Genomic DNA, 115,343 nt, shown 5'->3' with positions numbered 1-115,343 from the left:
AATATGGAGCTTAAAGGCGTTATTAGACCTTTGCCAGGGAAATTATTTGAGGCGATTTAATGTGTAATATCAATAAAGAAATTTCATATTTAAATTCCAGATATCTTAAATATTAATTCAATGTAAATTATATTTAATTATTTAACATTTATGCCAAAATAAATTAGGCAAAGTGTAATAAAAGTATATTTTTGTTCTACCAAAAACCTTAAAAATGAATATAATAGAACTAATTGAAAACGCTGGGATTTATAAAGAAAACCGAAGCGGATTCAGCACAGAAGACTCCGAAAAAGTCAGGAAGCAATTTGAAATTGAGCGATCTCAAACCCCAAATTTAGACCCAAATCTTGCAGAAAATTTGATCACTGCATTTAACGAATTTCCAAAAGAGATTTTGTTTATTTCGAATAATCGAATCCTTTATAATTTCTTTGCCAGAAAAAATTATTCCCGAAACAGATTCATTACAGATTATTCTGTTTCTGTGAATGAAGAAAATATTAAATCGTTTATAGACAGATTTTTATCTAAAGATTTAGATGCTTTTTTCAATCAAAATATAGCGCAGAATAAATTTGATGTTATTGATGATCTTTTGAATGTTAAAGAATATCTGCCCCAAAATTCATTAGACAGCTTGAGTCAAAAGGTGAGTACAAAACTTGATTTTGTTGTAAATAAATTTGATGAAAATCCTTCTTTATCATCGGGTGCTGAAACAATTGAATTTATAAAATATAGAAGCTTTTACACTTTGCTTTCTCATTTTAGATCTGAAGAAAACGACAAGAAAATCAGGGCAATTTATAGTAAAATGTCTGGTTCAATTGTTAACGCAGGTGTAAGGAATGAGTTTATAGAACCAATGGTGTCTTCAATGGTTAATTATAAACCAATAGATTATGAATTAAGCAATTCAATACGATCTCACAAAGACAGAATCGACGCTGCGAATGAAAAAGAATATAGCAGCGGCAGTTCTTCCGGTGGAATGTCTACTTGGTCTATAGTTGTTATTATCATCGTTGTATTACGATTGATTTTATTATTGGCCAGATTAGGAAGAGCTTAAAGAAATTTATATAAAAAAGCCGATAGTTTTAAATCGGCTTTTGAATTTTTTTAAATCTAATTATTGAACGTAAATAGAAGTAATGTTATGGTAATAGTCTTGACTAGTCGTAAAATACTCTACCCCATTTTTCCAAATTTTACCAACATTTACTGCGTTACTAAAACTTGGATTTTGCTCAATTCCACCTATATAAACATCATTTCCGTAAGCAAAAACAGAATATGCAAATCCATTATTGTTTCCAACAGATAATTGCGTAACGACAGTATTTTTCCAAGCCAGAGCTGAACTATTTGTGCCATTATATTTGTATCCTGCGGCATATACATTTACACCAGCAACAAAAACAGAGTTTACACTAGAATCGTAAGCACCATCTGTTAAAAATGTTGCTACACCGTTTTTCCAAACCGTTGCTTTAGAACTATAACTGCTTGTAGTTGTAGATTGTTTTCCACCAACATAAACATCGGTTCCTACTACAAATACTGCTTTTCCATAGCTGTTATAACTTGTATTTGAAATAATAGAAGGAGTTACAGTTGTTCCTGTTTTTTTCCATACTTTCACGATATTTTTTCCTGTTGATGAATCTTCATTACCAGCAACATATATACTGCCTCCACTTACATAAACTGAATTAGCTTCAGCATTGTAGGTTCCATCAGTTAAGTTTAAAGGAACTCCATTAGTCCAAAGTTTTGCTATCGATTTAGGGCCTCCAAATTCAGTACCGGCTACATATACAATACCTCCCGAAACAAATAGTGAGCTTGGATGTGTAGATCCACTCGTTGGTAAAGTGTACAATAAGACATTATTTCTCCACACTTTAGATATAGTTGGACCTCCTGTTGGGCTATATTCTTTTGTTAGAACATATACATAAGTACCTTCTTTAAAAACAGACCATGCAGATCCTACGTTAACGCCGTCTGTAAGGTCAAATGCTGTGCCATCTGTCCATATTGTAGAAGTGGTTTGTGTTGCCCAAGACGATCGACCATAACCTGCTGCATAAACAGTGGGATTAACCAAGGCAGATTTTGCAGCAGATTTACTTTTTGCAGTTGATGCGGTTTGTTCGTTTTCTACATCACTTGTACATGCAGTAAAAGCAGTTAAAACAATTGAGGCTACTAAAATTTGGATTTTTTTCATAGGTTAAAAATTTATAGATTTGAACGATAAATATAGTATTTAGTTTACAACAATGTTGAAATACATTATTTATTTAAGAAAAAATTTATAAATTTTTTGCATTTATTACGAAATTATCTAAATTTTATATTTAAATAATATGTAATATTTTACTGATATTCAGGACTTAAAAATGTAATTTGTTTTTTAATTTAAAGAAACATAAAAATTAAGATTATTCTTATTTTTATTAAATTTAATGATAAAAAAAAGCCTATTAGATAACAGACTTTTTTTAAAGAAGATAATTTAACCGTTTAGACTAATAGTGTTATTTCTCAAATCCAAGAACTTCCCGAACTTTTGCTAAAACTCCATCAGCAATGACAGAAGCTTTTGCAGCACCTTTTTTCAAAAGAGCATCTACTTCGTCAAGGTTGTTCATGTAGTAATTATATTTTTCTCTTTCAGTTTTAAATTTCTCTGTAATCAATTCAAAAAGAGCTTGTTTTGCATGACCGTAACCGTAATTTCCACCAAGGTAATTGGCTCTCATTTCGGCTATCTGAGTTTCATTTGCCAGTAAAGCATATATGGCGAAAGCGTTGCAGGTATCAGGGTTTTTTGGTTCTTCAAGTGGTGTGCTGTCTGTTTCAATGCTCATAATCTGTTTGCGTAACACTTTATCATCAAGGAAAATATTGATAATATTGTTGGCAGATTTACTCATTTTTCCGCCATTTGTTCCCGGAATCAATTTGCCTTCTTCCTGAATTTTGGCTTCTGGAAGTACAAATGTTTCTCCCATTTGATGATTGAAGCGCGAAGCGACATCACGTGTAATTTCTATATGCTGCTCTTGATCTTTTCCAACAGGAACAAACTCTGCATCATACAATAAAATATCAGCAGCCATTAACATCGGATAGGTGAAAAGTCCAGCATTTACATCTGCTAAACGATCCGATTTATCTTTGAAAGAATGTGCCAAAGTCAATCTTTGGTAAGGAAAAAAACAGCTTAAATACCAGGTCAATTCAGCAGTTTGAGTCACATCAGATTGTCTGTAGAAGGTAACTTTATCTGGATTTAAACCACAAGCAAGCCATGCTGCAGCAGTGCTATACGTGTTTTCTCTTAATGTTTTACCATCTTTAATTTGTGTAATCGAGTGTAAATCAGCAATAAACAAAAATGATTCATTTGCTGGATTATTCGATAATTCAATTGCAGGGATAATAGCTCCCAATAGATTGCCTAAGTGTGGCGTTCCAGTACTCTGAACACCAGTAAGTATTTTTGCCATTCTCGTTTTTTCTTATTCTTTAACTACAAAGGTCGTGATGTTTTTTTTAACCGCAAAGCACACGAAGATTTTGCTTAAAGTTTGGAAGTTCTTTGGCGCTTTTAACGCAAAGTGCGCGAAGGTTTTTCGCAACGGAAAGAAGTTGTTTTTTTTGAGATTTGCTTTGCAATGAGTTCGCAAAGCTTTGTCTAGAAGGATTAATATTTTTAAATCTTTTAGAGTTAAGATTATTGCGTTAATTATAAGAATATATTTATAAATTTGATGTTTTTTAATATGACAGAAAACGAAATATCAAATATTATAATTGGAATTGCTATTGAAATTCATAAAAAACTTGGTCCAGGTTTATTAGAGAATGTTTATAAAGAATGCTTGTTTTACAAAATTACACAGCGAGGATTTCTAGTAGAAAAAGAGAAAGCTTTACCATTGGTTTTTGAAGAAGTGAAGCTTGATTGTGGATACCGAATTGATTTGCTTGTAGAGAACAAGTTTTTAATCGAAATAAAAACTGTAGAATCACTCACCGTTAACCATTTGGCACAAACTTTAACCTATTTAAAACTAGGAAATTATAAACTAGGCTTACTTGTAAATTTCAATGAAAGCCTCTTGAAAAACGGAATAAGAAGAGTCATAAACAACTTATAGATAAAGCTTTGTGAACTTATTGCAAAGCAAATCTTAAAAAAATAACTTCTTTCCTTTGCGAAAAACCTTTGCGTACTTTGGGTTAAAAACCTAAAGACTTTGCGGTAAAACAAATTCTTTATAAAAATTCATTTCGGTTTTCTTACATTTGAAACCATGAAAGGATTAAAGATTGTTTTTTGGATTATTTGGCGCATTTGGTTTTACGTTTTAATGGCGGTTCCAATATTGATTATGCTGCCGTTTTTACTGATTTCTATTATCTCAGAGAGAGGATACCCTTATTTTTTTAAAATGGCCCGCATTTGGGCTAAATTTATCCTTTTCGGGATGGGTTTTTATTACAAAGTAAAACGCGAACAAAAGCTTATCAGAAATAAGAGTTATATGATTGTCGCAAATCATACTTCAATGACGGATATTATGCTGATGCTTGCTATTATAAAAAACCCGTTTGTTTTTGTTGGAAAGAAAGAGCTTGTGAAGATTCCGCTATTTGGATTTTTCTATAAAAGAACCTGTATTTTGGTAGACAGAAGCTCTTCAAAAAGTAAAAATGAAGTTTTTAAACGTGCACAAGATCGTTTAAATCAAGGTTTAAGTATTTGTATTTTTCCTGAAGGCGGAGTTCCAGACGACGAATCTATTTTGCTGGACGAGTTTAAAGACGGCGCTTTTCGATTAGCAATTGAGCACCAAATTCCTATAGTGCCCATTGTTTTTGCCGATAATAAAGAACGTTTTTCGTATACTTTTTTAAGCGGAAGTCCAGGGAAAATGCGAGGTAAAATCCTCCCTTTTTTAGAAACAAGCGGTATAACACTTGATCACAGAAAAGAACTGAGAGAAACTGTAAGACAAGTGATTTATAAAGGTTTACTGGAGTTCAAAAAGAAAGATTTAAAAGAGTAGTTAAAATAAATAACAAACCCGGCAGGATTTTACACTTGCCGGGTTTTCTTTCGAAATAAAAACCCCCGTTTATATTCAAAAAGCTTATCGATGAATTATTTTCTCTGAGATAAAACGCAATATTTTTTTAATTTTTAATTTGGTTTTCTTTCGTTTTCTACTCCTCAGCATTTCTCTTTTTTCTTTCATGGTTAAATATTTATGGCTTGATAATAAGGAGTTTGGGTAAACTCAGGTTAGCGTCATAATATCTTAGACCGAAAAAAAGTAAAAAGGTTATATCAGCTGCTGAATTTTTTTTCAAAAAACAGTAAAAACCCGTTAGAACCATGAGAGAAACTAACGGACTTTTAATGAATCAACCAACCAAATTTATTATAAAAAAAATGTTGAACTGTGTATTTATGGCCAATACCAATTAAACATTATGTCTATTTCAATAGATGAAGGAGTTACAAAAAGGTTGCGTCTTTTTTAAATTTTTTTTCAAATAAAAAACCCGGAAGATTTTAAATCTCCCGGGTTTAGAATATAAAGTATTGATTTTTAAGTACTTTTTAAATTTTTAAGCATCAGCTAATTCTTTGATGTGAGCTTTAATTTTAACTTCTAATTCATCAGCTAATTCTGGATTGTCTTTAATTAAAGCTTTTACAGCATCACGACCCTGACCTAATTTAGTGTCTCCATAGCTAAACCAAGATCCTGCTTTTTTAACGATTTCAAATTCAACTGCTAAGTCAAGAATTTCACCTGTTTTAGAAACTCCTTCTCCGTACATAATGTCAAATTCGGCAGTTTTAAAAGGCGGCGCCACTTTGTTTTTAACGATTTTAACTTTAGTTCTGTTACCAATTACGTTTTCACCATCTTTAATTTGAGAAGAACGACGAATATCTAAACGTACAGAAGCATAGAATTTTAATGCGTTACCACCGGTTGTTGTTTCAGGATTTCCGAACATAACACCAATTTTTTCACGCAGCTGGTTGATAAAGAAAACAGTACAATTTGTTTTGCTGATTGTTCCGGTTAATTTTCTTAAAGCCTGAGACATTAAACGTGCATGCAGACCCATTTTAGAATCTCCCATCTCGCCTTCAATCTCACTTTTTGGCGTTAAAGCCGCAACAGAGTCAATTACGACAATGTCTATAGCTCCAGAACGAATTAAGTTTTCGGCAATTTCTAAAGCCTGCTCACCGTTGTCTGGCTGAGAGATAATTAAGTTTTCGATATCAACGCCCAATTTTTCAGCATAGTTTCTATCAAAAGCATGTTCCGCATCAATAAACGCTGCGATTCCGCCCGCTTTTTGAGCTTCTGCAATTGCATGTAATGTTAATGTAGTCTTACCAGATGATTCTGGCCCGTATATTTCAATAATCCTTCCTTTTGGATATCCATTTACTCCAAGAGCTAAATCAACACCAAGAGAACCCGAAGAAATCGTTTCTACCTCTACAATGGCTCTGTCGCCCATTTTCATTACGGTTCCTTTTCCGTAGGTTTTGTCAAGTTTATCAAGCGTTAACTGCAGCGCTTTTAATTTGGCTTCTTTGTCTGAACTCATCTTTTCTTAAATATCTAAAATTGTTATTTTCTGCCTTTCAAAAACCAAATAGCGGAATAACTTCCTAATTTTTATTTGGCGAATTAGAATGTGTAAAAATACTTCTTTTTTTGAAGTTTGATTGCTTCAAATTGTTTCAAATTGTAACAATTTGTATTACAAAAATAAAGCCTTTAATTCTGTAGCATCAGAAGGCTTTAATTTTCCTGCCAATACTAAACTTAACTGTTTACGGCGCAAAGCAGCTTCAAAACGTTGTATTTCTAACTCGGTTTCAGGAACAATTGCCGGTACTTCAACAGGTCTTCCGGTATCGTCAACAGCGACAAAAGTATAAATAGCTTCGTTTGCTTTGGTTCTGTTTCCAGATTCGCGGTCTTCAACCCAAACGTCTATAAAAACTTCCATAGAACTTTTGAATGATCTTGAAACTTTTGCCTCTACGGTAACAACGCTTCCAAGGGAAATTGCCCTGTTAAAAGCAACGTGATTTACAGATGCCGTAACTACAATTCGGCGAGAATGTCTGCGCGCTGCAATACTTGCTGCACGATCCATTCGGGCTAATAATTCGCCGCCAAAAAGATTGTTTAAAGGATTTGTTTCACTTGGTAAAACTAAATCAGTTAATATTGTCAGCGATTCTGAAGGGTGTTTTGGATTCATTTTTTTAATAATAAAATTTTATTTTATGTCCGCTTTGTGGACGTTTCTTGCCACAGATTTCAAAGATTCTCACAAATTTTTTAATCATTTTAATCTGTGAAATCTGTGGCTGACTTTTTGAATAATTGCGGTTGATTAATTCATCCAGTTAACTAACATAATGGCAGGAATTAAATAAATAACTATGGTTCTTGCGCCATCGTAATCTTTGGCTAATCGTTGTCCGAAAAGCATCATTAACAAACAGATACATGAAAATATTCCGGCATAAAAACCATAGTCACGACCGCTGTTTGTTAGTAATTGAATTGCGCCGACAACACTTAAAATTCCAGAAATTAATTCTAAAATAAGCAAGTGTAAAAGGGCAAGCGGTACTTGGTTTTTTAATGGTGTTTTGGCAAAATGTTCTTTAAGCCAGGCGACATTATCTTTCCAGTAAAAAATTTTTTCATAGCCCGATTGTAAAAAAGTTAAGGCTAAAAATGCTAATATTAAAATAGAGGCAACATTGTTCATTTGAGGACTATTTTTTATGAATTAAACGAGTCAGTTTTATAGATAAATCGGTTAAGATTATTTTCGCATTTCCGTTTCTTTCAATGTGATACATCGCGTCTGAAAGCTCTTTGAAAATTTCGTGAATATTATTTCCGTTTACAAAAGGGGCAAAATTTTCGAGTTTAAATTTGTCGACTTTTGGCTCAATGTAAACTAAACTTGGCGTTTGATAATTCAGTAATAATGCTTGTCTGAACATTTCGATACAAAACTGAATAAACTTTTTCTGGCTCTCGCGGCCAAGTCCGGCAATTTCTTCACTCCAGGAAATTAAATCCTGAATCGCTGCGGCGTTTCCTTTTGCTCTGAAAGCAGCACGAACCCAGTTTACAAACCATTGCTCAAAAGGATATTCAGCATCATCTTCTTTCAATAAATGCAATGCTTTATTAAAATTTCCCTGTGCCTGGTGGGCAATTTTTTTGGCTAAATTTGAATCTATATTTTCTTTAGAAACTAATGCTTCGGCAATTATTTTTTCGGGAAGTCCATTAAAGTGAATTACCTGACAGCGAGAACGTATGGTTTGAATAATGTCTTCTTCATTTTCAGAAATCAGAATAAAAATTGTTTTATCTGAAGGTTCTTCCAGCAGTTTCAAAAGTTTATTCGAAGCTGCAATATTCATCTTATCTGCCATCCAGATAATCATGATTTTATAACCGCCTTCGTATGATTTCAGCGCAAGCGATTTTAAAACTTCCTGAGCATCTTCAACCCTGATTTCGCCCTGTTTATTTTGAACGCCTAAAGTTTTATACCAGTCAAATAATCCGCCGTAAGGCATTTCCTGAATAAAGTTTCGCCAGTCCTGAATAAAGTCTAAACTTTTAGGCTTGGTTTTGACATCTTCGGTAGTAACGGTTGGGTAAATAAAATGCAGATCGGGATGTGAAATGTTTTGAAATTTAAAATTGCACGAATCATTTCCATTTTCGTTTTCATTTCCCGTATTACCGCACAAAATGTACTGTGCATAAGCAATTGCTGTAGATAATGTACCGCTTCCTTCAGGCCCAATGAATAATTGTGCATGAGGAATTCGCCCGGAAGATGCACTTTTTATCAAGTGACTTTTGATGTAATCCTGACCTAAAATTTGAGAAAATTGCATGAAGCAAAGATAACAGAAAATGATGTAGTCAAAAATTTTAGATTAAAGATTATTGAGCTGGATTTCATTTATGAGAATATGATTGTTTTTTGCTGAAATTTTTGTTCTGTTGTCGCTAACTTTTGTTAATAAATTACTTCACGCGAGTAGATATCAAGACTTTTTTGTTAATATTTTTTTGTTCAAAACGACAAACGTATACTTTTTTTGGCTATTTATAGTAAAATTCCATCTCGTTTTTATAGATAATCTCTTACGTTTCCTGTTTTAACATATTTAACAAAAAGCCCGTTAAAACGCACATTTTCTCGACATATAGCAGGGTTTTGAGGTTTTTTTAAGCTTTTTTTTTGAAAAAAGAATTCAATAAAGTTGCAATTTAAGTTAATTTCTATATTTTTGTTTGCATCAACAACCAATATAAATAAGAATTTATGAAAGGGAAAATTATTTTATTTAGTGCATTTTTTATCATGACTACTGCAGCTGTTTCTGCACAGGCAAAAAACGCTCCAAGAAGTATTATTAGTACAACAGCTCTTATTCGTAAATACCATGATCAAAAAGAATTGAGTGGTATGCAAAAAGGGGAACTTTTGGAATTGTATATTGAGCGAATTAAAGTATTAGTAAAAACTCTCCCTTACATTGCTTTGGTTACAAAACCTGGTGTTACGATGGCAGATTTAGGTATTCCGGACGATGGCGACCACAAAAAAATATTAGATAATCAGGCGATTGGTACAACAACTTTCTTAGATACTACAGTAGAGTTTCAAAGAAAAATGATGCCTTACTCTGACAAAGGAAACCTTATCGCGGCAATTTTATTTTATGAAAACACATTAAAATCTTTACACGAGTTCAATGACTTGAATGAAATGTAAGATTTAAAAAAAATATTTAAAGACTTTTTTTGAAGTGGTTATACAGATGATTATGTGTCATTTTGAAAAAGTAAAACAAAACAACTCGTTCTCGATTTATTCTGAATAATATTAGAAAAACCGAGAACAGTTTTTTTCATTTACGCATACCCAAATTATTTAAAGCATACCCAAATTTATTATTAACCTAATACACACCTTTATCATGAAAAAAATTACTCAAATGATCTGCGTTCTTTTGACAGTTACGAGTATGAGTGCTCAACAAGAGAAAGGAATTATGGGCTACACGAACTGGTTAAATAACTGGACTGAATTTAAGCCTAACAAAGTAGAGTATGGAGAAGCAAATCAAATTTTAGCAGGAAACATTTCTGTTAATACTAAATTGCTTAAAAGGAATATCTATGTTTTGCAAGGTAACGTTTACGTTACAAACAATGCGGTTTTAACAATTGAACCTGGAACTTTAATTATTGGTGATTTCGAAACAAAAGGAACATTGGTAGTTACAAAAGGTGCACAACTAGTTGCTGATGGTTTAGAAACTGATCCAATCGTATTTACATCTAACCGCAGCCAGAAAAAAGCTGGAGACTGGGGTGGTGTTGTAATTCTTGGAGATGCTCCTATTAACAAATTCGGTAACGTAGGATCTTACAACATGGACCTTGATCCAACTTTAACTACTTATGGTGGTGACAATGTTGCTTCAAACTCTGGAATTTTAAGATATGTTAGAATCGAATTTGCAGGTAAAAAAGTGAAAGGAGTTGATACTTTCAACGGTTTAACTATTGCAGGTGTTGGTAACAAAACAATTCTTGAAAACGTTATGGTTAGCTACTCTGGAGGAGATTCATTTGCTTTCTTCGGTGGAGACGTTAACATTACAAAATTTGTTTCTTATAAATCAATCAACGACGATTATAAATTTACTCAAGGTGTTCAATGTCGTTTATTCAACTCATTAGCAGTTAGATCTTCTTATTTATCAAGTAACAAAGATGGATCTCGCTGCATGGAAGTAAAATCGTTTGAAAAGAAAAACGAAACAGATTTTACTAAAAAAACTACTTTAGTTGTTGCCACAAACATTACAATGTTAAACGATAGTGAAAACATTAAAGCCGATATTCAGGCAGGTTTAGTTAAAGAAGCAATTTATGTTGCTGAAACGGCTTCTCTTGAATTGAAACGTAGTGTAATCTCTGGATTTAATCCTGCAGTATTGTTAGACAGTAAAACTGAGATTAACGATGCTAACCTTAAAAAAATCAAGTTTGAAGAAATGTATTTTAATCTTTGTAATGGAAACATCTTTACAGAATACAATTCAAATAATGAAGATTTAGAGAGCTGGTATGGTAATAGCGTATTCTTTAACGTGTATTCACAAAGTGATAACAAAGAAACTTTTATAGATATTTCTAATCCTAAGAAACCAGACTTTAGATTACAATTAGGAAAAATTACAGCTTCAAGCGGCAATAGATAAATAGATTTCGATTTTTATTTCAAAGCGTAAATTTTATTAATAAAGTCCCCAGACACAATTTATGTATCCGTCTTAAAAGGACCAAATAAAGATCAAAACATAATGGCTCTATCTACAAAAAAATATTTATATATATTCTTTTTGGTTTCTCCTATTTCGTTAAGTCTGTATGCACAAAGTTCAGCAATAGAAAAACCTGCTGTTTCTGACTGCACATTAGCTGCAATTGAGATAAATCAAAATAACGAATCAGCTGATAAATGTATCAGCAAATTAGATAATTCTAATCAGTTAATAGTAGGGCTGTCCACCCCCAAGGACAGCCTTACTATGTCGGCTGATTTGAAAGATCAATCTTCAGATTGTGAAGAAAACTCATTGATTGGTTCTACTTCAATTCTTGCAAAAGATATTATTGAGAACTACAAATATGATTTTTCTGAAACATTCATAGATATCTTGTTTTTTGAGCGTATAGACTTAGCAAGAACACGTACTATATGATTCAAAAAACTACTTTATCTTTTTTTAAAGTTTTCATTTTATTTAGTATAATTCTCTTTACTAAATCGCATACCTATGCTCAAACCCCAGCAATAGTTGGACAACAGCTTCCTTTTGATAGAATTTGTGCCGGTTTAATGGTAAATGGAGCGCCTTTTAATGAATACTTCGCAACATTCAGCTATTTAAACTTTCCGGCAGGAACTACTTTTGAAGTTGAACTTTCAGATGATTTAGGAAGTTTTACAACCCCTACTGCTACAACAAAAATTTCGTTTGTAGATGATCCTGCAGCGCAGCAGCAGACTATTAAATTTGCTATTCCTACGGATTTAAAGGGATCAAATACATATAGCCTTCGTATTAAAAGTAATACGGCAACGCCGACTTACAGCCAGAGGGTTAAGAATTTCCAGGACCAGACTTCGTTTCCTGCTTATTACAGAATCTTTGCGGATAAATTTTTCATCAATAATAATGAAGCCAATGCAACGATTTGTTCAGGCGGAAATTTAAGCCTTTCTGTTTACAATCCAACCCCTGCAGACGTACCTTCATCTCCTGCCAATTATCCGAATTTAACGTATAAATGGTATAAAGATGATGTATTAATTGCAGGACAAAGCGGTACAACGTTAGTGGCAAATGCGCCGGGTGTTTATTATGCACAAATCAATTATGGCGGTTGTGATGATGATAACTTTAGGTCAAATCGTGTTACAGTAGTTTCTTCAAGCGGGGGATCTGCAGTAACGGTAGATTCAAGCTTAGGAAATCCTTTTTGTTCAAACGGTGCAGGAACAGTTTTAACAGCAACATCAGGTAATAGTTATGTTTGGAAAAAAGATGGCGTTGTAATCGCGCAGACATCTCGCAGCATTACTACAAACGAATCTGGAATTTATTCCGTTGAGGTTGATTTTGGAGGTTGTAAAGCTACAGGAAGCATTGATTTAAAAAGCAATAGTTTCACAGCGAGTATAGATGTTCCGGAAACATATCAGCTTAAAGAAGGAGAAACATTAAACGTATCTGTAACTACAGATGCAGGGACTCCAAAATTCGAATGGTTTTTAAATAATATTGCAATAAACGGAGCTAACAGTTCAAGTTATCTGGTAGCCGTAAGAGGTTTATATAGAGTTAAAATATCACAGGAATCAGGTTGTATAGCTTCAAGAGAATTTACATTTAGAGTTACTTCAGAAACAGACGCTGTTACTAGTGTAATTCCAAATATTGTTAAACTGAGCGGCGCTTATCCTTACTGGAATATTCCAGATGTTTATAAAACACCGTCGACCAAGCTAATAATTTTAAGTTCAAACGGAGAGATAATGTATGATGATGTTGGAAGCAATTACAATCCGGAACTTAACTTTTTAATAAAAGATTTTAAAAATGTAAATCCAGTTTATTACTATGTCATTCAATCAGACACAGGTGAAAAAAAAGGATCAATAACTGTGATTAAATAATGAAGAAAATTTTACTATTCATAACTTTATTTTACGGTTTTTCTAATGTGCTCTATTCTCAAGACCAAAATGAGAATGGAGTTGTTTCGTTTTCATTACCTATCAGAAATTCATTAAAGTTTAATAGATATTTAATAAACCCCGCATTTAGCTTTGTTCGCGAATCAAACGCTTATGCAAGCTTTTATAACAAAAGACAATGGGTGCAGTTTGACAATGCACCGCAAACTTATTTAGCTAATTATTCTGGCCGATTCAGAGAAAATGAAGCCTTTGCTATTGGTTTGTTTCAACAAAATTATGGTTTAATGACCGTATTTGGCGGAGTTGTCAATTTCGCTCACAATATCGTTTTGCAGGAAGACAGTAACCTTACTTTTGGTTTAAACGTAGGTGCTTATCAAAGCGGTTTAGACAAAGGAAAAATTATATCTGATGATCCGGATATTTTAAACGGAGACTATCCTTCAAACACAATGCTTACTGTAAATCCAGGGATTAATTACGGAACCGCTTTTCTTGATTTCGGATTATCGGTAAACAATTTAATTCTTTACAATTTTGGTTCAGGAGTTGTAAAAGAAGATCCGGAAAGAGCAATTGAATTACATGCAATGTACACTGGCTACATTGACAGTTATGGTTTTTTTGAGCAAAGTAAATTCTCAGGAATTGTAAAAACAGAAATTAAAAAAGATAAAACAGTTCTTTCAGGACTTGCGATGCTTTCGCTGAAACAAGGAGTTTGGGCGCAGGCAGGTTACAATACTTTATATGGAGTTTCTGCAGGTTTAGGGGTTAATATTTCACCAAGCATTGCAATCGAATATAACTATGAAAGAGGAATGGGCAATTTTACAAACATGGGAGGATCTCATGAATTTGCAATTGCTTATAAATTCAAAAATAGAAATTACTATTACGGAGATGATGAAGAAGGATCATTAATAGACCCTTCGAGAACGACATCTAAACCAGTAATTGCTAAACCAAAAACAAATACAGCCCCGGTAACAAGAGTAGATGGTGCTGAAAAAGCAAGATTAGCTGCTGAAGCAAAAGCCACTGCAGATGCAGAAGCAAAACAAGCCAGACTTGCTGCTGCAGAAAAAGTGAAGGCTGATGCCGATGCTGCAGCAAAAGCAAAATTAGACGCAGACAACAAAGCTAAAGCAGATGCCGAAGCTCTTAAGATAAAATTAGCCGCCGATGCTAAAGCTAAAGCAGATGCCGCAGCCGCAGCAAGAGCGCAGACAGCAACAGCAAACAGAGCCGTTGCTACACAACAAAAAACACAAGCACAATTAGCTGCTGATAAAGCAAGAGCTGATGCTGAGGCGAGAAGAATAAAATTAGCTGCAGATAATAAAGCGAGAGTTGATGCTGCCGCTTCAGCGAGAGTACAAGCACAAGCAAACAAACCATCAGCAACAGCTGCACAAAAAACAGCTGCACAATTAGCTGCAGATAAATCGAGAGCTGATGCCGAAGCATTAAAAATTAAACTAGCAGCCGATGCAAAAGCTAAGGCAGATGCAGAAGCTAAAGCGAAACAAACCGCTGCTGCACCAACGCCAGCTCCGGCTCCGCAAAAAACGCAGGCGCAATTAACTGCTGAAAAAGCTAAGGCAGATGCAGAAGCACTTAAAATAAAACTAGCTGCAGATGCGAAAGCTAAAGCAGATGCTGCAGAAGCAAAACGTAAAGCCGATGCAAAAGCAAAAGCTGAAGAAGCAGATTTACAATCAATTCTAGCTGCAGATGCAAAAGCAAAGGCTGACTCAGATGCGCTTCAGGCTAGATTAGCTGCAGAAGCAAAAGCAAAAGCCGCTTCTGAAGCAAAAACAAAAGCTTCGATTGATGCAGCAAACAGAGCAAAAGCAGCCGCTGACGCAAAAGCAAAAGCCGCAGAAGGAGCAGCTCTAAAAGAAAAATTAGCAGCCGATGCAAAAGCAAAAGCCGATGCAGAAGCCAGACAAGCAATTATAGCTGCAGAAGCAAAAGCAAAAGCTGATGCAGAAGCATTAAAAATAAAATTAGCAGCAGATGCAAAAGCAAAAGCCGATGCAGAAGCTCAGGCTAAATTAGCTGCGGAAGCAAAAGCGAAAGCAGATGCAGAAGCACTTCAGGCAAAATTAGCAGCCGATGCAAAAGCAAAAGCAGATGCTGAAGCTCAGGCAAAACTTGATGCAGAGGCAAAAGCGAAAGCAGATGCAGAAGCATTACAAGCGAAATTAGTAGCCGATGCTAAAGCAAAAGCGGATGCTGAGGCATTAAAAGCGAAACTTGCTGCAGACGCAAAAGCTAAAGCTGATGCAGAAGCATTACAAGCAAAACAAGCTGCAGATGCAAAAGCGAAAGCAGATGAAGAAGCACGTCAGGCTAAATTAGCAGCCGATGCTAAAGCAAAAGCAGATGCAGAAGCATTACAAGCGAAACTAGCTGCAGATGCAAAAGCTAAGGCAGATGCAGAAGCAGAACAAACGAGATTAGCTGCAGAAGCGAAAGCAAAAGCAGACATGGAAGCTTTACAAGCTAAATTAATTGCTGATGCAAGAGTTAAGGCTGATGCAGAAGCAACCGCAAAAGCTAAAGCGGAAGCAGAAGAAAAACAATTAAAAGAAGCTGAAGAAGCACGTCAGGCTAAGTTAGCAGCAGACGCAAAATCAAAAGCAGATGCAGAAGCACTACAAGCTAAGTTAGCAGCCGATGCAAAAGCAAAAGCTGATGCAGAAGCACTACAAGCTAAGTTAGCAGCCGATGCAAAAGCAAAAGCAGACGCAGAAGCATTACAAGCAAAATTAGCAGCCGACGCAAAAGCTAAGGCAGATGCAGAAGCATTACAAGCTAAGTTAGCAGCCGACGCAAAAGCAAAAGCAGACGCAGAAGCATTACAAGCAAAATTAGCTGCAGACGCAAAAGCTAAGGCAGATGCAGAAGTATTACAAGCAAAATTAGCAGCAGACGCAAAAGCTAAGGCAGATGCAGAAGCATTACAAGCTAAACTGGCTGCAGACGCAAAAGCAAAAGCCGATGCAGAAGCATTACAAGCTAAACTAGCTGCAGACGCAAAAGCAAAAGCCGATGCAGAAGCATTACAAGCTAAACTGGCTGCAGACGCAAAAGCAAAAGCCGATGCAGAAGCATTACAAGCGAAATTAGCAGCAGACGCAAAAGCTAAGGCTGACGCAGAAGCATTACAAGCGAAATTAGCAGCAGACGCAAAAGCTAAGGCAGATGCAGAAGCACTTCAGGCAAAATTAGCAGCTGATGCAAAAGCAAAAGCCGATGCAGAAGCATTACAAGCTAAACTAGCTGCAGACGCAAAAGCAAAAGCCGATGCAGAAGCATTACAAGCGAAATTAGCAGCAGACGCAAAAGCTAAGGCTGACGCAGAAGCATTACAAGCGAAATTAGCAGCAGACGCAAAAGCTAAGGCAGATGCAGAAGCACTTCAGGCAAAATTAGCAGCTGATGCAAAAGCTAAGGCAGATGCAGAAGCATTACAAGCTAAACTAGCAGCAGATGCAAAAGCAAAAGCTGACGCAGAAGCATTGCAAGCGAAATTAGCTGCAGACGCAAAAGCAAAAGCTGATGCTGAAGCTCTTAAAGTAAAATTAGCAGCTGATGCAAAAGCTAAGGCAGATGCAGAAGCATTACAAGCAAAATTAGCAGCAGATGCAAAAGCAAAAACGGATGCTGAAGCTTTAGAAAAACAAAAAGCTGACGAAGAAACAAGAAAATTAAAAGAAGAAGAAGAGCGTCAGGCAAGATTAGCTGCGGAGAAAGCAAAAGCTGATGCAGAAGCAGCAGCGGCCAGAGCAGCAGCTGCAGCAAAAGATGAAACAGCAAAAGCAATTGAAAGCTTAACTCAGTCAATTGAAAGTTCAGGTAAAACACAAAATGATTTATTAGATCAGTTTAAATCAACAGTTGCTAATAAACAAAAAGACCTGAATGATTTAAAAGAAGAGAATGACTTAAGTGAAAAAGGTATTTATAAAGAACCAAAACCTTTCAAAAGTGTTGCTGCAGAAAACAGTCAGATAGAAGCTTTAAAATCACAGCTGGCAGATGCTAGTAAAGCACAGAAAGATGAGATTGCTAAGCTGACAAATTTATATAACGAAAGACTTAAAAAAGTTCCTAATAAAAATGATGCTTTAAACAAAGCTTATCTGGAGAAGATAAACGAATTGAAAGCAGCACAATTAAAAATGGAACTGGAAGGTGCAGCATTACTTGCCGATTTAGAGCGTATTAAAGCTGAAACTGAAATTGAGAAAAAACGTAGAATTAAGCGTGCGGCATACGAAAATGATCAAGGAAGATATGCTCAGGATTTAGCTGCCCTTAAACGTATTAAGGAAACAACGAAAGTAAGCAGTACACCGCTCACAGCTGCAGATTTTGATTTTGGTGAAGACCAGTCAAATATGCAGATTATTAAGAATATTAAAAATTCTGAAAGTGGTTATTATATGATTCTTGCAGTACACAGCAGTGTTGAGAAAAGAGATGAATTCTTAACTAAAGCAGTTGCATCAGGACTTTCAAATATTAATTTCTTTTACAATATAACAACAAGTAAATATTATATCTATTACGAGAAATTCGATGGTCTGCAAGAAGCAACTAAAGCATTAGAAGCTAAAGGTAAATCACCATACAACGGAAAAATGGCTATCGTAAAAGTCGAGAATTAATAATAGGATATAGACGGCGGCTTCTTTGAAAAAAGAAGGAAAGTAAAAACATAAATTTAAATTAAGATTGAATGTTGTTCTTTGAATGCCCCTTCAAAGAACAATAGTTAAACTGAAACCATAGTAACATGAAGAAACCTACTACTTTAAAATTAGTTTTAACTGTATTATTTTTTATACAGAGTTTTATTATGTTCTCTCAAAAGGATTTCACTCCTCGTTTTGACGAGAGTTTAAAAGGTGATATGCTTTTGATAGGTAATAATATTTTGAATAGAGATAACAATAGTAACGGTGAACGGCCTAACAATGCCTTCAACGCAACGAACCAGAACAATAACGACCTTAATATGCAATATATTGATGTCGATAGTGATAATACCACGTTTAGTTCGAGTTCAGCTACTTTAGCTATTCCACAGAGTAGTAGAGAATGTTACAAAATTGTTTACGCTGGACTTTATTGGGCTGGTGTTTACAGTCAAGGTTCTGTAAATAATGGGACTGTAAATCGTGCTAATCTGGGTTCAATTAAGATTAAACTTCCAACTCAAACAGCGTATACTAATATTACAGGATCATTAATTTATGATTACTATCCAGCAACATCAAATGGCGACCAGATGCCGTATGCCTATTACTATGACCTAACGTCATTGGTTCAAGGTTTAACAAATCCTGAGGGAGTTTATACTGCAGCAAATATTATTTCAGGAAGAGGTGGTATAAATGGTGGTTTTGCAGCAGGCTGGAATTTATTTGTAGTATATGAAGATCCAAAATCATCTGCAAAATATATTACATCTTTTGATGGTCTTCGTTGGATACAAGCATCCAGCGGGCCAGTAACTTATGATATTTCTGGTTTCAAAACTATTCCAACAGGAGTTGTAAAAGCAAAATTAGCTTTTGCGGCTTTAGAGGGAGATGTTAACCTTACTGGAGATAAATATTCAATAAATAATACAGACATATTTACTGCAGAACGTCTGGTTAATAACTTCTTTAACAGTACATTTAATGACACTAACGGGCCTTATACAACCAGAACACCAAACAGTGGTAATACACTTGGTTTCGAAGCAGGGATTTTAAATGTGCCCAATCCGGCGACTACTGCTTTCCCTGGAGGTAGTGTTATAAAAAACAACGATACTTCGGCACAATTAAAACTGAGTACTGGAGGTGATGGTTATGGACTTTTCTTCAATGCTTTTAATGTTGAAATTATTGAGCCTAAAATTGTTTTAACTAAAATTGTAAAAAACAATTTGGGAGCAAATATTGGAGGTCAAAACGTTACTTTAGGCCAGCAGTTAAACTACGAAATTGGTTTTAGAAATACGGGTAATGATAATGCGACTGAGTTTACAATTCGAGATCAGCTGCCTATTAATATTATTTTCAATTATCCGGCAGATATTGTTTCGTTACCAGCAGGTGTAACGGTACAAAGTTATAACGCTGCGACAAGAAATATTGTTTTTTCTGTAAACAGTAACATCGTTAAAGTTGGTGATCCAGAAAAAATTATCAGCTTTAAGGTTCAGGTTGTTCCTGATTGTCAAAGTTTAAGTGAGGCTTGTTCGAATAGTATTGACAACTCTGCTTATGCTACATACAAAGGACAGCAAAACACTAGCTTTATAATTTCTGATGACCCGAGTGTTAACACAAATACGGGATGTATTTTAGTTCCAAAAGCTACAAACTTTTTAGTTGGAGTAGATGGTTGTAAATACACTACAAATGTTACACTTTGTGGTGATAACATTACTTTGACAGCTGCAAATGGTTATTCAGATTATACTTGGTATAGTGATGAAGCCAGAACAATTCAAATAGGTAAAGGACAAACATTAGTTGTAAAAGATCCAGGTACTTATTATGTTTATAATTTGGCAGCTGCACCTTGTAGATCAATCTATCAGTCATTTGTTGTAACAAGATTTGGAACCACAACTGAAAATCCGGTTATACCATTTGCAGATCAGGTAGTAACTTGTCCGAATGATGGAAAAAAATTACCAAATATTTTCTTGTGCGGTTCAAATGCTGTAAGACAAATTACTACAAGCATTTCTGATGCAACTAGTATAGTTTGGGAGAAATTAAACGAAGGAGGAACTTGTGTTCCTGTTACAAACCAAAATTGTGCTAATGAAAGTGAAGGCTGTAAAAATAGTTGGACAAGTGTAGGAAGCGGTCAGAATTATACAGCAAATCAGGCAGGACAATTTCGTGTAACATTAAATTATGCAGGTTTATGTTTCAACCGTTTCTATTTTAATGTTTATACGAATTTGTTAACTCCAACAGAAACGCATAAGGATATTATTTGTGGTGTTCCGGGTAGTATTACAATTGGTGGAGTTCCAGCTGGTTACGAATATGCTATTAGTACAGATCCTAACGGAACTATTGGAGCATATCAGACCAGTAATACATTTAATATTACGAATCCAAACTCATATACCGTTCACATTAGACAGATTGGTGTAACAACAAACCCATGTATTTTTACTGTTCCAAATATTCTAATTAGAAGCAGAGACTTACAGATTAGTACAGTTGTTACGCAGCCAACTTGTTACGGAGATAAAGGAAGTATAAAAGTTGGAGCCCTTAATATTGACCCGCAATATTATTATTACTTATATAATAATGCGACAAATGTTCTTGTAAACAGTGTTGGGCCTATTGCCGCTTCAGATTATACTTTTGCTAATTTAAATCCGGGAACTACTTACAGAGTAAGAGTTACAAATGCGCCAATTGGCGGTACACCAGCTCCAACTTGTAATGTGTCAAGTGTTATTGCTATAAACAATATTGCAGCTCCTTTAACTGTAACAGCGGCTTTAACAACTCCACTTACAGCGTGCAGCGATGGTAAAATTACTTTAACAGGTTCTGGTGGAACGGCTCCATATTATTATTTTGTAAATGGATCTACCACTTTCCTTACTTCAAATGAAATTATTTTTACAACAGCTGGAACATATAATATTCAGTTAGTTGATTCAAATAACTGTACTGCGACAACGTCTATTTCTGTTACAGGAAATCCTAAACCGGTTTATACAATAACAAATACAGAAATCAATTGTAACGGCGGTACAGCTCAAATTAATATCAATGTTACAAACGCAAACGGATACACTTTACAATATAGTATTGATAATGGTGCGACATTTAGCAGTACTCCTGTTTTCTCTAATTTAACAGGTGGAACTTATAATGTTGTAGTTAGATATACTTTATCAGGAACTACATGTACTGATCCAGCTACCACTATCACAATTACAGCTCCTGCAAATGCATTAAGTGCTTCTGCGGGTGTTTCTGAATTAGCAGGTTGTGACCCTTCTGGTAATGGTTTCGGTAAAGTACGTATTACAAACCCTCAAGGCGGAACCCCTCCTTATACTTATAGTTTTGATGGAGGTACAACTTACGGAACTTCAAATGAAGCTTACGTAGCACCAGGAACTTATACACTTTATGTTAGAGATTCAAAAGGCTGTACGTTTGCAATGCCTGGTGTTGTTTTAGATCCAAAACCAGCAGACCCTACAATTTCTGTTGCACCTCCGGTATTTAATTGTAACGGAACTGCAACAAGTACTGTAACAGTAACAAATGGCGGCGGAGCAAATTATAGCTATGAATATTATTTAGATAATGTTTTAAATACAAATACTCCTCCGAACGTTTTTGTAAACGTTCCATCAGGATCTCACACGGTAAGTGTAAAATATAACTTAATTTCTGTACCAACTTATAGTAATTTATTACAAGAAGATTTTGGTTCTGGAGGAACTACAACAACTCCTGGTATTGCATCAGCTTACTGTTTCAATGACCAAAGAGTTAACCCTCCATATACTTGCTCTTTAAACGGAACTCCAACTCGTTCAGTTGAAGACAACCAATATTCAGTAACAAGTTTTTTCTGGAGAGGTGATACAGCTTGGTACCACTTTAAAGACCATACAACAAATGGTACAGATGCAAACGGAAGATATTTATTAGTAAATATTGGTGGTGCAGCTGGACCTTACGGAGTTTTATACAGCAAACCAATTATTGATGTTATCCCAAATCAGCCTGTAATGGTTTCTTTATATGTGGGTAACTTATTAAATACAGGTGTAACCGGAGCAGCTCCAATTGTAAGATTTGAATTGGTAGATGGTTCAGGTAATGTTGTTGCTACTGAAGATACGGGTAAAATTGCTGAAGCAGCAAATGATGCTAACAGAACAAAATGGGTTCCGATAAACATCTCATTAAACCCTGGAAACAACACAAACCTTACTTTTAGAATTCGTTCAGGAAGTACTGAATATGGCGGTAATGACTTAGTTATTGATGATATCTGGGTACGTCAAATACCAAAATCATGTATTACTCAAAAAGATTTCCCTATTGTAATCGACAGTAATAAAGCATTTACTGCTTCTATAACTGGAGTTAAAAATGTTACTTGTAACGGAGGAAATAATGGAGAAATTACATTAGCAGCAGAAAACTTTAATCTGCCATACGGATTCGATTATTCTATGAATAATGGAACTACTTGGGTAAACTCTAAAGTATCTCCTGTAACTGTAACAGGTTTAACAAGCCAAACTTATTCAATTCGAGTTCGTTTCAATAATAGTGCATCGACTTGTACTTTCCCATTTTCGCAGCCTATTACTGCACCAGCAGCATTAGCAGTTACAGCTCAGGTTACGGCTCAGCCTACTTGTACAACTGGCGCATCTATTACTGCAACAGTAACAGGAGGAACACCGGCTTACCAATATGAGTTAAGACAATCTAATGGAACTACAGTTGTAGTACCATTCCAAACTTCGAATATATTTACAAACGTTGCTTCAGGAACATATAGAATAGTGGTTAGAGATGCAAACGCTTGTACTTCTCCAGCTTCAGCTACTGTAAATATTAATAATCCAACAGCTCCAACAGCTTCATTAGCTGCGAGTTCAGATTTATGTTATGATTCTACTAATCAAGCAACACTTGTAGTAACGGCTACAGGAACAGGAACTTTAACTTATAGTTTAGACGGCGGAGCTGCACAAACTTCGAATACGTTTACAAATGTAGGTCCTGGTACACATAATGTTGTTGTAACGGACAGTAATAACTGTACAGCTACTGTTAGTAATATTGTAATTGCACCTGCATTAGAAGGAAGTGCAACAATCTCTAAAACTTTAGATTGTACTACATCTCCAAATGCTACTATCACAGTTTCTATTACTGGTGGTACAAGTGCATTTACATACAGAGTTAGAATAGGTTCTGGAACTTTTGGTTCTAGTAATAATGTAACTGGTACTTCATTTGTATACACAGCAACAACTGCAAATACTTATACGTTCCAAATTACAGACTCAAAAGGCTGTATTACAACTACGACTGCAGTTGTTAACCCAATTTCAAATCCAACAGTTACTGCTACTAAAGTAGATGCTACATGTAATGGAGCTTCAACAGGTTCTATTCAATTAGTTGGAGCAGGCGGATCAGGAGGTTATACTTACAGCTTCAACGGAAGTGCAACATTTATTGCTCAATCAGATTATACAGGATTAGCTGCAGGAACTTACACATTCCAGGTAATGGATAGTAAAGGTTGTAAATCTGCGGTAGGAAATATTACTATTACACAGCCAACAACATTAACAGCTACTGCAAGTGCAACAGCATTTTCATGTAATGCTTCAAATGTAAAACAAGCAGCTACTGTAACAATTGCTGTTCCAACAACTGGTACAGCTCCTTATCAATATAGTTTTGACGGAGGAACAACTTTTACAAACACACGTACATTATCTGTTACAGATAATGGAACAAACCAAACTATTTCTTATGTAGTTAGTGATGCTCAAGGTTGTAAAACTCCAGTTCAAACAGTTACAATTAACAGATTAAATCCTCCAACAGATTTAGCATTTAGTAATGCTGCAGTTACTTGTACAGCAACTACAACAACAGTTACTGCGACTGCGACAAATGGAGTAGGTACTTTAACTTATGCAATTACGTCACCAGCAGCATCTGTGGCAACAAATACTACAGGAGTATTTGCTGGATTAGCAGCAGGAACTTATAACTTTAAAGTTACTGATGCTAACGGATGTTATTATGAAGAACCATATATTATCAATGCTGTAAGTCCAATTTCAGTAGCTGGTAACAAAACAAATGATGCTCTTTGTAAAGGTGGTGCAACAGGTTCAGGAACTTTTACAGTATCTGGTAATGCAACAGTTGGTGCTTATACTTATACAGTAACACCTGCTGCCGCTGCAGCCTCTATAACAAAATCAGGAAATACATTAACATTATCAAACGTTGCTGCAGGAACATATTCTGTACAGGTTAGAGATAATGCAACAGGTTGTACAAATACAGCAAGTATTATTATTACTGAGCCTGCAAATGCATTGACATTTACAGCAACAGCTACTAATGTAAATTGTAATAATGATAATTCACAAATTACAGTTACGGCTGCAGGTGGTACACCAAATTATACTTACGCTTTCGCGAAAAGCCCATCAACAGTACCATCATCGACTTATGGCAATAGTGCTGTTTTAACAGTAGATACTAATTCTGGAGCTGATTTAGTTTGGGATGTTTATGTGAAAGACGCAAATGGCTGTACAACAAAAAATACAGTTACTGTTGTTACGGATAATTTACCAAGCGTAACGGCAACAAACAACAACCAATGTACAGGTTCAGGAAATTCATTTACTATTACTGCAACTGGAACTGGTTTAGCTCCGTTGACATATAGTATTGACGGAACTTCTTTCCAAACTTCAAATATTTTTAGCGTACCTGCAGGAACTTATACCGTAACGGTAAAAGATAGAAACGGATGTACAGCTGCAACAGCTGCGGCATTAGTTATTTATCCACAGTTAACAGGTGTAGGTTCTGTTACAAAAGAATTAGATTGTACAGTTACTCCAAACGCAACTATTACAGTTACAATTGGCGGAGGAAGATCTCCATTTACATATACAGTTAGAAAAGGTTCAGGTACTCCAAGTGCACCAAGTGCTTCTATTGCCGGAACAACATTTACTTACTCGGTTACTCCTGGAAATGCTGATACTTATACATTTGTAATTACAGATGCTAATGGATGTCAGGCCACAGCAGTAACTACAGTAGACCCAATTTCGAACCCAACAGTTACAGCTGCTCAGACAAACTCAAGCTGTAATGGTGCTGCAGATGGTTCAGTTACTTTAACAGGTGCTGGAGGATCGGGCGGATTCACATACAGCAATAACGCAACAACAGGATTTACTACTAATCCGGTATTTAATGGATTAGCTGCAGGTTCTTACACTTTTTATGTAAAAGACAGTAAAGGTTGTACAGGATCAGTAGCGGTTACAATTACGCAGCCAAGTACTTTAGCAGCAACAGTTGCCGTTGTAGGATTTACATGTAACACTTCTAATGCGAAAGTAGCAGGAACTGTTACTATCAATGTAACTGCAGGAACAGGAACTGCTCCTTATGAATACAGCTTCAACGGAAGCGGATACAGCTCAAATAATGTATTAACTTTAAATGATAACGGAGCTGATCAGCCATATACTTACTCAGTAAGAGATGCAAAAGGATGTCCGGTAACAGGTTCAGGAACTTTATTGAGACTAAACCCTCCAACAGATTTAACTTTTGCTTCACCAGCAGTTACTTGTACAGCTACAAGTACTACTGTTACATTAACAGCAATAAATGGAGTTGGAGCTTTACAATATGAAACGATTGCTCCATCGACAGTAATTAGAGCAAAACAAACATCAAATGCATTCACAAATCTTGCACCTGGATCTTATACATTCAGGGTTACAGATGCAAACGGATGTTATTATACAGAGCCTTACATTGTAAATCCGGTTACTCCAATTGCAATTACAGGTAACAAAACAAGCGATGTTTTATGTAGAGGAGGTTCAACAGGATCTGGAACTTATACAGTTTCTGGTAATGCTACAGTAGGTGCTTATACATTTACTTTAACAGCAGGAACTTTAGGATCAGGAACATTAACACAATCAGGAAATACATTAACATTATCAAATGTTGCAGCAGGTACTTATACTGTTCAGGTAACAGATACTGCAACAGGATGTACTAATTCTGCAAGTATTGTTATTGGCCAGCCAGCGGCTGCTTTAGCTATTACTACTGCGGTTGCTACAAACGTAAATTGTAATAACGATAATTCACAAATTACAGTTACTGCTACAGGCGGTACTCCAAATTATACATACGCTTTCGCGAAAAGCCCATCAACAGTACCATCATCGGCTTATGGCGCTAGTAATATTTTAACAGTAGATACTAATTCTGGAGCTGATTTAGTTTGGGATGTTTACGTGAAAGATGCAAATGGCTGTATTGCTAAATCAACAGCTACAGTTATTTTGGATGGAATGCCAGCCATCACTAACGTAACGGTTAACAATCAATGTACAGCTTCTGGAAGTGGATTCACTATTACTGCAACTGCTACAGGTTTAGCACCGTTGACATACAGTATTGATGGAACATCTTTCCAAACATCAAATGCATTTACAGTTGCTGCGGGAACTTACACAGTAAGTGTAAAAGATAAAAACGGCTGTATTGCTGCGGCTCCGGCTGCAACAGTGGTTTACCCACAATTAACAGCTGCAGGTACAGTTACAAAAGAACTAGATTGTACAGTTACTCCAAACGCAACAATTACAGTTACAATTGGCGGTGGTAGATCTACTTATACTTATACCGTACAAAAAGGTGCTGGTACACCAAGTGCAGCAAGCGCACCTATTACAGGACCAACATTTACTTATACAGTAACACCTGCAAATGCAGATACTTATACATTTGTAATTACAGATTCTAACAGCTGTACAAGAACAGCAGTTGTTACAGTTGCTCCAATTGCAAACCCAACAGTTACGGCTGTTCAAACAAATGCAAGCTGTAACGGCGCTGCAGATGGTTCAGTTACTTTAACAGGTGCTGGAGGATCAGGTAGTTTCACATACAGTAATAATCCAACAACAGGATTTACAACTAATCCGGTATTTACAGGATTGGCTGCAGGTTCTTATACTTTCTACGTAAAAGATAGCAAAAACTGTTCTGGATCAGTAGCGGTTACAATTACTCAGCCTATAACATTAGCAGCAACAGTTGCAGTAGTTCCATTTACATGTAACACTTCAAATGCTAAAGTAGCAGGAACAGTTACAATTAATGTTACTGCAGGAACAGGAACAGCTCCTTACGAATACAGCTTTAACGGAAGCGGATACAGCTCAAATAATGTATTAACATTAAATGATAATGGGGCTAATCAGCCATACACTTACTCAGTTAGAGATGCAAAAGGATGTCCGGTAACAGGTTCAGGAACTTTATTGAGACTAAACCCTCCAACAGATTTAACTTTTGCTTCACCAGCGGTTACTTGTACTGCTACAACCACCACTGTTACTTTAACGGCAGTAAACGGAGTTGGAACTTTACAATATGAAACAATTGCTCCATCAACAGTAATCATTGCTAAACAAACATCTAATGCTTTTGCAAACCTTGCACCTGGATCTTATACTTTCAGAGTTACAGATGCAAACGGATGTTATTATACAGAACCTTACATTGTAAATCCGGTTACTCCAATTGCAATTACAGGTAACAAAACAAGCGATGTTTTATGTAGAGGTGGTTCAACAGGATCTGGAACTTACACAGTTTCTGGAAATGCTACACCAGGTGCTTATACATTTACTTTAACAGCAGGAACTTTAGGATCAGGAACATTAACAAAATCTGGAGATACATTAACATTATCAAATGTTGCTGCAGGAACTTATACTGTTCAGGTAACAGATACTGCAACAGGATGTACTAACTCTGCAAGTATTGTTATTGGTCAGCCAGCGGCTGCTTTAGCAATTACTACAGCAGTAGGAACTAATGTTAATTGTAATAATGATAATTCACAAATTACGGTTACTGCTACAGGCGGTACTCCAAATTATACTTACGCTTTCGCGAAAAGCCCGTCAACAGTTCCAACATCAACTTACGGAAATAGTGCTGTTTTAACAGTAGATACTAACTCTGGAGCTGATTTAGTTTGGGATGTTTATGTGAAAGACGCAAATGGTTGTACAGCTAAGTCTACAGTTACAGTTATTTTGGATGTAATGCCAGTCATCACTAACGTAACCGTTAATAATCAATGTACAGCTTCTGGAAGCGGATTCACTATTACTGCAACTGCTACAGGTTTAGCACCATTAACTTATGGAATTGCCGGTCCAACTGGAGCGTTCCAAACAAGTAATACTTTTTCAGTAGCTGCTGGAACTTATACAGTTTATGTAAAAGATAAAAACGGATGTATTGCTGCGGCTCCGGCTGCAACAGTAGTTTATCCGCAATTAACAGCTGCTGGTACAGTTACAAAAGAACTAGATTGTACAGCTACTCCAAATGCAACAATTACAGTTACAATTGGCGGCGGTAGATCTACATATACTTACACAGTACAAAAAGGTGCTGGTGCTCCAAGTGCAGCAAGCGCACCTATTACGGGACCAACATTTACATATACAGTAACACCTGCAAACGCAGATACTTATACATTTGTAATTACAGATTCTAACAGCTGTACAAGAACTGCAGTTGTTACAGTTGCTCCTATTACAAACCCAACAGTTACAGCTGTTCAGGTAAATGCAAGCTGTAATGGCACTGCAAACGGTTCAGTTACTTTAACAGGTGCTGGAGGATCAGGCGGATTTACATATAGCAACAATATTGCAGGACCATTTGCTGCAAATCCAGTATTTACAGGATTAGCTGCAGGTTCTTATACTTTCTATGTAAGAGACAGTAAAAACTGTACAGGATCAGTAGCAGTTACAATCACTCAGCCTTTAACATTAGTTGCTACAGTAGTTGAAGTTCCGTTCTCATGTAATACTTCAAATGCTAAAGTAGCAGGAACAGTTACAATTAATGTTACAGCAGGAACAGGAACTGCTCCTTACGAATATAGTTTCAACGGAAGCGGATACAGCTCAAATAATGTATTAACATTAAATGATAACGGAACGAACCAAGCTTATACTTACGCAGTAAGAGATGCAAAAGGTTGTCCGGTAACAGGTTCAGGAACTTTATTGAGATTAAACTCTCCAACAGATTTAACATTTGCTGCTCCGGCAGTTACTTGTACGGTTACAACAACTACTGTTACTTTAACAGCAGTAAACGGAGTTGGAGCTTTACAATACGAAACAATTGCTCCATCTCCGGTTATCATTCCTAAACAAACATCTAATGCTTTTGCAAATCTTGCACCAGGTACTTATATGTTTAAAGTTACCGATGCTAACGGATGTTATTATACAGAATCATATACAGTTAATCCGGTAACTCCAATTACTGTTTTAGCTAGTAAATTAAGTGATGTATTATGTAACGGAGGAAATACAGGATCTATAAGATTAACTGTTGCAGGTTTCGGTTCTACATATTCTTATACAGTTAATGGAGGTACAGCAGTAACAGGAGTTAATACTGGAACTGTAACTTTACCAAATTTAACTGCGAATACTTATGCAATTGTTATTACAGATGAGGTAACAGGTTGTACAGCTAATGCTTCGATTACTATTAATCAACCGGCTGCTGCTTTAGCTGCAACTTATGCTGCGGTAAATGCTAACTGTTTTGTTAGTACTTCAGCAGTAACTGTTACTGCAACTGGAGGAACGCCTATATACAGATATTCATTTGTTCAGGATGGTGCTGCGGTAGGAGTTTATTCAAACAATAACAAAGCAAACTTAGACCCAGCTGTAAACTTAAACTGGGACGTTCATGTTATAGACGCAAACGGATGTACATTTAAATTAGATATTACCATTGCTAAAGATGTTGTTCCAACGGTTACAGCTTCTGCAGCGGGTCAATGTTTTGGTGTAGGAAGCTATACTATTACAGCAACTCCAGGAGCTGGACTAGTAGCACCATTGAGCTACAGTATCAATGGAGGAGCTTCATATCAGGCAGGTAACACATTTGTTGTTACTACACCGGGAAGTTATACTATCAGAATTAAAGATGGTAACGGATGTACAGCAGATAGTAATGTTGTTTTAGTAAATAATGCATTAACATTAAATGCTGCATTAGATAAAGACATTACATGTTCAGTTCCAACTGATGCTCAAATTACTTTGACACCAGCAGGAGGAAGCGGACCATTCACTTACACAGCTTCTCCTAACATAGGAACATTTGCCGGAAATGTATTTACTACAAACACAGCAGGATCATATACTTTCACTGTAACTGATTCTAGAGGATGTACAGCTACATCTGCTGCAGTTATCGTTACTACACCGGTGTTACCTGAAATTACAGGAGTTACACAAACTCAAAGTATAAACTGTAATGGTGATGCTACTGCAGCAATCGCTATTACAATTGATAATACAAAAGGTCAGGCACCATTTGTATATACGGTATTAAATACAACGACAGGAGTTAATTACGGTTCACAAACATCTGGCCTAGCTGCTGGTAATTACTTAATTACTGTAACTGATGCAAAAGGTTGTACAGATACGGACAATATTAACATTGCACAGCCAACACCAATCGTAGTAAACAGAACAATTACTCCTATTACTTGTGGCGCATTAGGTGTTTCTTTAGGAGCTATTACAATTACTTCTGTTACGGGAGGAACTCCAAACTACATTTATCATGTAACCGGAGTAAATGGTTATAATAAACAAATTACAAATCAAACAGGTGCTTTAGTTGTTTTCGAAGTAGTTGACTTTGGTTTATACCAAATTGTAGTTACTGATGCAAATGGCTGTACTAATATTGAGCAAAATATATTTGTTGCTTCACCGCCAAATGATCTTGATATTACAGTAACACCTCCGCCAGCTGATTGTTCTTCATTAGGTTCAGCAGTTGTAGCTATTGGTGCTGCATCTACTAATATTACAGGTAATGGGCCATTCCACTTTGCTGTTTACACAGGTCCTGGAATGACTTATACTTCTCCAACTACTTTACCATGGTATGATGAAGACGTTTTAGGAGTTCCTGCAGGAGTAAACCCAGGAAGTAAAAAAACAAGCATACCAAACTTATTACCAGGAGTTAAATATACTTTCATCGTACATGATGCAGGAACAGGTTGTTACTACTATGAAACAGCTCAATTCCCTATTCCAACTAACTCTACTTTAACTGTAACTGGATTAACAGCTAACAATGTTACTTGTAAAGGAAGCAATAATGGAAATGTTTCATTGACAGTAAATAGTACATATCCAACACCAACGCCGATTAGTTATGAGATATTCAATTCTTTCACTATGGTTACTACAGGTGTTACCGGAACAGGTACAGTGCCTGCTAATGGTTCACTTCCAATTAACAACATTGGTGCATTAGGTTTTGGAAATTACGTTGTTGTAATTAAAGAAACTGCAGGTGGAACTAATGCAGGATGTAGTGTTGCTAGTAATACGTTTAACATTACTGAATCTGCTATTGATTTATCAGTTACGGCTTCAGTTACTAAAAATGCAAACTGTAATCCAAACTCTGGTATAATTACAGCTGTTGCAAAAGACGGAACGGGTCCATATACATATCAATTATTATTGTCTACAGATCCTGCACCAACAGCAGCTTCTGCAGGTTGGGCTTCTGTAAATACATTTAACAGAAATGCAGGAAACTACATTGCTTACGCAAAAGATGCTTATGGCTGTATCAAATTCGCAGCTATTACATTAAATAAAGATGCTGATCCTACAATTACAGCACCAGCTGGAATTTGTTATGACGGTAATCCATTCACATTTGCAATTTCTGGAACAGTTGATCCAGCAGTTGGAGGAGCTACTTATAGCGTAAACGGAAGTACTTTCCAAACAAGTCCAAGTTTCACGTTTAATGCTTCAGGTACTTATACTTTAGTAATTAAAGATGGTAATGGTTGTACAGCAACTACAACTTACGAAGTTAAACCACAGTTACAATTAAGTGCAGCATTAACAAAAGAATTAGATTGTACAGGAACTCCAGATGCTCAAATTACATTAACAGCTACAGGAGGTTATAACACGGCATACACTTATTATTATTCTACAGATGCTGGTTTCTCATATACATTAATGCCATCAAATGTTCTAACAACTAGTGTTTTAGGAAACTATATGTTCAAAGTAAATGATGCTAAATTGCCAACGGCATGTGAGGCTACGACTACTTTAACATTAGATCCTATTCAGCCTACAGTATTTACTACTGTTGAAACACATGTAAGTTGTAATGGTGGTGCAGATGGAACAATTACTGTAAATGTTACTTCAGGAGTTGGCCCTTATGAATATCAATTAGATGGCGGAGCTTTCCAAACATCAAATGTATTTACAGGATTAGCTGCAGGTACTGCATATACTATTACAGTAAGAGATTCTAAATCTTGTCTTTACCCAGGTACACCAATCACAATTACAGAACCAGCAGCATTAACAGCAACGTCTGCTTTAACGACAGCATTGACATGTGCTGCAGGAAATGTACCAACAAAAGCATTAGTTACTGTAACAGCTGCAGATGGTACCGCTCCATACTTATACAGTTTTGATAACGGTGTAACTTATACAAGTACAAATACATACGAAGCTTTTGCCGGAACAACATTCAATGTTTTAGTTAAAGATGCTAAAGGATGTATATTTACTTTAACAAATGGAGTTAATATTCCAGCGTTAAATCCACCAACAATTACAAACATTACTGGAACACCAATTTATTGTGCTCCGGCGGCTAGTACTACAAGTACAGTTACGATCACCACTACAAATGGTGTTGGTACTTTAGCTTACGCAATTTTATCACCAGCTAGTGCAACATCAAACGTTTCAGGAGCAGCTAGCGGAATATTTACATTATTAGCTCCGGATACTTACTTATTTGAAGTAACTGATGCTAACGGATGTAAAGATCAAAAATCATATACGGTTGATCCGGTAACTAATATTACAGTTGCAGGTCAATTAGTAAGTAATGTAATTTGTAACGGACAAGGAAATGGTGCCGTTAAATTCACAGTTGCAAACTTTGGAGGAACTTATACTGCAGTATTAACAGCAGGAACAGGTACAGTAGCACAGGCAGGTAATACAGTTGACGTTACAGGATTAGTTCCTGGAACATACACTCTTGAAGTTACGGACGATGTTACACAATGTACAGCAACTGCTTCAGTAGTTGTGACTCAGCCAACAGTTCTAAACATTAACTTAGTTAGTAATGTAAATGCAAATTGTAATTCTGGTGCAAAAGTTGAAGTTATTGCTTCAGGTGCAACACCAAACTATACTTATGCATTCGTTCAAGATGGTGTTGCTCCAGTAGCTGCAGATTATACAAATAGTGCAAGCGCTGTATTAGCTCCGGCTACAAACACACTATGGGATGTTTATGCAAAAGATGCAAACGGATGTACAGTTAAATTAGATGTTACAATTGCTACAGATGCATTACCAACAATTAACCCATCTGTTGGATTATACTGCTACACAGGAGGTCCAGTAGCAATTACAATTACAGGAACTTATGTTGGTACCCCAACTTATAGTATTGGTAACGGATATCAGGCTAGTCCTAACTTTGTATTGAATGCGCCAGGAAACTACACATTCTATATTAAAGATGGTAATGGCTGTATTGTTTCGGCACCATATACATTAAATCAACAATTATTATTACAAGCTACTTTAACACAAGATTTAACTTGTGCAGGATCAGCTAGTATTACATTATTGGCAACTCAGGGAACAACTACTTATACAGGATTTGAAGTTGACTTTAACGGAGGCGGATATGTTGCTGCAACATCACCTTATACTGCAACTGCTGCTGGAACTTATACTTTCAGAGTAACAGACAGTCAAGGATGTCAGGCAATATCTATTCCGGTAGTAGTTACGCCAACAACAACTCCAACAGCAACATTAGCACAAACAAATGTAAGCTGTATAGGAGGAAATAACGGAAGTATTACTGTTACTGCTGCAAATGGAATTACTCCATATCAGTACAGTATTAACGGAGGAGCTTTCCAGGCTTCAAATATATTCACAGGATTAATTGCTGGAACTTACAACATCGTTGTTCGTGACGCTAAGCAATGTTCTTCAGTAAGCGTACCAGCTACAATTACTCAACCGACAGCTTTAGCTGCAACAGCTGTGTTAACGCAAGGATTAACTTGTGGTACAGGAAACGCTACGCAGCCAGCAGTTGTTACAATCAATGTAACTGCAGGAACAGGAACAGCTCCTTACCAATACAGTTTCAACGGAGGAACAAATTATAGTACAACAAATACGTTGACTACTTATAATGCAGGATTAGTTACAGCTTACGTAAAAGATGCTAACAACTGTATCATTGCAGTGCCAGTTACTATCACTATCCCAGCGTTGAATGCGCCGACAAATATGGATATTACAGGAACACCAATTTATTGTACTCCAGCGGCAAATACAACAAGTACAGTTACAATTAGTAATGTAATTAATGGCGTAGGAACGCTTCAATATGAGATTCTTTCTCCAATTGTTGCAGCGAAACAAACTTCTGCGGTATTTGCAGGATTAACACCAAACACTTACTTATTCCAAGTGACAGATGCTAATGGTTGTACTTACCAAGAATCATATACTGTTTTACCGGTAACTAATATTACAGTTGCAGGTCAATTAATAAGTAACGTTACTTGTAACGGAAATACAAATGGTGCAGTTAGATTTACTGTTGCTAATTATGGAACTTCTTATACTGCAACATTAACAGCAGGAACAGGTACATTAACACAAACAGGAAATACTGTAAACGTGACAGGATTAGTTCCTGGAACATACACAGTTCAGGTTGTTGATGGAACAACAGGATGTACAGCAACTGCTTCAGTAGTTGTGGCTCAGCCAACAGTTCTAAACCTTAACTTAGTAAGCAACATAAATGCAAATTGTAATTTCGGTGCAAAAGTGACTGTTTTAGCAAACGGAGGAACACCAAATTATACATACGCATTTGTTCAGGATGGTGTTACACCAGTTGCTGGAGATTACACAAATAGTGCAAATGCAGTATTAGCACCAACAGTAAATACACTATGGGATGTTTATGCTAAGGATGCAAACGGATGTACAGTAAAACTTGATGTAACAATTGCTACAGATGCATTGCCAACAATCAATCCATCAGCTGGATTATACTGCTACACAGGAGGTCCGGTGCCAATTACAATCACAGGAACTTATGTTGGTACACCAACATACAGCATTGGTAACGGATACCAATCTAGCCCTAACTTTGTATTGAATGCGCCAGGAAACTATGTATTCTATATTAAAGATGGAAATGGTTGTATCGTTTCAAGCCCTTATACATTACGTCAGGAATTGTTGTTAAAAGCTACTTTAACACAAGATTTAACTTGCGCAGGATCAGCTAGTATCACATTATTGGCAACTCAGGGTACTCTTTCTTACACAGGATTTGAAGTTTCCTTTAACGCAGGTGCATATGCTGCTGCAACATCACCTTATACGGCTACAGCTGCTGGAACTTATACTTTCAGAGTAACAGACAGTCAAGGATGTCAGGCAGTTTCTATTCCGGTAGTAGTTACGCCAACAACAACTCCAACAGCAACATTTACACAAACAAATGTGAGCTGTATAGGAGGAAATAACGGAAGTATCATTGTTACTGCTGCAAATGGAGTTGTTCCATATCAGTACAGTATCAACGGAGGAGCTTTCCAGGCTTCAAATATATTCACAGGATTAACTGCGGGAACTTACAACATTGTTGTTCGTGATGCTAAACAATGTTCTTCAGTAAGCGTAACAGCTACAATTACTGAGCCTACAGCTCTTGCTGCAACAGCTACGTTGACACAAGGATTAACTTGTGGTACAGGTAACTCAACTCAACCAGCAGTTGTTACAATCAATGTAACTGCAGGAACAGGAACAGCGCCTTACCAATACAGCTTCAACGGAGGAGTAAATTATAGTACAACAAATACGTTAACTACTTATAATGCAGGAACAATTACAGCTTATGTAAAAGATGCTAACAACTGTATTATCGCAACGCCAGTTACTATCACTATTCCAGCGTTAAATGCGCCGACAAATATGGATATTACAGGAACACCAATTTATTGTGCTCCAGCGGCTAGTACAACAAGTACAGTTACAATTAGTAACGTAATCAACGGTGTAGGAACGCTTCAATATGAGATTCTTTCTCCAATCGTTGCAGCGAAACAAACTTCTGCGGTATTTGCAGGATTAACTCCAGACACTTACTTATTCCAAGTGACTGATGCTAACGGTTGTACTTACCAAGAATCATATACTATTAATCCGGTAACTAACATTACAGTTTCTGGTCAATTAGTAAGTGATGTTGTTTGTAACGGACAGTCAAATGGAGCAGTTAAATTTACAGTTGCAAATTACACAGGAACTTACACAGCAGTATTGACTGCAGGTACTGGTACATTAGCTATAACAGGAAATACTGTAAATGTTACAGGATTAGTTCCGGGAACTTACACAATTCTTATTACTGACGGAGTTACGGGATGTACAGCAACTGCTTCAGTAGTTGTGGCTCAGCCAACAGCTCTAGGTCTTAACGTAGTAAGCAACATAAATGCAAATTGTAATTTCGGTGCTAAAGTTGAAGTTCTTGCTTCTGGCGGTACTCCAGTTTACAAATATGTGTTCGTTCAGGACGGAGTTACTCCAAATGTTTTAGATTATGATACTGTTGCAAACGCTGTATTAGATCCAACTGTAAATACACAATGGGATGTTTATGCGATGGATGCTAACGGATGTACAACTAAAATTGATGTAACAATTGCTACAGATGCATTGCCAACAATCAATTCATCAGCTGGATTGTATTGTTACACAGGAGGTCCGGTGCCAATTACAATCACTGGAACTTATGTTGGCACACCAACATACAGCATTGGTAACGGATACCAATCTAGCCCTAACTTTGTATTGAATGCACCAGGAAACTATGTATTCTATATTAAAGATGGTAACGGATGTATTGTTTCAAGCCCTTATACATTAAATCAGGAATTATTATTACAAGCTACTTTAACACAAGATTTAACTTGTGCGGGATCAGCTGTTATCACATTATTGGCAACTCAGGGTACTCTTACTTATACAGGATTCGAAGTTGACTTTGACAATGGAGGATACTTCCCTGCAACATCACCTTACACGGCTACAGCTGCTGGAACTTACACTTTCAGAGTAACAGACAGTCAAGGATGTCAGGCAGTTTCTATTCCGGTAATAGTAACACCAACAACAACTCCATCAGCAACATTTACGCAAACAAACGTAAGCTGTGTAGGAGGAAATAACGGAAGTATCATTGTTACTGCTGCTAATGGTGTTGTGCCATATGAGTACAGTATCAATGGAGGAGCTTTCCAAGCTTCAAATATATTCACAGGATTAACTGCGGGAACTTACAATATTGTAGTGCGTGATGCTAAACAATGTTCTTCAGTAAGCGTAACAGCTACAATTACTGAACCAGCTGCTCTTGCTGCAACTGCGGTATTAACTCAAAGTTTAACTTGTGGAACAGGTAATGCTACGCAGCCAGCTGTTGTTACAATCAATGTAACTGCAGGAACAGGAACAGCACCTTACCAATACAGTTTCAACGGAATAAATTATAGTGCAACGAATACATTCACTACTTATAATGCAGGAACAGTTACAGCTTCAGTAAAAGATGCTAATAATTGTATCATTGCAGTACCGGTAAGTGTTACAATTCCGGCACTAGACGCTCCAGTAATCGATTCTGTAACAGGAACAGATATTTGGTGTACACCAGCTGCTAACACAACAAGTACAGTTACTGTAACTGTTTCACATGGTGTTGGTGCATTACACTACGAGATTCTTTCTCCAGCTAGTGCAGTTACAAATGTTTCTGGTGCAGCAAACGGAATCTTTACAGGCTTAACAGCAGATACTTACTTATTCCAGGTAACTGATGCAAACGGATGTAAAGATGATATCTATTACACTGTTGATCCGCTAGTAAACATTACAGCAGCAGGTCAGTTAGTAAATGACGTAAGCTGTAATGGAGGTTCAAACGGATCAGTGAAATTTGATGTTGACAATTTTGGCGGAGCTTATACAGCTGCTTTAATTGGAGGACCAACTACAGGAACTCTAACTCAAGTTGGAAAAGTAGTAACGCTGACAAACTTACCAATCGGTACGTACACAGTAGAAGTTACAGACACAACAACAGGATGTACAGCTTCGGCTTCAGTAACTGTTGGTCAGCCTTCAGTATTGACATTGACTGTAGCTTCAAATGTAAATGCTAATTGTAATTCAGGTGCTCAGGTTAGTGTAACAGCTGCAGGAGGAACACCAAATTATCAATATGCTTTCATTGCAGGCGCAGGAACTCCAGTAGCTGCAGATTATACAAACAGTAATAATGCTGTTTTAGACCCAGCTGTAAGCTTAAATTGGACAGCATACGTATTAGACTCTAAAGGTTGTGAAACATTTATCCCAATAACAATTGCGGTAGATCCATTACCAAGTGCAATAACAGCTAATGTTACAAGCCAATGTCCTACGGCAGCAGGTGAATATACATTTACAGTTACTGTTGGTTCTGGTGTAGCACCTTATGAATACAGCATTGGAGCAGGCTTCCAAACAAGCCCAACATTTACTGTAAATGCTGCAGGAACATATGATGTAACAGTAAGAGATGCAAACGGATGTACAGCAACAGCAACAGCTGCGGTAACTATCACTCCAGCTTTACAGTTAGAGACTATAGTTACAACATTACCAAGTTGTACATTTAATAATGGTGTAATTACTGCTACTGCAACAGGAGGTTCAGGAACAGCAAATTATAGATATACTTTAGACGGAGGTGTAATCGTAAATACTACACCGGCTGTATTTAACAACGTTGCTCCTGGTACACACGTTATCAGAGTAAGAGACGTATTGACAACTTGTGACTTTAACGTTACAATTGTAATTGCTCCGGCAACAGTTATTACAGGATTTACTTTAAACGGAACAAATGTTTCTTGTAGAGGTAATTCAGATGGTTCAATCACAGCTAATTTAGCTGCAAGTGCACCAGGCGTAAACGATAACCCGGTTTATACATATACATTAACAGGAACTACAGCTTTAGGAGTAGCGGTTAACAGACCAGCTCAAACTCAAAACATTTTTGATAACCTTCAAGCTGGAGATTATACGGTAACAGTAACTTCTGGAAGAGGTTGTGTGGATTCTGAAGATATTAGAATCAGCGAACCAAACGTAATTACAGTTAACGCACCAGTTATCACACAATACAATTGTACAACTGGAACAAACGTTTCAAACTATGCAGTTATTACAGTAAATAACGTTGTTGGCGGTTCTGGAGTTTATACAATCTATGAGTTCATTAAAGGTGGAGTTGTAGTTCAAAGAGGTCCATCAAATGCTTACAGCGAGTCAGACTTCACAGGTGGTGACTATACAGTAAATGTTTATGATGATAAAGGATGTATGGGATCTAGTACAGGAATAATCAGAGTAAATCCTTTCATTCGTTTAGATCAAATAAATGTTGCTGTAAATACCGCTGTAACTTGTATTTCTAATGAAGATATTACTGTAACGGTAACATCTATTGGAGGAACACCAGCGATATTGAATTACAATGTTGCCGGAACTGATGGAAATACATACAATCAGTCAAATACAACTGGAGTATTCACAGGATTAACGATCGGAAATTATTTAATTACCGTTACAAACCTTGCAACAGGATGTTCAATTGTACAAGCACATTATGTTAATGACCCTAATACTTTCGATATAAATGTAACACCAGTTAACGGACAAATCTGTTATGGTACTGCAACAGGAAGTGTTGATTTAACTTTTGTAGATAATCAGTTAAACCCAACAAATGAAGCAGGTGCATTTAACTATGTAATTACAGGACCAGTTCCAAGTAACGGAACAACAACAAATGCAGGTCCGGTTAGAATTTCTAACTTAACTGCTGGTCAATACACAGTTGTTGCAACACTAGTAAACAACCCATTCTGTACAGTTTCTACATTGTTCACAATAGAACAGCCAACAGCTGCACTTACAGTAACAACAGCGAAATCTGATATTACTTGTGTAACAGGAAATAATGACGGAGAAATCACTGCTTCAGCAGCAGGTGGATGGGATAATAAATACGAATACCAATTGGTATTGAACGGTACAACATTAGTTGACTATTCAGATCAATTCGTATGGTCAGGATTATCAGCAGGTAACTATACAATTAACGTTAGAGATAATGTTGGATGTATCGCTACAGCAACAGAAGTATTAGTTGTTCCGGCACCAATCGTGGTTACTGCAACAGCAAGTGCTACAACACTAACATGTTTTGGAGATAAAACAGCAATAATTACAGTAGATCCTCCAACAGGTGGACAAGGAAGTAACTATCTGTATACATTAAATATTATTTCAGCAACTCCAGTTATTAGTTCTGGACCACAGCTTAGCCCAATATTCACTGGTTTAGGTGCTGGAACTTATAGTATTACAGTTACTGACGGATTTAGTTGTTCTGCAACTTCAGCAAACATTGTGATCAATGAGCCAACAGAAGTTATTCCAACTTTAGTTGAAGCTAGTTCACAAACATGTTTAACTCAGGCAACACTTACATTAAGCGCAGTGGGCGGAACAGCACCTTACACTTATAGTACTGATGCTAATTTTGCTACAACTATTGGTTCATTCAATGCATCAGTTACATTCCCGGTTGCTGTTGGTAAATACAGCTACTATGTAAGAGATGCGGCAGGATGTATTGGTTTTGTTTCAAATGAGATCACAATTGATCCTCTAGAACCGCTTAACATTGATGTTGATGTTACGAATGCAGTTGTAAAATGTACAGGTGAAGCTACAGGAGTTATCGTAGCAGAAGCTAAAGGAGGTTTAGGAAACTATATCTATACATTAGAGAATACTGCTGGAACTATTATCCAAGGTCCTCAGGCTACTGGAATCTTCGAAGACTTAGTAATTGGAGATTACATTGTAAAAGTAGAAAGTGGAGATTGTGATGATGCATCTGCTGTAATTACAATCAATGAGCCGCCAGTTGCTTTACAAGCTCAGTTTACGCCAACGAATGTTACATGTTTCGGTGAAAACAATGGTAAAATTGTAGTAACTGCAACAGGAGGAACAGGAGTTATTAAATACGCAATCTCACCAGATTTAAATCAGTTTGATACAATCAGTGTGTTTGAGAAACTTGCTCCAGGATTGTATACTGTAATTGCGCAAGATGAAAACGGATGTTATGTAATGACAGATATAACAATCACGCAGCCAGCGGCACCGCTTATAGTTACAGCAGGCTCAATATTAGGAGAACAATGTAAAGGAGACTTAAATGGAGAATTTACAATTGATATCACTGGAGGAACAGCTCCTTACACAGTAAGTCTTGATGTATTAGCAGGTCCTTATAGCCCAGTAACAGGTACACAACATACATTTGATGGTCTTGCAGGAGGTAAACATACTGCTTTCGTTAAAGATGCAAATGGATGTAACTTTGAAATTGAAGTTCTTGTGCCATTGGCAGTTGACATCGATCCAATAGCAGACGTTGTTTATGGTTGTGAAACAAATACAGTGACAGTAACTATAGATCCATCTGTAGATCCTGCTGATGTTGATTATTCTTTAGATGTTCAAGCTGGGCCATATTTACCAAGCAATGAATTTAAAGATGTATTACCTGGAACTCACGTAATTTACGCGAGACATACAAACGGATGTATCCAGCCAACAGCAAGTTTCACAATTCAGGCATTTGATAAATTACATATTCAATTAGCTGGAGGACAACAAGAAATGAACATAGTTTCTGTAACTGCAATTGGAGGAAGACCTGCTTATGAATACAGTTTTGATGGAGGTCCATTTACATCTGATACTAAATTTAAATATTATGAGTCTAGAGATTATGTAATTAAAGTAAAAGATCAAAATGGATGTATTGATACAATTACAATACCATTGACTTACATTGATGTTTGTCTTGATAATTACTTTACACCAAACGGAACTCACAGTGGTTGGGGACCTGGATGTACAAATATTTACACTAATCTAGAGTTTGCGATCTTCGATAGATACGGACGTCAGATTGCTAAATATCATTATGGTCAAAAATGGGATGGTAGATACAATGGCGAGGAATTACCAACAGGTGATTACTGGTATGTTCTTAAACTTAATGACGTGAATGATGCAAGAGAGTTTGTTGGACATTTCACTTTATACAGATAACAAAATATAGCCCCTTATGATGTTATCTAAAAAAATTATTACAATGAAAAAGTTTATTTTATCCTTAGTACTCATGGCTGTAACAACAAGTTACAGCCAAGAGTTAAACCTACCAGTTTTTACTCAGTATCTGGCTGATAACCCGTTTGTACTTTCTCCTGCCTATGCAGGTATTGGTGACAACCTTAGAATTAGAGCCAATGGTTTAACACAATGGGTTGGAATTAAAGATGCACCACAAAACCAGTCGCTTTATGCCGATTTTAGAATCTTAGATCGTTCTGGTGTGGGTATATCGCTTTATAACGATAAGAACGGATATACAAGACAAACCGGTGCTAAAGTTTCCTTTGCGCACCACCTTATCTTAGACTATTATTCTAAGCAGTATTTATCTTTTGGTATTTCATACAACTTCAATACGTTTAGAATTGATACGGATGAATTCAATACCACGATTGAACATCCTGTTATTGATCCATCAGTTACAGACAATCGTTACAATGCAAACAATAACTTTGACATTAGTGCTTTGTATCGTAATAAAGATTTTTATATAAGTTTTAATGCCAATAACGTTTTAAAGAAAAATACCGATAAATATCGTGGAGTAGAACCAAACCTGCTTTCAAACTATCAGGTTTATACTGGTTATATTTTTCGTGATGCTGAAAACAGCCGTATAGAATACGAACCATCTGTTTTCTATCAGTACTTTGCAAGTGATAAACGTTCAACAACCGATTTTAACTTCAAATACAGAAGATACAATCGTTACGAAGATTACTATTGGATTGGAGTTTCATACCGTTTCTTAAACGACCAGTTTCCAAAACCATTATCAGTTGGACCAATGGCAGGTTTCATGAAATCTAAATTTTATTTTGGATATTCTTACCAGATCATGTTCAACGATTTAGGGAATTACAATACAGGAACACACGTAGTAACCATTGGATTTGATTTCTTACAAGCCATCAGTAACTGTCCTTGTACACAGAGTCCGGTACACGATTAATCGCCAAAAGACGATTATTTTAAAATAGGCAAAAAAGCCAATATTATAAAGCGAGTCGCAACATTATGTGTTTTTACCGCAATAATTTGAAATAAACATGCAATAACCTTAAATTTGAATATATCATTTTGGTTGTCAAAACGGTATAAATCAAATTTGATTCATGAAAGCAAAATTTTCACTTTATGCGAAACATATAGTACTGTGCCTCGCTTTTTTATTTTTACCATACGCATTCACATCCACAAATACAGTTTTTTCATTACCGCATTTGTACACCAATGCGCATGATCGTATTTATTTGTTTATCTATTTTACACTCCTTTGTTTCTTTTACTTTAACTATTATTATTTAATTCCGAGGTTGTACTTTTCAGAAAAAAAGCTTTTGTACTATCTCGTAATAGCCATTTTTCTTCTGTTTTTTCTTTGGCTTTCGACAGTTTTAGACCATCCAAGCCGAAATTTTTTAGATTTTAGGGATCATTCCGAAAACTTATTAAATCATCCCAAACCATTTGAAGGAAGATTTCCGCCACCGCCGCATAGAAATGAGCCAATGCCTTTTGAGTTCAACGGAGGTCCGCCAACACAATACGGACACACAACATTAGTTTATTTAATTGGCGTAATCTCTAGTTTGCTTTTCGCTATTTCAGGAAGATTGCAAAGTGTTGAAAAAGAAAAAGTAAAATCAGAACTGGCATTTTTAAAAGCCCAGATCAACCCGCACTTTTTATTCAATACTCTAAATAGCATTTACGCCCTGGCTTTAAAAAAAGACAACAAAACGGCAGACGCTGTAGTTCAGCTATCGGAGTTAATGCGATATATAATGACCAATTCAAATGATGAGGTAATTGATTTAAGCAAGGAAATCAATTACATTAGTAATTTCATTTCACTTCAAAAAACACGTTTAGGAAACACAGTAAACGTAGATTATAATGTAACCGGAAACACATTTGGAAAAGTAATAACACCGCTCATCTTGATTTCATTTATCGAAAATGCATTCAAATACGGAGTAAATCCAGATCAGACTTCCGAGATTTGTATCAAAATAGATATCGATGATGAAACACTAACTTTATACGTTTCCAATAAAAAGACATTTTCGATACAATCAGACTCAGGAATTGGACTTCACAATACAATTGAAAGATTGAAGTTAGTATATCCTAATAAGCACCATTTAAAAATCGAAGATTCAGCAGAAAAATACATTGTAAACTTGAGCGTTAAAATACGATGATAAAAGCAATAGCATTAGATGACGAGCCATTGGCATTAGAAATTCTTCAGAGTTTATGTGACACTATTGAGTACATAGAACTGAACAAGACTTTCACGAAATCTGATGAAGCATTTAAATACTTAAAAAAATATCCAGTCGATTTATTGTTTCTCGATATCAATATGCCGTCGATTTCGGGTTTAGATTTCTACAAAAAGCTTCCCCATAAAACAATGGTAATTTTCACAACAGCTTATTCTGAATTTGCTGTTGAAGGCTTTACGCTCAGCGCAACCGATTATCTGCTAAAACCAATTTCTCTTTCCCGATTTCAACAAGCGGCCGAGAAAGCTTTTTCGCAATGGAAACTGCAAAACCAAAACATCGAACAGCAGTATCTTTTTATTCGTGCCGATTATAGTTTGATTAAAATTCTGTTTTCAGATATTTTGTATATCGAAGGTCTAGACGATTATTTAAAAATCCACATCCAAAACCAAAAAACAGTTGTGGCGCGAATGACCTTAAAAGCAATCCTCCAAAAATTGCCTGAAACCGAATTCACAAGAGTTCATCGTTCCTTTATTATTCCTATTTCTAAAATATCCAAAATTAGAAATAAGATAATTTTCATCGGTCAAGCCGAAATTCCAATCAGTGTAAGTTACGAAGAAGCTTTTTCAAAACTTTTTGATCAAAAGTAACACTCTTTTTTGTTTAAAGATTTTTACTACAAAAAACAAATATTCACCCATTTACCTCATAAATAATAGCCTTTACCTCAAACTTTTTACAATGCTTTAATTTCGAATAATTTTACTTGAAAACAACTGTTAATCATTCAATTAAAATAACATTTAAACAAAAAAGCAATGAAAAGAAAAGAGTTTTTAAGAGGTTTGGGTTTAATAGGAATTGGTTCATTAGCAATTCCAATTATAAACTCATGCAGTCAGGATAATGATGATGGTTCATCAGATTCTTCATCCAATACAGATTCATCTTCTGGTTCTGGATCTTCTTCCGGTTCAGGTTCATCTTCAGGTGACTGCTCCGTAACACCATCAGAAACTGCGGGGCCATTTCCAACCATTACACCATCTTCATTAGTAAAATCAGACATTACAATGGACAGAACTGGCGTAGCTTTCACAATAAAAATTACAATTAAAAACACAAACGCAAGTTGTGCCGTATTAAAAGATGCCATTGTGGATATTTGGCACTGCGACAAAGACGGCTATTATTCAGAATACGGAGGAACTTCAATGCAGTCTGTAAACTATACTACAGTTCACTTTTTAAGAGGAAGACAAACTACAGATGCAAATGGTTTGGTCACATTTACCTCAATTTTCCCGGGCTGGTATTCAGGAAGGGCAACTCATATTCATGTTCATATTTATAACGCCAGCGGAACTTCATTGCTTGTAACACAAATTGCTTTTCCAGAGGGAACAAATAGTGCCGTTGCTTTAGTAAACGCTTCAAGTGCTAACGGTTATACAAAAGGAATGTCGGGTTACACGTATAATGCTTCAGATAATGTCTTTTCAGATTCTGTTGCAAATGAATTATCAACTATAACAGGAAGCGTTAGTGAAGGTTTTGTTTTAACCCACACCATAAATGTTGCCGGTTAATCTTAAATAACAACTTATTATGATAGCTCAAATTCCAGCACAAATTTACAAGTCAGATTCAAGAGGGTTTTTCAATTCAGAAAAACACAACTGCTTCTCGACTTTTAACTTTGAACATTACCAAGATTTATCCCGTAACGCATTTGGACTCTTAAAAGTTTTAAATGAAGTAATACTGGCTCCCCAGCAAAGTATTACTCGATTTATAAATTCAAATACAAATGTGATCATCCTGCCCTTATTTGGCGGAATAGAATATAAAGATAATATTGGTAATGGGGAATTTTTGCATGTGGAACAAATTAGAGTTCTGACAGCTAAAGAAGAATTAACCGTTGAAATTTTTAATCCATACGAAAAGGAAAATGTGAGTTATTTAGAATTTGAATTTCAAATGGGAAGACAGCATTTTAAAAACGATTTTCAGCAATATAAATTCGATTTAAGTTCACACAACAAATTGAATTCATTATTTGAAATTGAAAATGCATTTGGATTTATTGGTATTTACGACGGAAGAAAAGAAGGAGCCTTTACTTTAAAGAATACGAATAATGGTGTTTTTGTTTTTGTGATTAACGGAGCTTTTGAAATCGAAAATCGACTTCTGGAAGCCAAAGATGGTTTAGCAATTCAAAAAACAGAAACTATAGAATGGGAATCTTTATCGCAAAATGCGATGCTGCTCGTAATTGAAGTTCCTCTAAATTCAAATTAAATGAAAATAACGAAAATAAAACTCGCTTATCGTATAGTAATAGACAGCTCATCGGCTTTACTTTGGGATAAATATGTTTTTGAAGATACTTTCAAAGAATACCAAATGCAGTCTCAGCAGTTTAATTCAGAATCGAATCCAAAAAACACATTTAGAGAATTATTAAGTGAAAACGAAAAAGCAAACCAACTGCATTTTCTAACCGGAATTGCGGCCAGCGGCTATGTGGAACAGTTAAAAGGGAATTTCCATCGTGTAACAGATGTTTTAGGAAACAATTATTTTCCCTTCATCAATTATCAGTTAGATATTATCAATACAGACATAACAGATGCATCAAAACATAAAATCGGAATCACTTTTTATTCGCCTTTATTGAATTACTTTGGTATTGTTGAAGGAAATTATCTCATTTCAAAAAATACCGAAAACACAAATGAATATGAAACCATTATGTTTCCAGTTCAACATAATTTGTCTATTTGTTTCATTCAAACAGAAGACTAATTCAACCTCCAAAAACAAAAAATAATTTAATTGATTTTTTGCCTTTTCTGTTTTTCTGTTAACAGAAAAGGCTTTTTTCATTTCTTCAGGTATCAAATTACTATCTATAATTGTTTTTAATCCTTAATAAACCAATTTATTTGTGAATTTATAACGTTTTCGTTCTTTTTGTTGTCTCTTTTTTAGTTTATCCGAATTTATTAGTACTTTAAAAGTCCTATATTTGTTTTTCTTTCTAAAAAAACTAAAAAAATATCAAATGAAAACTTTAAACGATTTCGACTTTAAAAATAAAAAAGCAATTATCCGTGTAGACTTTAATGTGCCTTTGGATGAGAATTTTAATGTAACTGATACGACACGTATTGAAGCTGCAAAGCCAACTATAGATACTATTTTAGCTCAAGGCGGAAGTGTAATTTTAATGTCGCACTTAGGAAGACCAAAAGGTGCTGAAGAAAAATATTCTTTAAAACATATTTTAAAAACAGCTTCAGAAATTTTAGGAGTACAAGTTAAGTTTGCTGAAAACTGTGTTGGAGAACCAGCTCAAACAGCTGCTAAAAACCTACAGCCTGGAGAAGTTTTATTACTTGAAAATTTACGTTTTCACGCAGAAGAAGAAGCTGGAGATGTTGCTTTCGCTAAAGAATTAGCTTCACTTGGTGATATTTATGTAAACGACGCTTTTGGAACTGCACACAGAGCGCACGCTTCGACAACAATTATTGCACAGTTTTTTCCAAACGATAAAACATTTGGAACTTTATTGGCAAAAGAAATTGAGAGCTTAAATAAAGTACTTAAAAATAGCGAAAAACCAGTAACAGCAGTTTTAGGAGGTTCTAAAGTTTCTTCTAAAATCACCGTTATTGAAAACATCTTAGACAAAGTTGACCACATGATTATTGGTGGAGGTATGACTTTTACATTCGTTAAAGCGCAAGGTGGAAAAGTAGGAGATTCAATCTGCGAAGACGATAAATTAGATCTAGCACTTGAAATCTTAAGATTAGCAAAAGAAAAAAATGTTCAAATTCACATTCCTGTTGATGTAATTGCTGCAGATGATTTCTCAAACTCAGCAAAAACACAAGTTGTAGATGTAACCGCAATTCCTGATGGATGGCAAGGTCTTGACGCAGGTCCAAAATCATTAGAGAACTTTAAAAAAGTAATTTTAGAATCAAAAACTATTTTATGGAATGGTCCATTAGGAGTTTTTGAAATGGAAACATTCTCTAAAGGTACAATTGCTTTAGGAGATTATATTGCAGAAGCAACTGAAAAAGGAGCATTTTCTCTAGTTGGAGGCGGTGATTCTGTTGCAGCAGTAAAACAGTTTGGTTTTGAAGACAAAATGAGCTATGTTTCTACTGGCGGCGGGGCGATGCTTGAAATGTTAGAAGGAAGAGTTTTACCTGGAATTGCTGCAATTTTAGACTAAAATATCACAATTAACATTTTTTTGCGTACTTTTAAGCGTTAAACTTTATAAGTTTGCAAAAATAACAGTTCTATAATTGGTTGATTTATAGAATTTTAAATAAATGTTATATGATTGTAAAGAAAATATCATTAGCGGTAACCGCTTTATTTTCTCTGTCGATGTTCTCGCAGCAAACTGCAGAAGTCTCGAGGGAAATAAAGCCCGAAGTAAAGCTGTCTTATTTAGATTCGGTTAAAAGCACATTCAAAAAAGATGACCTGGCAGCAAAAGTTGACAGTCTTTGGATGAATGAGTTAGTAAGTTTAGACATCTACGATGATTTGACAAAAGACATTCAAACCATTAATAAGGACGTTACTGTAGATGAGGAACTGCCAACAGAACTGCTTAAGCAGCGTTTGGCGGCAATGAATGCCAAATCACCTTTTGAGATTGAATACAATCAAGGATTAGAAAACATAATAAAGTCATTTCTTAAGAATCGTAAAAAATCGTTTTCTCGATTAATGGCTTTATCAGAATACTACTTTCCAATATTCGAGGAAACATTCGCAAAAGAAAAAGTTCCGTTGGAAATAAAATATTTAGCCGTTGTAGAATCTGCTTTAAACCCTAAAGCAGTTTCTAAAATGGGCGCTACCGGACTTTGGCAGTTTATGTACGGAACCGGAAAACAATACTCTTTAAAAATCGATTCTTATATTGACGAAAGAAGCGACCCTCTTAAAGCTACAGCTGCATGTTCAGATTATCTGACAAGAATGTTCAATGTTTTTAATGACTGGGAACTTGTTTTAGCTTCTTATAACTCAGGACCAGGAAACGTAACAAAAGCAATTCGTCGTTCTGGCGGAAAAACAGGTTACTGGGATATTCGTAATTACCTTCCAAAAGAAACTCAAGGTTATGTTCCGGCATTTTATGCTACAATGTATCTTTTTGAATATCACAAAGAACACGGAATCAACCCTGAAAGAGCTGTCGTTAAAAACTTTGAGACAGATACAGTAGCGATCAAAAATCAAATGTCTTTCAAACAAATTGCAGATTTACTAGACATGCCGCAATCACAATTGCAGCTTTTAAATCCATCTTATAAATTAAATGTTGTACCAGCTTACCAAGGTGAGCAGAATTTCCTTCGGTTACCAAAAGATAAAATCGCAACCTTTGTTTCAAACGAAGATAAGATTTACGCTTACGTAAAACACGAATCAGAATTCAAAACAATCCCTTCTCGTTTAGCAATGAAAATTGCTCCAAAAGGAAAACCGGTTAGAGACACTCAATCTCTGGAAGTGTCTAAAGATAAAGAGATTCAGTTCTATAAAGTTCAAAAAGGAGACAACTTAGGTGCTATTGCAGACAAGTACAATGTGAATATTTCCGATTTAAAAAAATGGAATAATCTTAAATCAAATGCAATTGCGTTAGGAAAATCTTTAAAAATTAAATCAGATGTTGATACTTCTGCCAAAGTTGTTAAAGAGCCTAAAGTATTGCCTGCTGTAGAGAAAAATACAGAAGAAGCAGTTGCTTCTGCAGAAGATAATGATAAAGTTTCAATACAAACTGTTGAGTACGTTGTATTGGCCGGAGACAATTTAGGAAGCATTGCTAAAAAATTCGGTACGACTATTGCAGACTTAAAAGAGTTAAATGATCTTAGCTCTAATAATATTGGTTTAGGAAAAACATTAGTAGTTTCTAAAATAGTTACAGAGATACATGAGCCAGTTTCTACTGCTATTGCATCTAACTCTGTTGATTCTTTCAAAAAGAAAGCACCTTCAGCAAAAAGTGTAGGGGAAGATTATTACGTTAAAAAAGGTGATTCTTTGTACAGTATTTCTAAAAAATATCCTGGAGTAACAATTTCAGATATTAAAAAATGGAATGGTATTAAAGATGAAGATATAAAACCCGGAATGAAGCTTAAAATAAACGGATAATAAAAAATCTTATTTAAATTTGGGTTTTATTTCATAAATTAAGAAAATGAATAAAACCCATTTTTTGTTTATAATACTTCCGTTTCTATTGATTTCTTGTTTAAAAACAGATAAACAAGAAGAACCTGTTTCCGGAAAAACAAACACAATTTCCATAATCATAGACGATCAGTTATGGTATGGAGAAGTTGGCGACAGTATCCGAAATAAATTTGCATCGCCAGTTCTGGGTTTAACTCAGGAAGAACCTCTTTTTACAATCAATCAATATCCTGCTAAACTTCTCGAAGGATTTGTAACCGACAGCCGAAGCATTATCGTTGTTAAAAAATCAGCTGTAGATAAGTTTGAAATAACCCACAATAAATTACTGCCGCACAACACTTTTCGTATTTACGGAAAATCTGTTGATGACATTATCTGCAGTATCGAATTGAATTCCGCACAAATCATCAAAATGATTCGTGATGCCGAAATCGAGAAAATTCAGAAAGACAACAGCGCTTCACTTTTAAATCCGGCTGTTATAAAAAACAAATTCCATATTGATATCCAGATTCCAACCGGATATGAATATATGCTTCACAAAAAGAATTTTATCTGGCTCAAAAAAGATATTATAAGCGGAAACACTAGCTTGTTGATATACCAAATTCCGCTGCACAACTTCAAAACACGTGGAAATGTAGTGGGCAATATCATTAAAATGCGGGATTCAATTGGTTACTACATCAAAGGCAGAGAACCAAAAACCCGAATGATTACCGGAGAAGCTTATGCTCCCTATTTTTCGAATACTTCATTAGACGGAAAAGAAGCTTTTGAAACCAAAGGAACATGGGAATTAAAAAACGACTTCATGGCCGGGCCTTTTATTAACTACGCAATCGTAGATCCTGTTTATAACAGAATCTTGGTTATCGAAGGATTTTGCTATTCACCCTCAAACCAAGAACGCGACTTAATGTTCGATCTCGAAGCCATCATAAAATCTGTGAAAATAGACAAACGGTAAGGTTTTGTTTCAAGTTTTAAGTTTCAGGTTTTCTAACCGCACAGTTCGCTAAGGTTTACGCAAAGAAACACAAAGTTATTTTTAAGAGCTTGCTTAAATTATCTTATATAACTTATATGGTTTCAATAGCGTGCCTTGCGTAAACCTTAGCGAACTGTGCGGTAAAAACCCACACAGCATAAACCTGAAACCTGAAACTTTAAACCTGAAACAACTCTAGTTATTATTTTTCTTACTTTTGTTTTATAACAAACATAAAAACAAAGACTTATGAAAAAGGTAACCACAACATTAGTAATTATTGCATTATGTTTTATCTCTTGTAAAAAAGAAGTAAAAACCGAAGTTGTCACGGCAAAAGAAGCAGACAGCATTAAAACTGAAGAACCTGCAGCCGAAGCACCCGTTGATTCTGCGGCACAAATGAAAGCCTGGCAAGCATATGCAACTCCGGGAGCACCGCACAAATTAATGACAGACGAAGTTGGAACATGGAATTGCGAGATGACTTTTTGGTATGAACCAAATGGTAAACCAGAAAAATCAACTTCAGTTGCCAATATCAAAATGATTCTTGGCGGACGTTATCAGGAAGGTAATTATGTCGGAAAAATTATGGGAGCACCATTTGAAGGAAAAAGCACATTAGCCTATAACAACGCAAGTAAAGAATATACCACAACTTTTATCGACAATATGGGAACCGGAATGATGGTTGCTACGGGAAAATATGATGAAGCAACAAAAAGCATGGAATTTAAAGGTGAAGTAGTAAATCCGGTAACAGGGAAGAAAGCACCTTACAGAGAAATCTACACTATTGTAGATGCTACAACCCGTAAAATGGAAATGTTTGATGTCAAAGACGGCGCTGAATATAAAAGCATGGAAATTGTCATGAAGAAAAAATAATAAAGTAAAGCAGTTCTCACTCCTGCAAGGTTTCCAAAACTTTGTAGGTATAATTGACATTGACAAAGTAAAAAATAGATAATAAAGATAAGATACCTACAAGGTTTTGGAAACCTTGCAGGAAGAGTAAAGTAACTTTTAATGAATCCCGATTATAGTTTTATAATCGGGATTTCTATTTGATAATATTTGACGTAATTTTGTTTTAGGATTATTAAAATTAAAAGAAAAATACAAAATGGAATTAAAATGGAAAATAAAGCCATTTGAGGCATTAACTGTAAACGAGCTATATGATTTGCTTAAACTAAGAAGTGAAATCTTTGTAGTAGAGCAAAACTGCGTTTATTTGGACATTGACGGCAAAGACAAGAAAGCTTTACACCTAATTGGAGAATATGATGGTAAAGTTGTAGCCTATTCTCGTTTATTCGATGCCGGAATTAGTTTCGACAATGCCTCAATAGGAAGAGTAATTGTTGATGCCAATTATCGTGATAAAAAGTGGGGACACGATTTAATGCGTGAAGCAATTGTCGCTATAAAATCTAATTTTGGAAAAGATCAAATTACAATTGGAGCACAATTATATTTAAAGAAGTTTTACGAAAGTCATGGTTTTGTCCAGTCAAGTGAAATGTACCTTGAAGATGACATTGAACATATCGAAATGATTAGAGGATAAGCACAAAAAGAATAATGTTACAATGTTGCAATATCAAACACCTGTCTTTTATGGAGTTTGTAATTGCCTTTAAAAGAAATAATTAACAACTTAGTTTAGAGTAAAACTTTAAGTAAAAAACCTTTGCGCCTTAGTGCCTTCGTGGCAAAACAAATCAAATCTTAGTAATCAAAAACTCAACGCGGCGATCATAATTGTCACCTCTTTTTAATGGAAATTTGTTACCGCAGCCTTGATAACGCATTCTGTTTTTAGAAACTTTCTTAGAACTTAAATAGTAAAAAACTGTTCTAGCCCGGTTCCAGGAAAGTTTCCTTTCTTTAGTGTCTTTGTCAATTGCGTCGCTATAAATTTGTGGTGTACAGCAAACGTGACCTCTAATTTCAAACTGTATATTTTTTTGTTTTTGAAGTATAACAGAAATCTTATCCAATTCCTTTTTAGAATTATTAGTCAGTCTGGCACTTCCCATATCAAACAATATGTTTTCCAGATATATTTTGTCACCAACCTTTAATTTGTCTTTAAAAGAAGAATAAACTTCTTTTCCAAAACTGTTTCGTTTTACCACAATCAAATCAACCCTCCGATTGCGTAATCGTGTTTCGTATAAATTTTCGACAGTATCAGGCCTAACTACAACACGGCCTTTACCTTCAAGAATAACAATTTTGCTTTCCTTAAAACCATAGGAAAGCAGTAAGTTTTGAATCGTATTAACTCTGTCGTGAGACAGTTTAAAATTATAGTCGTCTGTGCCGCGGTCGTCGCAGTAACCGTAGATTTGTATCGATTCAACTTTAGCCGTGTCTATTGATTTTATAAAATTATTTACAACTTTGGTTTGCGGTTCAGTAAGATCATACTTGTCGAAATCAAAATAAACTGTTTCGATTGGTTTTTGCTGCGCCGATAGATTGTAAATAATAAACAAAAACAGGACCCGGGAAAGTTTCATTTTTCTACATTTTTAAAATCGTTTTATATTCAGTTTGATTATTCAATACGTTTACTGCTCTTTTAATCTCTGAATTGTTCTTAATATAAAACTGATACAAACCTTCTTGGTATTGGTATCTCTTGATAAGCTCTTCCTGAATTAAACCTCTAATTTCTTTTTGGTTTTTATCCAGCAAAGTATTTTCACTTCTCTCTAATGCGGCTAATAATTGTTGATATTCCGGAGCAATCGTTTCGTCAATTTTTTCAGTTTTGGCTGCAGCCAAAGTATTTTTCAGGGCAACTTCTGTTTCCGTATCAAAACTAATTTTGTTTGTTTTCAAATATTGTTTGAAAGCAGTATAATCAGTATCTGAAACCACAGGGATTTTATCGCCTAAATTTGGATTTTTATAATAGTAAGTAGTGGCGTAATCAAATATTCCGTCATTTTTCAAAAGAGCGCTTGTAATAGGGCTCATTTTGGCTTCATCTAATTCAATATCCGGTAAAACTCCGCCGCCATCATAAACCGTTCTTCCTTTTCTGGTTTTAAAAGCATTGAAATTTTTAGAATCTGTTTTTTGGGCAACACCGTTTTTATCTTTATGTGCATAATCAAGCGCTTGTATACAACGTCCCGATGGCGTGTAGTAACGAGAAATCGTAACTTTCAGCTGCGTTCCATAAGTCAGGTCAACAGAACGCTGAACCAAACCTTTTCCAAAACTTCTGCTTCCTAAAATAACAGCACGATCTAAATCCTGCAAAGCTCCAGACACAATTTCAGATGCCGATGCACTTCTTCCATTAACCAAAATAGCAAGCGGAATTTCTGTATCGATTGGTTCTTTAGTCGTTTTATAGGTGTTGTTATGTTTTTCGATTCTTGATTTAGTCGTTACAATAACTTCATTCTTTGGAACAAATAAATTACAGATATCAATCGCTTCATTCAAAAGTCCGCCTGGATTTCCTCTTAAATCTAAAACAATCTGTTTTGCGCCGTCAGCTTTCAATTTTTCCAAAGCCTCTTTAACTTCGGCGGAAGCCTTTCTGCTAAAATGTGCCAAAACGATATAACCCGTTTTCTCATCAATCTTTCCGTAAAACGGAACCGATTTAATATCCACTTCATCCAAAACCAATTCAGTCGTAAAGGTTTTTCCCTGACGAAGGTATTTTATAGCAATTTTAGTGTTTTTAGTTCCTTTCAATAATTGCGAAGCATCATCTTTAAAATCAGCAATCAAAACATCACCAATCTGGATGATTTCGTCACCCGCTTTTAGTCCCGCTTTATCTGCAGGATAATTTTTATACGGTTCACGAACAATTAAACGATCTTTTTTGCGTGCAATCATAGCGCCAATTCCGGTATATTCTCCCGTATTGTTGATTTTAAAATTAACTACATCCTGTTCGTTAAAGTAAACGGTATAAGGATCTAAACTTCCTAACATGCTTTTAATGGCTTTATCCATTAAATCACCCGGATTTGTTTCGTCTACATAATTCGTGTTTACGGCTTTAAACAACGTTGTGAAGATTTCGATTTGTTTCGCAATTTCAAAAAAGTCCTCTTTGAAACTGGTTCCAATAAATAATAATCCTGCCGCAACAGTTGGTATGATAAATCTCTTCTTGAAATAAGGATACATGACTATGGTTTTTTTCTTTTAATTCTCTTTCTAATAAAATAGGCTAATACAACAATTATAATAATAAACGGCCAAATGCTGATAATTGATATAAAGAAACTTGACAAACTAAAAAATCCTGATTTTATAGCAGTCCAGACTTTTGATCCGTATGATAATTGCACAGCTTCTTGTTCTGGCAGGTTTTTAAAAAACTCAATTGTAACCGTACTTTCAGAAACTCTGCTTTCTAAATATTTTAACTGGCCTTCTTTGGCTTCTATTTCTTCGCGGATAATAGAAATCTGTTTTTCGATTTCTAAGATTTCACTAATTTTAGTGGCTTTTTGTAATATTTGAAGATAACGTTCTTCGAGTTTTCTTTTATTTTTTAATCTTGTCGTTAAGTCGATATATTGTTCGGTAACATCTTCCGCAGTAATTTCTTTTCTCTCAAAATAGGAAACGCCTTTTGAAATTGTATTGATAAAATTGTCAAAATTCTGACTTGGAACTCTAATCGTTATATTTCGATAAAGCGTGCCATAGTCTTTTCCTTCAGAATCACTTTGAACTTTTCCCTGGCTTTGTTTAACCGCTGTTTGAATCTGTTTGTATGTTTCTTCTAAATCATTGGTTTCAAATCGAAGCGATGCTTGTTTTATGATTTTTTGTTCAATTGTTGGTGAAGGAGCATCTAGATTTTTATCTGCACCGCCTGATTCATATTTTTTTGGAGGCAATTTAATCGCACTAATCGAAGCTACTTGTTCTTCATTAGGAGCTTCATTTTTACTACATCCCGAAAGAACACAAAAAATTACAGATAAAAAGAAAATGTATCGCATAAAATTTCAATTTAGTGCTAAAACTACAATTTTTTTATAATTTTTTATCTGATTTAGAGTACAAAGTTGTCTTTGAAGCTTTATAAATCCTTTTTGATTTCAGAATCGGTAGTTTTGTTTAACTGCTGTACAAATTTCTCAAACAATTGAATCGTTTTGGTATTGATTTCTTCGTAAGATAATCTGTCTTTTGTCTGGTAAAAAAGCATGAAAGAATACGGCTGATTTAAATGATCCAGAAGCAAATGTTTGTTTAGTCTATAGGTTTCTCTTAGCACTCTTTTGAAATAATTTCTGTCGACTGCTTTTTTAAAGTATTTCTTAGAAACCGAAACCCCCACTTTTGTATTACCCTGATAGGCAGCTTCCGCTTGACGGTAAACCAAACGCAGCGGATATTTTGAAACTGATTTTCCTTCAGAAAAAAGTAATCCAATCGTGGTTTTGCTCTTTAAGCGTTCATTTTTAGGGTATGTAAAGTTCATTTAATTCAGAAAAAATTTGCAATTTTAAGGGCAAAGGTACAATTAAACCATAAAAACGGTTATTGTTTTCAATTTTTCTACCGCTAAAAATATATTTACTACTTTTGACCTCAAATTTTTTCAAGCATGCAAAAGATAATCTCATATCCAATCTCCGTAATTTTTTATTTATGTTTTGGATTGTGTTTGGCTGTTTTTCACCCAATACAATGGATTTGCCTTAATCTTTTTGGTTATCAGGCTCACAAAAAAAGTGTTGATTATTTAAATTTCTGTCTTTTAAGCTGTACGCGTTTGGCGGGTACAACTTATAAGATTACAGGCGTAGATACAATTCCGAAAGGAGTTCCAATTATTTTTGTGGCCAATCATCAAAGTATGTACGATATCGTGACAATGATTTGGTACTTTAGACGTTTTCATTGTAAATTTGTAAGTAAGAAGGAGTTAGGAAGCGGAATCCCAAGTGTGTCTTTTAATTTACGCCACGGAGGATCTGTTTTAATTGACCGTAAAGACCCTAAACAAGCGATTCCAGTAATCAAAGGCTTGTCTGAATATATAGAAAAAAACACTAGATCTGCTGTAATCTTCCCGGAAGGAACCCGCAGTAAAACGGGAAAACCTAAAGAATTTGCCCAAAGCGGTTTAAAAATTCTTTGCAAGCATGCGCCATCTGCATACATTGTGCCGGTAAGTATTAATAATTCATGGAAAATGGTTCGTTATGGTATGTTTCCGGTTGGTTTAGGAAACCACTTAACTTTTACAGCACACAAAGCGATGGCAGTAAAAGATTATGATTTTGCCGAATTAATGGCATTAACAGAAAAAGCGGTTGTTGAAGGAGTAAACGAGTATAAACAGGATTAAGTTTTAGTCCGAGCTAAAATATAAATCCCAAATTTAAAATAAGTAATGTCTATAAAAAACATTAGATTAGAAGTGATGCAGTTTTTAGAAAAAAACGTTGACAGCTTCGTTGAACAGTATTTAATTCCGGTGGAAAAAATTTGGCAGCCGTCAGATTTCCTGCCTAATTCTGAAGGAGAAAATTTCTTTGAGGAGGTAAAGGAACTGCGTGAAATTGCTAAAGAATTGCCATACGATTTTTGGGTAACGCTTGTTGGTGATACTATTACCGAAGAGGCGCTTCCAACATATGAGTCCTGGTTAATGGATGTAGAAGGAGTAGATCAGGTTGAGAACGGCGGTAATGGCTGGTCGAAATGGATCAGACAATGGACTGGAGAAGAAAACCGTCACGGAGATCTTTTAAATAAATACTTGTATTTGTCTGGTCGTGTTAATATGCGTGAAATCGAAATGACAACGCAGCATTTAATCAACGACGGTTTTGATATTGGAACTGGAACTGATCCGTACAAAAACTTTGTATATACTAGTTTTCAGGAATTAGCAACTTACGTTTCGCACAATAGAGTAGCGCAGATCGCGAAAAAATTTGGAGATAACAAACTGTCTAAAATGTGTAAAATGATTGCAGGTGACGAAATGCGTCATCACCATGCATACAGCGAATTTGTAACCAGAATTTTTCAGGTTGATCCAAGCGAAATGATGTTGGCGTTTCAATACATGATGAAACAAAAAATCGTTATGCCGGCTCATTTCCTTAGAGAATCAGGTCAAAAGATAAGCACTGCTTTCGAACAGTTTTCTGATTCTGCACAACGTATTGGAGTTTACACGGCAAATGATTACGTTGATATTATGCAGAAATTAATCAACAAATGGGAAATTGATAAAATCACGAACTTAACTGACGAAGCAGAAAAAGCACGTGATTACTTAATGAAATTACCAGCTCGTATGGCTAAAATTTCAGAAAGAATTGTAATTCCACAAGAATCACACATCTTTAAATGGGTTGAACCAGCGAGATTGTAAAAAATTTTAGATTTTAGAATGTAGATTTTAGATTGATATTGTAATTGCAATTGATTTTTGATATTGACCATTTAAAACATATTGTTGATTGTTAGAGTTTTAAACCTTTAACAATCAACATTTTTTATTTAAACTATAAAAAATACCAGTGTAAATCCGTTGAATCAGTAACATCAGCGCGCCATTTAACCACAAACCAAAATACAATATGAGTAATTCTGAACTTATAAATAAAACCATCACATTTGTAAAAGAGAAACTTAACGATGCCGAAGGCGGCCACGACTGGTTTCACATCGAACGAGTTTATAAAAACGCTCTTTTAATTGCAAAAGATACCGATTGCGATAAAACAGTTGTAGAATTAGGGGCATTGCTTCATGACATTGCCGATAGTAAATTTCATGATGGAGACGAAACAATAGGGCCAAAAACAGCCCGTTTGTTTTTAGAATCACATAATGTTTCAGAAGATATTATTCAGCATGTGGTAAACATCATCGAAAATATCTCTTATAAAGGCGGAAACTTCGAAAAAAAGTTTTCTTCTGTAGAATTAGATATTGTGCAGGATGCAGATCGTTTAGATGCAATTGGAGCAATTGGAGTGGCCAGAGCGTTCAATTACGGAGGATTTAAAAACAGAGCCTTATATGATCCTCAAATTGCCCCGGTAACCAATATGACAAAAGAGGAATATAAAAAGAATAATGCACCAACAATAAATCACTTTTACGAAAAGCTTTTGCTTTTAAAAGACAAAATGAATACCGAAAAAGGAAAACAAATTGCCGCCGAACGCCACCACTTTATGGAATCGTTCCTCGCACAGTTCTACGCTGAGTGGGAAGGGGTTAAGTGAGTTTTCAGTCTCAGTTTGCGGTCATCATATTAAACTGAAAACTGAGACTGAGACTGAAAACTTTTTTATGCTGTGTTTTAGATTTTAGATTTTAAAAGGCACATTATTCCGAAAGCACACAGGAATCCAAAAGAAAACCATAATAATCTGGTAACTCTATTGTCTCTTACAATTTCATTTTTTTCGAACTTTGTCATTTTATTTGAATTTTATTTTGCAAAATTAATTTGTGCTGTATTGAGAACTAAGCCATAAAAGTTTTTTAAACATTAAAAAAAGGTATTTAACTCAGGTATAGATTTTTAGATCATAAAAAAAGCTTCACAAAGAATTAAATCTCTGTGAAGCTTTGTGTTTTATTTCTGTAAATTTCTGAGAAATAAGAAAACCTTAGTATCTTAGAATCTCAGCAACTTAGCAACTTAAAAAACTATGAACATCCGCAATTGCCATCACCACAGTCTTTTTTCTTTTTAGATTTCCAAAAGAATTTTCTAATCAAAAAGCCAACGGCGATAAATAATATGACAAAAGCTATAATTTCTTGTATCATAACATTTTACTTTAAAAATTGATACGCTAAAAGTGCGGTTATATAAGCAAGCCCGGTCATAAAGAAAAGCTGCATTACAGGCCATTTCCATGAATTTGTTTCTTTCTTTGTAATGGCTAAAGTACTGGCACACTGCATTGCAAAAGCATAAAATAACAACAATGAAATTCCAGAAGCAAAATTAAAGATTTTTTCTCCCGTTTCAGGATTTACCTCTTTCTGCATTTTGCTCTTGATTGTCGATTCGTTATCGCTGTCTCCAACACTGTAAATAGTGGCTAGTGTTCCAACCAAAACTTCACGCGCAGCAAACGAACTGATAATCGCAATCCCAATTTTCCAGTCGTAACCAAGTGGAGAAATTACAGGCTCGATAGCTTTACCCATAATCCCTATATAAGAATTTTCTATTTTTTGAGAAGCGACTTCATTTTCAAACTGAACTTGATTTAAAGTCGTATTGGCAAATTTTTCTTTTACGATGTTTTCTGCATCGTTAAATTCTTTTCCAGGTCCGAAAGAAGCCAAAAACCATAAAATAACGGATATTGCTAAGATGATTTTACCCGCGCCTAAAACAAAAGCTTTGGTTTTCTCGACAACGTTGATTCCAACATTCTTGAAAAGGGGTAATTTATAACTTGGCATTTCAACAACGAAATACGTTTTTGAATCCAGTTTTAAAACTTTATTTAAAATATAAGCCGAGATTATTGCCGTTACAAATCCCAGTAAATACAATAACATCAACGACAGTCCTTGCAGATTTAAAAATCCGAGAACTCGTTTATTCGGAATCACTAATGAAATCATAATCGCGTAAACCGGCAATCTTGCAGAACAAGTCGTGAATGGCGTTACTAAGATCGTAATAAGGCGTTCTTTCCAGTTTTCGATATTTCGCGTTGCCATAATAGCTGGAATGGCACACGCAGTTCCTGAAATTAAAGGCACAACGCTTTTTCCCGAAAGCCCGAATTTGCGCATGATTTTATCCATCAGAAAAACAACACGACTCATATAACCACTTTCTTCGAGAATAGAAATGAACAAAAACAAGAAAGCAATCTGCGGAATAAAAATAATAACACCGCCAATTCCCGGAATAATTCCTTGCGAAAGTAAATCAGTCAAAATACCGCTTGGTAATTCTTTTGCAACCCAGCTGCTAAAAGAAGCAAAAGTCGCATCAATAAAATCCATAGGAATGGTTGACCAGCTGAAAATAGACTGGAAAATGATAAATAAGATTCCAAGGAAAATAGCATAACCCCAAAACTTATGTGTTAAAACACGATCCAGTTTAGCTCTAAAATCTGTCGCTGCGTCAATATCAATTTTTAAACCATCTTTTAAAACATCATTTATAAACTGATATCTTTTGATAGTTTCCTTTTGCTGCAAGCGCTTTAATTCTGAATGCGATTTGGTAAAAGTATTTCGAATTTCATTTCGGTCTAAATTCGAGAAATTAACATCCTGCGTAATTACAAGCCACAATTTGTACATTAACTGATTTGGAAATGCATGCTGTAGTTTTTGAAAATATTCAGGATCAATTACGGATGCATTTAAGCAAGGTTCATGCGGAACAGTTTTATAAGAAACAATTAATTCTTTTAATTCCTCAATTCCTAAACCTTTACGTGAACTTACTAAAGCAATTTTGGTTTTTAGTTTTTCTTCTAAAAGCGGAATATCTAAAGAAATTCCTTTGCTCGCCATGCGGTCAGACATATTGATAACCAAGATCGTTGGAATTTCAAGATCTTTTATCTGCGTAAAAATCAGTAAGTTTCTTTTTAGGTTTTCAACATCGGTTACCACAACGGCAACGTCAGGATATAACTTGTCGTTTTTGTTTAGCAAAAGTTCAATTACCACACTTTCGTCCATCGAACTTGCGTTCAAACTATACGTTCCGGGTAAATCCAGAATATTAGCTTTTACGTTATGAGGCAATTTGCAAAACCCGATTTTTTTCTCAACCGTGATTCCGGGATAATTCCCCACTTGTTGATTTAAACCTGTAAGCTGATTAAAAACAGAAGTTTTACCTACGTTAGGATTTCCAATAAGGGCAACATTGATATTCTGAACGCTCATTATAAATTGTTTTGGATAAGTTCAACTTCAATTTCACGAGCAGTTTCAACACGAATAGCAACATGCGAACCGTTAATATCTAAATATAAGGGATCTCCAAAAGGAGCAATTTGAAGTAATTCGACAAAGCTGCCCGGCAAACAACCCATCTCTAGTAATTTTAAAGGAATCAAATCGATATCAAAATCTTTGATAATGGCTTTATCGCCTTTTTTCAAGGTATGGATAGTATTTTGCAAAGCTTATTTAGATTGAATTTAGATTGCAAAAATAGGCAATAAATCTTTACCTCAAGGTAATAATAAGGTTTGAAAATGCTAAATCTTTCTAAAAATAAGGTATTTTACTCTTTTGATAAGAAATCTATGTCTTCCAATAATCTTGTAATATCTTCCTTTTTTGTTCCGTCATAAAATCCGCGAACGCGTCTTTTTTGATCCACCAAAACAAAATTCTCTGTATGAACCATATCATACAACTGATCTGGGCGACCCAATTTTACAGCCAGATAAGATTTTCTGGCCATAGTATAAATCTCTTTTTTATCTCCGGTAACCAAATTCCATTTGCTGTCTACAACTCCATATTTTACCGCATAAGCCTTTAAAACCGAAACACTGTCAACTTCTGGAAACACTGTATGAGAAAGCAGCATTACTTTTGGATTGTTCAAAACCGCTTTTTGAACATCAGCCAAGTTGGTTGACATTTTTGGGCAGATGGAACCGCAGGTTGTAAAGAAGAAATCAGCAACATAAATTTTTCCTTCGTAATTTTTTTGGGTAATTGTATCCCCGTTTTGGTTTACAAACGAAAAATCGGCAATCGTATGGTATTTACTTTTGTACTGAATGGTACTGTCAACCAATTCCGGATTTACATCGGCAGGATTATAAATCGGAAGTGTTTTTTGTGGCTTTAAAGCCGAATAAAATAAAGATATAGTGACTACAGAAAATACAATTAATACAATGAAGAATTTGCGGTATTTATAAAGAAGCGATTTCATAAAAATAATTTGGCGCAAAAATACGAAAAGCACTTTTTAAAAAGCTAATTGCGTGTTGTTTTTAACAGAGAACCTGCAATGTATTTTCTACGACAGGATTGTGAAATGGTATATAGATAAAACAGATTCGCTTTGCGAAAACGCGGATTTATGCGGATTTTTATAGATAGTATTAATCCAAAGGTTTAAACACAATGTTGTTATCCTGAGCAAAGTCGAGCGACTACAACGTAAATCGCCAATTTTATTTAAGGTAATAAAAATAAAAAATCCGTGTAAATCTGCGTTTTCGCAAAGCGAACCTGCGTCATCCGCGTGCTATCTCTTATAGTATCTTAACTCTTAGGCTTTCGAATAGATTTGTTCACCATATACAATCCCGTTAAAGTTACAGCTGAACCAATTGCAATAGCCTGCGTAAGTGTTTCACCAAAAATGATCGAACCCAAAATCATCGCAACAATTGGATTGATGTAAACATAAATACTGCTGATTTCAGTTGGAAGATGCTGCAGCGTATAAATAAAAGCAATGAAAGTTAAAACAGAACCAATTATTACCAGATACCCAATTGCCCACCAGGATTCAGAAGGGATTTCGCTCAGCGGAATATTAACTCCGGCCGTTTCTGTAATTCCAAAAAGAAACACGCTTGAAATCAGCATCTGTAACCCCAAACTAAAATACGGATTAAAACTGGCTGCTTTTTTCTTGGTTTGCAAAATTCCAAATGCCCAAGTAATCGTTGAAGCCGTCATTAAAAAGATTCCGAATTGAAAATCAGGTCTTAAAAAGTCGGCAATATAATCGATGAAAATAACACAAATTCCCCCAAAACTGATTAGAATTCCAAACAAAGCCATTTTTGCAATTCGTTCGCCATTAAAAAAATTAATGATAATAATCCAAATTGGGAAAAGAGCACTAATGATGGCACCCAATCCGCTTGTCATATATTTTACACCCCATGTACTTAAACCGTTGCTGCAAACAAAATTCAAAAAACTCAAAACAAGAATCGTACGCCATTGTTTTCCTTTTGGCCAAGGCTGTTTTTTCAGCATAAAATAGCCCACATAAATTAGCCCGCCCAAAAACTGACGAATTGTTGCCAGCTGTAATGCCGGCATATGCTTAACACCTTCTTTTGAAGCTAACCACGTTGTTCCCCAAAAAAAACTTACCCAGCATAAAGCCATAATGGGTAAACCAATAGCTTCAATTTTTCCGGAAACTGCATTCTGAATTTTTGCTCTCATTTTGACTTTAAATCTTTAAACAAATATTCCAAAAACAATTTTAATAATCAGTGAAAAACAAGGTTTTAATTCATGAAAATAATCGATGGTTTCTATTAAAATGTTATAGAAGAATACTTACACATTATTATTGCATAAATTTTAACATAGAGTTACAAATTTTAACGATATGTTTGTGTATACACTCGAAACACATTTATAAATGAAAAAACAACTTACTAAACCTTTGTTTTGTGCTTTTTCTGCAATGCTTTCTTTTACAGCAATCGAAGCACAAACCACTGCAGCAAAAGAACCTGGTATCAATGTATCGTACATGAATACCAAAATTAGTCCGAGCCAGGATTTTTTCCAATATGTAAACGGAACATGGCTGGATAAGACAGAAATTCCAAGCGATCGTACCACTTGGGGAAGTTTTAATGAATTGATTAAAAAGACAGACAAAGATGTAATGTCTATTTTAAAAGATGCATCAAAAAATCCAAAGTATAAATCAGATACGGATCAGGGAAAAGCTGTTAACTTATTCCTGACTGTTTTAGATACTGTTGGAAGAAACAAAGCAGGAATTAATCCTTTGAAACCCTATTTGAAAAAGATTGATGCCATTAAAAATGTGGCAGATCTTCAAAAGTTTTTGGTTGAAATGGAACCTGAAGGAGGTTCTGGATTCTTTGGAATCTATATTGGAGCCGATGAAAAAAACAGTTCTAAAAATTCAGTAAGCCTTGCAGTAAGCCAATTAGGACTTCCTGATAAAGATTATTATACTTCTGAAGATAAAGATTCTAAAGAAAAACGTGCTAAATACGAACTTCACGTAGCGAGAATGCTTCAGTTTATTGGAGAAACTCCAGAGAAAGCGAAACAAAGTGCTAAAGAAATTCTGGCTTTTGAAACGGAATTGTCAAAACCAAGATTAGACCGCGTTGAAAGCAGAGACAGCCGTTTACAATATAACCCAATGACGGTTGCCGAACTTCAAAAATTAACTCCGGCGATAAAATGGGATGCTTATTTTACAGGAATTGGTCTGGCGAAATTAGATACTGTTGTTGTTATTGAGCCAAAATACATGAAAGCTCTGCAAACGGTATTTACTGAAAATAAAGTAGCGCAGTGGAAAGAATACCTGAAATGGGATTTATTAAATTCTTCATCTACAAAATTATCAACAGATATTGAAACGGCTAATTTCGATTTTTACAGCAAAACGTTAAGAGGAGCTGTAAAACAATTACCAAGAGAAGAGAAAGCTTTGCAGGTTGTAAACCGAGGTATTGGTGAAGCACTTGGTAAATTGTATGTAGAAAAAGTATTTCCTGCTGAAGCAAAAACCAAAGCGCTTGATATGATTCATAATGTTATTACGGCTTACCAAAACCGTATTAACAACTTAAGCTGGATGTCTAAAGACACAAAGGCAAAAGCTATTGAAAAACTAAATAAAATAACTATCAAGGTTGGTTATCCTGATAAATGGAAAGATTATTCGGCACTTAAAATTAAAAACGTTGCTGATGGCGGAAGTTATTTTGAGAATTCGAAAAGTTTATCTATTTGGAATTTCAACAAAGGTATTGCAAAATTGAGTAAACCGGTTGATAAAACAGAGTGGGGAATGTCTCCGCAAACGGTAAATGCTTATTACAATCCATCATATAATGAAATTGTATTTCCAGCTGCCATCTTACAGCCGCCGTTTTACAATTACCAAGCTGACGAAGCGGTAAATTATGGTGGTATTGGAGCGGTTATTGGTCACGAAATTTCACACGGTTTTGATGATTCTGGTGCACGTTACAATGCAGAAGGAAATCTTGTTGACTGGTGGACGCCTCAGGATTTAGAGCAATTTACAAAATTAGGTTCTGAATTGGCAGATCAATACAGCGCTTTAGAGCCGTTACCGGGAATTCATGTGGATGGTAAATTTACTTTAGGTGAAAATATTGGAGATTTAGGCGGAATCAATGCTGCTTATGATGGTTTGCAATTGTATTTGAAAGCACACGGAAATCCGGGATTAATTGACGGATTTACTCCAGAGCAGCGTTTCTTTATTTCTTGGGCAACCGTTTGGAGAACCAAGTCTAGAGACGAAGCGATTAAAAACCAAGTAAAAACAGATCCGCATTCGCCGGGAATGTACAGAGCTTATGTTCCAATTCAAAATGTTGATGCTTTTTATGAAGCCTTTGGTATTAAAAATGGAGACAAAATGTTTGTAAGCCCAGAGAAACGAGTAAAAATCTGGTAATCTCATAAATAATAAGAAGCTGGCTCAATTTTATATTGAGCCAGCTTTTTTCTTTTTTGTATCAGTAAAAGATTATTTTAGATTAATCACAGCATTGTGCATAGGCTCGGTCTATAACAATCCATTTGTTATTAATTTTTTCCATGACTACAGTATTGTTAATAATAGCACGACCTATCGATCTCGTTGTTTTTACCACGACACTAAAAACCAAGTACTTTTTCTTGTATGATATTGGATACGATAAATTAAACACTCTTTTTTGCGAATTAGGTATGTCAAAATTTTTAAAAGAGATAATATCTTTTAAAAACACATCTTGGTTCTTAAATACTATGCTTCTATGTCTAAAATCATTAATATCCCAATATCCGCTATTTGCTAAAGTATTACTTTTTGTACCGCCATACTTTTTTTTCATTTTTAACCAGTCTTTTTGGGTAAATAAATTAGAATGCTTGTCATTATTATATACAAGACCTTGTATACCATTCTCTCTTATTACGACTGTAGTGTCGGGAAACTGCGAATAAAAGTCATTTCCGTAAAACATTATTATAGCAAGATCTGGTGATTCTTTTTCTTTTATAATGATTATTTCTTCGGTGTCATTAACAACTGAGTCTAAATAATCATTTAGCGCGTTGTATTTGTCTGTTTTAGTAGGAGCACAGCTCGAAAACAAACAAATATTAATTAACATTATGATTAGCGTTTTTTTCATCTTCTAATTGCATTTTGCACCAATTGGGTAATACCCTCCTACATAACCATTCCTAAGTTCTGCTTGAAATTCGCTATCTATTCTATTCCTTTCAGCACTGCCTAAAGGGAAGTTTTTTTCATAAATAGGGGTATCGTGTAATCCTCCCCAAGCTAAGTCAAGGTATAATTTATCAGGAACACCATTAACAGCTGGTACTCCTGTTTGAAATTCTTGCAATGCTCTTGCCATTGCAATTACATATTTGTTTGCCATTTCTTCATGATGAATGTCTGCCCTTCCTGGATAGAATTTATCACAGTATGCTTGAAATAAAAGAGGATAATTGTTCGATACTAGCCCATTATCTTTAGACATATTATCGGTCAAGCTCATAAAATAAGCATGTACTAATTCGTGTAACATTGTAACAGCTAAAGATAGATTGTTATGAGTGTAATCTGGATTTATTCTAATAGTGTAATCAAAAGGAGTTTTAGGATTTGTCCTTGTTGTCGAAGCTACAGTCCATATTGGTATTCCTTTGTCATTAACTGGATAATCGTCGATTAATGTTACTTTAATTTTAGTATCTGCGCCTAATGCCGTAAATAAATTTGCTATATCAATGTCTGTGGAATTTTTTAGTCTTTCCAATATAGCTTTCTTGCAATTACTAAATGTTGAGTAAATTGTGGTATTCTCGATAGATTGAGCTGTGGTTACTGCCAAAGCAACTCTGCTTCCACTTGTTAAAGGATAATAATATCCGTTGTATTGATATGTGTTATTATTGAAATAAGATTCTTTATAAAGATCTGTTTTAGTTGAAAAGGGATTAATATAATAATAGTATCGTCTTTGTCCGCCCATTATAGTCACACTATTCAACTCTATAAACCAAGAAGGATTTTCTGTTGTTGGTACTCCACTTGTCAATTTACTGTTTTTATTGCTTTTGCGAAGATCATCTGGTATAGCTAATTCGTTTATAGTGTTTTTGCTTATTTTTTTATAAGACAAGGTTTCATTATTCCATTTCTTTGTAATTAATAAACCTATGAAATCATTATTGTACTTACTCAGATTTATTTTGGTTTCGTTATAAGGACTCTTATTGAGATAATTCAATTCAGGAATGTAATACAATTTACGAGCTATTATACTGTCGTTGTTTATCTTCATAAATCCAATTTTTAAAAGAGAAGTATTTAATTCCTTACTAGTAGTATTAATTTTAAGATCTTTTTGAATCAAAGGAAATTCTACAACCTCTAATCCGTCTAATTTACGAAATATTGGATGATTCCAATCTGGAATCATATTCTCACGTTCATTATTTTCTTTCCATTCTGCAGATTCTTTGAACTTATAATGATACCAATCCTTTGCCATGGCTATTGAAAAAGATGTATCTTGAGTTTGTTTTTCAGAATTACTTTCGCAATTTGAAAGTGTAAAAGCTATGGCTAAAAGTACAGTTAAAGAACAAATTGTGGTAACAAATTTATTTTTCTTCATTTTTATTTTGCCTTGAAGGGTTAGTTAGGTTTTTAAGTTTACATAAATTAAAAGCCTAAAAAACAATCAACAAGCCACAATAAGTTCAATTTACACAAGAATAGGATTAATTTGAAGAGAAGGCAGATTACAAAAAATCTTTAGAAACCAGACGGATTGATATAAATAAATTATTTTTCTAAAGAAAAAAACCGCCTCAATATAAAGTTTGAGACGGTTTTCTTCTATTTTACAGTAAAATATTAATTGCTTAAATTACAGTAAATATAAGTTTCAATTGCTTTTAATTCTTCGTCAGACATTGCTTTGGTTATTCCAAAATTAGTCTGCATTACTGAAAACTGACTCGGATCAACAATTGGATCTGCATTTCCTTTCAAGAAAGTAGGGATATCACCTTTTTTGTCTTTATAGATTTTGGCAATTTCCTTAATACTCGGCCCAATAACTTTTTGATCCGGCTGATGGCATGAAGTACAATTTCCTCTTCCTTCAAAAATTTCTTTTCCTAAAGCTTCAGGTGTTTTGGCTTTCGCCGATTCTCCTTCAGAATATGCTTCTGTAGTTTGGTCTGTACTTTCTGAAACTTCTTTTTTACACGATGCAAATGCTAAAACGGCAGATAAGAATAATACTTTTTTCATTTTATTTATTTAAAAGTATTGAAGCTTCTTTTGCAAAATAAGTAGAGATAATACTTGCACCTGCACGCTTAATGCAATAAAGTTGCTCTATCATGATTTTGTCGTGATCTAACCATCCTCTTTCGGCTGCGGCCTTTACCATCGCGTACTCACCAGATACTTGGTAAACGGCAACGGGCACATGAACAGCATTTTTTACCTCGCGAACAATGTCTAAATAGGCAATTCCCGGTTTTACCATAACGATATCTGCACCTTCTTCAACATCTAATAAAGCTTCGCGAATTCCTTCAATTCGGTTAGCATAATCCATTTGATAAGTCTTTTTATCTTTTGGGATATTTTGCGAATCAACCGGAGCAGAATCTAAAGCATCACGAAATGGGCCATAAAATGCCGAAGCATATTTGGCACTATAACTCATGATTCCAACATTGTGATGTCCGTTTTGTTCCAATGCTTTTCTAATCGCCAAAACGCGTCCATCCATCATATCGCTTGGCGCTACAAAATCTGCACCAGCTTCTGCATGGCTTAAACTCATTCGGGTTAAAGCATCAACGGTTGCATCGTTAATTAATTGACCATTTTCGATAATTCCGTCGTGGCCATAAATAGAATACGGATCTAAAGCCACATCTGGCATTACAATCATTTCCGGAACAGCATCTTTTATCGCACGGATAGTTTGCTGCATTAAACCGTCTTTATTCCACGCTTCTGTACCTTTATTGTCTTTTAAATTATCGCTTACTTTTACGTAGATGTTTACCGCCTTTATTCCTAAATCCCAGGCTTCTTTTACTTCTTTAATTATGTTGTCTAATGAATGGCGATAAATTCCAGGCATTGAAGGAATTGCGGATTTGATGTCTTTTCCTTCGGCAACAAACATTGGAAGCATAAAATCTTGTGGACTTAAGCTGGTTTCACGAACTAATGAACGAATTGATTCGTTGGTTCTTAAACGACGGTTTCTTTGTAATGGGAACATTGTTTTGAATTTTAGATTTTAGAATGCAGATTTTAGATTTTTCTGCAATCTTATTTTTTGATTTTTATTAATTGATTGTCAATGCTTTTGACTTTACGACTTTAAATTTTCGACTTACTTATGTTATTGAAGCTTCATAAATCCCTTTAATGGTCTTCTCTAATTTTGTATTAAATACATCATCAGATTGATTGGCGAAAAGGCCTTCAGATAATGCGCGTGAAAAACTTGCAATTAATCCGTGGTTTTGCGAAAGCTTTTCATTGGCTTCTTCCTGACCATATCCACCAGATAATGCTACAACTCGCACAACATGCGGATCAGATATTAGGTTACTGTAAAAGTCATTCACAGTTGGAATCGAAAGTTTCAACATCACTTTTACATCTTTGTCTAATGCATTAAGCTGTTTTATGATTTCTTCTTTTAGAATCTCTTCTGATTTTTCTTTATCTGTACTGTAAATATCAACTTCAGGTTCAATAATTGGGATAAGTCCTTTTGCAAAGATTTGTTTTCCTACTTCAAATTGCTGTTCCACTATTTCGCGAATTCCAACAGCGTTTGCTTCTTTAATAACAGAACGCATTTTAGTTCCAAAAACATTTCGTTCTACAGCTCGATCCAACAATTCATCCAGATTTGAAATAGGTTTCATTAATTGTACGCCATTTGCAAGATCGGCAAGTCCTTTATCGACTTTTAGAAAAGGAACTATGTTTTTCTTTTCCCACAAATAATCGGCAGTCCATATTCCGTCGATTTTGCGATCCATCGTGTTTTCAAACAAAATGGCACCCAGAATATATTGGCTGTCAAAAGCCGGACTTTTAATAATTCTGGTTCTCATTTCATGTACAAGTGTGTACATTTCTTCATCATTTGTGTAACTGCTTTCTTCAACGCCATATTGCGATAATGCTTTTGGCGTGCTGCCGCCGCTTTGATCTAGTGCTGCAATAAATCCTTTTCCTGAATTCATGCGGTTTAATTGTTCTACGTTCACCTTTTCCATAATTTCTTATTTTAGATTAAACATTACAAACCTATTTTATCATTTACTTTATCATAAACCTTTTCCACTTCTTTTGGAGGATCAAATCGATAACCCAGAGAAAGTTTTAAAGTGGCAATATTATCGTTAAGCCGCGGATCGACTTTATCATCCTGAGAAAAACTTACCGAATTAAGACTTGCATAACCAAAGAAACGGTCATTGTTATAAGCCAGTTTTAAATTTAAATCAGCCTGATATAAAGCTGAGGTATCTCCATCAATATCATTAATTCCGGCACCCAAAGCAACTCCTGCACCAATTAAAATACGATCACTAATTACAAAATTATAGAAGTAGGATGGTGCCAGTGTAAATACATAAATGTCACCTGGAGTTGTGTCGGGAGTATTTAAATCTATGTTGGTGTAATAAAATGAGAAAGTCGGAATAAAACTTCCGGAACTTTTAGTCTGCCATTCATTTTGGCTTATCAATGTTTTAAAAGAGAACTTATCATTAAAAACATACGATGTTGTTCCACCAATTTTCGTAGTACGCATTCTTGGCAGTTGTGCCGTTAAATTATCATCACTTACATAAAATCCTTTTTGATTGATGAAAGTGAACGACTGCATCCATTTTTTATAGTAAAAACGGGTATTAAAATTAAAATGCTTGGAATGAGAATCGCCTTTATTGCCCTCTAGAAATTTGGGCGCAAAACCAACCGAAATATCAATGATCTTATAATTCAAGTTAAAACCAATCTGTTCTCTTCGATTTGGAATAAGATTAAGATATGTTTTGGGTTCCTGAGCATCCGAAGCAATCTGAAAACTATTAGAAGTATCTAAATAATATATACTGGCGGTAATTTTATCATTATATGATTTAAAATACGGATTTCGCAGCGAATCATTTTGAGAAAAGCACCCAAAAACGCTGACAAAAAACGCTATATAAATCATTTTTAGATCCATTCTCGCTGATTTTCTAAAACATTTACTAATTTTTCTTCTTCGCTTCCGGCTTCTGCATGATGATCATAAACCCATTGTACATGTGGAGGAAGGCTCATCAGAATACTTTCAATTCGCCCGTTTGTTTTTAATCCGAATAAAGTTCCTTTATCATGAACCAAATTAAACTCAACATATCGGCCTCGGCGAATTTCCTGCCAGGTTTTGTTTTCTGGAGTATATTCTAAATTCTTTCTTCTTTCGACAATTGGAACATAAGCTTCAAGGAAACTATTTCCGACTTCGGTTACAAAATTGTACCAGTTTTCCATCGACATTTGTTCATTTGCTTTGCAATAATCAAAGAATAAACCGCCAATTCCGCGGGCTTCGTTTCGGTGTGCATTCCAGAAATACGAATCGCATTGTTTTTTATATTTCGGATAAAACTCCGGATTGTGTTTATCGCAAGCTGTTTTACAAGTTTGATGAAAGTGTTTTGCATCTTCTTCAAACAAATAATATGGTGTTAAATCTTGTCCGCCGCCAAACCATTGTTCAATAACATTTCCAGCTTCATCATACATTTCAAAATAACGCCAATTAGCATGCACCGTTGGCGTCATCGGGTTTTGGGGATGAATAACCAAACTCAATCCGCAGGCAAAAAAATCGGCTTCGCCTACACCAAACATCTTTTGCATGGTTTCAGGAAGTTTTCCATGAACAGCAGAAATGTTGACACCGCCTTTTTCAAAAACAGCTCCGTTTTCAATAACGCGTGTTCTTCCGCCGCCGCCTTCAGGACGTTTCCAAAGATCTTCACGAAACTTTGCAGTTCCGTCAACAGTTTCTAATCCAGCACAGATTTGATCTTGTAATTGTTGTATGTATGCGTAAAATTTATCTTTCATGATTTTATTTTTCATTTTCTTGTAAAGTGTCATGATGTTTGAATGCAACATTCATATCAAGTACTATTGTAGTATCTTTTTTTAAAATCTTTACAAATCTTGAATTTGCTTTTTTAAATAATGAATCTCCTGTTTCAGCTTTTTCCCAAATAATAGAATAACCAAATACTAGGCTTGAATCCTTCAGTTTAAAAGTAGGAGACATATGATTACGTTTATCTTTATATTTTTTTACAATTAATCCTGAAAAATTTTCATTAAACATATGTCTATATGCGTCTTTACTCATTTTAGCATCGTTTGAAAAATAGGAGCAAGTGCTAACAAATATTGCAAAAAAGCACATCACAAAAAAACCTTGATATATTGGGTTCAATTTCTCAAATTTAAAATCAAGTATATTCGTTAAAATTTTTTCAAAAGAAGACATTCTTACCTTTTCTAAATTTATTTTTCATGAATATTAAATTCTGATTTAAGCAATCCGAAATAAACAGTATTTTGTAATGTATCATTACCGTTTCTAAACTCGTCCCTTAAAATTCCTTCTTGTTTAAAATTATGTTTCAATGCAATTCGCTGACTTGCCAAATTGATTTCAGAAGTACATATAAAAACTTTATTCATTTTCAATTCATTGAAACAAAAGGCAAGTGCATCAGAAACCATTTTTGATGTGATTCCTTTTCCTTGAAAATCTTTGTCAATAAAATATCCTAATTCACATTTTGAAATACGAAGATCAATGCTCTTTATACATAAATAACCAATCAGATTATTAGTTTTTATGTCTCGTGCATAGAAATAGTATCCCTCATTGTTTTTCTCTTTATCCAAGCTGACAGATATAAAATCCTGTGCTTTTTCAAGAGAATCAGAATTAACTAGAGTTACAGGAAAAGTTTGTCCAATGTGATTTTTATTCTTGTCAATTAGTTTATAAAATTCTTCAGGAAGAATGTTTTCAATTCGGTCTATTTTCCAATATGTAAAACTCATCTTTATTTGTTTTTTAGAGAAGCAATTTTAGAGTTAATTCCAAATGAAAAAACTTTGCTTTCTTGTTGGATATATTGATAAATCGCTAAGGCTTTCTCGTGAAAATCATAGCTTTCAACTTTAGAAAAATCAATTAAAAAATCGGCAAATTGTTCCAATTGATTAAAATCTAAATGATTGCGAACTAATAATGTAATCAGTTCTTCGTTTTTATAATCAACCAAAGATTGAATGTTTAGTCCAAATTCTTTTAGCTGATTTTCTACTTCGAATTTTTCGGTGTCATTTAAAGTTTCAGGTATAAAGTCGAGAGAACGCAATGTTTTTAGGACATTGTCAATCCTGATGCTTTCTTCGTCTCTTAAACCTTTGTTTAACATGTTTATAAGTTTCCTGCAAGGTTTCCAAAACCTTGTAGGTATTAATTGGACATATGGATATTTAAAAATTATTTAAATAGACCTACAAGGTTTTGGAAACCTTGCAGGACAGACCTGAATCATTCAAAAGTATAAGTTTCATTTAAAAGATTATTCTTTTGATTATGGCAAAAAATGAAATTTTCTAAATCACCAAATAAGGTTAAAACTTCGTTCCGTTCTATTTTTGTTTCCTTATCAGATAAGAAAGCCTGATATGATGAAAATTTGAAATCTTTAAAATCTAAATCAAAATGATGTTTCGGATTTAAATGAACGTAAATAATGAGCTGCTTTAGGTAATTTTCGTCTTTTAGCTTTATTCTTTTAAAATGCTTTTCGAATAAACTTCCTGTTCTTTGGGTTTGTTTATTAAAAGCTTTAGCATAAGAATTGAATAAATTTGAAAAAGCCTGAGTTACCTCTTTTTCTTCAACATTCAGACGAATTACTAAATGAAAATGATTATTCATTAAACAATAAGCGAAAATCGATATTTTATCTCCAGAATATTTAGCTAATTGCTTTAAAAAATAATGCTTGTTAGCATCGTTTTCAAAAATGTTAATTCCGTTAATTCCACGATTATAAATATGATAATAACGATCTTTTTCCAGAACTTCCAATTTCATTCTTTCTCATTTTCATCTCCTGCAAGGTTTTCAAAACCTTGTAGGTGTTCTTTCTTATTTCAATAGTTTCTTATTTTATACCTACAAGGTTTTGAAAACCTTGAAGGAAAGCCAATCGTGACTGAAAACTAAAACTATTGTCCGTATTCCTTAACCGCGTCAATAAACGCTTTTGCGTGATCAACAGGGATATTTGGTAAAATTCCGTGACCTAAATTTACGATATATTTATCTTTTCCGAACTCATCAATCATTTCATGAACCATTTTTTTAATAGTCGGAATTGGAGATAGCAATCTTGAAGGATCAAAATTTCCTTGTAAAGTAATGTTTCCGCCAGACAAATAACGAGCATTTCTAGCCGAACAAGTCCAGTCAACTCCTAAAGCAGAAGCACGGCTTTTTCCCATTTCGCCAAGAGCAAACCAGCATCCTTTTCCGAAAACAATAACCGGAGCAACATCTGCCAAAGCTTCAACGATTTGGTTGATATATTTCCATGAAAATTCCTGATAATCAACAGGAGAAAGCATTCCTCCCCAAGAATCAAAAATCTGAACAGCATCAACTCCCGCTTTTACTTTTTCTTTTAAGTATAAAATTGTGGTATCGGTGATTTTTTGTAATAAAGTATGTGCTGCAGCTGGATTTGAAAAGCAGAATCCTTTTGCCATGTCAAAGCTTTTAGAACCTCTTCCTTCAACAGCATAACATAAAATTGTCCAAGGCGAACCAGCGAAACCAATTAATGGCACTTCGTCATTCAGCATTTCTTTAGTCAATTTAATGGCATCCATTACATAACCAAGACTTTCCTGAATATCCGGAACGTAAACTCTATGAACATCTGCCATAGAACGAATCGGATTTGGAACAAACGGACCAATATTTTCTTTCATTAAAACTTCGATTCCCATTGCTTGCGGAACAACTAAGATATCCGAGAATAAAATAGCAGCATCCGGAGCAATTCTGCGAATTGGCTGAACGGTGATTTCTGCAGCTAATTCCGGAGTTTGACAACGAGTGAAGAAATCGTATTTATCACGCAATTCAATAAATTCCGGTAAATATCTTCCAGCTTGACGCATCATCCATACTGGCGGACGTTGAACAGTTTCTCCTCTTAATGCTTTTAAAAATAGGTCGTTTTTTAACATCTCTTATTTGTTTATCCTGCAAGGTTTCCAAAACCTTGTAGGTATTGTTGTTGATTAATATATACCTACAAGGTTTTGGAAACCTTGCAGGAAATCTCGTTTGTTACTTATATTCAGACAAAACATCTTCAAGTACGTCTTCAACCGTTGGCTGATCTGCAATGATGATATTTTTTGTAATTTTTTGTAAAGCTTCTGCTGTAGTTTCACCGATACAGAAACAGGTTTCTTTTTTTATGGAATTATCTTTTAAATAACTCTCAACGCCGGACGGACTAAAAAATAAAATGGCATCAACTGGAGATTTTATTTTTTGAGGCTGTAATGACGTTTCGTAAACCTGAATTTCGTTCAATTTTATTCCGGCTTCTTTTAAAGCGCTTGGCAAAGTATCTCTTCTCAGGTTTCCGCTGAAAAAAGTATAGCTTTCATTACGGTAAATCAAAGTGATAATTTCTGCTAAATCTGAAGCATAACCCGTATAAGCTACAACATTAAAACCGCTTTCAGATAAAAGGATTTTTGTTTTTAAGCCAACACAATACACGTTTTTGCTTTTAAGTTCTTCTGATTTTGGATTTGATAAAACACTGTGAACCGCATTTTGACTTGTAAAAATCAAACTTTCGTTGAGGTTTTTAAGTTCGAAAGGTTTGTTTTCGGTTTTAATGAAATCGGCTTCGATTACTTCGATGCCAGCTTTTGTCAACTCTTGTTTTTGAAGAGGAGATAATATTTTAGTAGATAATATCTGAGTTGCTTTTGCCATTATTTTTTCAGGGATTCTTTAATCTTCTGCATTAATTCTGTTCCGCCATTGTTTAAAATCTCCTGCGCTGAATGAAAACCTAGTTTTTTCCATTCTGAAATATCAACGGTTTTATTGATTTCTAATTTTTGCTTTCCATCAATAGAAAGTAAAACACCTTGAAAATGCAGTGTATCTTCATCTTCATTATAAGTTACCAAAGCACCAATTGGCGCCGTACAACCGCCTTCCAACGTTCTTAAAAACTGACGTTCGATATATGTACAAATCTCAGTTTCGATATCATTTAACTGCGAAAGCGCATCAAGCGTATAATTATCATTTTCCATTGCCACAACAAGCATTGCTCCTTGTGCCGGCGCGGGAATCATCCAGTCTAAATCAATGTAATTTTCAGGTTTTAAGTTAATTCGCTCTAAACCGGCGGCGGCAAAAACAGCTCCATCCCAATCATTGTCTTTTAGTTTTTGCATACGCGTATTCACGTTTCCACGTAAATCAACTACAGTATGATTTGGGTATTTATTAAACCATTGTGCCTGACGACGTAAACTTCCAGTTGCAATTGTACTTGGTTTATTGTCAAAATCAGGATTTCCCTTATGAACCAAAATATCCAGAACATTCGCTCTTGGTAAAACAGCAGCCTGAACAATTCCTTTTGGCAAAGCCGTTGGAACATCTTTCATGGAATGCACCGCAATATCAATATCTCCATTGATCATAGCAATGTCAAGTGTTTTAGTAAAAATTCCGGTAATACCGAGTTCGTAAAGCGGTTTATCCAAAATAATATCACCTTGAGATTTAACGGCAACAATCGAAGTTTTATAACCTAAATCATTTAGTTTTTTCTCGACAGTATGTGCCTGCCAAAGTGCTAATTCGCTATCGCGCGTTCCAATTCTGATTGTTTTTTCAGCCATGTTTTTTTATTTTACCATTAAGGCATTAAGAGAATTAAGTCTTTGTGTAGAATTTAAGATTATTAAGCTTGTGTTTTAGCTTGGCTTAATTCTCTTGACAAAGATTGACTTAATTTATCTTAATCTCTTAATGGTTTAATATTTTATTTTTAATCAATTAATCTTGCGAAATGATCATTCACAAGTGGTTTCATTGATTTTGTAATGTTTGTTGTGTTGAAATTTATCAATAGTCCTTGAGGTCTTTGTAATAATTTCATATATGTTAATAATTGGGCTTCGTGAATGGGCAATAAATTTTCTATTGCTTTCAATTCCACTACTACACAATCATTTACAAGTAAATCTATTCTTAAATCAGATTCTAATTCAAGATCGTAATAATCTATTTTTACAACTAATTGTTGTTTAACATCGTATCCGTTTCGTTCTAATTCGTATTTAAGACATTGTTCATAAATGCTTTCTAAAAGTCCAGGTCCCAAAGCTTTATGTACTTTTATAGCAAAACCTGTAATTTCATAAGCCAATTGCGTAACCTCTTTTTTTGTCATAGAACATATTATTGTTTTTACCATTAAGGTATTAAGTTAATTAAGCTTTGCGTTCGACTTATCAAAAATTAGCTCGGCTTAATTTTCTTGACAAAGATTGGCTTAATTCTCTTAATATCTTAATGGTAAAATTAAAATTTAAGAAGCTTTTATTTTGAAGACTTTTTCGATCCATTCGATGCTTTCATCAACCATGGTATCGTCGTCTTTTAAATGATTTGCGAAATGAGTAGTGATTTTTTGTATGATTCTGTTGCTGATGATTTCGGCTTGTGCTTCATTAAAATCAGCGATTTTTTTACTTTGAAAATCTAATTCCGAAACTTTAATGGCGTTTAGTTTTTCTTTTAAAGCATTAATCGTTGGCGCAAATTTTCGGCCTTTCATCCAGATAACGAATTCTTCTTTGATTTCTTCGATAATTGCTTCAGCAGCCGGAATGTGTAATTTTCTGTTTTCTAATGTTTCATCTGTCAACTGAGACAAATAATCCATGTGAATTAAAGTTACACCTTCTAATTCCTCTACATTTTCGTGAACATTTTTCGGAATAGATAAATCCAAAATCAACATAGGTTTTTTAAGATTTAAAACCGCTTTGTCCACCGTTGGGTTTTGCGCGCCGGTTGCTACAACGACAACATCGGCATTTTGAAGTTCTAAGTGTAATTCAGAATAATCTTTAACAATCAAATTTAGTTTTCCAGCCAGTTTCTCAGCTTTATCTTTAGTTCTATTGATTAAAGTAATGTGTTCGTTTTTAGTATGTTTTACTAAATTCTCACAAGTATTTCTACCGATTTTTCCAGTTCCAAAAAGTAAAATGTTTTTGTTGCTGATATCTTCAACATTTTTAAGAATGTATTGTACTGATGCAAAAGAAACCGAAGTAGCACCAGAGCTGATCTCCGTTTCGTTTTTAATTCTTTTACTTGCCTGAATTACCGCATTCACCAATCTTTCCATAAAAGTATTGGCTAATCCCATTGATTTTGAATGAGCAAAACTGGTTTTAATTTGAGATATAATTTCAAAATCGCCCAGGATCTGACTGTCTAAACCAGTTCCTACGCGAAATAAATGATTAATTGCTTCTTGATTTTTATAAACGAAACCTACTCTTTGAAACGCATCAACAGAACCATTGCTGTTATCGCAGATCAATTTGATTAATTGAAATGGATGTTCTGCAAAACCGTAGATCTCGGTTCTGTTGCAGGTAGAAGTAACTAGTAAACTTTCTATTCCATCGTTTTTAGCTTGTTCCAATAAGCGAGTCTTCGCAACTGCATCCAAACTAAATTGACCTCTGACCTCTGCATCAGCTTTTTTATAACTCAGACCAACTGAATAAAAATAAAGGTGTTTCGGTACATTATTGTTTTCCATAAATTCACTTTCATAAAGTGCAACAAAATTATTACTATACTGTTTATAAAAGTAACGCTAAAAGTACTTTTTGTATCGCTGTATGTTTTTTTGATTCTAAACGTCTCATTTTATTCAAAAAGAAGTACTTTTGTAGCAAAATCAACTTGTTTGAAATGATTTGTTTAGAGTCATTCTAAATAACATTTTGCTTTTCTTTTGCTTTTAGTTTCAAAAAAATATCGCTATGAGTTCTCAAGAAGTTATAAAAATTGAAGACGACTTTACGCTGATCCGTTTTCAAAACGATGGTCCGGAGCCTTTTTATGCACAGCATGAAATAGGTACAGGCCTGATACAGTTTCACTTTGGTATAAAAGGCAATGCTAAATTTTTGTTCAATCAAGGCAATTATGCTTTAGAATTGAAAGAAGAAAAATCGCTGCTTTTATACAATCCGCAGAAAGAATTGCCATTGAATTTAGAATTGGCTCCAAACTCGTGGGTGATTTCGGTAATTGTTTCCATCAAAAAATTTCACGCGTTGTTTTCTGCAGAAGCGGATTATATTACTTTTTTAAGTCCTGATAATAAGGACAAAAAGTATTATAACGAAGGAAATATTAGTCCTTCAATGGCTATTGTGTTAAGTCAGCTGTTTCATTACAACCTTCATCCATCCATAAAAAACCTTTATTACAAAGGAAAAGGATATGAATTATTGAGTTTGTATTTTAACCGAACTGAAGATCCAAACGCAGAACAATGTCCGTTTTTGATTGATGAAGACAATGTTCTAAAAATCCGAAAAGCCAAAGAAATTATCATCGCCAATATGGCTGAGCCTCCGGGATTGCAAGAACTGGCAGATGAAATTGGTTTAAATTTAAAGAAACTAAAAATGGGTTTCAAACAAATTTACGGCGACACGGTTTATGGTTTCCTTTTCGATTACAAAATGGATTTCGCCCGAAAACTTTTAGATAGCGGTTCTTATAACGTAAACGAAGTTGGACTTAAAATTGGCTACAGCACCGGAAGTCACTTTATAGCAGCCTTCAAGAAAAAGTTTGCTACAACTCCAAAGAAGTATTTGATGTCGATTAATACGAATGTTTAATGGTTAAAAGATATTCAATAGTTTTATTACTTTTCCTAATTCTGTCTTGTAAATCAAAAGAAGAAAAAATGTTTTTTGATTTTGACAGCGTTGAATATTATTCATTAAATAAAAGCAAAGAAGAAGAAATGGAAGAAAATAACAGGAAAAGTATTGAAAATCCTATTTTTGATAAAATCTTTTTTGATAATTATCCAGATAAAGTAAATAATGATATTTTTTACAAAACAATTAACTCTGATGGATTTTCTAAGGTTGTAATATCTCAAAAAGATGCTGAGTATTTAAGAAATGATATTTTTTTGGAGAAATCTTCTTTAAAGATGCTTGAAAATGTATATGCCTGTTCACCTCAATATAGAGATATTTTGGTTTTTAAAAAGAATAAAGAAATTTCAGGAATAGCTAAAATATGTCTTTCCTGTCGCCAGTTTTATCTTATTAGTTCTAAAAGAGAAATCCAGACAGAAAACTTTGGAACAGAAGAAGAATATAAAGCGTTGGAAAAACTATTCAACAAATATAAAAAGGTTAAAAACTAATGATTTTTTAAAACATCAATTTTATAAATAAGAACATAACTAAAAAGTAATAATTATCATATTTCTAAAAAGTTCAATGGAATACTTTTGACGAAATTTTTAAAAATAAATAAAAGCTTAAAGCCTAGCGCTTAAAGCCTAAAGCAAAAAACATGAAAGGCGTATTATTAGTAAATCTAGGGTCTCCCGATAGTCCAACAACAAAAGATGTAAAACCTTATTTAGATGAATTTTTAATGGATAAATACGTGATCGACGTTCCGTATTTATTGAGAGCATTATTAGTTCGCGGTATTATTTTAAGAAAAAGACCAGAAGAATCAGCGCACGCTTACGCAAAAATTTGGTGGGAAGAAGGTTCTCCATTAGTTGTTCTTTCAGAAAGAATGCAGAAAAAAGTGCAGCCTCTTGTAAACGTTCCAGTTTCTCTGGCAATGCGTTACGGAAGTATGACCATCGAAAAAGGACTTCAGGAATTGAGCGATAAAGGAGTTACAGATGTAATGCTTTTTCCTTTATATCCACAATATGCAATGGCTTCTACTTTGACTATTTTAGTGAAAGCCGAAGAAATTCGTAAAAAGAAATTCCCGCACATGACTTTTACAGATGTTCCGGCATTTTACAACAAACCGGATTATATCAAGAATTTAGCAGATTCAATTCAAAAACATTTAGTTGGATTTGAATATGATCATTTGTTGTTTTCTTACCACGGAATTCCAGAGCGTCACATTCGCAAAACAGATGTAACGAAATCACATTGTAAAATTGACGGTTCTTGCTGCAACACGCCATCTTCGGCGCACGATTTCTGTTATCGTCATCAATGTTACGAAACAACAAGACAAGTCGTTAAGTTATTAGGACTTCCTGCGGATAAATATAGTCTGACATTTCAATCGCGTTTAGCGGGAGATAAATGGTTAGAGCCTTATACTGATGTTGAAATTGATAATATGCCGGCAAAAGGAATCAAGAAATTAGCAGTTGTAACACCAGCTTTCGTTTCGGATTGTTTAGAAACTTTAGAAGAAATCGCGATGCGTGCCAAAGAAGATTTTGAAAAAAATGGAGGCGAAGAGTTCCTTGCAATTCCATGTTTAAATGACGATGACGAATGGTGCCAAACTGTTGGGAATTGGATTAATGATTGGGCTAAATAGAAAATAGAAGCAAGAGTAAAGAAAAAAGACTTTATGGAATATTACAATTATCTAAAATCACTGCATCTTATATTTGTAATCACTTGGTTTGCGGGTTTGTTTTATATTGTGCGTTTGTTTGTGTATCAAATAGAGGCCAATGAAAAACCATCTCCCGAAAAAGAAATTTTGCAGGCACAATACAAAATTATGGCCTACCGTTTGTGGTACATTATTACATGGCCGTCGGCGGTTTTGGCAAGTATTTTTGCTTTTTGGATGCTGTTTTTTACAGATCTAGGAAATGCATGGCTCAAAATGCCGTGGATGCACGTAAAATTGTGTTTCGTTTTTCTTTTATATTTATATCACGGAAAATGTCATCAAATTTTTAAACAATTACAAAATGATGAGGTAAAATATTCCAATAATTTTATGCGTTTATGGAATGAAGGCGCAACAATTATTTTATTTGCTGTTGTCTTTTTAGTAGTTTTAAAAAGTGCCATCAACTGGATTTTCGGCGTAATCGGAATCATTTTATTCTCGGTTTTAATAATGCTGGGATTTCGATTTTACAAGCGCATACGAGAAAAGAAATAAAAAGAGTTTGCCGCGAATTTCACGAATTAGCACGAATTTATTTTTATAATTTTTGCCACAGATTAAAAGGATTTGAGGATTAAAAAAATCATTTAAATCCTTTTAATCTGTGGCAAAAAAAATAATTAGTGTAAATTAGTGAAATTCGTGGCGAAAAAACAAAAGGAACATGCTAAACATTAAAATGACAATGCTATCTCTTCGTACCAGGATTTTCCTGTCGATGATTGTATTGATTGTTGTAGCATCTTTTTTATTGGCTTCGATTTCGATTATTCAGTTTAAAACCGAGGCCAAAGAATATCACCAAGAAAGACTAGAACGAAAAGAAAATGCGGTAAAAGAACACATCAATTATGTGCTTTCTACAACGACTTATCCGCTTAAAACTCAAAACTTAGATTTAATCTTCAAAGATAAAATCCACGAACTAGCACAGATTCACAAAATTGAAATCAACATTTACAGCCTTGATGGGAAACTTTTAAAATCTTCCAAAGAATCTTTCGCCGTTGATAAAATTGCGCCGCCAATTCCTGAATATATCTTGAAATTGGTTCGTTCTTCTATTGAAAAACGTTTTGTAGACATTAAAACCATCGACGGAGTTAAAAATAGATCTTCGTATAGTTTAATAAAAGACGAAAAATTCAAACCACTCGGAATTTTAAACCTTCCGTATTTAGAAGATGACGGTTATTATGATAACGAGTTGAATACATTCCTGATTCGCTTAAGTCAGGTTTACTCTTTTATGCTGATTGTGGCTTTTGCCTTGGCGTATTTCCTTTCGACCTATATCACAAAATCCCTAAAAACCATTTCTGACAGATTGGAAGAAACCAATCTAGATCAGAAAAACGAGAAAATTGTTTTAGAAGCCAATAGTAAAGAAGTCAACTTCCTGATAAAAGCTTATAACGGAATGGTCGACAAACTGGAAACCAGTGCAATTAAATTAGCACAAAGCGAACGTGAAGAAGCGTGGCGCGAAATGGCTAAACAGGTTGCACACGAAATTAAAAATCCGCTTACACCGATGCGATTAACGGTTCAGAGTTTCCAAAGAAAGTTTGATCCGAATGATCCTGACGTAAAGCAGAAAATGAACGATTACTCTGAAACCTTAATTCAGCAGATTGATACGATGACGGCGGTGGCTTCGGCATTTTCAAACTTTGCTTCTATGCCGGCACAGCAAAACGAAACCTTGAATGTGGTTGAGGTTGTCGAATTGGCTTTGGATATTTTCAACGAAGAATATATTTCTTTCGAAAGCGATGAAGAAGAAATCATTTCGAAAATGGATCGTACGCAATTGATCCGTGTTATTACCAATTTGGTTAAAAATGCAACACAGGCAATTCCCGAAAGTCAGTTTCAAAAATCGATTGTCGTTACGGTAAAAAGACGAAATAACAATGTTGAAATTGCGGTAAAAGACAACGGAATTGGAATCCAAAAACAAGATATCGGTAGAATCTTCGAACCAAAATTCACCACCAAAACCAGTGGTATGGGACTCGGACTCGGAATTATCAAAAACATTATAGAAAATTACAAAGGAACAATTACCTTTGAATCAACTTACGGAAAAGGAACCACGTTTAGAGTTTCTTTACCTATTACAAACTCTTAAATTCATCGTCATGAACTACGAAAATATATTAATTTCTATTGAGGAAAAGGTTGCTACAATCACAATAAACAGACCTACAAAACTGAATGCTTTAAACAAATCGACAATTAGCGATTTGAGTAATGCCATTAAGCTATTAGGAGAAAGTGACGATGTTCGTGTTATTATTTTAACCGGAAGCGGAGAAAAAGCTTTTGTAGCCGGAGCAGATATTTCGGAATTTGCAAATTATACCGTTGTTGAAGGCGCACAATTAGCAGCCGAAGGCCAGGAATTATTATTTGATTATGTCCAAAATCTTAAAAAGCCAGTTATTGCAGCCGTTAATGGTTTTGCTTTAGGCGGAGGATTAGAGCTGGCAATGGCATGTCATTTTAGAGTAGCTTCAGACAATGCAAAAATGGGATTGCCAGAAGTAACTTTAGGATTAATTCCGGGTTACGGAGGAACACAGCGTTTACCACAATTGGTTGGAAAAGGTCGTGCAATGGAAATGATTATGACCGCAGCGATGATTTCTGCAGAAGAAGCAAAACGATACGGTTTAGTAAATCACGTAGTGCCGCAAGAAGAACTTTTATCGTTTACGAACGTAATTGCTCAAAAAATTATCAAAAATGCTCCGTTTGCGATTGCTAAAGCTATTAAAGCAATCAATGCTAATTTTGAAGATGGTAAAAACGGATTCGACACCGAAATAAAATCATTTGGAAAATGTTTCGGAACTGAGGATTTTAAAGAAGGAACTACAGCTTTTTTAGAAAAACGTAAAGCTGAATTTACAGGGAAATAAGTTATTCCACAAAGTTGCGCGGAGATAGCACAGAGGTTCACAAAGAAAAAATTTATAAATCTTTGTGTAACTTTGCGAATTCTTTGTGCAACTTTGCGGTAAAATAATAAACAAAAGCTTAAAAAACTTAGAGCCTTAGTATCTCAGAACCTTAGAACCTTAAAAAAATGTACGAACCTATATTTGCCCTTTTTTGTGAACGAGTTAAAGAAAGCATCCAGGCTGGAACTTTTGCAAAACTGACTTTGGCTAAAACTATGGGCGACACAGAACTTAAGAATATCTATTTTCGTTTGGTTTTGAATGAAGATAATACATTCTCCATTTCATTAACTTCTCGTTATAAAACAGAAGAAATTGAAAGTGTTCACACTTTAGATGAAGCTTTATTGGTTTTAGGTTCTTACATAAAGAAACCATTTCTAACCGCACTTTTGTTTACTACAGATAACGACGTTACTTTCAAAGTAAATAAAAAGAACGCCGGAAGTATTATCGAACAGCCGCCAACATTTAAGAATGCGTCGCCGGTTATGTTGGAAATGATTGAAAAGGGAATTATTTAAATACTATTTTTTAGGATCTAATACTGATAGTAGAGAAAATCATATTTTTTGTGGAATCACAAAAGAGTTTTAGTTTTTAGAATTTTATTCTACAATTTCACGCTCAATTTTTTGCTTATTCTGTTGTTTTAAATTTTCAAGTTGACATTCAATATCAAATATTTCATTATTGATTTTTTGAAAATGCATATAACAACCTGCTGGGATTGCGATCAAAAAAATTGCAAAAAACATCAAAACAGAATCCTGGTAACCCATTCTATCAACTAGCATTCCTTTTCTCATAGGGATATATGGACCAATAAAAGGCATAATAATTCCAACGGCGATTAATCGCCAGATTTTCCGTTTTTCTTTAGGAAGTTTTTTTAATTGATCTTCAAGTTCTTTTTCTTTGTTCTCTGAATTTATCTTAAATTCATTCATATTTTATGTGTGATTTTTTTATTTCTTCACCCAATTAAACCAGCTTCACAAACAAGTTAGAAGCAATTTTATTAGAAATAGATAATTCCTTTCCATCGACCTTAATTTTTACTGACAAATCGAAAGATTCTTTAGAAAGAAATTCAATTTTAGAACCTAAAGCGATTCCTTGTTTATCCAGATATTTCAGAAACTCTGAAGAAGTATCTTTTACGCCAACACAAACTCCAGTTTGATTTTCTAATAATTCAGAAAGCAGCTGTTTTTCAATTTTGATAATTCGGCCGTTAGCATCCGGAATTGGGTCGCCATGCGGATCTTCCGTAGGATTTCCCAGAAAATCATCTAAACGATTAATTAACTGCTCAGATTTGATATGTTCTAACTGCTCTGCAATATCGTGAACTTCATCCCAGCTGAAATTTAGTTTCTCTACCAGAAAAACTTCCCATAAACGATGTTTTCTAACAATCATTTTAGCAGCCAGCTTTCCGTTTTCGGTTAACGAAACACCTTGGTATTTTTTATAATTTACTAAATCTTTATCAGCCAGTTTTTTAAGCATATCCGTTACCGAAGAAGCCTTTGTCTCCATGATTTCTGCAATGGCATTCGTGCTTACTTCAGTTTCTAAAGCCGCTGTTAAGTGATATATAGATTTTAGATAATTTTCTTCTGAAAAGGTCATTCGATTTTAGATTTTAGAGTGTTGATTTTAGATTTTAGATTGAGAGAAAACCTTTGTCACTTTGGATCTCTGAACCTTTGTCCCTCTAAAAAGAACTATTTTTTAACAATCAACAAAGGTATTGAAATTTTATGTCTCAATTTATCTACCGTTGTGCCAAAAAGAATATCTTTTAATCCAGTGTGGCCGTGGGTTCCCATTACCAAAATATCAAAAACACCATTGTTGATGATTTCCGGAATTATTTTGTTTGGTTTTCCAAAACCAAGCTCCGTTTCAATGTTAAATCCTTTTTCTGAAAGCATTTTTTTATACTCTAACAATAGTTTTTCATCAATTGTAGTTTCGTGATCATGAATGTGAATTCCATAGATCAAAGCACCAACTGTTTCGACAACATGAATAAGTGTGTATTTTGCATCCATTCCGCCTAATTCGAAAGCATGATTAAGCGCCGCTTCATCGGCATGAGAAAAATCGACAGAAACAGCAATATTTTTTACTTCCTGAGTTTTCTTTTGCGAAAAGTGAAGTTTCAGGTTATGTGGCGAGTGATTTATAGTTTTTGATTTGGCTTTTGCAATAAAAGGCTTGAACACAATGTATAGAAGCAAAGCCGAGAAAGCAAAAGCAAGCGGCACAACGGTAAGCCATAATACTATCGGATGATTTGAACTTGCAAGCCAAGACGTAATTTCATCATAAACCAACTTCGCATTCAATGAAACAATAATCGCAGCAATGATCCATGAAACAACCTGCGTAGTTCTCGAAATATGGAAACCATTCATTTTTGATTTATCACTCACAAAATGAATCAGCGGAATAATCGCAAAACCTAATTGCAAACTCAAAATCACCTGACTTAGAATTAAAAGTTTTCCGGTTACACTTTCGCCATAAATCCAAATAACGATTAAAGCAGGAACAATTGCAATTAAACGCGTTATGATTCGGCGAACCCAAGGCTGAATACGCAAATGTAAATAACCTTCCATCACAATTTGCCCGGCAAGTGTTCCAGTTACAGTCGAACTTTGTCCCGCAGCGATCAAGGCAACAGCAAATAATATTGGTGCCCATTTTGTTCCTAGTAAAGGTTCGAGAAATTTATGCGCATCCTGAATCTCGGCGACTTCAAACATTCCGTTTTTGTGAAAAGTTGCCGCGGCCAGAATTAAAATCGCAGCATTTACGAAGAAAGCCAAATTCAAAGCAATTGTCGAATCTATGAAATTATATTTCAACGCCTGCTTAATTCCGGCGGGGCTTCGGTCGAATTTTCTGGTTTGAACCAAAGAAGAGTGTAAGTAAAGATTGTGAGGCATTACGGTTGCTCCAATAATTCCGATTGCAATATATAAAGCAGCTGAATTTGGAATAGAAGGAATAAGTCCCGCAAGGATTTTTGGAACTTCAGGTTCTGCAAAAATCATTTCGAAAATGAAAGAAAATCCAATAATGGCGACCAAAACAATAATAAAAGCTTCCATTTTACGGATTCCTTTATTGATTAAGAATAATAAAAGGAAAGTATCTAAAACGGTAATCAAAACTCCTTCAAAAAGTGGAATTCCGAATAAAAGATTAATTCCGATCGCCATTCCGAGAACTTCGGCCAAATCACAAGCCGCAATCGCAATTTCGGCCAGAAAATATAAAATGTAATTGATGAATCTTGAATACGTTTCTCTCGAAGCCTGTGCTAAATCACGCTGCGTTACAATTCCAAGTCTTGCGCTTAAACTCTGTAAAAGCAAAGCCATTAAGTTACTCATTAGCAAAACCCAGACTAAAGTGTAGCCAAACTGGCTTCCGCCGGCAATATCGGTGGCCCAGTTTCCGGGATCCATGTAACCAACGCTTACTAAATATGCCGGGCCTAAAAAGGCTAATATTTTCCTGAAACCTGTTTTTTTATGTTCTGTAGCAACCGATTGGTTAACTTCTTCTAATGATTTGGTCATTTTTAAAATATTGATTTACCAAATATATAGAAAAATTATATTCGCTCAACAATATTTTTAGACTTGTCTAAAACTTAAATGTTAGAATTCAAACATTTTGGACATAATCCAGAAAGTGTGAAGTTTATTTCGTTTACTTTATAATTATGAGGCATAATATAACTTGGCTTTACAGTTTCGAGACAAGTAATTTCATGGCAGTTCTCGCAGCTAAAATGAGCATGATTATGAATGTGTACTCTTTGATGTGAATGATTGCATTTTGCATATTTTACCGTACCGTCAAGATTCGAAATTTTATGAATGATATCATCATTAACCAAACGATCTAAAATTCTATAAATGGTAACGCGATCGCAGACATCGTTCAATTGTTTTTGAATTTCGGTGTGGGACAGTGCTGTTTTAGATTTCTCAAAAACCTCTAAAACGGCTGTCTTTGCTGTAGTGTTACGTGTAGCTTTCATTTTATTTTGAATTAAAAAATTTAACGCAACAATGTTGCAATTGATTTTAATGTGTATATTTGCAACAAAATTGCATTAAGCAAATGTACAAGAAATGAAGAAAACAACCTCATCCTTTTACGATATTTTAGGAATTTCAAGTGCGACGATCTGTCTGGTTCATTGTTTGATTTTCCCATTTTTAACAATCCTTCCTTTGGGCTTAAGTCACAATCCAATTATCGATTTAGTATTTGCTTCGATAGGCTTATTTGCAATTCTCAAAATTACGAAAAAATCAAGTCTGTTGGTTTCGTCGATTTTGATTGTTTCATTGAGTTTAATCTGGATCAGTATTTTAACTGAAATCTTCTTAGAGATTCATCTGGACCTGATTTATTTTGGAGGAATAGGAATGATTATCGGGCATTTGACTAATTATATAAATCATAAAAGCATACACAAATGAAAAAACTGCCTGTTACAGTATTAAGCGGATTTCTTGGAGCAGGAAAAACCACGCTTCTTAATCATATTCTTCATAATAAAGAAGGATTAAAAGTCGCCCTAATCGTTAATGACATGAGTGAAGTTAATATTGATGCACAACTTGTGAAAAATCAAAATACTTTGTCCCGAACCGAAGAGAAATTAGTTGAAATGACAAATGGCTGTATCTGCTGTACTTTGCGCGAAGATTTAATGGTTGAGGTTGAAAGATTAGCAAAGGAAAACAGATTTGATTATTTACTTATTGAAAGTACAGGAATTAGTGAACCCATACCAGTTGCTCAAACTTTTTCGTTTGTAAATGAAGAGGAAAATATTGATTTGTCTAAGTTTAGTTACATCGATACGATGGTTACTGTTGTAGATAGCTTTAACTTTTTTAAGGATTTTGGTTCGGCTAAAACTTTGCAGGAACAAAATTTATCAGAGATTGAAAACGATACTCGCACAATAGTCAATCTTTTGGTCGATCAGGTAGAGTTTGCCAATGTTATTATTTTGAATAAAACAGATCTTATCGATTCAGAATCATTAAAAATGCTAAAAGCCTCGATTCAGAAGTTGAATCCTGTGGCGAAAATAATCACTTCGGTTTTTGGAAAAGTAAATCCGAATGAAATTATAAATACAGGATTATTCAATTATGAAGAAGCCGAAAATTCAGCAGGCTGGATTAGAGAATTAGAAGGAATTCATACGCCGGAAACGGAGGAATATGGAATAAATTCTTTTGTATTTAGAGATCCGAGACCTTTTCATCCCAATCGATTATGGAATTTTATTACTTCAGATTTTCCGGCTGGCATCATTAGAAGTAAAGGATTATTGTGGATGGCATCCCGACCGGAGCAGGCTATTAATTGGAGCCAAGCTGGTGGATCAATTAAAGCTGAAGGAGCAGGGGTCTGGTGGGCGAGTATGCCGTTAAGTGAACGAATGACATTTAACAATTTCGTTGAATTTCAGGATATAATAGAAGAACGCTGGACTGCTAATTTTGGAGACAGATTGAATGAGCTTGTTTTCATTGGTCAAAAAATAAAAGAAACTGAAATTCTCAACGAACTTAAAAAATGTCTTTGTACAGAAGATGAAATTATAGATTATCATGAAGGTTTGTTTCCAAAAAAGGATCTTTTTCCGATATCAAGAACATCTTAAATATTTAAATTATGAAAGACAATTATACATATGATGTTATCATCATTGGCGGAAGCTACAGCGGATTATCTGCAGCAATGAGTTTAGGACGCGCTCTGCGTCAGGTTTTGGTTATAGACAGCGGTTTGCCTTGTAACCGACAAACGCCGCATTCACATAATTTTATTACCCAAGATGGTGAAAAGCCCGCTGTGATTTCGGCGAAAGCCAAATTACAAGTCGATCTCTATAAAACGGTTCATTTTTATAACGGACTTGCCGTAAAGGCGGTCAAGAAAGAAAGCGGATTTGAAGTTTCAACGGAATCTGGTGAAACTTTCAATTCAAGAAAAATCCTGTTTGCAACCGGAGTTAAAGATCTGCTTCCTGAGATTAAAGGGTTTGCAGACTGCTGGGGAATTTCGGTTTTACATTGTCCGTATTGTCATGGTTATGAAGTTAAAAATGAAAAAACAGCCATCATTGCAAATGGCGAAATGGCATTTGATTTTGCTAAACTGATTTCGAATTGGACAAAAGATTTGAGATTATGCACGAATGGAAAATCAACTTTGACTTTAGAACAAACCGAAATACTTAAGAAACATGGAGTTCAAATTTTTGAGGAAGTAATAGATTCCTTTGAACACAAAGAGGGATATGTCAAAAACATCATCTTCAAAAATCAGGAAAAAGTTGCCGTTAAAGCCATTTATGCAAGACCACCATTTGAACAGCATTGTTCATTGCCGGCGGATTTGGGCTGCGACATAAACGAACAAGGTTTGCTAAAAGTTGATTTTATGCAGAAAACAAACGATGCAGGAATTTATGCGAGCGGAGATTGTACGACTCAAATGCGATCTGTGGCCATTGCGGTTTCTACAGGATCTTTCGCCGGAGCTGTAATCAATAAAGAACTTATTGATGAGGATTTTTGAAGTTTATAAAGTTTAAATAGCCCCTAGCTTCGGCTAGGGGAATTAGATTTGAATCGAAACAGGTCTTTAGCCAAATTGTATCGGTTTGGCTAAAGACCTATTGGTTTCATTTATATTTTCATCCAGCTAAAGCTGGACGCTATTGAATTTGTTTTATTTCTCTTTAAATCTTAAGGTAAATAGAAATATAACATATTGACATATCTAAAGTTATAAATTTCTAAATTTAAAACCAATATTTGTCAAATTTAATTTTTAGTTTTGTCTAAATTTAATTTTACCACGATGAAAAAGTCAATTTGGATATTGATATTATTTAATTTACACTTTTCTTTTGCCCAGCAAACCTCTAAAATCTCTGGTTTTATAACTGGCAACGGACAAAAATTACAAACCGCAAATGTTCAACTATTAGGAACAAAACAAAAAACAGTTTCAGATAGTTTAGGTTATTATGTTTTTGAAAATGTTACTATTGAAGATGGAAAAATTCAAGCAACTTCGACTGGATTTAAACCAGTGACACAAAGATTTTCAATTACAAAAGGACAAAACCTAAATCTTGATATTGATTTAGAAGACAACGAAAACCAGCTTAACGAAGTAGTAGTTTCTGGAACTTTAAAACCGGTGAAACGTTTAGAAAGTGCCGTTCCTGTTGAGGTTTATTCTCCGGTTTTCTTCAAAAAAAATCCAACACCTAGTATTTATGATGCGCTTCAAAATATAAACGGCGTTCGGCCGCAGTTGAATTGTGGCGTTTGTAATACGGGCGATATTCACATAAACGGTCTGGAAGGTCCGTATACTTTAGTTTTGATTGACGGAATGCCAATTGTAAGCAGTCTTTCGACAGTTTATGGTTTATCCGGAATTCCGAATTCTTTGGTGGAACGAATAGAAATTGTAAAAGGTCCCGCCTCGTCTCTTTACGGAAGTGAGGCCGTTGGAGGTTTGATCAACATTATCACTAAAAACCCAACAAACGCCCCAATGTTTTCTGCGGATTATTTTACAACGACTTATTTTGAAAACAATCTTGATTTGGGAATGAAGTTTAATGTCGGCAAAAAAGCGACTTCGCTTTTGGGAATTAATTATTTCAGCTACAATCAGGTTATTGATAAAGACAACGATAATTTTACTGATGTAACGCTTTCTGACCGTATTTCGGTTTTTAATAAATGGAGTTTTCACAGAAATGATAATCGCCTTTTTACGATTGCAGCGCGCGGAATGTATGAAGATCGTTGGGGCGGAGACGTCCGTTGGGAGAAAAAGTACAGAGGTGGCGACGAAATTTATGGCGAAAGCATTTATACCAAAAGAGCAGAATTAATAGGAAGTTACCAATTGCCGTTTGAAGAAAAACTAATGCTTTCTTTTTCCGGAAATGTGCATTATCAAGACAGCCGCTACGGAACAACATCATTCATTGCGAATCAAAAAATTGGTTTCCTGCAATTGACTTGGGATAAAAAGATTGGTAGTAATGATTTACTTGCCGGAATTGCGAATCGATATTCGTATTATGACGACAATACTCCGGCAACAAAAGATGCTGAAAGTACCTGGTTACCGGGAATTTTTGTTCAGGATGAAATTACGTTTTCACCAAAAAGTCAGGTTTTGCTGGGAGCGCGTTACGATTATAACTCGATTCACGGTTCTATTTTTACACCAAGATTTGCGTATCGCTTTAAAGCAAATGACAATACGATTTTCAGATTAAATGCCGGAACGGGATTTCGAGTTGTGAATTTATTTACCGAAGATCACGCTGCACTTACAGGTTCAAGAGAAGTTGTAATTAAAAATGATTTGAAACCCGAACAATCTGTAAACGTAAACTTGAATTATATTCAGAAAATAAACCTTAATAACGGAACTTTTATCGGAATCGAAACGACGGCTTTTTATACTCGTTTCAGCAATAAAATCATTTCAGATTATGAAACCGATCCTAATAAAATCATTTACGATAATATTGATGGTTACGCTATCAGTCAGGGAATCAGCACCAATGTTGATGTTAATTTTACTAATGGTTTAAAGTTCATTCTGGGTGCAACGGTTTTAGACAATAAAAATGTTCAGGACGGAATTTCAGAAAGACCTTTTCTAACCGAAAAATTCACAGGAACATGGAGTGTATCTTATAAAATAGAGCCTTGGAATTTATTGCTGGATTATACTGGAAATGTTTACAGTCCGATGAAACTGCCTTTGCTGAACGAATACGATCCAAGAAATCCAAATTCGCCTTGGTACAGCATTCAAAATATTCAGTTTACATACACAGGCTGGAAGAATTTCGAGCTTTACGGCGGTATCAAAAATTTGCTGAACTTTACTCCAAAGCAGAATAATCCTTTTTTGATTTCGAGAACGAATGATCCTTTTGATAAAAATGTGCAATACGATGCGGCAGGAAAAGTACTTAGAACTCCAGATAACCCATACGGATTAACTTTTGATACAACGTATGTTTATGGACAAAACCAAACTATTCGAGGGTTTTTTGGGTTGCGATATACTTTGAGGTAAATTTATCGTTCACAGATTTCATAACAATATAAATTGAAATAATGCCAATCCATAATTAAACTGGACTAAAGTCCAGCCCTACAACATAGTTCGTTCCGTTGGAACTTAAAGAGCCATAGGCTCAATTCATATTGTAGAGTTGGACTTTAGTCCAGTTTAATGGTACGAAACGGTCATTGTAATGAAAAAAAATACGCAATCATCAAATCCAGCTCCACAACATAGTTCGTTCCGTTGGAACTTAAAGAACCATAGGCTCGATTCATATTGTAGAGCTGGACTTCAGTCCAGTTTAATGGTACGAAACGGTCATTGTAATGAAAAAAAATACGCAATCATCAAATCCAGCTCCACAACATAGTTCGTTCCGTTGGAACTTAAAGAGCCATAGGCTCGATTCATATTGTAGAGCTGGACTTCAGTCCAGTTTAATGGTACGAAACGGTCATTGTAATGAAAAAAAATACGCAATCATCAAATCCAGCCCTACAACATAGTTCGTTCCGTTGGAACTTAAAGAGCCATAGGCTCAATTCATATTGTAGAGCTGGACTTCAGTCCAGTTTAATGAGATGAAAATTTTAATGTCGTTGTAACAAAAAAATCATATAATCCGTTCAATCTGTGTTAATCTGTGGGCTAAAAAACAACAACATGAAAAAGCTATTTATAATATTCTTCTTCTTCGGGATAATTTCAACAGGATTCTGCCAGTTAAAAAGCAGAACTTTTGAGGAGGTGGATAGTTTACAGCAAATTCAAAAGCGAAAAATCATCGTTTTCATCCATACCGATTGGTGTCAGTTTTGCCAGCGAATGAAATCTACAACATTCAAAAATCAGGAAATTATCGAAAAACTAAACTCAAATTTCTATTTTATTGATTTGAATGCTGAAGAAAAACGAGATATTACTTTTAATAATCAGACATTTAAATACAAACCTTCGGGAAATAATGTTGGGGTTCATGAACTGGCTTTACAGCTTGGAACCATTAACGATCAAATTGTATATCCAGTTTTGTGTGTTTTGAATGAGAAAAACGAGATTATACTGCAGTACAGCAATTATTTGAGTCCAAAGGATTTTAACCTTCTTTTAGAAAAAGGGAAAGAATAAATTTTCTTATTTTTGAGAATGAATTCTTCGCAAATTAAACATTTCGATTACATTTTTACAGGAACCGGACTGGCATCTTTAATGACAGTTTATAAAATGGTTTTATCTAAAAACTTCTCTGATAAATCAATTTTGCTCTTAGATCAGGATTCGAAGAAAACAAATGACAGAACTTGGTGTTTTTGGGAAAAAGAAGATTCTATTTGGAATCCGATTGTCTCTAAAAAATGGGATTTGGCTTTGTTTGCCAATGAAAACTTTAAACGAGATCTTGAATTAAAGCCTTATACCTATAATAAAATCAATGGATTAGAATTTTATGGTTTCGCTTTCGGAGCCATTTCAAATCAGCAGAATATTACTTTTCTAAATGAAAAAGTAACCGATATCAACGAACTCGAAACCCATGTTTTTGTTGGAACAGAAGAAAACAGATATACCTGTAATTGTTTATTCAACAGTATTTATACTAAGGCTTTCGCCGAAAGTCAAACCAAATATCCGGTTTTACAGCAGCACTTTGTAGGCTGGTTTATAAAATCAGAATCAGAAGTTTTCAATCCTGAAGAAGTTACTTTCATGGATTTTTCGGTAGAACAAAAAGAAAACACAAGGTTTATGTATGTTTTACCAACTTCTGCAACCGAAGCTTTGGTTGAGTATACTTTGTTTTCAGAAAAACTGCTTCCTACAGCAGAATACGAAAATGAAATTCAAATCTATTTACAAAAACTCGGAATTCAGCATTATAAAATTATCGAAAAGGAGCAGGGAAACATTCCAATGACTTCTTATCCATTTTGGAAGAAAAATACCAAACGAGTTTTAAACATTGGAACTGCCGGCGGATGGACAAAAGCAAGTACAGGCTATACTTTTAAAAACGCGGATAAAAAATCCTCAGGATTAGTAAAATTTCTTTCTGATAATACTTCTCCCGAAATCTCAGAATCACTCAATATGAAAGCATTTCATAAAAAAAGCCGATTTTGGTTTTATGATTTATTGTTTTTAGATATTCTGTATCGCCATAATGAATTGGGAAGTTCTATTTTTTCTTCTTTATTCAAAAAAGAAAATCCACAATTGATTTTTAAATTCTTAGATGAAGAAACTAATTTATTTGAAGATCTTCAAGTGATTTTAAAATGCCCAAAAGTACCTTTTATAAAAGCATTGTTTCGAGTTTTATTCAGTTAAGATAAAAACTCAGCGTACATCGGCCTAAATCTGTAAAATCTGCGGACCATCTTATTCTAATTTTTTTATCGCAATAAGTAGTGCATACTTTGAGTACTGTGACATGATTGCATAAAAAATACCTTATTATTTTATTTTTATGACTTTTTGAAGCGATCTAAAAGATGTCCGGCCAACTAATTTTGTATTTGAAAAATAATACAAAATTCATTCATTAATTGAGGCGGATTATGGGAACTACTAAATGTTTAAAATTTGATATCGAAACGGAAGCAATAGGAAAGATCTGCAAGGCTCTGGGTCATCCTACAAGAATTCAAATTATGACCCTTTTATGGAGAAAAGACAATAGAACTTGCGGCGAAATTGTTGATTTAATTCCGCTGGCACAATCCACAATCTCCAAACATTTATTGGAATTAAAAAAAGCAAATTTGGTCGAGGTAAAATATGAAGGCAAAAAAACGATATATTCTATAGAAGTTGATAATATGGAAGTTCTTAAAAGATATGTAAGTAATTATCTTTCAACTATTGAGATTTCTGAACAAGATAAGGAAACGGTTTTAACAACAAAGCGTAAAATGAGAGGTAGAAACAGACATTTAAAACAATATAATTATCAATTTCCTGAGAAAAAAGTAAAACAAGTGGCAGTTTAAATATTCTGAAATACGAGGCTTAGAATTTTATATTGAACTATAACAAAACTTTATACTTCAAATTAAGTAGTTGCGAGTAAACTTTGTAACTTTGCAGTTCAAAAGTAAAATTTAAAAGAATAAAAATATGTATCCAGAAGAAATGGTAAAACCAATGCAGGCTGAACTTACAGCTGCTGGGTTTCAAGATTTACATAGTGCTGAAGCTGTTGAAAATGCTATCAAAGCGGAAGGTACCACTTTAGTTGTTGTAAACTCTGTTTGCGGTTGCGCTGCAAGAAATGCACGTCCGGGAGCAAAAATGAGTTTAGAAGGCGCTAAAAAACCAGATCACCTTATTACAGTTTTTGCTGGTGTTGATAAAGAAGCTGTTGATGCTGCTAGACAACATATGTTTCCTTTTCCTCCATCATCGCCATCTATGGCTTTGTTCAAAAACGGAGAATTGGTTCACATGTTAGAGCGTCACCACATCGAAGGTCGTCCAGCAGAATTAATCGCTGAGAACTTGCAAGATGCGTTTAACGAATTCTGTTAATTCTTAAGTTACTAAGATTCTGAGTTGCTGAGGTTCTAAGGTTTAGGCTCATAGCAGCAAAGGTACATAGGTACAAAGATTTAAAAGAGGGCTGTTTCAATTTTGAAACAGCCCTCTTTTCATTTTATATGTTTCCTTGTTCCGTAGGAACATTTTATCGGTAGAAAATTATATTGTTGTCATTGTTTTACGTTCCGTAGGAACGTTTGATTTTGGTATCGTTTTTTATAATCTGATAACATCAAACGTTCCTAAGGAACGTAAATATGGGAGATCGCCATTTTTTTCTACCGATGAAACATTCCTACGGAATGATAACTAGATATAAAAAGAAAAAAACTTAGAATCTTAGCGTCTCAAAATCTTAGCAACTTAAAAAAAACTTTGAACCTTTGTCTCTTTGTACCTTTGAACCTCAAAAAAATCAATTCCATCCTCCGCCAAGCGCTTTATACAACTGAACCATAGAACTTAATTGTTTTTGAGTTAATTGAGAAAGACTCAACTGCGCTTCAAACAAAGATCTTTGGGCATCCAGAACTTCCAGATATGAAACATAACCGTTGTAATATCTTGCGTTTGAGAGATCATAGTTTTTTTGTGCGGCTACAACCTGTCGGTTTCTTGCGGTCCATTCTTCTTTGAACATTGCCACGTTTTGAAGAGAATTTTCGACTTCGGCAATTGCGGTTAAATAGGTTTTCTGGAAATTGAATTTTACTTCTTCCGCAATTTGTCGATTTACATCAACACGGCGTTTGTTTTTTCCGAAGTTGAAAATTGGTCCCGTAACGCCTGCGCCAACATTCTGCATATACGAACCATCATTAAATAAATCTCCCACCATAATACTGGTAAAACCTGCAACGGCAGCAATATTAAATGATGGATAACGCAAGGCCTGTGCAACACCAATTCTTTCATAAGCCGCTTTGTATAAATATTCCTGACGTTTTACATCGGGTCTGTTTTCTAATAAAGATGATGGAATCGAAGTTGGAAAAGTGGCTAAAATCAACAATTCACTATTCGTTTTTCCACGCTGAATTGGTTGCGGAACTTGTCCAACCAAAATCGAAATTGAATTTTCCAGAGCCGTAATCTGTCTTTTGATTAACGGAATATTTGCTTCGGCAATCGCAACTTGCTGTTCAATTTGAACCTTATCCAATTCGGCAACGTAACCACTTATAAAACGTTCGTTAATAATATCATACGCCTTTTGTCTGGTTTCTAATGTATGTGTTGTAATTTCCAATTGATTATCAAAATCACGCAATTCAAAATAAGAAATAGCAATAGTGCTCACAATATTTGAGAGAATTACTTTTCGGGCTTCATCAGTCGCTAAAAGTTCATTTTGCAACGCTTTATTTTGATGGCGGTATTTTCCCCAAAAATCCAGTTCCCAAGACATATTGGCCAAAGCCGATGAAGGCTGCATAATCGTTTCGGTACTATTTACCTGTCCGGAATATTGAAAAGCAGGAAATAAATCGGCTTTTGCAATTCCGAGATTGGCTTTTGCTTGTTCTAAACGTGCCAAAGCAATTTTCAGATCGTAATTATTCTGAATTCCTTTTTCAATCAGGCCAATTAATACATCATCGTTAAATATCGATGACCATTTGATGGCGGTAACTGATTTTGTGGTGTCTTTAGTTTGATCGCCAAAGCGGAAAGTATCTGCCTGAGGTTGTTCGGGTTTGACGTATTTTGGCCCAACCATGCATCCGTAAGGAAAAACAACCATCAAAAATAACGCTGAAAGTATTTTTAGATTTTTCATTTTTCTTCCTCTTTAGGTTCATCGATTTCCTCCGGTTTTTTCTTTCCGAATGTTTCAATAAATACAAATAACACCGGAATCAGACAAACGCCCAAAATAGTGGCGACCAGCATTCCGCTAAAAACCGTCATTCCCATTACTTTTCTGGCTTGCGCTCCGGCTCCACTTGCGGTTAACAATGGAACAACTCCCAAGATAAAAGCAAAAGCCGTCATTAAAATTGGTCGGAAACGTAATTTGGCAGCATATAGTGCGGCTTCTTTAACCGGCATTCCTTTTTCGTATTCTTCTTTGGCAAATTCTACGATCAAAATAGCATTTTTGGCAGCAAGACCAATCAGCATTACGAGACCAATTTGCGCAAAAACATTATTTACATAATCCGGACTTAATAACCTGCAGAGATATAATCCGAGGAAAGCACCAAAAACGGCAAATGGTGTTCCGAGTAAAACACTGAAAGGTAATTTCCAGCTTTCATATTGCGCAGCGAGAATTAAAAACACAAAAAACAAGGCCATGATAAAAACGGTATTTCCTTTTCCTTCGGCTTGTTTTTCCTGATAACTCATATTGGCCCATTCGTAACCCATTCCCGCGGGAAGAACTTTTGCAGCGGTTTCTTGTAATGCTTTCATGGCTTCTGCCGAAGTAAATCCTGGTGAGGGCGTTCCTCCAATTTCTGCGGCACGATACAAGTTAAAACGTGTTGTAAATTCGGGTCCGCTTTCTTTTCGAATGGTGGCAATACTCGTAATTGGAATCATTTTATTATCCCGACTTCGGACAAATATTTTATTAATGTCTTCGGGATTTACGGTAAAACTTGGATCTGCCTGAAGCAAAACAATATACTGTCGTCCGAATTTATTGAACTCGTTTATGTATTGACCTCCCAAACTGGCACCAATGGCAAGATTGACATCGGATAAGGAAAGATTCAGTTCTGATACTTTTTCCCGATCAATATCCAGACTAATCTGCGGAACATTTGGATTGAAGGTCGTTCGGATGGTTCCAATTTCAGGCCTTTTTTTCGCTTCAGCCATAAACCTTTGGGCATTTTGAAAAAGATATTGCGGCGTGTTTCCTTCTTTATCCTGAAGCATCATCGAGAATCCGGCAGCGTTTCCAATTCCTGTAATCGGCGGAGGCCCAAAAGCAAATACTGTCGCTTCGGGTATTCCGAAAACTACTTTTCCGTTGACTTCTTTCAGAATTTGGAAAACATCTTGTTCACGTTCTTTCCATTCTTTTAAGGCAACGAAGAAAAATCCGTTATTAGTGGCAACCGAGTTTTTGATTAAACTAAATCCGGCAACCGAAGTATAATATTCAACACCTTGATTTTTAGATAAAATATGTTCCACTTTTTGAATGACTTTGCCGGTTCTTTCTAGAGAAGAAGCACCGGGAAGTTCAATATTGACAAACATATAACCCTGATCTTCTTCGGGAACAAATCCGCCTGGAATTTTTCCTCCCAAAAGAATAATGGCTCCAACCACAATTCCGATAAAAATTAAACTTCGGGCTGTTTTCTTAATTAGAAATCCTGAAAAACCTCTGTATTTATTGGTAAAAGCACCAAACTTAACATTAAACCATTTAAAGAATTTTCCGAGCCAGCCTTTTGCTTCCTGATTTGGTTTTAGCAAAAGTGAACATAAAGCCGGACTTAAAGTCAAAGCACTTAATGCAGAGAAAATCACCGAAATAGCAATTGTAATAGCAAATTGCTGATACAATCTTCCGGTAATTCCCGGAGTCAAAGCAACCGGAATAAATACGGCAGTTAAAACAATCGCAATGGCAATTACGGGTCCCGAAACTTCACGCATCGCCTGATTTGTGGCTTCTCGCGGAGACATTCCTTGTTCGATATGATGCATTACGGCTTCAACCACCACAATAGCATCGTCGACAACAATCCCAATGGCGAGTACTAATCCTAAAAGTGAAAGTACATTTATAGAAAACCCTAGCAACGGAAAGAGCATAAATACTCCAATCAAGGAGACGGGAACGGTTAAAAGCGGAATTAAGGTCGCACGCCAGTTTTGCAGAAATATAAAAACTACCAGAATTACCAAAATAATGGCTTCAACTAAAGTATGCATGATTTCGTTGATTCCTTCAGAAATTGCTAAAGTCGTGTCTAATGAAACAGCATATTTTAAATCCTGAGGAAATCTTTTGCTGAGTTGTTCAATCGTGTTTTTTACATTTTCGGCAACTTCAAGAGCGTTGGAACCCGGCATTTGTTTGATTCCGATAGTTCCTGCGGGATTTCCGTTGAGTTTGGCAACTGATGCATAACTTTCGGTTCCGAGTGTTACTGTTCCAACATCTTTCAACCGAACCTGCTGATTGTTTATGTTTGATTTTAGAATGATATTTTCGAAATCTTCTGGATTTACCAAACGATCTTTCAGCATTACATTATACGTGAATTCGTTGTTTTGGGTTGCTGGCGGCGCACCAAATTTTCCTCCAGGCGCAATGGCGTTTTGTTCCTGAATCGATCGTATAATATCGGGAACGGTTAAATTGTATTTTGCCATGATATCGGGCTTGACCCAAATTCGCATGGCATAATTACTTCCTCCGTAAAGGGTAACTTCTCCAACACCTTTAATACGGGCGAGTGCATCTACAAGATTAATGCTCGCATAATTGGTCAAAAAGTTATTGTCGAAAGTTTTATTGGGAGAATACAAAGACAAAATCAACATGGGCATTGATAATGACTTTTTGGTTGTAACTCCGGTTGTTTTTACATCGTTTGGAAGTTTGTTGGTCGCTTCAGCAACTCTGTTTTGGGTTAACATCGTCGCATTGTCCAAATCTGTTCCCATATCAAAAGTGATCGAAAGCGTCATACTTCCGTCACCTGTATTAGTCGACTGCATGTAAAGCATATTTTCGACACCATTTACTTTTTGTTCGATGGGTGTTGCAACGGCTTGTTCAACATTTAGTGCATTGGCTCCGCGGTAACTTGTAGAAACCTGAACGAGAGGCGGTGCAATTTCAGGATATTGCGCAATGGGCGTTGACAGAACCGAAAGTCCTCCAATAAGGACAATAAAAATGGAGAGTACAATAGCAACGATTGGTCGTCTTACAAAGAAATTATCCATAATCTAATTGTTTAGAGATGATGCAATCTGCTTTTTATCTTTGTCGGCTACGTAGGGAACTGGAACGACTGTTGATCCAGGCTGAATAAACTGATTGCCAATAATGGCGACTTTTTCGTTGGGTTTTAAACCTTTTGTAATAATCCAATCGATACCTATTTTCTGTCCCACTTCGACCATTCGGGTTTGAATGGTGTTTTTATCGTCAATAATAGAGACTTGGAATAATCCTTGAATTTCGGTTACGGCTTTTTGAGGAACAACTATTGCATCTTTTTGAGTTCGGAGTAAAACACGAACTTTAGCAAATTGCCCGGATCGTAAAGTTCCGTCTGGATTAGGAAATTGTGCTTCAATAGTTACAGTTCCTGTTGTTGGGTCTATTTTTGTGTCAGAGAAATTGAGACTTCCTTTGTATGGATGTGTACTTCCATCTGAAAGGATTAAAGCAAGATCGGTAATTCGTTCTCCGTCTTTGACTTGTTTTTGATATTGCAGATAATTTGATTCACTGACAGTAAATTGAACTCTAACTTTTTCTAGTTTCGAAACAGTGTTTAATTTAGAGTCATTTCCAATTTTGGTAATATAATCTCCTAACCTAGCATTCGAAAGACCAATAACGCCGTCGATTGGAGATAGGATATTGCAGTAACTTCTTTCTATCTGCTGATTTCGTAAACTTGCCTGAATACTGTTTAGGTTAGATTTTGCCGCTTTGTCTTTGGCTACAGCCGCATCTAATTCTCTTTTACTTACGGCATTCATGTCTGCAAGCGGACGAATTCTTTTTAATTCTTCTTCGGCATTTACAACATTACTCTGTGCCGCAGCTACCTGACCGCGCACTTGTTCCACTTTTGTATCGTATTCCAGCGGATCAATGGTGTATAATAATTGCCCTTTTTTAACGCGCTGACCTTCTTTAAAATGAATTCCGGTTAAAATTCCATCAACTCTGGCGATTAATTCAATGTCTAAATCTCCAAAAGTCTGTCCGGCAAAATCTTTGTAAATAGGGACATCTTCGCTCTTGACGGTTACAAAAGGCGCTTGCATGGGAGGAGGGGCTTTTGGTTTTTCTTTTTTACAAGAGATTAAAATTGTTAAAAGTAAAAGAATTGGGAAGAGTGGTTTGGGTAGTTTTAAAGCATTCATAATCATAAATGTTAAAATTGTACCTTATAAATTTAGTGAAATTTTTATAACGTATTGATAAACAGTATTTATTTTTTGTTAACGCAACAAAGTTGCAAAGCAAAACACGCAACGATTACATTTTAAAAACAAAAAATAAAATGAGCTTAAATCTCTTATATGGTTCAAACAGGGTTAGTTAATTGTTTTTGAAATCGAAAAGAAAAACCTACCTTTGCGCCCGAATTCACTCAGAAAATAGAATTCGATTATATATTCTTAACTTAAAACTGTTTATAGCATGCAACTGTACAACACTTTGAGCGCAGAAGAAAGAGCTGTCATGATCGATGATGCAGGTAAACAACGTCTTACGTTGTCTTTCTATGCGTATGCCAAAATTGAAGATCCCAAAAAATTTCGTGATGATTTATTTCTAGCCTGGAATGCACTTGATGCTTTAGGCCGAATTTATGTTGCCAATGAAGGAATAAATGCTCAAATGAGTATTCCGGAAGAAAATTTGGAGGCTTTTAGAACAACTCTTGAAGCTTATGATTTCATGAAAGGCATTCGTTTGAATGAAGCTGTAGAACATGATGACCATTCGTTTTTAAAATTGACTATTAAAGTGCGTCACAAAATTGTTGCCGACGGTTTGAATGATGATACTTTTGATGTAACTAATATTGGCGTTCACTTGAAAGCCAAAGAATTCAACGAGATTTTAGATGATCCAAACACTATCGTTGTTGATTTTAGAAATCACTATGAAAGTGAAGTTGGACATTTTAAAAATGCGATTACTCCAGATGTTGAAACGTTTAGAGAAAGTTTACCCATAATCAACGAACAGCTTCAAAACCATAAAGAAGATAAAAATCTGGTAATGTATTGTACCGGAGGAATTCGCTGCGAAAAAGCTAGTGCTTATTTTAAACACCAAGGTTTTAAAAATGTGTTTCAGTTAGAAGGCGGAATCATTAATTATGCTAAACAAATTGAAGCGGAAGGTTTAGAAAGTAAATTCATTGGTAAAAACTTTGTATTTGATAATCGTCTTGGTGAAAGAATCACGGATGATATTATTTCACAATGCCACCAATGCGGAAAACCTTGCGATAATCACACAAACTGCGAAAATGACGGTTGTCATTTATTGTTTATTCAATGTGATGATTGTAAAGCTGCAATGGAAAACTGTTGTTCTACAGAATGTTTGGAAATTATTCATATGCCTTTGGTTGACCAAGTTCGTTTAAGAACTGGAAAACAAGTTGGAAACAAAGTGTTTAGAAAAGGAAAATCTGAAAATCTAAAATTCAAACATTCAGGCGAGCTGCCAAATACTGCATTGGCAGCAGCCGAAAAACAAGTTGATATTCGTCAAAAAGTAAAAGTAAAAAAAGTACTTCTTGGAAAAGCAGAACATTATTATGTAAAAGCTCAAGTGGGACAGTTTACTATTGAAAACCACGGATTAAACATTGGCGATAAAATCCTTATTACTGGACCAACAACGGGTGAACAAGAATTGATTTTAAACAAATTTATTGTTGATGGTGCTGAAACTACAACTGCAAAAATTGGTGATAAGGTTACTTTTGAGGTTCCTTTTCGTATTCGTTTGTCAGATAAGTTGTATAAAATTTTAAATTAGCATAAATTTTATGCTAATTTATTTATGTCACAATCCTATACCAAATTATGGACTCATGCAATTTGGGCAACCAAAAATCGTCAGGAATTAATTGATTTTTCAATTGAGAAAACATTGTACGATTTTATTTGGCTAGAGCTGACTGAACTTGGATGTCCCGTTAGAATCATCAATGGAATGCCAGATCATGTGCATGTCTTATTTTTACAAAATCCACAAAAAACTGTTTCAGACATTGTTAAGCAAATTAAAGGAAGTTCTTCTCATTTTATGAATAGAGGAGAATTTATCCTTGAAAAATTTGCTTGGCAAACTGGTTTTGCGGCATTCTCTGTCAGCGAATCCCAGTTAGATGCTGCTTACAATTACATTAAAAATCAAAAGCAACATCATCTTAAGAAAAATGGTCAAGATGAATTTGATGATTTTATAAAATTGCATGGGTTGGGAGATAAATGATTGCTTGATTCAACGATACGTTTCCCGTGGTTGAAACCACGGGCTATATTGAAACCACATGGGCAAAGGAAAAACATAGCCTGTGGTTTCAACCGCGGGAACACAATGAATATCCACAACGATAATACGTTTTACAAGGTTGAACGTTTTGCAGTTTTATATACAATAATAATACCACGCTATAACCATTGTCAATGGTTTTAACTTTAACTGTTGGAATATAGAAATATGCTCATCAATACGTTTCCCGTGGTTGAAACCACGGGCTATATTGAAACAACATGTGCAAAGGAAAAACATAGCCTGCGGTTTTAACCGCAGGAACGCAACGAATATCCACAACGATAATACATCTTGCAAGGTTGAATCTTCGGCTATCTTGAAAAACAATAAAAATACCACGCTATAATCATTACCTATAGTTTCAGTTATTAGCAAAAAAAATACAAATAAAAATGATACTTACTAACAAAATTGAACTCATGGCTCCTGCGGGGAGTTTTGAGTCACTTCAGGCAGCACTAGATAATGGTGCAGATTCTATTTACTTTGGGGTAGAACAACTCAATATGCGTGCGCGTTCAACGGTAAATTTCACAGTAGAAGATTTAAAAGAAATAGCCAATCGCTGCGAAGCAAAAAACGTTCGAAGCTATCTTACTTTAAACACTATTATTTACGATCACGATTTATCAGTCGTAAAAACATTATTGAACAAAGCCAAAGATGTAAACATTACAGCCGTAATTGCATCTGATCAAGCTGTAATTGCAATGGCACGATCAATTGGAATGGAAGTTCATATTTCAACTCAGCTGAATGTAACCAATATCGAAACCATAAAATTCTACAGTTTATTTGCTGATACTATGGTTTTAAGCCGGGAATTGAGCTTACGTCAAGTAAAAAACATTACGGCCCAAATTGAGAAAGAACAGATAAAAGGTCCAAACGGAAATTTGGTAGAGATCGAGATTTTTGGACACGGAGCTTTGTGTATGGCGGTTTCAGGAAAATGTTATTTGAGTTTGCATTCGCATAATTCATCGGCAAATCGTGGTGCGTGCAAACAAAACTGCCGAAAAAAATATACGGTTATCGATCAGGAAACGGGTTTTGAAATCGAACTCGATAACGAATACATGATGTCACCGAAAGATTTATGTACACTGGATTTCTTAGATCAGGTTATAGATTCGGGAATTCAGGTTTTAAAAATTGAAGGCCGCGGCCGTGCGCCAGAATATGTGGCAACAGTTATCAAAACATATCGTGAAGCAATTGATGCGTATTACGAAGGGACTTTCACAAAAGAAAAAATCACATTTTGGATGCAGGCTTTAGAAACTGTTTACAATCGTGGTTTCTGGTCAGGGTATTATTTGGGACAAGAATTAGGCGAGTGGAGTGCTATTCCAGGATCTGCTGCAACACAGAAGAAAGTTTATGTTGGAAAAGGAACACATTATTTCCCGAAAGCCAATGTAGGTCAATTCAAAATTGAAGCTTACGATATTAAAATTGGAGATAAAATTCTGGTAACAGGACCAAGTACAGGCGCTCAGGAAATGATTATCGATGAAATGTTTGTAAACGATCTTGAAGCTGAAAAAGCAACAAAAGGAGATGATTGTACATTTAAACTTCCTTTTAGAATCAGAATGTCGGACAAATTATATAAAATTGTTGAGGCATAATGGTTATTGTTACTTTACAAAGAGATAAATGCATTGGCTGTAATTACTGTGTCGAAATGGATCCGGTACATTTTCAGATGTCAAAAAAAGACGGGAAATCGGTTTTGATTCATTCTGTAAATGCAAAAGGCTTTTTTACATTAAAATCACCAAATCATACAATTGTAGAAAGCTGTGAATTGGCAGCAAAGGCTTGTCCGGTTAAGATCATTACTGTAAAAGAGACTTAGAAAATAATATTATAAAAAAATGAAAACCCATATTTTGCTATTTACAAATATGGGTTTTTAATATTTATTTCAACTCTTTTAATTGTTTCATCTGCGGAATTATTCTATCGTTACAGAAGGTTTAATCTGTATATAATCATGTTTGTTTTCGATCTCTTTGTCTAGAAAAATGATATAATTGCTTAAATAGTTTGATAGATTACGATCTTCAATTATTTGCTGTTCAGCATTATAAAATCGGGTTGAATGCACAAAGTTTTCTAAATCAAGTATTTTTTTAGATTTGAATCTGGGTCTGGTTTGCTCGTCAAATTCCTCAAAGAAAAAAGTACCGGTTTTAGACTTGCCGCTGTCTTTTAAATAATATTGTTTCGGATTAACTACTGGCTGAGATTCATAGATGTATTTATTATCTAATTTAAAAAAAAGAGTGTCCTTTCTTCTATTTTCAATAATTTTCGAATCTTTCTGTATAGGATAGTAAGAGATATATTCTAAACTTTTAGCTTGTATTAGTTGATTGCAATCATCAAAAAAAATCACATATTTATCAGTTAAAGAATCTTTTAATTTCCATTTGTCTACTATTTTATTGGAATTTCCGTCATGATAAAACTTTCTGTTTTCAATATAATCTTTTATGGAGATTATGTTTTTGGGTTTGATGTTTTTTGTTGAAGCAGAATCACCACTAAAAAAAATATAACCGTCAGTATTTGTCTGCCTAAACTGCATTTTTTCAAACGCCAGTTTCTTGTTGTAATTTTCATTTGACAGCTTTAATTCGATCGAAGGAGATACAGTATAATACTTATCTACACTAAAAAATAATGTATCTTTTTTACCATCATTGACTTGAGCAGTCAAACTAACGAAAGGAAGTGTTACTATAAATAATAAATATGTTTTCATGTTTAAAGAATCAATGATTATTTTAAAGATTGATTTACTTAGTTTTTGTCTTAACCGTAAGACAATTTTGACAAGCATACAAAGTTATTCCTAAATTTTTATTGAAGGAAGTATAACGTTTTAAAATTTATAAAATTGTAAGTTAAAGATTTCAAAATAAAACAATCAAAGTACAATAAGCGAATCAACGACAATATTTTTGCTTAATAATCAGTTGTTTAGTCTTTTAACACCCCTTTAGAATTAATCTATAAATAGCCAAATAAAAAAAATACTATCTTTACCGATCAAACGTTTATGAACTTAAGCTGCGCTTTAGCGGCACTACATATATAATTATGGCATGTACAAGTTGTTCAACCTCAGATGGCGGCGCACCAAAAGGTTGTAAAAATAATGGGACTTGCGGCACCGATAGCTGCAATAAATTGACGGTTTTTGACTGGCTTTCTAACATGAGTCCGTCTAATGGAGAGGCGATTTTTGATTGTGTTGAGGTTCGTTTTAAAAACGGACGTAAGGAATTCTTTAGAAATTCAGAAAAATTAACTTTAAGTATTGGTGATATTGTAGCAACTGTTGCTTCACCGGGACATGATATTGGTATTGTTACTTTGACAGGCGAATTGGTAAAAATTCAAATGAAGAAAAAAGGAGTAAATCCGGATAGTAACGAAATTCCTAAAATTTACAGAAAAGCATCTCAAAAAGATATCGACATTTGGTCTGTAGCGCGTGATCGTGAAGAACCAATGAAAGTTCGTGCACGTGAATTGGCGATTCAGCATAAATTGGAAATGAAAATTTCAGATATTGAATTCCAGGGAGACGGATCAAAAGCAACATTTTATTATACAGCAAATGACAGAGTCGATTTTAGACTTTTAATTAAAGATTTTGCAAAAGAATTCAGCACCAGAGTCGAGATGAAACAAGTAGGTTTCCGTCAGGAAGCAGCTCGTTTAGGGGGAATTGGCTCTTGCGGAAGAGAACTTTGCTGTTCAACATGGCTTACAGATTTTAGAAGTGTCAATACATCTGCAGCACGTTATCAGCAATTATCACTAAATCCGCAGAAATTAGCCGGACAATGTGGTAAACTAAAATGCTGTTTAAACTATGAGTTAGACACGTACATGGATGCATTGAAAGATTTTCCGGATTACGACACTAAATTAGTGACCGAAAAAGGAGATGCTGTCTGCCAAAAACAAGATATTTTTAAAGGATTAATGTGGTTTGCCTACACTAATAATTTTGCAAACTGGCACGTTTTAAAAATTGATCAGGTAAAAGAAATTATTGCTGAAAATAAACAAAAAAATAAAGTTTCTTCTTTAGAAGATTTCGCAATCGAAGTTACTTCAGAGCCTGAAAAAGACTTTAATAACGCAATGGGTCAGGAAAGCTTAACACGTTTCGATCAGCCAAAAAGAAAGAAAAAACCAAATCGCAAACGCAAAAATGCTGAAAATGCAGTTGTTGCAGCACCTGAAAAACCAAAACAGGTAAGTAATAACAACAATAATAAACCTGCGGGAGTAAATCCAAATCCGAACCAGCCGCAGAACAAACAAAACAACCCAAATAAACCAAATCATAAGAACAAGCCGAATCCGAATAAAAACAATTCGAACAAGCCAGCTTCAAATGAAAATAAACCAGCTGAACCTAGAAAACCTATAATTATCACAAAAAATGAGAATAAAAAATAGCGTGATTCTTCTTTTGGCGGCGATACTTCTTTTTTCGTGCGATAAAAAAAGAGTATTCGACGAGTACAAATCTGTTGGAAGTGCATGGCACAAAGACAGCGTTGTAACCTTTGACCTGCCAGTTTTAGATTCTACCAAAAAGTACAATTTGTTTGTAAATTTGAGGGATAACAACAATTATCCTTTCAATAATTTATTTTTAATTGTGGCTATTGAAACACCAAGTGGTTTTACTAAAGTGGATACTTTAGAGTACCAAATGGCAAACCCTGACGGAACATTAATGGGAAATGGTTTTTCTGATATTAAAGAAAGTAAGCTTTTTTACAAAGACAATGTAACGTTTAAAGGAAAATACAAAGTTCATATCAAACAAGCTGTTAGAGAATCAGGTAAAATTCCTGGTGTTGAGGCTTTAGAAGGTATTACAGACGTAGGTTTTAGAATAGAACAAAAAGATTAGAAAAATAGTTATGGCTGCTAAAAAAAACAATCAAACCAATACCGTAAAGGATATTAATTATTACAAAAAGAAATTCTGGAGAATTTTTGCCTATTCACTTTTAGGCGTTCTGGCTTTCTTTTTATTTGCCTCTTGGGGATTTTTCGGTTCAATGCCTTCCTTTGAAGACTTAGAAAACCCGGATTCTAATTTGGCTACTGAGATTATTTCTTCAGATGGAGTTGTAATTGGTAAATATTTCAAAACCAACAGATCTCAGCTTAAATACTCTGATTTACCAAAAAGCTTAGTTGAAGCTTTAGTCGCTACCGAAGATGCTCGTTTCTACGAACATTCTGGAATTGACGGACGTGGAACCTTAAGAGCGGTTTCTAGTTTAGGAACAAACGGTGGAGCGAGTACATTAACACAACAGCTTGCAAAACAATTATTTCACGGAGAAGGTTCAAAATTTCTTCCTTTTAGAATTGTACAAAAAATAAAAGAATGGATTATCGCCATTCGTCTGGAAAGACAATATACTAAGAATGAAATCCTTGCCATGTACTGCAACGTATATGATTTCGGGAATTATTCTGTTGGAGTAAGTTCTGCGGCGCAGACTTATTTCTCAAAAGATCCAAAAGATTTAACCATGGACGAATCGGCTATTTTAGTTGGAATGTTCAAAAACTCAGGATTATACAATCCGGTTAGAAATCCGGAAGGAGTAAAAAACCGTCGTAATGTGGTGCTTTCGCAGATGGCAAAAGCAAAAATGATTACAGAAGCTGAAAAAGAAAGATTACAAGCTTTACCAATTGCATTAAAATTCAAACTTGAAAGCCACCGCGAAGGAACAGCTACTTATTTTAGAGAATATCTTCGTGATTATATGAAAAAATGGGTAACTGAAAACAAAAAACCAGACGGATCTGATTATGATATTTACAAGGATGGTTTGAAAATCTATACAACCATCGATTCGAGAATGCAATCTTATGCAGAAGAAGCCGTTTCTGAACACATGAAAAATTTACAACAGCAATTTTTTATTGAAATGAAAAACAATAAAAATGCGCCTTTTGTAAATATTACCCAAGCAGAGACAGAAAGAATCATGATGCAGGCCATGAAAAATTCTGACCGTTGGGCTCAAATGAAAGATGCCGATAAAAGCGAAGATGATATTATTGCTTCTTTCAAAGTAAAAACAAGAATGCGTGTATTTACATGGAAAGGAGAGCGTGATACCATCATGACTCCATTAGATTCTATTCGTTATTACAAACACTTTTTACAATCAGGATTAATGGCAATGGAACCACAAACCGGTAACATTAAAGCTTGGGTTGGGGGAATCAATTACAAATATTTCCAATACGATCACGTAGGTCAGGGAGCAAGACAAGTAGGTTCTACATTTAAACCTTTTGTTTATGCAACTGCCATCGAAGAATTAAATATGTCTCCTTGCGACTCTATTCTTGACGGACCTTTTATGATTCATAAAGGGCGCCACCACGTAACAGAAGATTGGGAGCCAAGAAACTCTGATAACAGATACCGCGGAATGGTAACCTTAAAACAAGGTTTAGCAAACTCTATCAATACAGTTTCTGCTAAATTAATTGACAGAACTGGTCCAGAAGCTGTTGTAGATTTGACTAGAAAGTTAGGTGTAAAAACGGAAATTCCAGTACAACCTTCAATCGCATTAGGAGCAGTAGATATTACAGTTGAAGATATGGTTGCCGCATATAGCACATTTGCAAACCAAGGAGTTTATGTAAAACCTCAGTTTTTAAGCCGAATTGAAAATAAAAGCGGCGAGGTTATTTACGAACCAATTCCTGAATCTCACGACGTTTTAAATAAAGATATTGCCTTTGCCGTAATCAAATTATTAGAAGGTGTAACCGAAACCGGTTCTGGAGCGCGTTTACGTACGCAGGGTGGTGGAAGTGGAGATAACCGTTGGACAGGATATCCATACATGTTCAAAAACCCAATTGCTGGTAAAACAGGAACAACACAAAACCAGTCAGACGGTTGGTTTATGGGAATGGTTCCAAACTTAGTAACCGGAGTTTGGGTAGGATGTGAAGATCGTTCGGCACGTTTTAAAAGCTTAACTTACGGACAAGGTGCAACGGCAGCGTTACCTGTTTGGGCTTATTTCATGAAACTTTGTTATAAAGATGAAAACCTTCAAATCTCAAAATCAGAATTTGAACGTCCGGCAAATCTTTCTATAAAAGTAGATTGTTACCAAAGACCAGCTGTAGTGAAAGATACAACGCAGACAGAACAAAATACAGACGAATTT

The 115,343-nt window shown here is 35.1% G+C and carries 86 protein-coding genes (2 of these 86 cut by a window edge); 47 read left to right on the top strand and 39 right to left on the bottom strand.

Translation table 11 applies throughout. The features are described from left to right. Together dprA and BUE10_RS14105 are read left to right on the top strand one after the other, a co-directional pair. Positions 1–60, top strand: the 3' portion of a protein-coding gene (gene dprA / locus BUE10_RS14110; protein ID WP_073486084.1) for a DNA-processing protein DprA. Its footprint begins 1,041 nt before the window's first position; 60 of the gene's 1,101 nt are visible here — the last part of the coding sequence; its start codon lies beyond the left edge, outside the window; the stop codon is at positions 58–60. A 154-nt stretch (positions 61–214) separates the two neighbouring features. Then, a complete protein-coding gene (locus BUE10_RS14105; RefSeq protein ID WP_073486082.1) occupies positions 215–1,075 on the top strand; it encodes a hypothetical protein in 861 nt (286 codons plus the stop codon). A 60-nt stretch (positions 1,076–1,135) separates the two neighbouring features. Here the strand turns inward: BUE10_RS14105 and BUE10_RS14100 are convergent, their stop codons facing one another. After that, the gene (locus tag BUE10_RS14100) at positions 1,136–2,239 is read right to left on the bottom strand and encodes a hypothetical protein (protein WP_073486080.1); all 1,104 of its coding nucleotides are present in this window, start codon (positions 2,237–2,239) and stop codon (positions 1,136–1,138) included. A 310-nt stretch (positions 2,240–2,549) separates the two neighbouring features. Continuing rightward, the gene (gene trpS / locus BUE10_RS14095; protein WP_073486078.1) at positions 2,550–3,524 is read right to left on the bottom strand and encodes a tryptophan--tRNA ligase; all 975 of its coding nucleotides are present in this window, start codon (positions 3,522–3,524) and stop codon (positions 2,550–2,552) included. Positions 3,525–3,800: 276 nt separating this feature from the next. On the opposite strand from trpS, the gene BUE10_RS14090 reads away from it, so the two are divergent. Continuing rightward, positions 3,801–4,178: a GxxExxY protein gene (locus tag BUE10_RS14090; RefSeq protein WP_073486076.1), complete on the top strand. Its 378-nt coding sequence runs from the start codon at positions 3,801–3,803 to the stop codon at positions 4,176–4,178. Between the two features lie 156 nt (positions 4,179–4,334). Next, entirely contained in the window at positions 4,335–5,090 is a 756-nt protein-coding gene (locus BUE10_RS14085) for a lysophospholipid acyltransferase family protein (protein WP_073486074.1), read from the top strand. Positions 5,091–5,655: 565 nt separating this feature from the next. On the opposite strand, the gene recA is transcribed toward BUE10_RS14085, so the two are convergent. From recA to BUE10_RS14065, 4 genes are all read right to left on the bottom strand, one after another. Next, on the bottom strand, positions 5,656–6,663 hold the full coding sequence (recA, locus tag BUE10_RS14080; RefSeq protein WP_053474356.1) for a recombinase RecA: 1,008 nt from the start codon (positions 6,661–6,663) through the stop codon (positions 5,656–5,658). 156 nt (positions 6,664–6,819) lie between these two features. Then, complete coding sequence (locus BUE10_RS14075; RefSeq protein ID WP_073486072.1) at positions 6,820–7,329, bottom strand: acyl-CoA thioesterase; 510 nt, start codon at positions 7,327–7,329, stop codon at positions 6,820–6,822. A gap of 135 nt (positions 7,330–7,464) precedes the next feature. Then, on the bottom strand, positions 7,465–7,848 hold the full coding sequence (locus BUE10_RS14070; RefSeq protein ID WP_073486070.1) for a DoxX family protein: 384 nt from the start codon (positions 7,846–7,848) through the stop codon (positions 7,465–7,467). A gap of 7 nt (positions 7,849–7,855) precedes the next feature. Next, entirely contained in the window at positions 7,856–9,004 is a 1,149-nt protein-coding gene (locus BUE10_RS14065; protein ID WP_073486067.1) for a DNA polymerase III subunit, read from the bottom strand. 434 nt (positions 9,005–9,438) lie between these two features. Here BUE10_RS14065 and BUE10_RS14055 point away from each other — a divergent pair, with 434 nt between their 5' ends. The 17 genes from BUE10_RS14055 to BUE10_RS13975 all read left to right on the top strand — a co-directional run bounded on the left by BUE10_RS14055 (position 9,439) and on the right by BUE10_RS13975 (position 53,804). Continuing rightward, entirely contained in the window at positions 9,439–9,891 is a 453-nt protein-coding gene (locus tag BUE10_RS14055) for a hypothetical protein (RefSeq protein WP_073486063.1), read from the top strand. Between the two features lie 205 nt (positions 9,892–10,096). Next, positions 10,097–11,389 (top strand): hypothetical protein, encoded by a 1,293-nt coding sequence (locus tag BUE10_RS14050; RefSeq protein WP_073486061.1) that lies wholly within the window; start codon positions 10,097–10,099, stop codon positions 11,387–11,389. A 102-nt stretch (positions 11,390–11,491) separates the two neighbouring features. Beyond that, a complete protein-coding gene (locus BUE10_RS14045; protein WP_073486059.1) occupies positions 11,492–11,893 on the top strand; it encodes a hypothetical protein in 402 nt (133 codons plus the stop codon). Beyond that, entirely contained in the window at positions 11,890–13,371 is a 1,482-nt protein-coding gene (sprC, locus tag BUE10_RS14040) for a gliding motility protein SprC (protein ID WP_073486057.1), read from the top strand. The genes BUE10_RS14045 and sprC overlap by 4 nt, the downstream gene beginning before the upstream one ends. Continuing rightward, positions 13,371–18,077 (top strand): PorP/SprF family type IX secretion system membrane protein, encoded by a 4,707-nt coding sequence (locus tag BUE10_RS14035; RefSeq protein ID WP_073486055.1) that lies wholly within the window; start codon positions 13,371–13,373, stop codon positions 18,075–18,077. Before sprC ends, BUE10_RS14035 begins: the two co-directional genes overlap by 1 nt. Before the next feature lie 128 nt (positions 18,078–18,205). Then, a complete protein-coding gene (locus BUE10_RS23890) occupies positions 18,206–42,667 on the top strand; it encodes a T9SS type B sorting domain-containing protein (RefSeq protein ID WP_143187738.1) in 24,462 nt (8,153 codons plus the stop codon). 43 nt (positions 42,668–42,710) lie between these two features. Then, complete coding sequence (locus BUE10_RS14025) at positions 42,711–43,685, top strand: PorP/SprF family type IX secretion system membrane protein (RefSeq protein ID WP_073486146.1); 975 nt, start codon at positions 42,711–42,713, stop codon at positions 43,683–43,685. Positions 43,686–44,073: 388 nt separating this feature from the next. Further along, complete coding sequence (locus tag BUE10_RS14020; RefSeq protein WP_159439062.1) at positions 44,074–44,940, top strand: sensor histidine kinase; 867 nt, start codon at positions 44,074–44,076, stop codon at positions 44,938–44,940. Continuing rightward, positions 44,937–45,626 carry a LytR/AlgR family response regulator transcription factor gene (locus BUE10_RS14015; RefSeq protein WP_073486049.1) on the top strand — a complete coding sequence of 230 codons (690 nt, stop codon included), beginning with the start codon at positions 44,937–44,939 and terminating at the stop codon, positions 45,624–45,626. Before BUE10_RS14020 ends, BUE10_RS14015 begins: the two co-directional genes overlap by 4 nt. A gap of 168 nt (positions 45,627–45,794) precedes the next feature. Then, positions 45,795–46,565 carry a dioxygenase family protein gene (locus tag BUE10_RS14010; RefSeq protein ID WP_073486047.1) on the top strand — a complete coding sequence of 257 codons (771 nt, stop codon included), beginning with the start codon at positions 45,795–45,797 and terminating at the stop codon, positions 46,563–46,565. A gap of 19 nt (positions 46,566–46,584) precedes the next feature. Next, entirely contained in the window at positions 46,585–47,283 is a 699-nt protein-coding gene (locus BUE10_RS14005; protein WP_073486045.1) for a pirin family protein, read from the top strand. Beyond that, positions 47,284–47,790 carry a hypothetical protein gene (locus tag BUE10_RS14000; protein WP_073486043.1) on the top strand — a complete coding sequence of 169 codons (507 nt, stop codon included), beginning with the start codon at positions 47,284–47,286 and terminating at the stop codon, positions 47,788–47,790. A gap of 259 nt (positions 47,791–48,049) precedes the next feature. Then, on the top strand, positions 48,050–49,237 hold the full coding sequence (locus BUE10_RS13995; RefSeq protein WP_073486042.1) for a phosphoglycerate kinase: 1,188 nt from the start codon (positions 48,050–48,052) through the stop codon (positions 49,235–49,237). A gap of 110 nt (positions 49,238–49,347) precedes the next feature. Continuing rightward, positions 49,348–51,192, top strand: coding sequence for a LysM peptidoglycan-binding domain-containing protein (locus BUE10_RS13990; protein ID WP_073486040.1), 1,845 nt, complete (start codon positions 49,348–49,350; stop codon positions 51,190–51,192). A gap of 46 nt (positions 51,193–51,238) precedes the next feature. Further along, positions 51,239–52,207, top strand: coding sequence for a DUF4837 family protein (locus tag BUE10_RS13985; protein ID WP_073486038.1), 969 nt, complete (start codon positions 51,239–51,241; stop codon positions 52,205–52,207). A 270-nt stretch (positions 52,208–52,477) separates the two neighbouring features. Beyond that, positions 52,478–53,119 (top strand): DUF1579 domain-containing protein, encoded by a 642-nt coding sequence (locus BUE10_RS13980; RefSeq protein WP_073486036.1) that lies wholly within the window; start codon positions 52,478–52,480, stop codon positions 53,117–53,119. Between the two features lie 238 nt (positions 53,120–53,357). Beyond that, the gene (locus BUE10_RS13975; RefSeq protein ID WP_073486034.1) at positions 53,358–53,804 is read left to right on the top strand and encodes a GNAT family N-acetyltransferase; all 447 of its coding nucleotides are present in this window, start codon (positions 53,358–53,360) and stop codon (positions 53,802–53,804) included. Between the two features lie 154 nt (positions 53,805–53,958). Here the strand turns inward: BUE10_RS13975 and BUE10_RS13970 are convergent, their stop codons facing one another. The 4 genes from BUE10_RS13970 to rnpA form a co-directional block, all read right to left on the bottom strand. Then, positions 53,959–54,762 (bottom strand): OmpA family protein, encoded by an 804-nt coding sequence (locus BUE10_RS13970; protein ID WP_073486033.1) that lies wholly within the window; start codon positions 54,760–54,762, stop codon positions 53,959–53,961. 4 nt (positions 54,763–54,766) lie between these two features. Next, complete coding sequence (locus BUE10_RS13965) at positions 54,767–56,404, bottom strand: S41 family peptidase (protein ID WP_073486031.1); 1,638 nt, start codon at positions 56,402–56,404, stop codon at positions 54,767–54,769. A gap of 2 nt (positions 56,405–56,406) precedes the next feature. Then, on the bottom strand, positions 56,407–57,231 hold the full coding sequence (locus BUE10_RS13960; RefSeq protein ID WP_073486028.1) for a DUF4349 domain-containing protein: 825 nt from the start codon (positions 57,229–57,231) through the stop codon (positions 56,407–56,409). Positions 57,232–57,311: 80 nt separating this feature from the next. Continuing rightward, positions 57,312–57,716 carry a ribonuclease P protein component gene (gene rnpA / locus BUE10_RS13955; protein WP_073486026.1) on the bottom strand — a complete coding sequence of 135 codons (405 nt, stop codon included), beginning with the start codon at positions 57,714–57,716 and terminating at the stop codon, positions 57,312–57,314. Positions 57,717–57,842: 126 nt separating this feature from the next. Here rnpA and BUE10_RS13950 point away from each other — a divergent pair, with 126 nt between their 5' ends. The 3 genes from BUE10_RS13950 to BUE10_RS13940 all read left to right on the top strand — a co-directional run bounded on the left by BUE10_RS13950 (position 57,843) and on the right by BUE10_RS13940 (position 60,489). Continuing rightward, positions 57,843–58,589, top strand: coding sequence for a lysophospholipid acyltransferase family protein (locus tag BUE10_RS13950; RefSeq protein WP_073486024.1), 747 nt, complete (start codon positions 57,843–57,845; stop codon positions 58,587–58,589). Between the two features lie 45 nt (positions 58,590–58,634). Continuing rightward, a complete protein-coding gene (locus tag BUE10_RS13945; RefSeq protein ID WP_073486022.1) occupies positions 58,635–59,627 on the top strand; it encodes an acyl-ACP desaturase in 993 nt (330 codons plus the stop codon). A 208-nt stretch (positions 59,628–59,835) separates the two neighbouring features. Next, a complete protein-coding gene (locus BUE10_RS13940; protein ID WP_073486021.1) occupies positions 59,836–60,489 on the top strand; it encodes an HD domain-containing protein in 654 nt (217 codons plus the stop codon). Between the two features lie 430 nt (positions 60,490–60,919). Here the strand turns inward: BUE10_RS13940 and BUE10_RS13935 are convergent, their stop codons facing one another. The 5 genes from BUE10_RS13935 to BUE10_RS13915 form a co-directional block, all read right to left on the bottom strand. Continuing rightward, on the bottom strand, positions 60,920–61,042 hold the full coding sequence (locus BUE10_RS13935) for a FeoB-associated Cys-rich membrane protein (protein WP_073486019.1): 123 nt from the start codon (positions 61,040–61,042) through the stop codon (positions 60,920–60,922). Positions 61,043–61,048: 6 nt separating this feature from the next. Then, positions 61,049–63,148, bottom strand: a complete 2,100-nt coding sequence (gene feoB, locus BUE10_RS13930) for a ferrous iron transport protein B (RefSeq protein ID WP_073486017.1) — start codon at positions 63,146–63,148, stop codon at positions 61,049–61,051. After that, positions 63,148–63,387, bottom strand: a complete 240-nt coding sequence (locus BUE10_RS13925) for a FeoA family protein (protein ID WP_073486015.1) — start codon at positions 63,385–63,387, stop codon at positions 63,148–63,150. The genes feoB and BUE10_RS13925 overlap by 1 nt, the downstream gene beginning before the upstream one ends. A gap of 104 nt (positions 63,388–63,491) precedes the next feature. Continuing rightward, entirely contained in the window at positions 63,492–64,157 is a 666-nt protein-coding gene (locus BUE10_RS13920) for an SCO family protein (RefSeq protein ID WP_073486013.1), read from the bottom strand. Between the two features lie 335 nt (positions 64,158–64,492). Continuing rightward, on the bottom strand, positions 64,493–65,416 hold the full coding sequence (locus BUE10_RS13915) for a DMT family transporter (protein ID WP_073486011.1): 924 nt from the start codon (positions 65,414–65,416) through the stop codon (positions 64,493–64,495). Between the two features lie 202 nt (positions 65,417–65,618). On the opposite strand from BUE10_RS13915, the gene BUE10_RS13910 reads away from it, so the two are divergent. Beyond that, positions 65,619–67,679 (top strand): M13 family metallopeptidase, encoded by a 2,061-nt coding sequence (locus BUE10_RS13910; RefSeq protein WP_073486009.1) that lies wholly within the window; start codon positions 65,619–65,621, stop codon positions 67,677–67,679. An 82-nt stretch (positions 67,680–67,761) separates the two neighbouring features. On the opposite strand, the gene BUE10_RS13905 is transcribed toward BUE10_RS13910, so the two are convergent. The 16 genes from BUE10_RS13905 to hemA all read right to left on the bottom strand — a co-directional run bounded on the left by BUE10_RS13905 (position 67,762) and on the right by hemA (position 81,259). Beyond that, on the bottom strand, positions 67,762–68,403 hold the full coding sequence (locus BUE10_RS13905; RefSeq protein ID WP_073486007.1) for a hypothetical protein: 642 nt from the start codon (positions 68,401–68,403) through the stop codon (positions 67,762–67,764). 3 nt (positions 68,404–68,406) lie between these two features. Beyond that, entirely contained in the window at positions 68,407–69,903 is a 1,497-nt protein-coding gene (locus BUE10_RS13900; RefSeq protein ID WP_073486005.1) for a hypothetical protein, read from the bottom strand. Between the two features lie 242 nt (positions 69,904–70,145). Beyond that, the gene (locus tag BUE10_RS13895) at positions 70,146–70,547 is read right to left on the bottom strand and encodes a c-type cytochrome (protein ID WP_073486003.1); all 402 of its coding nucleotides are present in this window, start codon (positions 70,545–70,547) and stop codon (positions 70,146–70,148) included. 1 nt (position 70,548) lies between these two features. Further along, entirely contained in the window at positions 70,549–71,541 is a 993-nt protein-coding gene (gene hemB, locus BUE10_RS13890) for a porphobilinogen synthase (protein WP_073486001.1), read from the bottom strand. Positions 71,542–71,659: 118 nt separating this feature from the next. After that, positions 71,660–72,547, bottom strand: coding sequence for a fructose bisphosphate aldolase (locus BUE10_RS13885; protein WP_073486144.1), 888 nt, complete (start codon positions 72,545–72,547; stop codon positions 71,660–71,662). A 32-nt stretch (positions 72,548–72,579) separates the two neighbouring features. Then, positions 72,580–73,506, bottom strand: coding sequence for a DUF4421 family protein (locus BUE10_RS13880; protein WP_234984745.1), 927 nt, complete (start codon positions 73,504–73,506; stop codon positions 72,580–72,582). 2 nt (positions 73,507–73,508) lie between these two features. Continuing rightward, positions 73,509–74,411, bottom strand: coding sequence for an oxygen-dependent coproporphyrinogen oxidase (hemF, locus tag BUE10_RS13875; RefSeq protein WP_073486142.1), 903 nt, complete (start codon positions 74,409–74,411; stop codon positions 73,509–73,511). 4 nt (positions 74,412–74,415) lie between these two features. Continuing rightward, the gene (locus BUE10_RS13870) at positions 74,416–74,841 is read right to left on the bottom strand and encodes a hypothetical protein (protein ID WP_073485997.1); all 426 of its coding nucleotides are present in this window, start codon (positions 74,839–74,841) and stop codon (positions 74,416–74,418) included. Positions 74,842–74,858: 17 nt separating this feature from the next. Beyond that, the gene (locus BUE10_RS13865; RefSeq protein WP_073485995.1) at positions 74,859–75,410 is read right to left on the bottom strand and encodes a GNAT family N-acetyltransferase; all 552 of its coding nucleotides are present in this window, start codon (positions 75,408–75,410) and stop codon (positions 74,859–74,861) included. A 2-nt stretch (positions 75,411–75,412) separates the two neighbouring features. Continuing rightward, complete coding sequence (locus tag BUE10_RS13860; RefSeq protein WP_073485993.1) at positions 75,413–75,790, bottom strand: hypothetical protein; 378 nt, start codon at positions 75,788–75,790, stop codon at positions 75,413–75,415. A gap of 119 nt (positions 75,791–75,909) precedes the next feature. Continuing rightward, positions 75,910–76,461: a transposase gene (locus tag BUE10_RS13855; protein WP_073485991.1), complete on the bottom strand. Its 552-nt coding sequence runs from the start codon at positions 76,459–76,461 to the stop codon at positions 75,910–75,912. Positions 76,462–76,595: 134 nt separating this feature from the next. Then, positions 76,596–77,621 carry a uroporphyrinogen decarboxylase gene (gene hemE / locus BUE10_RS13850; protein WP_073485990.1) on the bottom strand — a complete coding sequence of 342 codons (1,026 nt, stop codon included), beginning with the start codon at positions 77,619–77,621 and terminating at the stop codon, positions 76,596–76,598. Positions 77,622–77,724: 103 nt separating this feature from the next. Then, complete coding sequence (locus BUE10_RS13845) at positions 77,725–78,390, bottom strand: uroporphyrinogen-III synthase (RefSeq protein ID WP_073485988.1); 666 nt, start codon at positions 78,388–78,390, stop codon at positions 77,725–77,727. Next, positions 78,390–79,316 (bottom strand): hydroxymethylbilane synthase, encoded by a 927-nt coding sequence (gene hemC, locus BUE10_RS13840; RefSeq protein ID WP_073485986.1) that lies wholly within the window; start codon positions 79,314–79,316, stop codon positions 78,390–78,392. The genes BUE10_RS13845 and hemC overlap by 1 nt, the downstream gene beginning before the upstream one ends. A 149-nt stretch (positions 79,317–79,465) precedes the next feature. Then, complete coding sequence (locus tag BUE10_RS13835; RefSeq protein WP_073485984.1) at positions 79,466–79,870, bottom strand: GxxExxY protein; 405 nt, start codon at positions 79,868–79,870, stop codon at positions 79,466–79,468. Positions 79,871–80,008: 138 nt separating this feature from the next. Then, positions 80,009–81,259 carry a glutamyl-tRNA reductase gene (hemA, locus tag BUE10_RS13830; protein ID WP_073485982.1) on the bottom strand — a complete coding sequence of 417 codons (1,251 nt, stop codon included), beginning with the start codon at positions 81,257–81,259 and terminating at the stop codon, positions 80,009–80,011. A gap of 226 nt (positions 81,260–81,485) precedes the next feature. Between hemA and BUE10_RS13825 the strand changes: the two genes are divergently transcribed. The 7 genes from BUE10_RS13825 (at position 81,486) to BUE10_RS13795 (ending at position 87,646) form a co-directional block, all read left to right on the top strand. Then, positions 81,486–82,358 carry a helix-turn-helix domain-containing protein gene (locus tag BUE10_RS13825; RefSeq protein WP_073485980.1) on the top strand — a complete coding sequence of 291 codons (873 nt, stop codon included), beginning with the start codon at positions 81,486–81,488 and terminating at the stop codon, positions 82,356–82,358. Positions 82,359–82,486: 128 nt separating this feature from the next. Next, positions 82,487–82,900, top strand: coding sequence for a hypothetical protein (locus tag BUE10_RS13820; RefSeq protein ID WP_143056021.1), 414 nt, complete (start codon positions 82,487–82,489; stop codon positions 82,898–82,900). A 152-nt stretch (positions 82,901–83,052) separates the two neighbouring features. Next, positions 83,053–84,066 (top strand): ferrochelatase, encoded by a 1,014-nt coding sequence (gene hemH / locus BUE10_RS13815; protein WP_073485976.1) that lies wholly within the window; start codon positions 83,053–83,055, stop codon positions 84,064–84,066. Between the two features lie 33 nt (positions 84,067–84,099). Beyond that, positions 84,100–84,648, top strand: coding sequence for a CopD family protein (locus BUE10_RS13810; RefSeq protein WP_073485974.1), 549 nt, complete (start codon positions 84,100–84,102; stop codon positions 84,646–84,648). 223 nt (positions 84,649–84,871) lie between these two features. Beyond that, positions 84,872–86,287, top strand: coding sequence for a sensor histidine kinase (locus BUE10_RS13805; RefSeq protein ID WP_053473138.1), 1,416 nt, complete (start codon positions 84,872–84,874; stop codon positions 86,285–86,287). Positions 86,288–86,297: 10 nt separating this feature from the next. Next, positions 86,298–87,080 (top strand): enoyl-CoA hydratase/isomerase family protein, encoded by a 783-nt coding sequence (locus BUE10_RS13800; RefSeq protein ID WP_073485972.1) that lies wholly within the window; start codon positions 86,298–86,300, stop codon positions 87,078–87,080. A gap of 167 nt (positions 87,081–87,247) precedes the next feature. Then, positions 87,248–87,646 carry a hypothetical protein gene (locus tag BUE10_RS13795; RefSeq protein ID WP_073485970.1) on the top strand — a complete coding sequence of 133 codons (399 nt, stop codon included), beginning with the start codon at positions 87,248–87,250 and terminating at the stop codon, positions 87,644–87,646. Positions 87,647–87,730: 84 nt separating this feature from the next. On the opposite strand, the gene BUE10_RS13790 is transcribed toward BUE10_RS13795, so the two are convergent. The 4 genes from BUE10_RS13790 to BUE10_RS13775 all read right to left on the bottom strand — a co-directional run bounded on the left by BUE10_RS13790 (position 87,731) and on the right by BUE10_RS13775 (position 91,194). Further along, on the bottom strand, positions 87,731–88,072 hold the full coding sequence (locus BUE10_RS13790; protein WP_073485968.1) for a hypothetical protein: 342 nt from the start codon (positions 88,070–88,072) through the stop codon (positions 87,731–87,733). Between the two features lie 34 nt (positions 88,073–88,106). Further along, positions 88,107–88,760, bottom strand: a complete 654-nt coding sequence (locus tag BUE10_RS13785) for a metal-dependent transcriptional regulator (RefSeq protein ID WP_073485965.1) — start codon at positions 88,758–88,760, stop codon at positions 88,107–88,109. A gap of 95 nt (positions 88,761–88,855) precedes the next feature. Next, positions 88,856–90,727 (bottom strand): Nramp family divalent metal transporter, encoded by a 1,872-nt coding sequence (locus BUE10_RS13780; protein ID WP_073485963.1) that lies wholly within the window; start codon positions 90,725–90,727, stop codon positions 88,856–88,858. 74 nt (positions 90,728–90,801) lie between these two features. After that, a complete protein-coding gene (locus BUE10_RS13775) occupies positions 90,802–91,194 on the bottom strand; it encodes a Fur family transcriptional regulator (protein ID WP_053473133.1) in 393 nt (130 codons plus the stop codon). A gap of 94 nt (positions 91,195–91,288) precedes the next feature. On the opposite strand from BUE10_RS13775, the gene BUE10_RS13770 reads away from it, so the two are divergent. The 8 genes from BUE10_RS13770 (at position 91,289) to BUE10_RS13735 (ending at position 99,830) form a co-directional block, all read left to right on the top strand. Continuing rightward, on the top strand, positions 91,289–91,642 hold the full coding sequence (locus tag BUE10_RS13770; protein WP_073485961.1) for a MerC domain-containing protein: 354 nt from the start codon (positions 91,289–91,291) through the stop codon (positions 91,640–91,642). Next, a complete protein-coding gene (locus BUE10_RS13765; RefSeq protein ID WP_073485959.1) occupies positions 91,639–92,844 on the top strand; it encodes a GTP-binding protein in 1,206 nt (401 codons plus the stop codon). Before BUE10_RS13770 ends, BUE10_RS13765 begins: the two co-directional genes overlap by 4 nt. A gap of 11 nt (positions 92,845–92,855) precedes the next feature. Beyond that, the gene (locus BUE10_RS13760) at positions 92,856–93,764 is read left to right on the top strand and encodes an NAD(P)/FAD-dependent oxidoreductase (protein ID WP_073485957.1); all 909 of its coding nucleotides are present in this window, start codon (positions 92,856–92,858) and stop codon (positions 93,762–93,764) included. A gap of 285 nt (positions 93,765–94,049) precedes the next feature. Continuing rightward, positions 94,050–96,311 (top strand): TonB-dependent receptor, encoded by a 2,262-nt coding sequence (locus BUE10_RS13755; protein WP_073485955.1) that lies wholly within the window; start codon positions 94,050–94,052, stop codon positions 96,309–96,311. Positions 96,312–96,965: 654 nt separating this feature from the next. Further along, positions 96,966–97,430: a thioredoxin family protein gene (locus BUE10_RS13750; protein ID WP_073485953.1), complete on the top strand. Its 465-nt coding sequence runs from the start codon at positions 96,966–96,968 to the stop codon at positions 97,428–97,430. 18 nt (positions 97,431–97,448) lie between these two features. After that, a complete protein-coding gene (locus tag BUE10_RS13745) occupies positions 97,449–98,630 on the top strand; it encodes a lycopene cyclase family protein (RefSeq protein ID WP_073485951.1) in 1,182 nt (393 codons plus the stop codon). 230 nt (positions 98,631–98,860) lie between these two features. Next, positions 98,861–99,292, top strand: a complete 432-nt coding sequence (locus BUE10_RS13740; RefSeq protein WP_073485949.1) for an ArsR/SmtB family transcription factor — start codon at positions 98,861–98,863, stop codon at positions 99,290–99,292. 127 nt (positions 99,293–99,419) lie between these two features. Continuing rightward, positions 99,420–99,830 (top strand): BrxA/BrxB family bacilliredoxin, encoded by a 411-nt coding sequence (locus BUE10_RS13735; RefSeq protein WP_056207398.1) that lies wholly within the window; start codon positions 99,420–99,422, stop codon positions 99,828–99,830. Between the two features lie 424 nt (positions 99,831–100,254). Here the strand turns inward: BUE10_RS13735 and BUE10_RS13730 are convergent, their stop codons facing one another. From BUE10_RS13730 to BUE10_RS13720, 3 genes are read right to left on the bottom strand one after another with little or no spacing between them, the layout of a single operon-like run. Continuing rightward, a complete protein-coding gene (locus tag BUE10_RS13730; protein ID WP_073485947.1) occupies positions 100,255–101,619 on the bottom strand; it encodes an efflux transporter outer membrane subunit in 1,365 nt (454 codons plus the stop codon). After that, on the bottom strand, positions 101,616–104,762 hold the full coding sequence (locus BUE10_RS13725) for an efflux RND transporter permease subunit (protein ID WP_073485945.1): 3,147 nt from the start codon (positions 104,760–104,762) through the stop codon (positions 101,616–101,618). Before BUE10_RS13725 ends, BUE10_RS13730 begins: the two co-directional genes overlap by 4 nt. A 3-nt stretch (positions 104,763–104,765) precedes the next feature. Continuing rightward, entirely contained in the window at positions 104,766–105,920 is a 1,155-nt protein-coding gene (locus BUE10_RS13720) for an efflux RND transporter periplasmic adaptor subunit (protein WP_073485943.1), read from the bottom strand. 280 nt (positions 105,921–106,200) lie between these two features. Between BUE10_RS13720 and BUE10_RS13715 the strand changes: the two genes are divergently transcribed. The 4 genes from BUE10_RS13715 (at position 106,201) to BUE10_RS13700 (ending at position 109,945) form a co-directional block, all read left to right on the top strand. Then, positions 106,201–107,559, top strand: a complete 1,359-nt coding sequence (locus BUE10_RS13715; protein WP_073485941.1) for an oxygen-dependent tRNA uridine(34) hydroxylase TrhO — start codon at positions 106,201–106,203, stop codon at positions 107,557–107,559. A gap of 24 nt (positions 107,560–107,583) precedes the next feature. Beyond that, entirely contained in the window at positions 107,584–108,018 is a 435-nt protein-coding gene (gene tnpA, locus BUE10_RS13710) for an IS200/IS605 family transposase (RefSeq protein WP_073485939.1), read from the top strand. A 455-nt stretch (positions 108,019–108,473) separates the two neighbouring features. After that, positions 108,474–109,715 (top strand): peptidase U32 family protein, encoded by a 1,242-nt coding sequence (locus BUE10_RS13705; RefSeq protein WP_073485937.1) that lies wholly within the window; start codon positions 108,474–108,476, stop codon positions 109,713–109,715. Continuing rightward, a complete protein-coding gene (locus BUE10_RS13700) occupies positions 109,715–109,945 on the top strand; it encodes a ferredoxin (RefSeq protein WP_042563582.1) in 231 nt (76 codons plus the stop codon). The genes BUE10_RS13705 and BUE10_RS13700 overlap by 1 nt, the downstream gene beginning before the upstream one ends. Positions 109,946–110,044: 99 nt before the next feature. Here BUE10_RS13700 and BUE10_RS13695 read toward each other — a convergent pair whose 3' ends face one another. Beyond that, positions 110,045–110,857, bottom strand: a complete 813-nt coding sequence (locus BUE10_RS13695) for a hypothetical protein (protein ID WP_073485935.1) — start codon at positions 110,855–110,857, stop codon at positions 110,045–110,047. A 338-nt stretch (positions 110,858–111,195) separates the two neighbouring features. On the opposite strand from BUE10_RS13695, the gene BUE10_RS13690 reads away from it, so the two are divergent. The 3 genes in view from BUE10_RS13690 to BUE10_RS13680 are tightly spaced (at most 10 nt apart) and all read left to right on the top strand, a layout consistent with a single transcriptional unit that may run on beyond the window. Next, positions 111,196–112,572 carry a PSP1 domain-containing protein gene (locus BUE10_RS13690; RefSeq protein ID WP_073485933.1) on the top strand — a complete coding sequence of 459 codons (1,377 nt, stop codon included), beginning with the start codon at positions 111,196–111,198 and terminating at the stop codon, positions 112,570–112,572. Continuing rightward, positions 112,556–113,035 (top strand): gliding motility lipoprotein GldH, encoded by a 480-nt coding sequence (locus BUE10_RS13685; protein ID WP_073485931.1) that lies wholly within the window; start codon positions 112,556–112,558, stop codon positions 113,033–113,035. The genes BUE10_RS13690 and BUE10_RS13685 overlap by 17 nt, the downstream gene beginning before the upstream one ends. 10 nt (positions 113,036–113,045) lie before the next feature. Further along, on the top strand, positions 113,046–115,343 hold the 5' portion of the coding sequence (locus BUE10_RS13680; RefSeq protein WP_073485929.1) for a penicillin-binding protein 1A. Its footprint extends 9 nt past the window's final position; the window shows 2,298 of its 2,307 coding nt (coding positions 1–2,298); its start codon is at positions 113,046–113,048; its stop codon lies off the right edge, out of view.

The sequence above is a fragment of the Flavobacterium sp. CF108 genome (assembly GCF_900129795.1).
Taxonomy (GTDB): Bacteria; Bacteroidota; Bacteroidia; order Flavobacteriales; family Flavobacteriaceae; genus Flavobacterium.
Note: the sequence above shows the minus strand (reverse complement) of the source record. Positions and strands in the feature narration are given on the sequence as shown.

Excerpts from the sequence above, each read along its gene's own strand:
- BUE10_RS14090 (WP_073486076.1), top strand. The coding sequence starts at position 3,801 with ATGACAGAAAACGAAATATCAAATATTATAATTGGAATTGCTATTGAA.
- BUE10_RS13785 (WP_073485965.1), bottom strand. The coding sequence starts at position 88,760 with ATGACCTTTTCAGAAGAAAATTATCTAAAATCTATATATCACTTAACA.
- BUE10_RS13770 (WP_073485961.1), top strand. The coding sequence starts at position 91,289 with ATGAAGAAAACAACCTCATCCTTTTACGATATTTTAGGAATTTCAAGT.
- tnpA (WP_073485939.1), top strand. The coding sequence starts at position 107,584 with ATGTCACAATCCTATACCAAATTATGGACTCATGCAATTTGGGCAACC.
- BUE10_RS13810 (WP_073485974.1), top strand. The coding sequence starts at position 84,100 with ATGGAATATTACAATTATCTAAAATCACTGCATCTTATATTTGTAATC.
- BUE10_RS13995 (WP_073486042.1), top strand. The coding sequence starts at position 48,050 with ATGAAAACTTTAAACGATTTCGACTTTAAAAATAAAAAAGCAATTATC.
- rnpA (WP_073486026.1), bottom strand. The coding sequence starts at position 57,716 with ATGAACTTTACATACCCTAAAAATGAACGCTTAAAGAGCAAAACCACG.
- BUE10_RS13685 (WP_073485931.1), top strand. The coding sequence starts at position 112,556 with ATGAGAATAAAAAATAGCGTGATTCTTCTTTTGGCGGCGATACTTCTT.
- sprC (WP_073486057.1), top strand. The coding sequence starts at position 11,890 with ATGATTCAAAAAACTACTTTATCTTTTTTTAAAGTTTTCATTTTATTT.
- hemH (WP_073485976.1), top strand. The coding sequence starts at position 83,053 with ATGAAAGGCGTATTATTAGTAAATCTAGGGTCTCCCGATAGTCCAACA.
- BUE10_RS13780 (WP_073485963.1), bottom strand. The coding sequence starts at position 90,727 with ATGACCAAATCATTAGAAGAAGTTAACCAATCGGTTGCTACAGAACAT.
- BUE10_RS14015 (WP_073486049.1), top strand. The coding sequence starts at position 44,937 with ATGATAAAAGCAATAGCATTAGATGACGAGCCATTGGCATTAGAAATT.
- BUE10_RS14005 (WP_073486045.1), top strand. The coding sequence starts at position 46,585 with ATGATAGCTCAAATTCCAGCACAAATTTACAAGTCAGATTCAAGAGGG.
- BUE10_RS13920 (WP_073486013.1), bottom strand. The coding sequence starts at position 64,157 with ATGAAATCGCTTCTTTATAAATACCGCAAATTCTTCATTGTATTAATT.
- BUE10_RS13915 (WP_073486011.1), bottom strand. The coding sequence starts at position 65,416 with ATGAGAGCAAAAATTCAGAATGCAGTTTCCGGAAAAATTGAAGCTATT.
- BUE10_RS13860 (WP_073485993.1), bottom strand. The coding sequence starts at position 75,790 with ATGTTAAACAAAGGTTTAAGAGACGAAGAAAGCATCAGGATTGACAAT.
- BUE10_RS14045 (WP_073486059.1), top strand. The coding sequence starts at position 11,492 with ATGGCTCTATCTACAAAAAAATATTTATATATATTCTTTTTGGTTTCT.
- BUE10_RS13750 (WP_073485953.1), top strand. The coding sequence starts at position 96,966 with ATGAAAAAGCTATTTATAATATTCTTCTTCTTCGGGATAATTTCAACA.
- BUE10_RS13975 (WP_073486034.1), top strand. The coding sequence starts at position 53,358 with ATGGAATTAAAATGGAAAATAAAGCCATTTGAGGCATTAACTGTAAAC.
- BUE10_RS13790 (WP_073485968.1), bottom strand. The coding sequence starts at position 88,072 with ATGAATGAATTTAAGATAAATTCAGAGAACAAAGAAAAAGAACTTGAA.
- BUE10_RS14035 (WP_073486055.1), top strand. The coding sequence starts at position 13,371 with ATGAAGAAAATTTTACTATTCATAACTTTATTTTACGGTTTTTCTAAT.
- BUE10_RS13895 (WP_073486003.1), bottom strand. The coding sequence starts at position 70,547 with ATGAAAAAAGTATTATTCTTATCTGCCGTTTTAGCATTTGCATCGTGT.
- hemA (WP_073485982.1), bottom strand. The coding sequence starts at position 81,259 with ATGGAAAACAATAATGTACCGAAACACCTTTATTTTTATTCAGTTGGT.
- BUE10_RS13980 (WP_073486036.1), top strand. The coding sequence starts at position 52,478 with ATGAAAAAGGTAACCACAACATTAGTAATTATTGCATTATGTTTTATC.
- BUE10_RS13705 (WP_073485937.1), top strand. The coding sequence starts at position 108,474 with ATGATACTTACTAACAAAATTGAACTCATGGCTCCTGCGGGGAGTTTT.
- BUE10_RS14000 (WP_073486043.1), top strand. The coding sequence starts at position 47,284 with ATGAAAATAACGAAAATAAAACTCGCTTATCGTATAGTAATAGACAGC.
- BUE10_RS13760 (WP_073485957.1), top strand. The coding sequence starts at position 92,856 with ATGAAAGACAATTATACATATGATGTTATCATCATTGGCGGAAGCTAC.
- BUE10_RS13795 (WP_073485970.1), top strand. The coding sequence starts at position 87,248 with ATGTACGAACCTATATTTGCCCTTTTTTGTGAACGAGTTAAAGAAAGC.
- BUE10_RS13970 (WP_073486033.1), bottom strand. The coding sequence starts at position 54,762 with ATGAAACTTTCCCGGGTCCTGTTTTTGTTTATTATTTACAATCTATCG.
- BUE10_RS13950 (WP_073486024.1), top strand. The coding sequence starts at position 57,843 with ATGCAAAAGATAATCTCATATCCAATCTCCGTAATTTTTTATTTATGT.
- BUE10_RS13820 (WP_143056021.1), top strand. The coding sequence starts at position 82,487 with ATGGAAGAAAATAACAGGAAAAGTATTGAAAATCCTATTTTTGATAAA.
- BUE10_RS13825 (WP_073485980.1), top strand. The coding sequence starts at position 81,486 with ATGAGTTCTCAAGAAGTTATAAAAATTGAAGACGACTTTACGCTGATC.
- BUE10_RS13855 (WP_073485991.1), bottom strand. The coding sequence starts at position 76,461 with ATGAAATTGGAAGTTCTGGAAAAAGATCGTTATTATCATATTTATAAT.
- BUE10_RS14085 (WP_073486074.1), top strand. The coding sequence starts at position 4,335 with ATGAAAGGATTAAAGATTGTTTTTTGGATTATTTGGCGCATTTGGTTT.
- BUE10_RS13805 (WP_053473138.1), top strand. The coding sequence starts at position 84,872 with ATGATTGTATTGATTGTTGTAGCATCTTTTTTATTGGCTTCGATTTCG.
- BUE10_RS14055 (WP_073486063.1), top strand. The coding sequence starts at position 9,439 with ATGAAAGGGAAAATTATTTTATTTAGTGCATTTTTTATCATGACTACT.
- BUE10_RS14075 (WP_073486072.1), bottom strand. The coding sequence starts at position 7,329 with ATGAATCCAAAACACCCTTCAGAATCGCTGACAATATTAACTGATTTA.
- BUE10_RS13755 (WP_073485955.1), top strand. The coding sequence starts at position 94,050 with ATGAAAAAGTCAATTTGGATATTGATATTATTTAATTTACACTTTTCT.
- recA (WP_053474356.1), bottom strand. The coding sequence starts at position 6,663 with ATGAGTTCAGACAAAGAAGCCAAATTAAAAGCGCTGCAGTTAACGCTT.
- BUE10_RS13900 (WP_073486005.1), bottom strand. The coding sequence starts at position 69,903 with ATGAAGAAAAATAAATTTGTTACCACAATTTGTTCTTTAACTGTACTT.
- BUE10_RS13865 (WP_073485995.1), bottom strand. The coding sequence starts at position 75,410 with ATGAGTTTTACATATTGGAAAATAGACCGAATTGAAAACATTCTTCCT.
- BUE10_RS13800 (WP_073485972.1), top strand. The coding sequence starts at position 86,298 with ATGAACTACGAAAATATATTAATTTCTATTGAGGAAAAGGTTGCTACA.
- BUE10_RS13740 (WP_073485949.1), top strand. The coding sequence starts at position 98,861 with ATGGGAACTACTAAATGTTTAAAATTTGATATCGAAACGGAAGCAATA.
- BUE10_RS14070 (WP_073486070.1), bottom strand. The coding sequence starts at position 7,848 with ATGAACAATGTTGCCTCTATTTTAATATTAGCATTTTTAGCCTTAACT.
- BUE10_RS14010 (WP_073486047.1), top strand. The coding sequence starts at position 45,795 with ATGAAAAGAAAAGAGTTTTTAAGAGGTTTGGGTTTAATAGGAATTGGT.
- BUE10_RS13715 (WP_073485941.1), top strand. The coding sequence starts at position 106,201 with ATGCAACTGTACAACACTTTGAGCGCAGAAGAAAGAGCTGTCATGATC.
- BUE10_RS13910 (WP_073486009.1), top strand. The coding sequence starts at position 65,619 with ATGAAAAAACAACTTACTAAACCTTTGTTTTGTGCTTTTTCTGCAATG.
- BUE10_RS23890 (WP_143187738.1), top strand. The coding sequence starts at position 18,206 with ATGAAGAAACCTACTACTTTAAAATTAGTTTTAACTGTATTATTTTTT.
- hemB (WP_073486001.1), bottom strand. The coding sequence starts at position 71,541 with ATGTTCCCATTACAAAGAAACCGTCGTTTAAGAACCAACGAATCAATT.
- BUE10_RS13720 (WP_073485943.1), bottom strand. The coding sequence starts at position 105,920 with ATGAATGCTTTAAAACTACCCAAACCACTCTTCCCAATTCTTTTACTT.
- BUE10_RS13725 (WP_073485945.1), bottom strand. The coding sequence starts at position 104,762 with ATGGATAATTTCTTTGTAAGACGACCAATCGTTGCTATTGTACTCTCC.
- BUE10_RS13690 (WP_073485933.1), top strand. The coding sequence starts at position 111,196 with ATGGCATGTACAAGTTGTTCAACCTCAGATGGCGGCGCACCAAAAGGT.
- feoB (WP_073486017.1), bottom strand. The coding sequence starts at position 63,148 with ATGAGCGTTCAGAATATCAATGTTGCCCTTATTGGAAATCCTAACGTA.
- hemE (WP_073485990.1), bottom strand. The coding sequence starts at position 77,621 with ATGTTAAAAAACGACCTATTTTTAAAAGCATTAAGAGGAGAAACTGTT.
- BUE10_RS13985 (WP_073486038.1), top strand. The coding sequence starts at position 51,239 with ATGAATAAAACCCATTTTTTGTTTATAATACTTCCGTTTCTATTGATT.
- BUE10_RS13935 (WP_073486019.1), bottom strand. The coding sequence starts at position 61,042 with ATGATACAAGAAATTATAGCTTTTGTCATATTATTTATCGCCGTTGGC.
- BUE10_RS14105 (WP_073486082.1), top strand. The coding sequence starts at position 215 with ATGAATATAATAGAACTAATTGAAAACGCTGGGATTTATAAAGAAAAC.
- BUE10_RS13765 (WP_073485959.1), top strand. The coding sequence starts at position 91,639 with ATGAAAAAACTGCCTGTTACAGTATTAAGCGGATTTCTTGGAGCAGGA.
- BUE10_RS13940 (WP_073486021.1), top strand. The coding sequence starts at position 59,836 with ATGAGTAATTCTGAACTTATAAATAAAACCATCACATTTGTAAAAGAG.
- BUE10_RS13695 (WP_073485935.1), bottom strand. The coding sequence starts at position 110,857 with ATGAAAACATATTTATTATTTATAGTAACACTTCCTTTCGTTAGTTTG.
- BUE10_RS13745 (WP_073485951.1), top strand. The coding sequence starts at position 97,449 with ATGAATTCTTCGCAAATTAAACATTTCGATTACATTTTTACAGGAACC.
- hemC (WP_073485986.1), bottom strand. The coding sequence starts at position 79,316 with ATGGCTGAAAAAACAATCAGAATTGGAACGCGCGATAGCGAATTAGCA.
- BUE10_RS13845 (WP_073485988.1), bottom strand. The coding sequence starts at position 78,390 with ATGGCAAAAGCAACTCAGATATTATCTACTAAAATATTATCTCCTCTT.
- BUE10_RS13945 (WP_073486022.1), top strand. The coding sequence starts at position 58,635 with ATGTCTATAAAAAACATTAGATTAGAAGTGATGCAGTTTTTAGAAAAA.
- BUE10_RS13735 (WP_056207398.1), top strand. The coding sequence starts at position 99,420 with ATGTATCCAGAAGAAATGGTAAAACCAATGCAGGCTGAACTTACAGCT.
- BUE10_RS14100 (WP_073486080.1), bottom strand. The coding sequence starts at position 2,239 with ATGAAAAAAATCCAAATTTTAGTAGCCTCAATTGTTTTAACTGCTTTT.
- BUE10_RS13870 (WP_073485997.1), bottom strand. The coding sequence starts at position 74,841 with ATGTCTTCTTTTGAAAAAATTTTAACGAATATACTTGATTTTAAATTT.
- trpS (WP_073486078.1), bottom strand. The coding sequence starts at position 3,524 with ATGGCAAAAATACTTACTGGTGTTCAGAGTACTGGAACGCCACACTTA.
- BUE10_RS13775 (WP_053473133.1), bottom strand. The coding sequence starts at position 91,194 with ATGAAAGCTACACGTAACACTACAGCAAAGACAGCCGTTTTAGAGGTT.
- BUE10_RS13700 (WP_042563582.1), top strand. The coding sequence starts at position 109,715 with ATGGTTATTGTTACTTTACAAAGAGATAAATGCATTGGCTGTAATTAC.
- BUE10_RS13880 (WP_234984745.1), bottom strand. The coding sequence starts at position 73,506 with ATGATTTATATAGCGTTTTTTGTCAGCGTTTTTGGGTGCTTTTCTCAA.
- BUE10_RS14025 (WP_073486146.1), top strand. The coding sequence starts at position 42,711 with ATGAAAAAGTTTATTTTATCCTTAGTACTCATGGCTGTAACAACAAGT.
- BUE10_RS14050 (WP_073486061.1), top strand. The coding sequence starts at position 10,097 with ATGAAAAAAATTACTCAAATGATCTGCGTTCTTTTGACAGTTACGAGT.
- BUE10_RS13730 (WP_073485947.1), bottom strand. The coding sequence starts at position 101,619 with ATGAAAAATCTAAAAATACTTTCAGCGTTATTTTTGATGGTTGTTTTT.
- BUE10_RS14065 (WP_073486067.1), bottom strand. The coding sequence starts at position 9,004 with ATGCAATTTTCTCAAATTTTAGGTCAGGATTACATCAAAAGTCACTTG.
- BUE10_RS13965 (WP_073486031.1), bottom strand. The coding sequence starts at position 56,404 with ATGTATCCTTATTTCAAGAAGAGATTTATCATACCAACTGTTGCGGCA.
- BUE10_RS13905 (WP_073486007.1), bottom strand. The coding sequence starts at position 68,403 with ATGAAAAAAACGCTAATCATAATGTTAATTAATATTTGTTTGTTTTCG.
- BUE10_RS13990 (WP_073486040.1), top strand. The coding sequence starts at position 49,348 with ATGATTGTAAAGAAAATATCATTAGCGGTAACCGCTTTATTTTCTCTG.
- hemF (WP_073486142.1), bottom strand. The coding sequence starts at position 74,411 with ATGAAAGATAAATTTTACGCATACATACAACAATTACAAGATCAAATC.
- BUE10_RS13835 (WP_073485984.1), bottom strand. The coding sequence starts at position 79,870 with ATGACAAAAAAAGAGGTTACGCAATTGGCTTATGAAATTACAGGTTTT.
- BUE10_RS13960 (WP_073486028.1), bottom strand. The coding sequence starts at position 57,231 with ATGCGATACATTTTCTTTTTATCTGTAATTTTTTGTGTTCTTTCGGGA.